The following is a 112,316-nucleotide window of genomic DNA, read 5'->3' as shown; positions in this document are numbered from 1 at the left end:
GATATTTACTCAGATAATTCCGCTTTAAGGTTAGATCATTATTGATGTTCCGCATAATTGAATTAACGTTTTTTATTGCTTGTTAATTCTGTTACCGAATTATCTAACCTTTACAGCAATGACGTGGTTGAGATGATTTTGCAATCTAAAATATCTTCCCAGGGTTCAATATCCCGTTAGGATCAAAAACGCTCTTTATACCCTTCCAAAGGGCAAAGTGAACGTCGGTATATTTTATTGGCATAAATTGCTTTTGCACCAGGCCAATGCCATGCTCGCCAGAGAGCGTTCCGCCTAACGATACCGTTAATTCAAATATTTCGCGGATACCAAACTTAAGTTTATCATTCCAGTCTTCATCGCTCATGTTGGCTTTGATGATATTTACGTGCAGGTTGCCATCACCGGCATGACCATAGCATACCGATCCGAAGCCGTATTTGGCACCGGTTTCCTTAATGCCTTTAATTAACCCGGGCAATGCGGCTCGTGGTACTACGGTATCTTCCTCTTTATAAACCGAGTTTGATTTAACCGACACAGCCATGGTACGCCTTAAGCGCCATAGCTCATCCTTTTGCGCCGAAGAATCTGCAAAAAGTACGTCGCGGCAATCAAACTCCTCCAGTACGGTGTTTATCTTTTCACAATCAGCAAAAATTACATCCTGATTAGTGCCATCAACCTCAATCAATAAAAACGCTTCAATACCATCCTGCAGGTCAAATGCAATATCATCATGTTCTTTTACCCATTCCACACCTTTCCGCTCCATAAACTCCAATGCCGATGGTATTACACCCGCCCTGAATATAGCCGAAACCGCAGCGCAGGCCAATTCATTACTTGGAAATGAAGCCAGCATCAGCGCATCCAGCGTTGGTGCCGGGATAAGCTTCACTACTATTTTAGTAACAATCCCCAACGTACCTTCCGATCCTATCATTAGCTGGGTTAAATTATAGCCCGAAGCGTATTTAAGTGTATTAGCGCCCGTCCAGATGATCTCGCCCGACGTTAATACTACCTGCAGATTAAGCACATACTCGCGGATAGTGCCATATTTAACCACCCTTGGCCCACCCGAACCGTGCGACACGTTGCCTCCTATAAAGCAGCTGCCCTTACTGGCCGGATCAACCGGGTAAAGCAAGCCTTTGGCGGCAACCTGGTTCATAAATTCCTCGGTAACTACGCCGGGTTCAACAGTAGCCTGTAGGTTTTGCTCATCAATTTCAAGCACCTTATTAAAGCGCTCCATCGCAATCAATAAGCCACCCTTAATAGGTAGGGCTCCACCGCTTAATCCGGTACCAGCACCGCGGGGCGTTACCGGGATCATATTTTCGTTACAGAGTTTCAGCAATGCCGAAACCTGCTCAGGTGTTTGCGGCTTAACCACTACCTCGGGATAGTATACTAAGTCTTCAGTTTCGTCGTGACTATATTTTTCGAGATTCTCCTGGCCGGTTAAAACAGCATCCTCCCCTGCAATACTTTTTATAGCATTTAATAACTGCCCGCTTATTTTATTATACTCCATGATCAGGCCTTTTTATAATTGATTATAACGGCCGAGTGGGCCACTTTACCACTCAGTGGCGGCGTAAGCTTTTTAATAACCACTTCAACTGTTTCAACAAAAGGGTATTTCTTTTTTATTCGATCGATAACTGCCTGCCCAACCGTTTCTATCAGCTTACGCGGGTGTTTCATCTCTTCGCACACTATAATATACACGCGTTCATAGTCAACTGTTTTACTCAGGTTATCCTCCAGCAGATCGCCGGGCGGGATAAAACCTACATTAACATCAACTAAAAAACGGCAACCTATTTTTTGTTCTTCGGGATAGAATCCATGATACGCGAAAAATTCCGCGCCTTGTAAGGCTATATTGATCATGTGCCAAATGTAAATAACACAGGCTAATTAAGGCCGGGATGGAAAGAAAAAGTTTTAAACAGAAAGATCGATACTCAAATTTCCTTATCCATTACAATCAGCTCTATATGTTGTTTAGCATCGCCAAACCTACCGTGGGCATGAAAAGGTTGCACCTCGCCGGTTGGTGTGTAGCCCCGGCGTTTGTACCAGGCAATCAGTTCAAAACGCGTGCTGATCACTGTCATAGTTAGTGTACGACAATCATATTTACGGGCGTAAACTTCGGCTTCTTCTATCAGTTTCCTTCCAACACCCTGGTTTTGAAGCAATGGTGATACGCTGAACATACCAACATATAATTTAGGATGCTTTACCTCCAGATATACGCAGCCAGTTATATAGCCATCATCGTCGGTATGCTTCAGGATGATCACATTTTCATCGTGCATGTAGGCCGTAAGCATATCCTCATCAATGCGGGCACCTCCTATCAAATTAGCTTCTGTAGTCCAGCCTTGTTTGGAGCTTTCTCCACGATAAGCGCTGTTTACTAAAACGTTCAATTCGGGCACGTCGGCAAGGGTGGCCGGGGTTATTATAGCGGGCATGATATCGAAATTTAAGGATGGCAAATGTAATATTTACCTCAGGCAAATTGTATTAAATAACAATTTTAAAACTTGTGCCTGCTCCTAATTCGCTTTTTACGGTTATATGCCCGTTCAACCTATCAATAAACTCCCGCACCAGCAATAAACCTAATCCACTACCCTTTTCATTATTAGTTCCGAGAGTTGATTTATGATCTTCTTTAGCGCCGCTTAAAATACTTACAGCACGCGCGGCCGACATCCCAACGCCAGTATCGGCAATTTCAATTACCATGTGCGCGTCGAGCCTGGTCATGTTAACAGTAATGAAACCATTCAGGGTGTATTTATTGGCGTTACTTACCAGGTTTCGCAATATAAACTCAACCGCCTGCATGTCCGAGTTTACAAGCGTTTCGATGAACACATTATTAACCAGCGTATTATTCTTATTGTGGGCGTTTATTGACTCGGAACTAAAAACGGTTTCTACCAGTTCGTGCAGGTTAAAATCGGTATAGTTAAAACGCGCGAATTTGATCTGTAGTTCGCCCCAACGCACTACATTATCAACCATACCAAGCGTACTATCCAGCTGATCGGATACCATATCTATCATCTCGGCAGCATCAACAGCACTCAGGATGTCAGACTGTTTAAAACCGATAATTGATTTGATAGAAGCCAGCGGGTTACGAACATCATGCGCCAGGATGCTGATCACGGTTTTCTGCGTTTCAGACAGGTAATGCAGCCGTTTATTTTTAGTGCGGAGTTCGGCAATTTTGATCACGTTATCGGCCAGTACTTTTAATCCGAATTTCTGTCGCTCGGTTAATTGCCGCGGGGTACTGTCAATTACACAAAGCGTACCTAAACGATTACCACTACCCGTTATGAGCGGCATACCTGCGTAAAAACGGATAGCCGGAGATTCCGTCACCATTGGATTATCGCTAAAGCGGTCATCTTGCGTAGCATCGGGAATTTCAAATAATTGATCCTGCAAAATAGCGTGACTGCAAAAAGATATGTCGCGATCGGTTTGAAGTGTATCAATGCCAACCCTTGCTTTAAACCATTGGCGGTTGGCATCAACCAGGCTGATCAATGAGATGGGCATATCACATAACGAGGAGGCAAATTTAACTATATCGTTAAATTCATCTTCCTGTGGCGAATCCAGTAAACCTGTGCGGTACAGATCTTGCAACCGGGATTCTTCATTTTCGGGCAGCCGCGCTTGTATCATTACTTAACAACAATAAAATCAATCAAATAAACCAGCGGCAGATGCGGAATAAAGATGCATAAAATTTATGCTATACCCATAATTATGTACCTGAAAACAGGTAGTTTTTTTACTCCAAAAGCCTCTATTTTAAACACTTTAAACAATAGTTAAATCATATAACATCGGGGATTTTTTATTACAATCTTGGAGAATTTTTTGCTACCACGTAACTGTCATTTGACATTAAAAAAACTATCGCTTTAAAACCAAGCCGTATATTTATTAGTTTATAACACATCTGTTTATATTGAACCTACCATGGCTTTTATAGATTACTACAAAGTATTAGAGCTTGATAAAAACGCGACCGAAAAGGATATCAAAAACGCCTATCGAAAACTGGCCCGCAAATACCATCCTGACCTTAACCCCAACGATGAGGAAGCCAATAAAAAATTCCAGCAGCTTAACGAAGCCAACGAAGTTTTGAGCGACCCGGAAAAGCGCAAGAAATACGATAAATACGGCGAAAACTGGCAACACGGCGAAGCTTATGAACAACAGGCACGCCAGCAAGCTAATAACCAGGGCAGTGGCTCTGGTGGCTACGGAGGCTTTAGCGGCGCACAGGGTTTTGGCGATGACGAAAGCTTTGGCGGTGCCGATTTTTCGGATTTTTTTCAATCGATGTTTGGCGGCGGCTCGGGAGGGACACGTGGCGGCAGACAGGCAAAATATCGTGGGCAGGATTTAAATGCTTCGTTTACGCTTAACCTAAGGGATACTTTAGAAACGCATAAACAAACCCTTACGGTTAACGGCAAAAACATCCGCATCACTATCCCCGCAGGTATCGAGAACGGGCAAACCATTAAGATTGCAGGACATGGCTCAGCAGGCGTAAACGGCGGCCCGGCAGGCGATCTGTTCATCAAGTTTAACATCACCCCTGATGCTGATTTTAAACGCGACGGAAATAATCTTTACGCTATCTTAAAATTGGATATCTATACAGCCGTTTTAGGAGGCGAAGTAACCGCTGATACCTTAACCGGCAAAGTAAAATTGAAAGTTAAACCCGAAACGCAAAACGGCAGCAAGGTTAAACTAAAAGGCAAAGGTATGCCCGTTTACAAAAAAGAAGGTGAATTTGGCGACCTATACCTTACCTACGATATCCAAACGCCCACCAACCTCACCGATAAGCAAAGAGAACTGTTTGAAGAACTGGCTAAATCCTCAACCTAAATTAAAAGCACCATGAAAACAGCAGAATTAATAGCAGCAAACGACTTTTGTGTGTACCACAATATTGAATACACTTTTATCACTTCGTTGCACGAGGCAGGCCTGGTTGAGGTTACCATAATTAACGAAACCGTTTTTATTCCCCAAACCGAACTGCAAAAGCTGGAGCGGTTGATCAACCTGCATCAATTGGATATTAATATAGCGGGGATTGAAGCGATATCACATTTGTTAAGCCGGGTTGAGAAATTGCAGGAGGAGTTGAGGTATTTGAATAACAGGTTGAGTTTGTATGAGTGATGACATAATTCATGTTTACAACGCCAACAACAATGCGATGCTACTCAATATGTCATTGCTTCGTGCCTGCCCATGACACAATTAAAAAGTGGGTCATGCTGAGCCTGTCGAAGCATGGTGGGTAGGCCTCTGCGCGCGACTCTTCGACAAGCTCAGATTGACAGGCCCGCCCGCCAAATGTCGTATACTCCTTCAGAGGCCTCAGCTTTTATTACTACCCATGACATATCAGATATATAGACTATCAGCAAAGAGGCGGTTACACCAAATACTTATTCATCATTCTCTCCCCAACAATATTAGCCTCATCAATAACCGATTCAGGATATCCCATTGATTTAAGAATGGCAATGGCATTAGTGCTCTTCAACAAGCCTTGTTTCAGGATATAATCAAACACCAGCACCCGGCCATCTTTCGAATCGGAGAAGGAATAAACTACAAAATCTTCATCAAGTAACTCGGCCAGTTCAAGATCGTGGGTAGAAACGAAAACGAAGTTCTCGTTGGCGGTTATGTATGATAGTACCGATTTTGCTGCCGCGATACGTTCGATAGTATTTGTACCTCTGAAAATTTCATCAATAATTACCAGGCTTTTGATGGTTTCCTTTTGCGCGCTGTGATCAATAATATTTAAAATGGCAGAAGCCTGCGCCTGGAAATAGCTTTTTTGCTCGTCGATATTATCGGCAGTTTTAATGCTGGTCTGGATTTTTAATACAGGTGCACTGTATGCTTTTGAACAGCTGGTAAATATGGTTTGAGAGAGCAATGTATTTAATCCAAGAGCTTTGATAAACGTGGTTTTACCCGACATATTTGAACCCGTAATCAGCGCTCCTTTATCAGCATTGGTGGTGTACAAGGAATTAGGGACACAATTGGCTACTAAAGGGTGGAACAACTCGCTAACTTCCAGTTTCCCGTCAATACCGGTAAACTCCGGTTTGCTGCAAAAAGGCAAACCATCCCTTACCGATTGTATGGAGATCAAAGCATCGGCCTGCCCAACAAATTTGTAAACCTCTTTAATATCTTCCCTGTATTTGGCAATATGTTTTAGCGACGATGAATAAACAAAAGGATCAACCAAAAACAACACTTTAAACAACTGAAAAGCGGCGTAACTGATATCACTGTCGCTGGTTACCAGGTTACTTTCCAGGTTAACAAGTGCAAGCGCGCGTTTAAGGCCGGTAAGGTTGATCAGGTTTTGTTTTATAGCCTCGCCCTGGTTAAACTTTCCGCTCTTCACCAAAGTAACCGCCACTTTGTGCATAACCAGTAATTGCGGCAACGAATTGGTATAGGATGATATTTTTTTCCGGCTTGTAAAATGAATAACGAGGTTATAGGTAAACAGCAATACCAATAAAATAAAGCTGAATATATTAGGTATAACGAGCAGCGAAACAAAAGCAGCCAATATCAAAAACGGAGAAACCTTGATGTAGGTATTCATTACCGATTGAAACTCCGGCTCATGAGTTTTCAGAAAAAGATCGGCTATATGATAAGCGCTGTTATTGTTTAATCGTGATAATTCAACCTCCAGCCTTTCGCGGGCGGGGATATCGAGGTTAAGATCTTCAATGGCGTTATCCAGATCGTGCAGGGCATCTGTATCCGTAAGCGGATGGTGCAGCAGGTTATATAAATATTGCTTGCCCGGTTTACTGTTTGTACGGTCGATGTAGTTGAATATACTATTCAGATCGAGATCGTTTGCTGTTTGAGTAGATAGCTTATTTTTGGCTTCGCTGGCATCGAGGTAACTTTTTATAAGATCAAAATTTCGGCGGGTATTAACCGGTCTCCCCCATTTACCCTGAATTTTTACAAGTCTTTTTTTTGCCCAATTCAACTTACCATAATACGACCTGATAAAAAACACGCCAATTATAATAGCAGCAATTATTACACAAACGATGAAGTAATACATGCATAAAAATATAAAAATTTAATTAAACCAAAATATTTATCAACCGTCATACTTGTACAATTCAGTTAAACAGTGACTAAATTTTAAAGCCATGAAATTGATCAGATTTTCGATAATAGCGTTTGTGATGATGATGTCAGTCCAGTTTGCAAACGCGCAAAGTGTAAGTATAAGCGCCCATTTTGGCCGCCCGTATTATAGGGTAGTGTATAGAGAAGGATATTATGGCCGTCCGGTATATTACGGTCGTCCTTATTATCGTGCCCGTTATTATGATCGCCCGGTTTATTACCATAGATATTATAGGGCACATCATTATTACAGACATTGGTAATAAAGCTAAAAGCAGAATGCTTAAAGCTTTGACAATAATTAAATAAGGAAGCCTCCCTCAATGGGAGGCTTCCTTATTTAATCGTGATCGGCTGCGTCTTTAGCCATATCAATAATTACGTTATCCAACCTTTCCAACTCGACTATCATATACTCAAGCGCTTCGGCATCTGCCGGATTATCTTTGAGCATGGAGGCGAGCCCCTTTAAATTAGCAACAGGGCTGCGTATAAAATGTGATTGTTTCCATACCATGCTTTTGATACTGGCTATATGATCATGAATACGTTGATAGGCAACCTTTAAATCGTTCTCAGCATTTTTCCTTTCGGTAATATCATAAAGCGCCACCATTAAGCCCAGTATCTTTCCAGCATTATCTTTTATCGGGAACTGGCGAACATAATACCAATAATTTGATCCATCGCGCTGAGGGTAGTTTAATTCATAACTGCTATCATGGCCATTCAGCACACGTTCGGTTAACTCTGCAAACTGCGGAAACCTATCCTTCGGGAAATAATCCGTTAATTTATCCCCATGCGTGGCGTCGTGATCATATTGTTGTTTTACAAAATCTTCGGCTTTATGATTGTAGGCCAAGACTTTTAATTCCCTATCGAACAAGGCATAAGCGGTATCTGTAGTATTTAAAATAGTTTGCAGGTTTGCCTCCGATTTTTGAAGTAATTCTTCCGCTCTTAGCTTTTGGGTAACGTCATTGGCAACAGATAAGCGAACGTTGCGCCCCTCCATAATAATATCTTGCGCAATGATCTCTACCTCAATAATTGTCCCGTCTTTTTTGCGATGCTTGGTAGTACCGGCATAGCCCGATTCGGGAATAGCCGCGCTATAACTTTGCTGCATTTTCTCCCATTCATCACTGGTACGCAGATCCCGCACATTCATTTTTAAAAATTCATCCTCACTATAACCGTAGTATTTAACCGCGGCTTCGTTAACGGCGATATTGTCAAGCGTATCCTTATCTACCATCCACATAGGCAGCGGGTTACTATCAAACAGCAGCTTATATTTTTGTTCGGAATACCGTAGTTCCTCCTCCATTTTTTTGCGCTCGGTAACATCCACCATCGAACCGATGATGGTAGGTTCATCATCCAGCTGCACCCTGGTACCGTAAAACTCAACCCAATTATTGCTTCCGTTTTTGCAAAGCCCCATTACCTCGTAGTTAACGCTTTCCATCTCGCCGGTTAGCCTGGCCCGCACATGTTCAAGGGTAACAGCTTTATACTGTTCGGCAATGATCAGATCAACCGAGGGCGCACTCGTCAACTCCGCGGGTTCATATCCAAATACCTTTGCAAAGCGCGGGTTAACATAAGTAAAACGCCCTTTTTGCACAACATAAACACCAAGTACCGATTTTTCGGCCAGCGTGCGGAACTTAAGTTCGGCTTCCTTTAAACCGGCTTCCATCAACTTGCGTTTGGTAATATCCCTCGCAATTACCAGTACACTTTCATCTGTAAAACGCTTTACATTCACTTCAACATCAAACACCTCCCCATTTTTTCGCATAAACCGCCTTTCGCGCATAACAGCTATGTAAAGATCGTCGGGGCCAAGCAGCACGGGATCAGTTTTTAAACTTTCAGGATCCAGAATTTGTTCAACTTTAAACTCAAGCAATTCTTCGCGGCTATAACCAGTCATCTTGCACATACTGGCATTTACTTCGGTAAAACGGCCTTCAAAATTAATTACGTATATAGCATCAGAAGCATGCTCAATGAGCAATCGATATTTCTTTTCGCTTTGCTCCAACCTGCCGGTTGTTTCGCGTAGTTTAGATGCCCGCTGTTCTATTTCTTCGTTAAGGGTATTATTAATAGATAGGATCCTGCTTTCGGCATCTATCTGCTTTTGATCAAGCCTACTGAGGATAATGAAAGCGATAACTGAGATAATGAAACACACCAACAGATCGGGCAGCAGATCGGTTATTAAATGGCTAAAAACAAGCATAGCAAGCAGGCTTACTACAATAACAAACTTGTTTTTATGGGGATACTTCATGCCAAAAAGCTCTTTAGTGATAATGCTACATAAATCGATTTTTTGTAGCAGCGGTGCAAGGTTTAGGCCTGCTGATTAAAGTTATTATTAAAACTTAACAAAACGAATTTTGTGTGTTTTATTTACACATAATTACCTCATTAACAACCCTTAGTTATCTTATTTTTTCAAGAAGTTATGTAAAGCTTGTTGTGTAAATTCTGATAATACCAAGGTGCCGCTAATGGCTGCTTTTTGAACAAGTAGTTCATCCCAATTTTCGGTGCCTTCCCAAAGGGTTTGTTTTAAAAGCCTGAGTGCTTCGGGATTATAGGATGCCAGTTTTTGAGCAAGCAGGTTTAAAGCATCATCAAGCGATGGGATATCATCATAAACATCATTATAAAGGCCTTTTTCTTTGGCCCAAATAGCGGTTTGAAAATCGGTTGCTTTGATGGTTAGATCAGAAAAAGCCGATATTCCAATTTTACGGATAACCGGCGGAGATATAACAAAGGGACCGATGCCTATGGTCAATTCGCTGAGTTTTATCGATGCGACACTTGTAGCCAAACAATAATCGGCCGCTGCGGCCAGACCTACACCACCTCCTACTGCTTTACCCTGCACCCTTGCTATAATTATTTTTGGCGATTTACGGCAGGCGTTGATCACGTTGGCAAAACCTTCAAAAAATTTAGCACCTGCTTCTTTATCCTTTATAGATATTAATTCGTCAAAGCTTGCACCGGCACAAAAAGTACGGTCGCCTTCGCTTTTCAGGATGATAACTTTGGTTTCAGCATCATTTCCGGCAGAAGATATTGCTTCCACAAGTTGCTTTAAAAGCAATGCAGGCATAGAGTTTTGTGCAGGGTGGTAAAAGCTAATGGCTGTTACCCCATCCGAATAGGTTGAAACAGATACATTTCCGTTTTCGGCTGTCATATGTTACGTTTTAAAAGATAGCGGCAGCCAATATCAGAAGTATTTGAGTGAGGTGCAATTTAAATTTAGGTTAAATCATTTCTTCAATACCGGCATCTCGAAATAAAAAGTAGCCCCTTTACCTAACTCGCTTTCCACTCCTATTTTTCCATTATGGTTGCTGATGATCTCGGCCGAAATATATAAGCCCATACCCAAACCACTGGCCATAAACTTCTTATCCTCAACGCGGTAAAACCGCTCAAAGATCCGGTCAATTTGCTCGGCAGATAAACCGATGCCAAAATCAGTTACCGATACCCGCGCTACATCGTTTACAACTTCGGCCTTGATGATAATCTTTTTATTATCGGTTGAATATTTAACCGAATTATTGATAAAATTCATGATCACCTGCTCAAGGCGTTCGGCGTTACCTTCAATATAAATTTCGCCCTGTGTTGTATTTGCAAACTCAAAGTCGTGATACATATGAGCCGCATTTTCGATAGATGAATTTACCAATTTAACCAAGTTAACCTCGCTTAGCATATATTCCAAGCGACCAGCCTGGATCTTACTTACATCCAAAAGATCATTAACCAGCCGTTGCAGTTTATTAAGCGCGCCACTGGCTTTCTCAACGTATTGTTTAATTTGCTGCGGAACCTCCTCGCGTTTATAAACACCCATTAATTGCAAATACCCCTTTAAGCTGGTTAATGGCGTTTTAAGCTCGTGACTTGCTATGCCAATAAATTCGTCTTTAAGATCGAGCTGTTTTTTTTGTTCTTCAATATCGGTAGCAGTGCCTACCCAAAATATGATCTCGCCGGTATCATCGCGCAGGGGTACTGCACGGTTAAGGTGCCAGCGGTAAGTATTGTCCCAACGGCGGTACCTGTTTTCTAATTCAAAAATTTTTCCGGTTTGTAAGGATGTGATATAGGCATCCAAAGTTTTTTGCAGATCATCAGGGTGCACAACCTGTTGCCAGCCCCAACCTGCTGTTTCGCCATAGCGCCTGCCGGTATAATCAAACCAACGCTGGTTATAAAAATCGACCTCTCCGCCGGGCAGGTTTGTCCAGGTCATTTGGGGGATATTGTTGGCCAACAATTTAAAATGCTCGCGACTGATGAGCAGATCAGCCGTGCGGATCCTGACAGTATCTTCCAATTGATTATTTAAACGCTCGGCCGCTTCCTGCGCGTCTTCCAACTGGTCATTTTTGACCTTCAGTTCCCATTCAGTTTCTTTTTGAACGGTCAGATCGGTAAGGATTAAACTCAAGGCTGTACCTTCATCCAGATCAAGCGTAGTACACGAAACAAGACAGGGTGTTAGCTTAAAATCACGACTGGTAAGCAGCATTTCGCCCTTGCAGTCGTTTTTCCAACCATCATTAATAAGTTCGTTAAATTTCCCGTGTGATACTTCAGGAACAAAAACACTGAACTTTAGTCCTATTACCTTTTCAAGCGGCTCATTCACCATAGTGGCAAAACGGGAATTGCTGTATAAAATGGTACCGTCGTGATTTAAAGTAACCGCCCCCTCGTTCATTTTTTCGATAAACACGCGATAGGTTTGATCGGCAGTTTTAAGGGTGTAAAGCTGGTGTTCATCGCCGTTTTTAACAATCAGCGCATCAATTTGTCCATGGCGGATAGCCTCGATGGTATCATTAGCTTCTTCTAACCTAAAACGAAGTTCCTCGTTTTCGGCCATTAGCTGTTGGTATGTTAGTTTATCCGTTTCCATGATCAATTATCCGTAGCAATGCCAAGTCCCCGTAATACCTTATCAATGTCCGACATGTCGCCTATCAGCCTGCGTTCCATCCCGGGCGCTTTTTTCACCAGCAAAGGCAGGGCTATGATCTGTTCTGTTTGCGCAATCGACGGTTGCTGATAAACATCTATAATTTCGAGCTCATAATTATCCTTCAAATACGTTTCACAAATATCTTTCAGATTAGTTATAGCCCGCGTTGAATTTGGCGAAGCGCCCGTAATAAACAGGCGCAGCCTATATAAATCGGCATCGCTGGCATCATTATCGTTTGAAGGCAATTGGTTTTGCTCTGTCATTTATATTTTAGTTAACGGGCCGTATATTTAACCCTACCAAAACTTTTTCTTCGTTTGATAGGTCCCCTATTATTTTGCGGATAGGCTCAGGTACTTTCCTTACCAGCGTTGGTATAGCAAAAATCTGGTCACCCTCGGCCAGTTGTGGTTGCACTAACAGGTCAATAACCTCAATAACGTATTGTCCTTTTAAATGTTCTTCGCAATATTTTTTAAGGTTGGTTAAAGCAGTAACAGATTTAGCTGTTTTGCCTGCTATGTATAACCTCAATTCATATTTTATAGCTTCAGTTTCCATTACTTTTTCTTTTTGGTTTTACCCTGCTGCTCCTCAACAGCACCACGGCGGATACTTGTTATCTCCTGCCTGTTTTTTTCGATGATCTCTTGCTTCAGCTCCTCTTCCAAGTACATTTTATTCAGTTCTTCTTCAGCCGATTCAAACTCAGCCTGAAGGCTCGAAATTTTCGCTTCAAGCATCATCCGCTTGCGCATAACCTCCCTATCTTTACGGGTTACGGCGAAGTCGCGTAAAGCAACGCCTGTTTTCTCCCGTAGTTTTTGGGCTTCACGTGCCGAACCTATCAATACGCCTTCCGGGCCAAGATAAACATCAACCAGGTCAAGCCCGTTATCGGTAATAATAAACTCGCGTACCTGGTTGGAATGCTTCATCCCGCGCGATTTCATGATATACATACCACGGTTACGTTCGCCGTTACTTTCAATATCCCGCACCAATAACCAAGCATCAACCAATGATGAAACGCCTTCGTCGGTCTGGTCGCTGATAACTGTATTAAGGGTTAGGGCGGTAAACATCACGGTAACCTGTTCTTCCTGTAAAAAGTCGATCAGCCTGATCAGCATCGATTTAACTTCACTTACCGAACCTACCGTGATCAGGTTAGTTATCGGATCAAGCACAACTGCCGATGGTTTAAACTTTTTGATGAGCTTATAAATAGCCACCAAATGCATCTCCAACCCATAAAGCGTAGGGCGCGAGGCATGGAACCGTAGCAAGCCCGAATCCACATGTTTTTGAAGATCAACATTAATGGATTTCATGTTACGGATGATTTGCTTAGGAGATTCTTCAAAGGCGAAGTAAAGGCATTTGCCTTTTTTATTACAAATCTCGTTAGCAAAATAAGCGGAGATACTTGTTTTACCGGTACCGGCTGTGCCTGATACCAAAACGCTGCTCCCTTTAAAAAAGCCTCTGCCCCCCAACATATGATCGAGCGCCGGGATGCCCGATGAGATCCTTTCAGATGAAACATCTTTCTCTAATCTTAACGATGTAACCGGCAAAACCGAAATCCCTTCTTCATCAATTAAAAAAGGATACTCGTTGGTACCGTGTTGCGAACCGCGGTATTTTACAATGCGGAGTCTGCGGGTAGAGATCTGGTTGATAACACGGTGATCTAACAATATCACACAATCAGACACGTACTCTTCCAATCCCTGGCGGGTTAAGGATGCACCATCCCCTCTTTCGCCGGTGATCACTGCGGTAACACCTTTTTCCTTTAAAAAACCAAACAGACGGCGTAGCTCGGCACGCAATATGGTTTGATTAGAAAGGCCTGAAAACAAATTTTCGAGCGTATCCAATACAACGCGTTTAGCACCAATGCTATCAATAGCGTAACCTAAACGGATAAACAAACCTTCAAGGTCATATTCGCCGGTTTCTTCAATTTCGCTGCGATCGATGTGCACGTGATCGAGCCTGATCAATTTATCGGCCTGCAATTTATTCAGGTCAAAACCCAGCGACGCCACGTTCATCGTCAGTTCGTCGGCTTTCTCTTCAAAAGCCATAAAAACCCCTGGTTCGTTAAATTCAATGGCCCCCCTGATTATAAACTCGAGCGACATGAGCGTTTTGCCACAGCCAGCCTCGCCGCATACCAGCGTAGGCCTGCCTTTAGGTAAACCACCCTCGGTTATTTCGTCCAGACCATTAATACCTGTTGGCGTTTTAGGTAACGACGGGTAATTAACAGGCTGTTGTTTTTTATGAGATTTAGTCATATAAACTATTATTTAATAAAAGTTGCGATATAATTAAATATCAGCAACATAGCTATTTTATTTTGATGGGATAATAATATCGATACGTACAAAATTGTTTTCGCCGTTTTTATTTTGTGGATAAAAATGTGTACACAAAATTTAAATTGAGGGAAGTAGTTACAATGAAGAAGCATTGCCGGGGCATGCTTACAGTCTATATAAAAAGCAACCCCTGTTTAGCTAAATACGTTTAAACTTCGTGGATAAATATAGTTATTCGGCGATCAGAACAACTAATTAATTAAGATAAATTTTATCCTTATAATTATAAACACCTATAGTTATCCATTTTATAACTATGGATGCGTAGGTTGGGAAACTTATGTTATCTGCATTTAAACAATTAATTGGATTATATTTATCCGTTTTACTTTCGAAATGAATTACCTTCCTAACCATCAGTTTCAGCTTAACGAAAATATTTTCAGGATCCTGATAGAGGAATCTCCTTCGCCGGTCGCGCTGTATGTTGGTGCCGAAATGACCATCATGATAGCCAATAAAACCATTATTGATATATGGGGAAAAGGGCCTGATGTGATGGGCAATACCTACTTCGGCCTGCTGCCCGAACTGGAAGCGCAAGGCTATCACGATGTTTTGCGCAACGTGTTTTATAAAGGCGAACCTTACGAAGGTAAAGAACACCGGGTTGACCTGGTAATGAACGGCAAGCTGGAAATGTTCTATTTCAACTTTACCTTTAAACCGTTAAGGGATGAAAAAGGCGAGGTTTGGGGCGTGCTTAATACCGCCGCCGATGTTACAGAACTGGTACTTACCCGTAAGCAGCTTGCCGAAAAGGAAGAGCGCATGCAGTTTGCCCTCCAAGCTGCCGAACTGGGCACGTGGGACCTATGCCCCAAAGAGCAAACCGTTATCTGGGACGAGCGTTGCAAGGAACTTTGCGGATTTGAAAAAGATTACGAAATAACCTACCCCGAACTTTTAAAATATGTTCACCCCGATGATGCGCAACGATTACGCGTAGCGGTGGCAAGCGCATATAACCCTGAAAGCGGCGGCAGTTATGATGTGATCATCCGTACCATCAGGCCAGACGGGGAGCTGAAATACTGGATTCACCTAAAAGGTAATGCCTATTTCAATGACAACGGCGAGCCGGTACGCTTTGCCGGAACCGTGCAGGATATCACACGCGAAATTTTGGATAAGCAGGAACAGGAAAAGCTGATAGCGCTTATTGATAGCACTGCCGATATTGTGGCCGTAGGTAATATGAATGCCGAGGTTACCTATATTAATAAAACAGGCTACGCCATGCTTGGCATCAATAATACTAAAGATGCCCTGATACCGGGTATTGAATATTTTATTGATAGCGATAAGCAAAAAGTTGCCGACGAGATTGAGCCGGCTGTACGTACAATTGGCCGCTGGGGAGGCGAAGTCAGGTACCGCAATTTTGAAACCGGCGAACCGCTCCCTGTTTATTTAAGCTCCTTCCGGATAGATGACCCGCTAACCGGCTTGCCTATAGGTATGGCCTCTGTTGCCCGTGATCTTCGGCCGGAAAAGGAGGCACGTAATGAGCAATATAAGTTACTATCGCTAATTGACCATAGTTCGGATTTTGTTAGTCTTTCCGACCTGGATGGTAATGTGAGTTATGTAAATACCGCGGGGCGTAAAATGCTGGGGATAAAAAGCGTTGAGGATGCAAAACGCCACAATAGTGAATACATTATGCTCGGCGAGTTGGAAAAGCTCAAAAACAACATCAACACATCATTAATGGCCGATGGTAAATGGAGCGGCGAGGTTACCTATCGTCATTTTGAAACCGGCGAAGCAATACCCGTTTACGGAACCTCAATGCTGGTTTACGATGCAGCAACAGGCAAACCACAAGGCCGCGCCAGCATTGCCCGCGACCTACGCCGCGAAATTGCTGATAGGAAAGCGCTAACCGATAGCGAACAACTATTGCAAAGCATTACCAATGCCGCGCCGGCAACATTATGGATGTCTGACAAAAACGGGGATATCACCTACGTAAACCAAACCTGGGTTGAATGGACAGGCATTCCCAATCAACAGCATATGGGCAAGGGCTGGGCAAACTCCATCATTGCCGAAGACCGCGATCGCGCCATTAATAAATTTATAAGCGATTTGAAGGCCAGGCATTTTTACGAAGTTGATTTCAGGATAAAACGCCGCGATGGAGAGATCCGCTTTTGCATTGCTTCGGGCAACCCCCAATATAATGCTGATGGTGATTTTACCGGTTATATAGGTACCTGTGTTGATGTTACCGATAAAATGACGGCCGAACTACAGCTTAAACTTAAAAACGAAGAGCTAAACGACCAAATAAAGCAATTTGAATTTGTTACCGATTTTATGCCGGTACAGTTATGGACAGCTGGCACAGATGGTGTGATAGACTATGTAAACCAACGCACTACAAATTACTTCGGCCTGCCAGCCAGCGAACTTGCCGGGCCCGACTGGCTGGACCGCATTCACCCGGATGAACAGCAGGGCTGCCTCGAAACCTGGACAACCGCCGTGGCTACCGGTAATATTTATCAATATGAGTTTAGGCTAAGGGATAAAAACGGCGATTTTAAATGGCACCTTTCGAGGGCTTTGCCTTTTATAATCGACGGTAAGATCATCAAATGGTTTGGTACCAATACCGATATCGATGAGCAAAAACAGCTACAGCAACAAAAAGACGATTTCCTGGGCATTGCCAGTCACGAGCTTAAAACCCCGGTTACCAGCATAAAGGCATACGCACAGGTATTGGGAGCTATGCTTGAACAGGAAGGTGAAGCTAAAAAAGCCGAAATGGTTTTGCGCATGGACTCGCAGGTGAACCGCCTTACCAATTTAATTGCCGACCTGTTGGATGTAACCAAAATAAACTCAGGCAGGTTGCAATTTAATCAAACCTGGTTTGATTTTAACGAGGCAGTGAAAGAAACCATTGAAGACCTGCAACATACCACCCAAAAACACCAATTGATAGCAGATTTTTCTGAAACCGGTAGCATTTACTCAGACAGGGATCGCATAAGCCAGGTAGTCACCAATTTAATTACCAACGCCATTAAGTATTCGCCGCATTCAGATCAGATCGTCATAGGCACCCGCCTTGAAAATAACGAAGCTATTGTTTCCGTACAGGACTTTGGTATTGGCATCCCCGAAGATAAAATGGATAAAGTGTTTGAGCAGTTTTATCGTGTTAGTGGAAATAAGCAGCATACTTTCCCCGGTTTGGGGTTAGGATTATACATCTCATCAGAAATAATTAAGCGCGAAGGCGGTAGAATGTGGGTAAACAGCGTTGAGGGCAAAGGGTCTACTTTTTGCTTTGCTTTACCCGTAAATGGCAATAGTAATAGTTAATTACTGTCGCGCTGTTTAAAAACTGATTTCATCACAATTATTTCTGAGGGTTTAACTAAGCCCTCACGCCTACAATGAATACGAAAAACAAGAAAATAATGATTGCCGATGACGATCCGGGCATTGTGGATGCCGTGGAAATGTTGCTGGAGTTTGAAGGCTACGCTGTGGCCTCAACCCTCGACGGAGCGACAACGGTAAGTGATATGAAACAGGAAAAACCCGACCTGCTATTGCTGGATATCTGGATGAGTGGTGAAGACGGACGCGATATCTGCAAAAAAATAAAACAGGACGAAGCCATTAAAGGTATCCCGGTAATTATGGTATCAGCCAGCCGGGACATCCGCGAATCGGCCATGGAAGCCGGAGCCGATGATTTTTTGGCCAAGCCATTTGAAATGAATGACCTCTTAAATAAAATAGCCCACTATATCCAAAAACAGGATGTGGCCTGATCTGAAAATCTTTAACTGCTCAACTAAATAGTACCCCTAATCGGGAAAAGCCCTGACGGCGGCCTTCTCACTCGGCCGCCGCTTCGCCCGAGAAATATTTAGGGCAGTGTATCAATCGGTTTACAAAACCTAATTCAACCTAAATAAGAAAACATTAACCCATAAGCTATGTTATTTATTATAACAAAACAACATAAGCCATGGGACTTTTACAGCACGTACAGCACCAGATCTCGGCATTGAACGATCTGATCAAAATAAACAACGACAGGATTGCCGGTTATGAGAAAGCCAATGAGGCTACTGATGAAACAGGTTTGAATTTACTTTTTAATGAGTATATTGAACAAAGCAAAAGTTACGTTAGTGAAATACGCGAATATATTCACGTATTAGGCGGAGACCCGGCGGACGGCACCACCCTTTCGGGCAAATTTTATCATGCCTGGATGGATGTAAAATCTGTTTTTGTAAATAAAGACAGGCATAGCATATTATCGAGCTGTGAATATGGTGAGGATGTAGCCAAAAAAGCTTACCGCGCCGCGCTCGATGATAAAGAGTTGATTTGGGAAGATGAGAAGGTAGTATCTATACTAAACAATCATTTGGAAGGTTTAAAGAAGGCGCACGATACCGTAAAATCATTACGAGATACGGTTAATGCCTGATATAAAGATAACGAGTTAAACAGATGAACAGCACAAACAGATCGTTTTTTGAGGCCTGTAGTAATGCGCAGGCAAGTAACAGGTTCGCAAAGGTATCCTGTACACAGGATAAAGTAATTTTCGCCCTTGCGCAACTGAAACAAGCCACCGTTGAAGACATTACTGCCAAGTTGAGCGAAATTGAACCAGCGGTAAATGCCTACACCCATCAAAAAAATGCCACCGAAGTGCTTGATTACCTGTTTGCCAGGGATATGGTAAAGATCACCAAACAAAATGGTGAACTGAGTTACAACCTGGTGGTTTGATCTATTATTTGGGATGTCGAATTTTCGATTTCGGATTTATTAAATTGTGAATTTCTAATTTTAAATTCTCCAATAGGTAAATCCGAAATCGAACATCCCAAATCCGAAATTTCAATATTACATTCCTGGTGTAGCCGGCTTTGCCGAGATAATGCTATCTACCACAAACACGCTCACCCCTCTCCACGGTAAAGTATGCGTGTATTCTTTATAATGCAGCTCAAGAAACGAACCTGCGTTGCTGCTTAATTCCTTCGCCACTTTCTCATCAGTTACCGAAAACATAAATTCGTTCGAACCTATTGTTCCACCTTGTATTTGCGAACGGATGCCGCTTTGAATTAGCCTGCCTTCGTAGGTTTTAAACACATAACCCTTTTTTACAAAATAGTTCATTGTTCCGGCCTTGGTTCCCTCGCCGAAAACAAAGTAATATCTGAAGTATCCAAATACAACAATAACAAGTAGCAGAATGAGCGTAATAATTAGTTTGACTTTAGTTTTTTTCATGGAGATGTAATTTGCAAACTAAACTACAAAAAGGGAATGGTTAAGCAAAGCTTTGGTGAAGCTAAAACAACTCCCCTCACCGATCACGCTATCAGTCCCATTCTGCCCGCTATTGGTCGCATATGCACCGTAGGGATCATTCGGAGGTTATAGACATTTGTATCATAACAAAACAAACTTTAACAACTAAATACTACAGGAGGAAAACAACATGAGAAAGATAATTGTGCTCGAATTTATCTCGTTAGATGGCGTAATGCAGGCGCCGGGCGGCCCGGAAGAAGATCAATCGGGCGGTTTCACGTACGGCGGTTGGTCGGCACCATTTGCTGATGAAGAATCTGGAAAGCTGATGCTGAAACAGATGGCCCCTACCGATATCCTTTTAGGAAGAAACACCTTTAAAATTTTTGAAAGTTATTGGCCACTGCACGCCGACTACTGGCCGGGTATTAACGAGGTTACCAAATATGTACTATCAAACACGGTAGATAAATCTGATTGGAACAACACGGTTATTCTTAAAAGCGTGGAAGATATTAAAGCGCTTAAAAACTCTGAAGGTTCGGATATTAAAGTTTGGGGCAGCGGGGAACTGGTGCAGCTATTGCTAAAGCATAACCTTGTAGATGAACTTTGGCTTAAAACATACCCCGTGCTTTTGGGTAAGGGTAAAAAACTATTTAGCGATAAAACCACACCTGCTACCTTTCAATTGGTTGAAAGCCATGTAACAGCAAGTGGGGTAATATTTGCTAACTATAAGAATATTGGCGAAGTTAAAACAGGGAACCTGGGAGCGTAACATAAATACATTACCCTCAACTATAATCGAATACAAACAAAAACGCCTTGCAGAATACATACTGCAAGGCGTTTTCTATTATAAATGAGGTGGTAATTAAACATTCACAGCGCAAAGTTCACGAACTTTGGCTACTACAAAATCAACCTCTTCTTTAGTATTATATTTCGAGAATGAGAAACGCACAGAAGGCCTTGATGAACTTGCACCAATGGCGGTCAACACATGCGAACCAATATCACTGCCCGAGCTGCAGGCGCTACCGCCAGATGCCGAGATGCCCGCGATATCAAGGTTAAACAATAGCATATCGCTCATTTCCATTTCAGGGAAAGCTACGTTCAATATCGTATATAAACTTTTAGCAGGATCAGTTTCACCGTTAAAGCTTACACCTGGTACATGGGCAGTTAACTGCTCCATCATGTATGTTTTTAAACCCTGGATGTGGTTTTGGTGCTGCTCCATTTCACCATAAGCAAGTTCGAGCGCTTTAGCTAAACCTACAATGCCGTAAATATTTTCAGTGCCGCCACGCATGTTGCGTTCCTGCGCGCCGCCATAAATAAAAGGTTTTATCTTTATTTTATGATTGATATGCAAAAAGCCTACACCTTTAGGGCCGTGTAGTTTATGACCTGCACATACCAGGAAATGAGCCTTCAGTTTGCTCAGATCGTGCTGATAGTGCCCCATGGTTTGCACCGTGTCGCAATGATAAATTGCATTATACGTTTCGCACAAATCACCTATACGCTCCATATCCGATAGCGTACCTATCTCGTTATTGGCATGCATTATTGAAACAAAACTGCGTTCGTTCTCTTTCAATAAAGTTTCGAGGTGATCATAATCAACCGCGCCCTTGCTATCAATGTTTACAAGGCTCAGCTTAATTAAACCTGCTTTTTCCATAGCTTCCAGTGTATGGAGCACTGCGTGATGCTCAATAGGGCTGGTAATGGCATGGGTAATGTTGTGATCGATGATACCACACCTTATGGCGGTATTATCGGCCTCGGTACCGCTTGATGTAAAGAAGATCTCGGCGGGCGAGGTGTGCAGCAAACCGGCAATGGTTTTGCGCGAACGCTCGATGAGGGTGCGGGCCTCCCTGCCGTGGGCGTGTATAGATGATGGATTACCAAACTGGTTCTCCATAACCTTGTACATTTCCTTCATCACGTCAGGATCGAGCGGTGTAGTGGCGGCATTATCAAAATAAACGCGCATTCTTTGTTAAAATTTATAAATAAATGGATCAGTAAACTTCAAAACACAAACCCGGAAATAATATATAGACAGGCAACCAACGAAATTTATCGCCGGTTGCCCGTTATTTTAATGCCGGAAAATTTAACCCTTCAGTTGTAAGATCTCTTTAATATCAGTGATGATCTTGTTGGCCAGCCCGTTTGCCACTGTTTCAGAATTGCCTTCGGAGTAGATCCTGATAATGGGCTCGGTGTTTGACCTCCGCAAATGTACCCATTCTTTATCAAATTCTATTTTCAGTCCGTCGATTGTTGAGTGCGGCTGTTTGATATATTTTTCTTCCACCTTGCTCAAAAGGGCATCTATGTCCATTTCGGGCGTTAAAGTGATCTTGTTTTTCGAAATAAAATAACCCGGATATGACGCACGCAGGCTTGAAACCGATTTACCATACTTAGCCAGATGGGTTAAAAACAAAGCGATACCCACCAAAGCATCGCGGCCGTAGTGCAATTCAGGGTATATTACCCCGCCATTGCCTTCGCCGCCAATAACGGCGTTAACAGCTTTCATTTGGTTAACTACGTTCACCTCACCTACCGCGGCTGCATGGTATTCACCGCCAGCTTTTTCGGTAACATCACGCAAAGCCCGGGTTGATGACAGGTTAGATACCGTATTCCCTACATTATTTTTTAGCACATAATCGGCAACGGCAACCAGCGTGTATTCTTCCCCAAACATATTACCATCCTCGCAAACAAAGCAAAGGCGGTCAACATCGGGATCAACAGCAATACCGAGATCGGCACGTTTGCTTAATACCTCTTTTGATAAAGCGATCAGGTTTTCAGGCAGTGGTTCCGGGTTGTGCGGGAAGTTACCGTCTGGTTCGCAGTATAATTTGTGAACAGTTTCAACCCCTAAAGCTTTCAGCAAAGCTGGCACATAAATACCGCCTGTCGAGTTTACACAATCAATCACTACTTTAAAATCAGCTGCTTTTATCGCTTCAACATCTACCAATGGTAGCGCCAAAATCAAATCGATATGTTTTTGCAGCCAGCTATCATCATGGGTAACTTTTCCCAAATCGTTTACATCGGCATAATTAAAATCGCTGTATTCGGCAATGGTTAAAACTTCCTTACCATCGGCATCGCTTATAAATTCGCCGGCCGCGTTTAACAACTTAAGTGCGTTCCATTGCTTAGGGTTATGGCTGGCGGTAAGAATGATACCACCCGCGGCCTGTTCGCCGGTAACTGCAACTTCAACCGTTGGGGTTGTTGACAGGCCCAGATCGATCACATCGATACCCAAGCCTTGCAATGTACCAATTACGAGATTGTTCACCATCTCGCCCGAAAGACGGGCATCACGGCCAACCACAATTTTTTTGATCCCCGATTTTTTAACAGCCCATGAACCATAGGCCGAAGTGAACTTTACAATATCAAGCGGTGTTAAACCATCGCCAACAGCACCGCCTATGGTGCCGCGTATCCCCGAAATAGATTTTATTAGTGTCAAAATGAACTGTTTTTTTGGTGAGGTAAAAGTAAAAAATATAAGCTATACCTTAAATAAATAGTGTTGTTTTACGCAATTACGCAATTGTAGGTATGCAACGCTACAGTTACTACGCCATTATTGAAAGTCGAGTGATTCCGACTCATTTGTCATTATTAAGCATTATTTCGATTATTAACGATACAACCGTGCAGCTAAGTATTAAAAATTAAAGGATTTTTTGCGCTATTTAATACCTTTGACGATTACAGCAAATAAACACCTATAGCTAAAAACAATGCCCGACTTTTTATTAAACCTTGACAGGCATTTATTCTATTTTGTTAACCACGACTTATCCAACGCATTTTTTGATTGGATCATGCCCATTTTGCGCGAACCCAAAACATGGATTCCGCTTTACGTTTTCATTATAGGTTTCTGTTTATGGAAATATAAAAAACCAGGCCTCGTTGTTATTCTGTTATTGGTTGCTTCGGTAGGTACGGCCGATTTTACCAGCGGTGTGCTCATGAAACATAATGTACAACGCCTCCGACCCTGCCGCGACCCTATTGTATCCGTTACCGATATCAGCCGGGTACCTTGCGGAAGCGGATACAGCTTCCCATCAACCCATGCTACCGATCATTTTTCGATAGCTATGTTTTTATGCTTTGTATTTGGCCGCAAATGGAAATGGGTATGGCTGGTGGGGATTTTGTGGGCAGCCAGCATTTGCTTTGCCCAGGTTTATGTAGGCGTACACTTCCCTATTGACGTTGTTTGCGGTGCTATTTACGGGGGGCTGGTAGGCTGGCTATTTTCATTATTATTTAAAAAACTACAACCTTCCTTTTAATGGGATACTGGAAAATATTTCTGCTTTTTTTCGCGGCTTTTTTTGGCGGCACTTCTGTTTTTTTGTTTAAGGGCGATAACCATAAAACACTTAAACTGGTACTATCATTTAGCGGCGCTTACCTGTTTGGCATCACCGTTTTACACCTGATACCCGATGCTTATCATGGCAATGATAATTATGTAGGCGTATTTATATTGATAGGCTTCCTGTTCCAGATCGTCTTGGAACAATTTTCGGACGGTATCGAGCACGGTCACATGCACAAACACCCGCATGATCTGGCAGTATTCCCGATAGGCATTATGGCCAGCCTCTGTTTGCATGCCTTTTTAGAGGGTATGCCGCTTGCCCAGGGCAACCAGGACCAACTGGTGTATGGTATTGCCCTGCATCATATCCCTGCATCTTTTGCATTAGCTACCGTTTTGCTTACTAACAAACAAGGCAAAAACAAAACGATATTTTTTGTGGCGATATTCGCGCTGATGGCGCCTGCCGGATACTTTTTCAGCAATGCCCTAAGCAACGGAAACATCGGCAACCTGCAGCATTATTTTAACAGGATAATGGGTGTCGTTATCGGCATTTTTCTGCATATCTCTACTACGATTTTGTTTGAATCGAGTGCAGACCACCGGTTTAATATGCGGAAGATGATAGCCGTGCTGGCAGGTGTGACTATTGCTTTGCTGGGATTTTGGGAGCAGCTGTAGGCCGCTTATCAACCCGCTGAAACTACTTTTAACACCTGGTCCAAATAAAAACGAATGTCATTTCGACGACAGCGGGGAGGACCGCGTAGTGGCGTGAGGAGAAATCTTGTACGCCCTGCCAGGCCATCGTACTTATCCTCAGTACAGGGCGTACAAGATTTCTCTTTCGCGCCTGCGCACACTCCAATCCCCCGCTCTATCGAAATGACATTTTTCTATTTAAAATACGTGGATAAAATAATCTCTCAAGAGGGGAATTTTTCTACCAATATAAAAAAGATGCGCCGGTATCTCACCCCCGGCACACCGGTTACCAAATAGCAATGGTAATCATCAACTAAACACCGGATCCATGTTTGGGTATGTCCCGGAATATTGCCTGAATCAGAATTTACAGAATTTTAGGATGAACAGAATCTCCGCGATCAATCAGTATTCTGAAAATTCTAAAATTCTGTAAATTCTGATTCAGATTATTTCACATAAAAACTTCCTCTCAGCCTAATATCTTCCGATGAACTTCCCACCATCACTTTAAATTCTCCAGGTTCAACAACCTGCTTCATTTGGCGGTTCCAGAGCATCAGTTCTTTATTATCTATTTTAAATTGCACTATGCCGCTTTCACCGGGTTTAAGGCTGATCCTTTTAAAACCTTTGAGAGATTTTACAGGAGTGGTAACGCTGGCGATAACATCGCGCAGGTAAAGCTGGGCTACTTCTTCTCCTTCTACTTTTCCTGTGTTCCTGATAGTGACACTCACATTTACCGAACCATTTAGGGGAATTTGCTTTTGGGAGATCTTCAAATCAGAGTATTCAAACTTGGTATAGCTTAACCCATGCCCGAAAGGGAACAAAGCCGACGTATCCTGATCAACATAAACGTGCCTTGAGGTTGGTTTATGATCGTAATAATAAGGGATCTGCCCTACCGAACGGGGGAAACTCATTGGCAGCTTACCGGATGGATTTACTTTTCCCAGCAGTACATCGGCGATAGCCAAACCACCGGTCTCACCTAAAAACCATGATTCAACAATAGCGGGAATCTTTTTGGCAACCCAGTTAATACATAGCGGTCTGCCGTTAAATAATACCACCACGGTGGGTTTACCGGTTTTGTAGATAGCTTCTATCAGGTGGCTTTGTTGTTTATTCAGGTCGAGATTTGCGCGGTCTTTACCTTCTCCTACCTCATCAATATCCTCGCCTAAAACAACAACCGCTACATCGGATTGATTAACGGCAGAGATTGCTTTCTCCAGATTTTCGGTTTGCTTTACTGCCGAAGTATCGCCCGTATAACCCGACTCAAATTTAATATCCAGGCTGCTACCAGCTTTTTGTTTCAAGGCATCCAGTATGGCTACGCCCTTGCCCTGTTTGTTGGCGTAACCGCCCAGGTATGTGCTTTCGGCCAGCGGTCCGACAACTGCTACCGAATGCACATTTGGCCCGAGCGGTAATACATTGTTTTCATTTTTTAACAGACTGATACCCTCCTGTGCCAGCTTCAGGGCAACCTTGCGGCTTTCTTCGGTATGGTTTACTTTTTTTAGCAGATCGGTATCTATATAAGGATGATCGAACAAGCCCAACATAAATTTCACCCGCAATACGTTTGATACCGCCCGGTTCAGATCGGCCAACGAAAGTTTTCTATCCGTTAGCGCCTTATTCATTGCTTTTTCAAAAGGCACATGCGGAAAATCATAGAACTGCATATCCATACCGGCAGTAAATGTTTGAGCCAGTGCATCAGACACATCTGTGGCGGTATTATGATTGATGAGTGACATTTTTATAGCCCCCAAATCCGATAGCACAAAACCTTTAAAGCCCCATTCACCGCGCAGAACATCTTTCAGCAACCATTTATTATCTACACAAGGGATACCATCAATCTCACTGTAAGCGGCCATCATTCCCATAGCCTTACCCTCTTTAACGGCTTTTTCAAACACATATAAAAATGACGACCGCGCCTCCCTCTCGCCCATATTAACCGGGGCCATATTGCTACCAGCTTCCGGGATGCCATGCACCGCGAAATGCTTAGGTTCTGATAGCACAGCGTTATGGTCACTCAGTTTGTTCCCTTGCAGGCCTTTTACCATGGCAACGCCATTAGCTGCCGACAGGAACGGATCTTCGCCATAAGTTTCTTCAACTCGCCCCCAACGTGGATCGCGTGGCAGACAGAGCACCGGGCCTAATACCATATTTACACCATGTGCCCGCATTTCGGTGGCTATGATGCGGCCTGCTTTATGCATATTGGTGGTATCCCAGGCACCGGCAAGTGCCATCGGACTTGGGAAAGTGGTGCTGCCCAGCCCCTCGTAGCCATGCAGCCCTTCTTCAATAAATAGCACCGGGATACCCAACCGCGTTTTTTCAACCGCGTAACGTTGGATATCGTTACTTACTTCGGCTGTAAGGGGGTACAGGTCGTGTACTGAGCCTATGCCCTCCGTGCCTATATTGATCCGGGCACTATCCGACATTGAAACAGCTTCATGTCCCTGCATGTTGGCTACCTCCTTGCCCCAATACATATCCAACTGACGGATTTTTTCGATGGTTGTCATGCGGCCAAGCAAATCGGCAACACGTTTCTCAACCGGAAGCGAGGCGTCCTTATACGGGAGCTTCACAATTGGTTTAGGGGTATTAAACGAACAAAAAATAGTTACTAAAAGAACCGATACATAGGCGTTCTTTCGCTTCATAAAATTTATAATTGGCAAGGTTAATTGTTACCGGCACAACAGATTGTTTGTGTGGATCAACAGATCCGGCCCGGTTTATCAGAAGCTAAAACTATGCGCGGTGAAATAATAACTCATTAATAAAACATTAAAAACCGGGCTTAATCGTCATTAATACAAATAAAATTAATAACTGGTCTACTTTTTTACCGGTGGCGGCACATCCGCGGTTAACGGAACTTGTTTACGGAGCATTTTGGCAGCGTAACCGGTTAGGTACAGGTAATAATCGTTAGGGATATCATCCTCATAGGTAACAAAAGTGCTTAAACCAACCGGAGGATTTTTCGATGCTTTAAGGATGGCCGTACCTTCATCCACCTCATCAAACATGGCCACATACAACATTTCGGCGCCGCTGTTGATGGCCCCGTTTATCTGTTTCCAGTAAAAATGCCCTCGATTGCGCGGAATCTGGTTTTGCTTGGCCCGTGGGTTCATGTTGTGCCAGCTAAAACCGGGGAATACGGTTGGCACATAATCAATGCTATTGCTTTTACACCAGGCTATATCATCGGCAATGCGGTGCTGAAAAGCAGGATAGGCATCTTCATTAAAACGGCCCACAAACCAGGGGTGCACAATGTCTACTTTTTTTATCAGATCGTGCAGGTGCGGATCATTCTCAGTGTCGTTACCGAAATCGCGCCAGTAGGTTGGTACGCCTAACAGTATCGCGCAACCTCCATAAACCGGGTCGTTCTTTAAAAAATCTATGATCTTTTCGCCCTCGGTTAGGCCGTAACGGCGATGATCGTTAAAGCCGATGCCCCAGACTGCTACCAATGGTTTACCATTATGATAAAGCCAGGTTTGATTATTACCCCGGTTGGTAACTTTCAGGCTGTCTATCAAATGCTTCCAGTCTTTAATTAACAGCGAATCGCCGCCTGCGTTCATACCCGACAGATCGTACATTACCGTAATTGCCCTATGATATTTTTGCGCATATTTAAGCGCGTTACCCAGCACCACATCGTTATGATGTTTGCCTGCGCCCCGCTGCACATCGCCAATAAAACGCTGTACAAAAACGCCATCAACACCATATTGCTGCATCCATTTAAAATGCGTTTCGGTTGATGATGCATCGTACGAACTGTATAAATAAGCATCGCTACCGTCGGCAAGTTTAAATGGCGTTTTGTAGGTTTTGGGGTACTCGCTTACATCGGGCCATATATCGATATTGGTAAAACCCGGCTCAAATTTGCCGTGCGATACGTAGTGGTTCCACCAGCGGTTACCGCCGTCGCCGGGGGCATTAAACCAGCCCTGGTAGCCGGCCATCACCAAACCTTTGTAGCTTTTAAAGGCTGATGTTTTGCTGTGTTTCAATTGCGCGTTCGCAACGGCGCATAGCAGTAGCAGCAAGATGCTAAAAACTTGTTTTTTCATCAGGATAGAATTTTAATATGTGTTGATTTTATTGCTTAGATAGGTATATAAAAGACGTCATTGCGAGGCACGAAGCAATCCCCGATTAGCAGGTCCGCTCTGTACAGTTCGCGATTGCTTCGTGCCTCGCAATGACGTGATGATGAGGGTTAAATCCCCCAGCTTTTATTCGGCTTCGGCCCCATTTCCAGTTCCAATGTACCGCCGGCCATTAGTTGCTCATGGGTAAACAGCGGCTTATTCAGCACCTGACCATTAAACTTAGCGCTCTGGATATATTTATTCACAACTGAACAATTGTTAGCCACCAACTTAAATTGCTTACCGTTTTGCAGGTTGAGAGTAACCTTGCTAAACACAGGGCTACCAATAGTATAAACGGGTTTACCAGGTGTAATTGGATAAAAACCCATAGATGAGAAGACCACGAAGGCTGACATACCGCCGCCATCCTCATCGCCCGGGATACCGAAAATATTATCCTTGTACCATACATCCAGCAAAAACCTTATACGTTTTTGTGTTTTCCATGGAGCACCCGCAAAGTTGTACAGGTATGGGATATGGAAACTCGGCTCGTTACCCATCGAATATTGGCCAACCAAACCCGTAGCATCCGGAAATTTAGCCCAGAACTGGTATTTGCTCCTGTCCAGGCTTTCGCGGAATAGCTGATCTAACCGTGCCTGGAATTTATCCTGACCACCCATCAAACCCGCAAGACCAGAGATATCATGCTGCACCTGCCACAGGTAAGTCCAGCCGTTGTTTTCATCGTAAAACTCGCGGCCGCCTAAACCGCCATCAAATTTAGGGTCGATATCAATCCAGTTGCCGTCTTTATCTTTGGGGATAAACATTTGCTTATCATTGTTCCAAAGGTTTTTATAGTTGAGGGCGCGTTTGGCAAACGTCTGCTCATCGTTAGTTTTTTTCAGCTCACCAGCTAACTGGCCAACCGCCCAGTCGTCATAAGCGCCTCCGAGGGTTACCGCTACTGCCTGGCGCTTTTCAAAACCGTGCACAAGGCTTACAGTTTCCTTCTCCCCTTTTTTCAAAGCCGAAAAATAACCTTTTTCATGGTAAAAATCATCCAACTCACATTTCGGGCCGTTTTCCCATGGCAGCATGGTGGCCTCGTTGGCGTTTTTCAGCGTGCCTTCATATGCTTTATTTATATCGAAACCACGGATCCCTTTGCGGTAATCATCCAGAAACATTACTGTTGAGTGGAAACCGTTCATACAAGGGTTATCGCCAAACAGCACCGGGAAGGTTGGCATCCAGCCGCTTTGCTCATATTCGTTAACATACGAGTTCAGCATATCCGATTCGAGTTTGGGGTTCAAAATTGTACGCAAGGGATGTAACGCCAGATAGGTATCCCAAACCCAATCATCTACATAAAACGGGCGGTTGCTATCGTGAATCTTTTTGTCGTAGCCGCTGTAGTAATGTCCATCTTCATTAATATCAACCATACGCTCATTGCAGCGGTACAAAGCTGTGTAAAATGAGCGGCGTTGAGCTTCGGTACCACCTTCTGTTTCTATTTGGCTCACTACTTTAGCCCAGGTAGCTTTACCTGCGGCTTTTAAAGTTTCGAAATCGGCGCTGCCAAATTCATCGTTAAAGTTTTGTTTGGCTTGCTGAGGGCTTACATATGAAATGGCATATTTAAACTCAACTACCTCCGGTGCATCGGCGGCAAATGTAATGTACGATTTAAGGTTTTTTCCATCAACGGATGCCTGCTGAACAAGGGCATTATCTTTTACAACACCAACAGTTCCCTTAGCATTGAAACGGCCATATACATATACCTTGATATCATCATGATAAGTTTCAAAGCCGGTTAATTCGTTGCCGCCGGTAAAGGTAAAATTGGCCGCACCATCATTATAAAGTCCAAACAGGATACTTTTTGACGCGCTTTTAGCAGGGAATGAAAACTTATAGTCGCCTACTTTTTTGCCTGGGGTAAACTCTACGGTAATATCTTTATCAATCAAATAAGTAGAGTAATACCACGGACGGGTAACTTCCAAGTCGTGATCATAAGTCATTCGCTCATCCCACGAGGCGGCAGTTAACTGTTTGTTATCGGGTTTAACAGAAAACACCTCGCCCAAACGGTGCGATACCACGTTGAGCGGGAAGCTGGAGATCTGATCGTCGATATAATCATGACGAACAGGCAGCATCCTAATCATTTGGTTGGGCAAATGGGCGGTTGGCCGGGTAGGCTCAAGCAGCGCACCTACGTTACCAATATGCGGATCGATGTATCGCAGGTTGCCTTCGTCTTTAGTTTGTGCATAAACCGCCGTACAAAAGCTGCTGATACTAATTACCGTGGATAAAAACAGCGGTTTCAACAACCGGGGAAATGGGCTTGGCATGGATGTTATTTTATATTGATAAATCGATTTTTCTGTTGATGTAAAAATACAAGCGACAAGGGTTAATAATTGGTTGAAACCAAAGAAATATCATTTGGAATATTAACACGGGGCACCTACGGAGCCAAGGCATATTTACATTGCACTCTATAAACACGTAACTCCTCCGGAGTTGTATTTCGCAAATTGACCAACTCCGGAGGAGTTACGTGTTTATAGTAAATATAGCAAGCCTTTAACGGCTCCATAGGAGCCACGTGTCTTTAAACTCTATTTCTTTGGTAACGGCCTCAAAATTGCCCGTACAACTTAATTAATCATTAAAATTTGATTAATTAAACCAATAAATATCAATTGTAACGGATTTTATTCAAGAATTGAATGAAAATCGCGTTCAAAGGCCTCACCGTAAATGGCCTTGTATTCTTTGTTAAAACTTTCGAAGGTGTTTTTTGCCAGCGAGTGCTTGCCTATATGGGCCAGTGCCTTGCATTTAATGATCATGGCCTCCTCGTTAACCGGGTCGAAATAGAAGATATCATTAGCCAACTTGATCAAAAACTCGGGATCATCAGTCACCTTGATCGAATTGGCAAACTGGATATACGAATCGGTGATCTCGTTAGATACTTCGGATTTGAATGCATCAAGCCATTCGTACTCGATATTCGACAGGAAATTGCCCCGCTGCGTTATGTGCGTAAGCTGAATGATCTTTTGCTTATTGAGCTTGCTTTTATTGGATACGATATTAAGGTAGTTATGATAATCTACCTGGATCTCGTTATAATCTATCTCAATTTTCCAATAACCGGTATCTTTAGATAAATGACAATGCCCCATTTTATCCAGCAGCGATTTCAGCTTGGCGATGTTTACCGAACGGTTATTACGCGCGCTTTTTTCTGATTTATCAAACCACAATATCTCATTCAACTTTTCAGAACTCACCCCCCTGTCAAACTTTACCGAATACATAAGGATCACCAGGAAGAGCTCTTTTAACAAGGGCGTGAAGTATTTGGTGATCTCGTTACCATCGGGCGTAAACAATTGTAGATCGCCGAATAAAAATATGGCATTTTTGTTGGGGTGCAACCTACTTTCAACCGGTTCTTCAATGGCAACAGGCGCAGGCTGACTGGCCGTAGGTGTGACTGGTTCAGTAATTTCTACAGGAGTTTGAGGTTGATGAACCACATTAGCTTTTTTACGTCGCTTGTAAACTATAAAAAAGCCTACACCCAATAAAACCACACACGCCCCGCCTATCCAAAACACCGGTTTAATTCCCGCAGCTTCAAGCAAACTTTCGGCCACCGGTTCGGGCGGACTAAGCAGCGAGTATACCTTAACCCTGGTATGGTCATTCTCTTTAAATAGGGTTACCGCCAAAAACTTGCCGCTGTGCGGGAGATAATAGAGGTCGGCATAGGCGTTCACGTCGTGAAATAAAAACGGAATGGTATCTCCCACCATGTGATACGAAGGCTTATCAAGCGACCCGGTAATCAACTGTAAACTGGAGTTGAATTTATGCTGAGGGAAGATCAGACCGTAATAACTTTTGTTTTTTGAATCGATAACAAGCGAATTGGCAAACACAAAATCTTCATTCTTTACATCGATGCTGAACAGCTTTTTAAAAGTCCTGTCCTTTACCGTGTACCGAACCATATCGTACAAATTGCGCGGATTAACTATTTGCTGACCCGACGCGCTGCCGTAGCCGCCAATCACGTATACAGTATCGCCATTGGCATTGGCACCTAAACCGGCCAGGTAACGGGGCGTAAACGTATCGCCTTTATATTTTATCTTTTCCCAACTGTGATTGTCGTTATTGTAACGGCGTATGCTATCCTTATAAACAAGCTGTCCGTAACCGCCAATAGTGTAAACCGAGGAGTCTGCTTTAGAATAAAATTTATTGAGGTGCCCATTATTCGTCGCAAAATTATGGTACCCTTTGTCCCATTTGCCTATGGCAAAATCATAAGTGCCCATAGCCTTTTGATCCATATAAAGGTAGTATAACCTGTTATTGGCATAAAGCGCCTGATCGCCAGGTACTAACAACTGTCGGCCCGAGCCATAGGCCACGCTTTTTAATTGCGGGGTTTTATTAACTGAATAGGTAACTAATGAATCGGTAGTGATCACAAACACATCTTCGTTTGCGGCGTCAAATGCCAGACTCGCATCGCCGGGAACGTTAAACTCTTTTTCAAGTTGCCAGTTACGGTGCCGGGCTTTGATCCAGAGCGGGTTATTTACTGTACCGTTGTTTTGATTTACTGTTTCGTTTGCAACGTTCCCCTGCCATTCGCTCAATGGCCAGTTGGCTATCAGTTTATCATTCTGTAAGGCATTTACATCGCGCAACTTAAACGGAGGCAGATCGGTGGTTTGAAACTGGCGAGATGAATTTGCACCGAACAGGAGTTTATAATTGGCTGTTCGCCTTAAATGGATGCCGGTTTCGCTCATTTGATCCTTGCCCGAAATAACCGTGATCTTATCGCCTTTGTAATCAATGATCAGCCTTAGTTTGTTCCAGTGCTCAAAAAGCTGCTTTTCAGCGATATTGAAAGAGATTTTGGACAAGCGTTCGCCAACTATGATCTTGAAATGTTTGGTATTGGCCTGGTTATCATAAACCAGGTCGATGTTTTGATTTTCATCACTTATCAGCCTTAAAATGTATCCAAAGTAAATAGCCCTGTTTGGCAAAAACGTAACATCGAATGATAGCTCAAATTTATCCCGTTGCGCAAGGTTGTTAAGGTTGAGCTCCAACCCTGTCCGTTTATCCTGCACCACCTCATGGCTGTAAAAACCCAGGCCATACGATTGCGCATGACAAGGAGACATGAACAGGCAATTCAATAAAATAACCGCTATTATCCCGGATAAAAAAAATCTCATGTTGATAAGTACACCTCAGGCATTACAAATATGTACCGCGCTGTATTTATAATTTAGGCCGAAAACGTTGTTTTTAATTGGCGTTAATGGCTAAAATTACAACAAATGCCGTTTAATTTCAAGGATTTTAACATTATAATCCTACAGAGCGCACAGGCATTTAAGCGTCAATAAGTTAGTAAGCTATTACTTAGTGTACAAGAACAAATTCATACTAATTCGGTAACTGTATATCGTAGCCAGTGGCTTTCAAAATAAAATCAACAATAGGTGTAGGATTAGGCAAACTATGCGGGTGGTGCTTAAAACCGGGCTTATGAATTACAGTTATTGAACCGCCCAGTGCTTTCACTTTTTGCTCAAACAACAAAGTGTTTTTTGAAGGATCCACAGCTTCGTCATCATCAGCCGATAGGTGCAACATCGGAAAACGTCCTTTTACAATTTGTTCTACTTTATCTATCGGACTTGCTTTTAACGGGCCTATATCTGCTGCCTTGTTTAAGTTGAAATCTTTTTTAAGGATAGCCGAATCTGGCCAATATTTCAGATCGAGCAGGGCATTATCGGCGTAGGTTGCGGATACTTTGTTGGGATTGGCCGCGGCCCAATTATACATGTAAATACCTCCCCTGCTCATCCCCTCCAACACCGCTTTTTTACCCAGACCGGTAGCGGTAAGCATTTTATAAAAATCATCCCAGTAGCCAATAGCTTCGGTGTTGCCCAACAGCTCGGCAACGTCGCAGTACACAATATGGAAACCACGCTCTAACAGGGCGATATCCGTTTGCGGCTCGTGCCCCCAGAAACGTGCCCGCCACACCCATGGATGGCCTTTAGCCGCCCATTTAGGTTTTACAACTTTGCTGTCGCGGCCATCGAAAGTAAATTCGGCGCAGGGATAGCCGTAAAAATTGCTTTCCTTAATTTGCTGGTTCATTTTACCGAAAACATTGAAGGCAGTATCCCGCTGTTGTACAATTACATCATACAATCTTTTGGCTGTTACCGTCGTTCCCTCCAAATTAGGGTGAATTTTATCGGGCATCCAATCCTCATGGTTCACAAACAGTGAGTGCATATCAATTAACTCGAGGTGTTCATCATAAGCCACGTTTCGCATTTTTGGAATGATACTGTTCACAATCACTTTATCGTAAATCTGGTTGGTATCCTTTTGAAAAGAGGGGATTGGCAACAATAAAACGATGCGCGGATGCGACGGCAGTTGGGCGAATGACCGGATCAGGTCGTGATAATCTTTTTCATATTCATCAAGATGTACGCGGTTTATGGCTTTAGCATCATTGCCGCCCAGATCGATAAACACGATATCCGGGTTACTATTCAATGCCTTTTGATAGGCTTCTGTGCCGCAATACGACAGGTCACCTTTCCGTAAAAGTGTTGCGCTGCTCACACCAAAGTTGCTTACCTCATAGCCCTTGCCCAACAACTTTTGAAGTTGTGCCGGGTACGATTGCGTTGCCGGATTGGGCAATGTAGCGCCATAAGTTATACTTGCACCTATACAGGTTATGCGTTTAACAGCCTTTGCCGGCAATACCAAACTAAGGACTATTAGTATATTGATGATGTTTTTCATAGGGTTATTTTTTTAAGCTCAGATCTACAACATCGGCCATGCGGCTTGCCGGGGTAACTTTTAAACCGGTAAGTTTGCCGTTAACTATTTTCCCTTCAACTGTGGTTTTGTACGGGGCGTTTAATTTAAAATCGGCATCCCATCCTTTGGGCCAGGCCGGTAAAAGCATAATCTTTTTCCCTTCCGATTGCATCAGCATTAACTGCAATCCGTTTTCTCCGTTTCCGCCGTTATCTTCATCGGGCATGTAATCATTCCCCCTGTCCCAAAATGCCGGGAATTTTAAAGCCGGATCTTTACGGGTAAGGGCAAAGCTGGTGTAGTCTTTAGCAACTTCGGCAGCCCCGATCAAAGCAGCCTGTATAGGGTCCTGAACCCAGCAGCCTTTAGCCCGTTGTTTTCGGGAGTTAAAAGTATTTATGGCAACATCCAGATCAGGTTTTCCCAAACCGTAAATCCTGAAAGGATAAATAGCATACAACTCGGGGTTTTCACTGTTAAAAGATTTTGCCGTTTGCGGGCCGGTGTAGGGTAGCAACACAGTTTTGCCGTCGTGCTCCGCTTTTGGCAATGGCGGAAACTCGTTATAAAATCGTTGCCATTTAGCTTTCTGATCACCACTAATTATACTTTTGGGCAATTTGATCATCCTACTTAAAACAGCGTGCAAACCGGCAATATCAGGTGCAGGGTTATGCACCTTCCAAAACATCTCGATCGCGTTATCCGGATCAAGCAGTAGTTTGCCCGTGCTATCGCGCTTAAAATGCTCATCAAAAAACTGCAACCCTGCAGATGCTACAGGTAATAAAGTTTTCTTTGCAAAATCAGCATCGCCCGTGTATTCATAATAATCAAGCATCATCATGCTTAATTCTAATATTGGCGTAAAGTAATGGTTGGTGTAGTTCTGTTTTACCTCAGGCCCCATGTAATTCAATCCGCCCCAAAAAGGCGCGGTTTCGGCAAAGTAAGCGCCACCGTGTTTGTAAAACCCTTGTACCTGCTTGGCATTGGCAGGTAAAATATTGGCATACATCCTGAACAGGGGCAGCATCATATCAAAATCGCCGGCCATTAAACGGGGCCAGTACATAGGCCGTGTATTTTGAAACCAGTATTGGCCACCCCACGACCGATAATCGGCATTAACGTTTTTAGCAGGGTTGTCGATCACGAAAATGGAACCATTGAATTTAATGGGATAAGCGCCCCTGCCTGCACATGCTGTAACAAAGCGTTGTAAAATATAACCCTGGGTAACTTTTTGGGCCAGTTCATCGCCGCTTACAAATACGCTGCTTCTGTTCCAGAATTGCTGCCACCATTTTTGATGGGCAAGGCGGGTTTGTTCAAGGTTTAGTTTTTCGATAACCTTAACCTGTGCTTCCAGTTTACTGAGCCATTGGTTCCCGCTGGCTACAACACTGGTTAATGGATAGATAGAGATGGTTTGCGAGGTAACTCCTCCGGATGTTCGTAATGTTGCGTCGTCCTTATTTGCTAAATCAGCCCCTTTAATAATCGCGCCGAAAGTTAGGTTTGCCAAATGCGGATCTGTTGTAGCCGGGGTATGATGATACCAAGCTATGCTACCTTTTCTACCTGCCAGTACCGTATCGGTTTTACCCGCACGCCAGTTTTCCAGCTTAACGCCAATTGTTGCTTTGGTAACGCTTTTTGTTTCAATCCGGATAACAGGATGATTGGCATCTACCCAGATCCTGTATTCAACAGCCGCTTTCCCGTCACCAGCCTTAGCCCAGATCTCTCCGTTTTGAAGTTTTAGAACCTGTTTGAATTTGCCGTTATTATTTAGAGGGTTAGGGCTTACAGAAACCCTTACAGCACCTAATTTCATCAACACACCGCCTTGCCTCATCCAATCATCCTTTTCTGCATCGGGCTCGCCCCAGGCATCGGTTTTACTGATGTAAAACAACAGGTCGCCATTTTTTTCGAACCATACATTCAGGCCAATATCGCCATTACCCAATGGCATGGATTGGGCTGATGTTGGGCCAGGCGTATCCCAGATTACATTATAATGATCGAGTTTTTTATTAACGATGGATTGTGCAAAGCCCGGCATGGCCGAAAATAAAAACAGGCACAAAGCCGGCAGCGGCAGTAAACGTTTAAAAATCATAATTAAGCGGATAGTATTGAAACTGGTTAATTGGTTAGCCGAAATTACCTGCCTAACTTAATAAAAGATTAAAAAAGTATTAACCTCACAAATTAGTTACAATCGATTGCGTAGTTAAATAAACTTCGGTGTACCTATTACAATAAGGCTCAAAACCTGATCAACAGGCACTTTAATTTAAAAGGCGGTTTGTTTTTTGTTACCGTATTTCTGATAGATTTGCATTAGACGATATTTATTTATGATACCTGAAAACAATGATTTTAAAATAGATGTAACTTCCGAATTTGGCACCCTCCGCTCCCTCCTCATCCACAGTCCCGATAGTGGTTTGGGAAAAGTGGTGCCATCAAAAGCGCAGGACTGGCTTTTTGAAGATATTGTGCACCTGGATACCATGCGCAAAAACGAGTATGATCACTACGTAAAATTATTGCTTTTTTTTCTTGATCCCGATAAAATAAAAGGCAAGATCAATGAGGTTGATGCTAATGAAACCCACCGCTCGTTCTTCAAACCAGACAACGAAGGCTTTCATGCTTCGGGTAAAGTAGTGGAAATCCAAACGCTGCTGGCAGATATTTTGCAACAATCGGATATTCGTAAAAAGCTGGTGGCATCCGTTTGCGCTATTGAAAGCTGCAGTTACCGTTTGCAGCAACAATTAATAGATACCGATCCGGTTGAGTTGGCCAAGATCCTTATCTCGGGTGCTTTAGCTGCTACCGAAATGATCTTCGCCCCCATCCCCAACCTCATTTTTTCGCGCGATCTGGGCATTACGGTCAATAATCATATCCTGCTAAATAAACCGGCTAAAAAGGCACGTTTCCGCGAAACATTGCTCATGCGTTATATATTTTTCAATCACCCCTTATTCGCGGCTTACAAGGATAATATCCTTGAGATACCGGAGACACCGCAGTTTTTTTTACGCCCCGGCGATGACGCCGAAGGCCGTACTACCTTAGAAGGCGGCGATGTCATGATGGTTAGTCCCGATCACTTATTGATTGGCTGCAGCGAACGTACATCGGTTAGCGGAGCTAACGAAGCTATCAGGCTGCTTTTTGATAATAACGTGGTTAAAAAAGTAACCATCGTAAAAATCCCCAACAAGCGCGATTACATGCATATCGATACCGTTTTTACGCAGGTAAAACGCGATACATGGGTGTTGCTGCGCTCGCTAGCCGTTGCCGAAGCCCCACTTGAAGAACGCGAACCGATATCATGGTTTGTGGACAAAAAAACGAAAGACCGTGCCGAGATAGTCCAGTTTGAAAAAGATGAGAAACCGAGGGTATTTGCTTGTATCGAAGACTTGCTTTCCGATATCAGCGAAAACGACCTGCAAAGCGGCACCAAAACAAAATTCATTTACTCTGGCAATAACACATTCCCTTTTGATGCCCGCGAGCAATGGACGGATTCCTGCAACCTACTGGCCCTTAAAGAAGGCGTAGTTGTAGGCTACGACCGTAATGACAAAACCGCCGAAGCGTTTAAAGAAGCCGGTTTTGATGTAATCAAAGTAGCCGAACTACTTCAGAAATTTGAAAATAATGAACTTGATCCGCAGGATATGAAAGATACACTCATCCTGATGCCATCGGCCGAACTTTCACGCGCAAGGGGTGGTTTTCATTGTATGAGCATGCCGTTGTTAAGGGATAAGGTACTTTAAAAGTCATTGAGTCATTGGGTCATTAAGTCATTGCCTTGCAAATGGGTTAGTCGATCAAAAATGACTCAATGACCAAATGACATAATGACCAAAAAAATGAGCCAATCAACATCACATATATTAATGATAAGCCCGGTAAATTTCGGGTTTAATGAAGAAACTGCCGAGAGCAACGCTTTTCAAAACCGTGCGGCTGATAAAAATGGCGTGCAGGAAAAAGCATTAAATGAGTTTAACCGGATGGTTAATACCTTAAGGCATAACGGTGTAGATGTAACTGTTATTGAGGATACGCCGCAGCCTTACACGCCCGATTCGATCTTTCCGAATAACTGGGTTTCATTTCATAACGATGGTACGGTATTCCTTTACCCTATGCAGGCCGAAAACCGTCGGTTAGAGCGACGGGAAGATATCATTGCAGATATGGAAGATAAATTTAAAGTTGCCCACGTTATCGACCTGAGCCGTTTTGAGGGCGAGCACAAGTTTCTGGAGGGCACAGGCAGCATGGTGCTGGATAGGGAGAATAAAATAGCCTACGCTTGTTTATCGCCCCGAACCGACAAAGAGGTACTTAACCAGTTTTGTGAGCATGCCGGATACACAGCTGTAAGCTTTGATGCTGCCGACGAAAAAGGCAAAGCTATTTACCATACCAATGTACTGATGTGTATAGGCAGCAATTTCGCGGTGATTTGTTTGGATAGTATTCCCAACCCGCACGAACGGTTCGTGGTAGTAGATTCCCTTAAATCAACCCAAAAGGAGATCATCGATATCTCATTTGCCCAGATGAACCAATTTGCCGGTAATATGCTCGAAGTGAAGAACAAAGCAGGTGAAACTTTGATCGTGATGTCGCAAAACGCTTATAACGCACTCGACAGTGAGCAACGGTCAAAACTTGCGCAATTTGGTAAGTTAGTTTATGCTGATATAAACACCATAGAAACAAACGGCGGAGGCAGCGCCAGGTGTATGATGGCCGAAGTGCATTTACCTGCTGCTTTGCAGATATCTTAACAATAATTTAACAAGAAAAACAACCTCCACAATAAACTAATAATCAGATATTTAAAAACAAAATATTGACTATTGGTGGAGTTTAGGGATCTACAATGTCCAACACATCAAAAACATTACATTTTAGCGATAAATTTTATGATAGGAATTAGCAGATAATTCCATTTAAAAATTACATTTTTGCCCAAATTTTTAAAGGATGCAGAGTTACCAGGAATTTCTTGACTTAAGTGTTGGTTTCCCCCAGGATGGTTTTGAGATCATCGATGATGAACTATATTTTCAGGATCTTAATTTAATGGAGATGATTGAAACGTATGGTACCCCCCTACGCTTCACTTACCTGCCATTAATATCTAAAAAGATCCAGCAGGCTAAGCTGTTATTTCAGCAGGCCATCATCAAAAATAATTACCGCGGTAGTTATAAATACTGCTATTGCACCAAAAGCTCGCACTTCAGGCATATTGTTGAAGAGGCCCTTAAAAACGAGATCCACCTCGAAACATCATCTGCTTTTGATATGCCGATGATTGACGCCTTGGAGAAAAAGGGTGCCGTAAACAAAGATATAACGGTGATATGTAACGGTTTTAAAACTTTTCAGTATAAAACTTACATTATCGATATGCTGCATGATGGTTTTAAAAACATCATCCCGGTATTGGATAACAAAGAAGAGTTTAACCTGTACGATGACGAGATAGAGATGGATACCCCATGTAACCTCGGCATCCGTATAGCGGCAGAAGAGCAGCCTGATTCACAGTTCTATACCTCACGTTTAGGTGTGCGTATGGAGGATGTGATCGATTTTTATCACAACAAAATTGAAGATAACCCTAACTTCCAGGTTAAGCTTCTACACTTCTTCATCAACTCAGGTATTTCGGATACACCGTACTACTGGAACGAGCTGGAGAAATACGTAACACTTTACTGCAAATTCAAAAAAGTAAACCCACATCTGGATACTTTGGATATCGGTGGTGGTATGCCATTTAAAGATTCGTTGGTTTTTGATTTCGATTATGAATACATGATCAACGAGATCGTAAGCCGTATTAAAGAGATCTGTGCCGAGCACGATACCATGGAACCGGATATCATTACCGAATTTGGAAAATATACCGTTGCCGAAGCTTCCGGCATATTATACAAAGTATTAGGCCGTAAACAACAAAACGATCGCGAACGCTGGTTAATGCTTGATGGTTCATTCATCACAAACCTACCGGACGTTTGGGCTTTGAACCAAAAATACATTCTGTTGCCGGTTAACAACTGGGATTCGGAATACGAGCGTGTAAACCTTGGTGGTATCACCTGCGATGGTCAGGATTATTACAACCAGGAAGCCCACATGAACAGCGTATTTATGCCTAAAACCCGTAAGGTTCAATATTTAGGGTTCTTTAATACCGGCGCCTACCAGGAGGTATTAAGCGGTTACGGTGGTATCCACCACTGCTTACTGCCATCGCCGAAACACGTGATCATTCGCCGCAACCGCGATGAAACTTTCAACTTTGAGGTATTTGGCGAGGAGCAAAATAGCAAACAGGTATTGAAAATTCTGGGATACACCACTTAATCAGTTTGCAGTTTTTAGTTGGCAGTTTGCACTGTCGTAAAAAATTATAAAAAAGGCGATGAGTAACTTCATCGCCTTTTTCTTTTTAATAACTGCTTTGTTTGTACAACCACTTTACTGCCAACCGCCAACTAAAAACTGCAAACTATTTTCCCGACGCTACTCCCCAATAGCAACTATTTCGTATCTTTTTTAAGATAGCCGGCGTTATGCTCGATACTTCATGTTGATATTTGTTTTCGCTGTTAAGCAGGTACATGGTACCACTGGTGTTATTGTACACATATGAGCATAGGTGGGTATCCTCGCCGTTTTCATCTTTTTTAACATCTACCCTGATCCCATTGGCTTTGCCGGTCGAATCTGCCGATAAAGCTGGAGCTGAAGCCTTCACCCAATTAATGGTATAATTAATATCCTGGGCGGGTACGTCTTCAGTGTTTTCCTTATAGCTTTTACTATCCTGTATCACTTGTAACAGGCACTTTACACAAGGCTCCGCAACGGTTGCGTTACCATATTTTTTGCCCGGATTGTTGATCACGCTATCCGTTTTTCCATCAACAGCCACCGCCGTTTTTGAAGTATCATTTGATACTGATTGGGATTTGGGCTGTTTGCAAGCCATTACAGCACAAAACACAAGGCAAATTGGAGTGTATAATTTAAATAAATTCATGGCTTACAAATTGGTTAAAGGTTTAAACAGCGTTTAACTTGTTTTGTGTGGCCTCACATCTACATACTATTATTTAAATCATTATAAAAAATAGCTTTAAGCAATTTAAACACAATATTTATTGCATTTATCGGACAGGTAAAGGACGGTTATTCTATAAAAATTTCTTAAAATTGCCTGATTTAATTTCACCTCGCCTCTTAACTAAGGGCAGGCCTTAAACCATCATAACATTTTTTACAAAACAGGGTTATATACCTGTGGCAAATAACACCGCAAGGGCTTTGCTTGCGCGGATACTTTACAGAGATGACTAACAACGGTACAGCTTCAAATCAGACAGTGGATGTGGTTTTAATTGGCGCGGGCATCATGAGCGCTACCCTCGGTGCTATGCTTAAAGAGCTTCAGCCCGATTTAACGATTGAACTTTTTGAGCGACTGGACGTGATAGCCGCCGAAAGTTCGGCCCCTATGAATAACGCGGGCACCGGCCACTCGGCGTTTTGCGAGCTTAACTACACGCCGCAACTGCCCGATGGTTCGATAGAAATAAAAAAAGCCATTAAAATTGCCGAGCAATTTGAAACCAGTAAAGAGTTTTGGGCTTACCTGGTTGAAAAAGGTTATTTGAACAATCCGCAAAGCTTTATCCGCAAGGTGCCGCACATGAGTTTTGTTTGGGGCGAAAAAAATGTTGAATACCTAAAAAAACGCCAGGAGGCTTTAGTTAAACATCACCTTTTTAGGGGGATGGAATATTCTGAAGACCAAGAGCAGATCAAAAAATGGATCCCATTGGTAATGGATGGCCGCGATGCTTATGAAAAAGTATCTGCCACCTTCATGGATATCGGCACCGATGTAAACTTTGGCAGTTTAACCAGTTCGCTTATTGGCGAGATCAGTAAAAAACCGGGCGTATCAGTAAGCCTTAACCATGATGTTAAAAACCTTAAACGCAACGCCGATGGCAGCTGGAAGGTAACCGTAAAGGATAAAACTACCGGTGCCAAAAGGAAACTGAATACCAAATTTGTATTTGTTGGCGCGGGTGGCGGAGCTTTACACCTGCTACAAAAATCGGGTATTGAGGAAAGTAAAGGCTTTGGCGGTTTCCCGGTGAGCGGCCAGTGGCTGGTATGTAACAACCCGGAAATCATCAAACAACACGAAGCTAAAGTATATGGTAAAGCATCGGTAGGTTCGCCGCCAATGTCGGTACCTCACCTGGATACAAGGATGATAGACGGGAAGCGATCACTATTATTTGGCCCTTACGCAGGCTTTTCAACCCGCTTTTTAAAACAAGGTTCGCTGCTTGACTTGTTCACTTCCATCAAACTGAATAATATATTGCCTTTATTGGCTGTAGGGCGCGATAACTGGCCTTTAACCAAGTATCTTATCCAACAGGTAATGCAATCGCCTGCCGATAGGTTAAATGCGTTAAAAGACTATATGCCTAACGCTAAAGCCCAAGATTGGGACCTGGATATTGCAGGGCAGCGAGTGCAGGTGATCAAAAAAGATGCTAAACATACCGGCGTGCTTGAGTTTGGTACCGAAGTAGTAAGCAGTGCAGATGGCAGTATTTCGGCACTATTGGGCGCATCTCCGGGTGCTTCAACCTCGGTGCCTATTATGATTCAACTGATAGAACGCTGCTTCAAAAATCATATCAAAACTAACGAATGGCAGCAAAGGCTTAAGGAAATGATCCCCTCATATGGCGAATCATTAGCCAATAATGAGGCTTTAAGTATAGCTACAAGAGAGCGTACGAGTAAGGTTTTAGGATTGGTTTAAAATCAATCATCCGGCAACGAAAAACTTACGGGTACTTTATACTGAACCTTAACAGGGAGTCCGTATAAAGTGCCCGGTATCCACGGAGGGCACAACTTCAGTGCCTTTATTGCAACCTCATCGCAGCCATATCCCAATCCTTTTACAACCTCTACATCCCTTATCGAACCATCTCTATCTACAGTAAAGCCCAGAATAACCCTTCCCTGTATCTTGGCGCGGCGGGCATCATCAGGATAATGAAGGTTACGGCTTACATAAGCTCCAAACACTTTTAAGCCTCCTTTAAACTGAGGCGCGGCTTCAACCTGCGAAAATGGATAACGCTTTCCTTTATTATCAAGGCTAACGCCTGACACAATTTTGCCCATATCATATTTTATCTCGAAAGTAACAGAGTCATTTAACGCGCCTTTCCATTGGCCATCTCTACGCCCGTTAACTAACGCGCCCTCTCCTATAGCCTTCTGATCATCGTTATATAAAACTTGTTTTCCATTTCCCGATTCAGCGATAGCTTTGCCTTCAATATCATAACTCTTATCTACCTTCTGGCCATTATCATCGTATATTCCTGATAAATAAACCTTTCCATCCGGATAAAACTCAACGAAATCGCCGGTAAGCTGGCCATACTTATATGCCGCAATCCGTTTTTTACGACCATCGGGATAATATTCAATAAACGATCCTTGTAACTGGATGCGAAACGTGCCTGTAGTAGAAGTGCCCCTTAGCTTAGGATTACCGTTTACGTAATAATCGAAAACCTGGTATAGCGTATTATCAATATTTGAGTCGGGCATTGTTATCATGCGCATAAAATCGGCATCGGCTTTATCTTTAACAGGAAGCTCCCTATCTCCAAAAGCAAAGGTTTTGTCAGTTTTCATGTACGACATGATGGTATCCACCTGAGCATTAACATTTTCAATAGCAAAAATTGTAATGATCAAAAAAAGAAATTGAGCTTTGCGCATCATGAGTTTAGGGTATTAACAACTTTATAAATATAAAACAAAAGCCCGGCACTCAAAACTGAAGGCCGGGCTCGTTATCAATATAACTCCTGGTTATTTAAATGAGTCGTTAGCCGGATTTGAGTTAACGGCAGTCTCTTTCACCTTAAATTCAACAGGTTGCCCTATCACAGTAGTTTTTATACTGAACGGAATTTTAACTCCTCCGTTTATCCCCTCGTAATTGCCATATTCAACAGAAGCATCTGCAGCTGCATCTATAGTTTGTTTAAGCTTCAAACCAGTTTTTTGACTGTAGTAATTGCGGATGTGCATATCCGTACCAATGGTAACATCAACCTCATAAGCAAGTTCGCTATTTACAACCCTCAAAACAGGTTGCAAGGTGATATTTGGGCTTATCCTTTCATAATCAAGCTCCGGGAATGGCCTGCTTTTTAATCTCAACAGTTTTTTTCCGCTTTCGTCAAGCGGCATATCTTTATTTACCTGTTTAGCTTTAATACTATCGCCGTTAACGGTTAGATGTGTAACTACCAGATTATTGTACGATGGCACTGTAACTTCCTGAAAGTACTTATCAGGCATTTTATAGCGGGTTACCACCTGCACTTCAGATCCCTGTACAGAACCTGTAGCTGAAGTTTGCAAATCCCTGATATTCTTTAATTTATCTACTCCACCAATAGCATCCAAATAAGCTTTGATCACCGTGCTTGCTGTTGTGCCCTGAGGTATTGATAAACCACTATACGAGTTGTTTTCGGGGTTAATATCGGGCAGGTAATGATCGGGATCGATAGTTGCGTAAGCTATTTTTGAGGTCGATTTATAAGGAAATGTCCAGGTGTCACCGCGCTGCCAAATCTCGGCTGGGAGTTTTACTGTGCCTTGTTTGCCGTTTTCTTCTTTAATGGTGATGGTAACCGGTAATGCCAGCTCTTCGAGATTTTCGATGGTAATGAACGCACCTTTGGAGGCATCGTTATCAGCGTAAGTGATCTCCTTTATCCCCTGGTCAAGTTTCCAGGTGGTAAAAAACCATTCGTTCCAAAACCAGCTCAGGTCCTCTCCTGCCGCGTTATCTATCGTATGAAAAAAATCCCATGGGGTTGGATGTTTAAAGGCCCAGCGCTTAATGTAGGTTTTAAAAGCATAGTCAAAACGCTCTTCGCCCAGTATCTGCTCGCGCAGTATAGTTAAGCCAAGCGCAGGCTTCTCATACGCCGCATAACCCAGGTAATCTTCCTGCAATACATCAGGTGTATTCATAATAGCCTCGGCTCCGGGGCCGAACATTACCGGTGCTCCTTTTTGCTGGTCGGGCTTTTCGTAATATTCGCCTTTGTTAAACACTTTGGTATCAACGTTATTGATAAATGTATTAAAACCTTCATCCATCCAGGCATACTTACGCTCGTTCGATCCTACTATCATTGGGAACCAGTTGTGGCCAAACTCATGATTGGTAACTTCCCACAAGCCGCCGTTCTGATTGTTTGAACCGCAAAATACGATGCCTGGATATTCCATTCCTCCCACAGTTCCCGCCACGTTGGTTGCCACGGGATAAGTATATTCAAACCATTTTTCGCTATACAGTTCAATTGCCCCTTTAACGTATTCGGTCGAGCGGCCATAACCTTCATTGCCTTTAGCCTCAACAGGGTAAACAGATTGAGCAAGCGCTTTTTTGCCGCTTGGCAAGTTGATACGCGCGGCATCCCAAATAAATGCCTTAGATGCTGCCCAGGCTACGTCGCGGGCATTTTTACATACAAAGTGCCATGTTAAGGTTGGCTTTTTAGGATAGTCGTTATTTTTCAGGATATCGCTCTCATCCTTTATCATAACCGTTTTATCGCTTTTGCGTGCATCAGCCAAACGGGCTATTGATGTTGCAGATAATACTTCATTGGGATTGATCAATTCGCCCGAACCTGCTACTACAAGGCTTGCAGGGGCGGTAATGGTATAATCAAAATTGCCGTACTCCAAATAAAACTCGGCCGCGCCAAGGTATGGGATAGCATTCCAACCGGTTACATCATCATAAACCTCCATACGGGGGTACCATTGGGCAATTTCATAGATCCAGCCATTTTTTGTTTGCTGGCGCCCCATCCTGTCCGTGCCGTATTCAGGCACATCAAAAGCATATTCTATTTTAATTTGAAGCTTATTACCGCCTGCTTTCAACGAATCTTTCAGCCTGATCTGCATACGGGTATCCGTAACAATATAATCAGCCTTAAGCTGTTTACCCTTGTTTATCACATAAACCGATTTGATCTCGGCTCCTTTGGTGTACGATTTATTGGCAAAACGCCCGCCCGATACATTGCTGGTAGCCTCAGAACGTGAATCTTCCTTGTATATATTCTGATCAACCTGTAGCCATAAAAAGCCTAATGCATCAGGACTGTTGTTGGTATAAGTAATTAACGTAGAGCCTTCAACTCGGTGTTTAGCCGTGTCAAGCGTAACATCCAATTTATAATCGGCGCGGTTTTGCCAATATTTAGGCCCCGGCGCACCATTTGCCGAACGGAACTCGGTACCGCGCTCGGGGTAAAACATGGGGTTAAATACCTTATGCTGATCATATTTAGGTGCGGGTTGATCTGCATTCTGAGCAAATGCATTAATACTACAAAAGCTTATCAGCGCCGCGAGCGCGGTTTTATAAATATTCATTTATAACTAATTAATTGTGAGGGAAAGATATCAAAATATATTTAAGGGCAACGTAACTGATAGGATACATAGTATACAAATATCAATTTATAAGCGTTGAGTAATATTTAAATTAACGTTTTTTAACAGTTGATGCGCATGCCCGCAAACAAAAAAACAGGGTTCATAATCATCCCTATTTTTTATATTTTTGCGATTGATTTGGCGCACCTATTGGCCCTTATCATATTCCCTATAAATGGATATATCAGTTGTAGTACCACTTTACGATGAGGTAGAATCATTACCCGAGTTAACCGCGTGGATAAGCCGGGTTATGGATGAAAACCGCTTCACTTACGAAGTTATTTTGGTTGATGACGGCAGCAAAGACGGATCATGGGACGTGATCAAGCAGCTGCAAGCCGCCAACCCTTTTATAAAAGGCATCAAATTCAGGCGTAATTATGGTAAATCTGCCGCCTTAAATACAGGCTTTATAGCCTCAAAAGGCGATGTAGTGATTACCATGGATGCCGATCTGCAGGATAGCCCTGACGAGATCCCTGAGCTTTATCGCCGCATAACCGAAGAAAAGCTCGACCTTATTTCGGGCTGGAAAGCTAAACGGCACGATCCGCTGAGCAAAACCATCCCAACCAAGTTATTCAACGCGGCAACACGCCGTATGAGTGGCATCAACAACCTTCACGATTTTAATTGCGGCCTGAAAGCCTACCGTGGCACCGTGGTAAAAAATATTGAGGTTTATGGCGAGATGCACCGCTACATCCCGGTGATAGCTAAATGGGCCGGTTTTACCAAAATTGACGAGCAAATAGTTGAGCACCGTCCGCGTAAGTACGGTAAAACCAAATTCGGGCTTAGCCGCTTTATTAATGGTTTTTTAGATTTACTTTCGATATTTTTTGTAGGCAAATTTGGTAAACGCCCTATGCACTTTTTTGGTAGCATGGGTACGCTAAGCTTCTTTACTGGTTTGGTGATGGCTATCTGGATAATTTGGGAAAAGCTTTACAATATTGCCCACGGCTTAAAATACCGTGATGTAACTACCAGCCCGCTGTTTTATATAGCGCTGGTGGCTATTATATTGGGTTCGCAGTTGTTTTTAACGGGCTTTGTTGCCGAGTTAGTATCTCGCAGCGCCAGCGAACGCAACCACTATCAAATTGAAGAAACAATTTAATTAGATTGCAAATGTGCAGATTTTAGATGTGCAGATGATCGATGAAAGAAAAACAAATTCATCGCATATCTGTAAAACCATCTGCACATTTGCACATCTATAATTTGCACATCTACATACATGTTTTTTTCCATCATCATTCCATTATATAACCGCCCGCAGGAAATTAAAGAACTGCTGGAAACCCTCTGCCTTCAAACTTACAGGGATTTTGAGGTTTTGGTACTTGAGGATGGTTCTGTTAACGATGCCGAAGCTATTGTAAATACTTTTACCGATAAACTTAACCTGCGTTATTTTAAAAAGCCTAATGAAGGCCAGGGCTTTACCCGCAACTTTGGTTTTGAGCGTGCCAAAGGCGATTATTTTATCATTTTCGATTCGGATTGCCTTATACCTCCTGCTTATCTGCAAATAGTTAACGATTCGTTAGCCACCAATTACCTTGATGCTTACGGAGGCCCTGATGGCGCGCATGATTCATTTACGCCAACGCAAAAGGCCATTAGCTATTCCATGACCTCACCTTTTACTACCGGCGGTATCCGCGGTAATAAAAAAGGGATCGGCCAGTTTCATCCGCGCAGTTTTAATATGGGTGTTTCGAGGCAGGTATGGGAAAAGGTTGGCGGCTTTATAATCACCCGTTTGGGTGAGGATATTGAGTATAGCATCCGCATCCATTCAAACGGCTTTAAAATTGGATTAATACCCGATGCTATTGTTTATCATAAGCGCCGTACCAACTTTTACCAGTTTTATAAACAACTGCATTTTTTTGGCAGGGCGAGGATCAACATCTCCAAATTTTTCCCGGCCGAGTTAAAGCTGGTGCATTTCTTCCCGGCAGCTTTTACAGTGGGCGTTATCCTTACCGTTTTATTCAACATATTTAGATGGCCAATTGCACAATTGGGTAATATTATTTTAGCCATTTTCACTTTGTTGATATTTTTTCACTCGCTGGTGAAAAATAAATCTTTAAAAATCGCATTTTTGAGCATTGTAGCTGCCTTCACACAACTTATTGCCTACGGGTTAGGATTTATACAGGATTTTTGGAAGCGGAAAGTTTTAAGTAGATCATAAGCAATATGTACCACGCCTTTTCTGTAGCGGAAACCATTAAAACCGCATGGAATGTTTTAAAGAAAAATTTTGCAACCATAGCGGTTTACTCGGTAATTGCTTTTGTACTTGTTTTTATTTCAGGTTTTACAGTTTTTTACTTCGATGGTGAATCATCATGGGTAAGCGGCATTGGCTTTATTGTACTGCTTATTGAGATCACGTTCATCTTTCTTGCGTTTATTAAGCTGGGGTTCAAGCTAATGGATAAGGCTTACTATGATTTTGATTTTAGTGAGATAATTCCCTCGTTCCGGATGCTTTTAAGCTATCTGGCACTATTGGTTTTTGTAAGCACACTTGCAGTATTGGTAACACACCTGGCCGAAAACGTTGGAAACGACAATGCTAAAGATTTCTTTAACTTCCTGATAGGCCTTACAGTACAGTTCTTTTTCCTGTTTTACTTTCCTATTTGCACCTGCTTCATTGTAGATGACGCATCAGGACCGATTGAATCAGTTATACAAAGCTTCCATCTCATCAGGGGTAATTTTTTAAAGTACTTTTTGATATTCCTGATAATTGAAGGCTTGATGTTACTCGGAACGATAACCATAGTAGGATTGATATTGGTTATTCCGTTTGCGAATATTATCCTGTTGGCAGCTTACCGAAAATTAGTTTACAGCCACCTGGATGTAGACGATGACCTGTCAGAAACCGATTGATAATGGGATTAAAATCAGCATTAAGCAAAATTTTCGCGGCAAGAGTTAACAGGCAACTGAACCACCTGCGTAAAAACGCCATAGCATTACAGCAAAAAGCCTTTACCGATATAGTTCACGCGGCCAAAAACACCGCTTTTGGTAAAGATCACAATTTTGCTAAGATCAATAACTACGAAGATTTTAAACGCCTTGTACCTGTTCACGATTATGAAGACCTTCGCCCCTATATTGATCGTGTAGTTAACGGCGAAGAAGATGTGTTATGGCCGGGCAAACCAGCCTATCTTGCTAAAACATCGGGCACAACATCAGGCGTAAAATATATCCCCATCTCTAAGGAGAGTATGCCCGAGCACATCAAAGCGGCGCGAAATGCTTTATTGAGTTACATTCACGAAACCGGCAACGCCGATTTTGTTGATGGCAAAATTATATTTTTACAGGGTAGTCCCATCCTGGCCGAAAAGCATGGTGTTTCAACCGGGCGCTTATCAGGTATTGTTGCGCACCACGTACCTGCATATCTGCAAAAAAACAGGCTCCCGAGTTACGAAACCAATTGTATTGAAGATTGGGAGCAGAAAGTTGATGCCATAGTTGAGGAAACTTTTAATGAAGATATGCGCCTCATCAGCGGCATCCCGCCCTGGTGCCAGATGTATTTCGACAGGCTTTCGGCTAAGGCAGACGGTAAAAAGGTAAACGAGATCTTCCCGAACTTCAAGTTATACGTATATGGCGGCGTAAATTACGAACCCTACCGCGCTCGTATGGAAGAAAGTATCGGTTTTAAGATCGATTCGATCGAGACTTACCCGGCATCCGAAGGCTTTATCGCTTTCCAGGATTCGCAAAAAGAAAAAGGACTTTTGTTGTTGGTTGACTCGGGTATTTTTTACGAGTTCATCCCATCCGAAGAGTTTTTTAACGAAAGCCCTACCCGCATCAATATTAAAGATGTAGAGCTGGATAAAAACTACGCTATCATCCTGAACACCAGTGCCGGTTTATGGGGATATAGTTTGGGGGATACTGTAAAATTTGTTTCGAAAGATCCATATCGTATTGTAGTAACCGGACGTATAAAACATTATATCTCAGCCTTTGGCGAGCATGTTATTGGAGAAGAAGTTGAGCATGCCCTGATGAGCGTAGCCAAACATGAAGGGATTGACATAATTGAATTTACTGTAGCGCCACAAGTGAACCCGGAAGCTGGTCAATTACCTTACCATGAATGGTTTATTGAATTTGGTTCGGCACCTGCAGACCTTCAATCATTCGCCTTGAAAGTGGACGAGGCACTGCAGAAAAAAAATATTTACTATTTTGACCTGATAGAAGGTAACATTTTACAACCTTTGGTTATCCAAAGCTTACAGAAAGACGCGTTTATTAACTACATGCGATCGGAAGGTAAACTTGGCGGGCAAAATAAAGTACCGAGGTTATCTAACGACAGGAAGATTGCCGAGGGATTGAAAGAGTTTAAGAAATAGAGACCAAAGTAATTCTCAATAGCCAATGATCGGTGTTTTCACCGCACCATATACGAATTGGGATACACAAATAATTACAAAATGCGGCTAAGTGGTACGGTGATAACACCGACCACAAGCTGGGAAAAATTAAGCCTATGGTTGGTGTTATCACCGTACCATAAGTTGGAAAAAATTTAATATTAATTGGACAACCAGATAAAAAACATAGCCATACTTGGCTCAACGGGCAGTATTGGCACACAAACACTTGACGTGATCAGGTGGAACAGCAATTTATTCAGGGCCTTTATGCTTACCGCCCATTCAAATGCCGATCTGCTGATCAGCCAGGCAATTGAATTTGTTCCTGAATATGCCATCATCTGCGATCAAAGCAAATACCAGCAGGTTAAAGATGCCTTAGCCCATTTACCTATCCAGGTATTGGCAGGTCACCAGGCTATTATCGATACCGTTACCCATCCTGATATTGCCGTAGTACTTACAGCCATGGTGGGTTTTGCCGGGTTAGAGCCTACTATATCAGCTATTAAAGCCGGTAAGGAAATTGCCCTTGCCAACAAAGAAACCCTGGTTGTCGCCGGGGATATCATCACCGCGCTTGCCAAACAGCATAACGTTAGCATTTTACCTGTTGATTCTGAGCATTCGGCTATTTTTCAGTGCCTTGTTGGTGAAAAATATGATCAGATAGAAAAGTTGATCATTACAGCTTCCGGCGGACCATTTCGTGGCCGCAACGCTGACTTTTTAACCAATGTAACCCGCGAGGATGCGCTTAAACATCCTAACTGGGTAATGGGAGCAAAGATCACTATCGATTCTGCTTCGCTGATGAATAAAGGACTGGAAGTTATTGAAGCCAAATGGCTTTTCGGCCTCGAGGCGGATCAGATAGATGTAATTGTGCATCCTCAATCTATCGTTCACTCGCTCGTGCAGTTCAGGGACGGATCGATCAAGGCACAGATGGGTTTACCAGATATGAAGTTGCCTATCCAATACGCGCTTACCTATCCTGAACGTATCACAACCAATTTTAAGCGGTTTAGCTTTGTGGATTACCCTAATCTTACTTTCGAAAAACCGGATACCGATACTTTCCGTAATCTAAGTTTAGCATATGCGGCCTTAAGGCAAGGCGGTAACATGCCATGTATCATTAACGCGGCCAATGAGATAGCCGTAGCAGGATTTTTAAACCGCAGCATAGGCTTTTTAACCATGAGCAATGTTATTGAAGAGTGTATGCAGCAAATAAATTTTATTGCCAACCCTACCCTCACTGATTATTTGAATACTGATAAAGAAACACGCATCTTTGCGCAAAATTATATACAGCAACTACCTTCAAAAGCATTACAATTTTAATACACGATAATAACATATAATGAGTATAGTGATCATGGTGGGCCAGCTTATACTGGGCCTTTCAATTTTAGTAATCCTGCACGAACTGGGGCACTTCCTGGCGGCACGCGCCTTTGGCATTAAGGTAGAGAAGTTCTACCTGTTTTTTGATGCCTGGAACATCAGCCTGTTTAAATTTACATATAAAGGTGTTGAATACGGCATAGGCTGGTTGCCACTGGGCGGCTACGTAAAAATTGCCGGTATGATAGATGAATCGATGGATACCGAGCAAATGGCCGGTCCGCCGCAGCCATGGGAGTTCCGTTCAAAACCGGCCTGGCAGCGTTTAATAGTAATGTTGGGCGGTGTTACCGTGAATATTATTTTAGGCATCCTGATATTCTGGGTGTTAACTATGCGCTTTGGCGATACCTACATCCCTAACTCATCGGCCAAATTCGGCATTGTACCGGGTGCTGTGGGTAAAAAAATAGGTTTGCAAGTTGGTGATAAGGTAACTGCCATCAACGGTAAACCGTTCGAAAAGTTTGATGACCTTACCAGCCCAAATGTATTACTTGATAACACCATTTTTACCGTTCAACGTGGTACGCAAACTTTACAGATCAGCATCCCCAAAACCATTCTGAATGATCTGGATGATCATGATATTGAAGGCTTCATTAGCCGTTTGCCACGCGCCAAATTCATGGTCGATTCGTTAGAGCCGGGTAGCAACGCGGTAAAAGCAGGTTTACAAAAAGGCGATAGCATTGTAATGGCCAACAACCACCCAGTTGTATTTTGGGATGAATTGCAGGCCCAGCTTGCCGCAAACAAAGGCAAACAGATCGATCTGGGTGTAAAACGTAACAACCAGTTAGTAACACTTAAAGCTTCTGTTACTGCCGAAGGCAAATTAGGCTTCTATCGTTCAAAAGCAGATTACCTTGATATCCGTACCATTAAGTATGGCTTTTTTGAGGCCTTCCCTATCGCTACATCAAAAGCATGGAGCACTTTCAGGGATAATGCTAAAGGTATAGGCAAAATTTTTAAAGGTGATGTTAATCCAGGTAAGGCTGTAAGCGGGCCTGTAGCTATTGCAAACTTGTTTGGCGGTACGGTTGACTGGGTTCACTTCTGGACATTGGTAGGCTTCTTATCAATGGTATTGGCGTTAATGAACTTATTACCAATTCCAGCATTGGATGGTGGTCATGCTGTATTCCTGATCATTGAGATGATAAAAGGCAAACCACTAAGCGACAAATTCCTGGAGCGTGCGCAAATAGTAGGTTTTGTAATATTAGTTTGCCTGATGGTATTTGTATTTGGCAACGATATTGTTAGGATAGTAACCAAGAAATAGTTATTTAGAGATCAACAATTGGAGGTTAGCGGTTAGTTGCCTCAGGATAGAACAAACTAAAGAGGCCTTCCAATTCATGGAAGGCCTCTTTGGTTTTATCGCTTTATATATTGTATTTATACAGTTGGATCCGATGATTTAGGTGCTTCATAATCATCAGGAATATCAAATGCCGAGCGTTCATTTTTGAATACGGCTGCTGAAATAAGGCTTACGATAGCACCGAAGATAGCGTACATGAAAACCACGCTCACTGTAGCAATAACAGCGAAATACTTGGTTGCTATCCCCATGCCGGTATCGATCTGATCTTGCGATAAATTTCCTTTCGCTTCCATCTGCTGACGCGAAATGGCCATGAGCTTATCAACCATTTCAGGGCTTAGTATTGTAAAATACAGATAGGTAAATATAGCTACCAGGATGCCCGTATAAATAGAATACAAAAAGCCTGACAGGAAACCCTCGCCGTAAGTGAGATAACCGCTAAGCTGTTGCTTATACTCTTTTTGTGTTAACAGCAAAAAGATAATGAAAGGCAAATAGTTCAGGTATTTAAGTGACGAGGTTTGATCCACATTTAAAAACTGAAAAGCATAGGTGATCACTACAGAAGTGATCAAATTAATTAGTGCCCACTTGATAGCGGGTTGCGAGGGGCTCGCCTTTTTTGTATCCATGATAATTAGGTAATTAAGTTTCAGTTAAAATTAACCAAATTATTTAAAACCAAAAGTTTTATAATGGAAAGCTGAGTACCGAGTAGCTTAGTTCAATTAACCCGCATAAGAATTTGAAATACAATAACTTTTCATAGTTACCTAAATAACTACATCCGGCGAAGCCGCGGTATCGTTGGCAATAAAATCAAAAGGAGGCCGCTCTTCCCTGATTATGGCTGCCGAAATAAGACTGGCGATGGCGCCAAAACCGGCATAAGAAAACAGTACGAGTATGGCAACAATAACGGAGAAATAGCTTCCAACCATACCTATTGTTGTATCAACCTGGTCGGCTGGTAAATCCCTGTTGTTTTCCAATTCATGCTTTGAAATGGCCATGAATTTGGCTACCACATTCGGATTTATTTGGGTGATATACAGATAAATAAATATAGTAATAAAAACGCCGGTAAAAACAGAATACAAAAAACCTGATGAAAACGCCTCCCCATAAGTGATATAACCATCTTGCAGTTTCTTTTTTTCGCTTTGCGCTAATAGTAAAAAGATAACAAAGGGTAAATAAACAAGGTATTTAACCCGTGCAGTTGGATCAACATTTAAAAGCTGAAAGCAATAGATCAACGCTACGGAAACTACTAAATTAATCGAAGCCCACTTCAAAGTTGCAGGCAACCGGATTTTCGTATTTACAGCGTTTAGATCGTTGGCTTTCATTTAAATAAATGTAATCAAATTTAAAAATCTAAACGGCCTAACTTAATTACTCCTAAACAAAAAAAAACCCTTCAAACGAAGGAGCTTTTGAAATAACTATCATTGTAGCTTTAATTACCTGATACCTGACCAGCGGGTTCACGCTTAAAGAAAACCGCGAACACAACAGATAAAACAAATAAAAATATGATACTAATACCCAATGATTGAATTTGCTGACCTATGCTAAAGGTTTTGTTGGATTCAAAACCCTTTTTCATTTCGAGTATTTTGGCATCAGCTTCCTTCTTCTCCTCTGGCTTTGCAGTAGTTTCCTTTAGTTTGGTCAAGGCGCTTACCATAGCTATCTCGGTTTTTTGCACCATATTGGGTTCTATCACCCTGGCAAATACCTGATCCCGCAGGATAAATATCATCAGGTTTGAAACAACAAACATGATGAAAATGCCGGTAGTAGCCTGTCTTAGCGACCAAAAACCACCTATATTTTTCCGCAAATTGAGGCAGAGCAAAGCGGCAGCGGCTAAGGGAAGTACATAGGTAAATAACATCGAACCAACGGTTATTGCAACTGCCGATGCAACGCCGATCATAAAATAAAAATAAATGACACTAATGGCCGTTAAAACAGCTCCTAATATCAATCCTTTAATAATCCCCTGTATTCTTATTGTTTTATCTATCTCTGACCTCATTAACGCTTATTGAAAATTCACTAAAATTTGTAGTACAGCTATATCAAATTCTTTGCTCTCAGAATTAGCTGCTATTTGCTTGATCTCCTCATCTGTTGGATCGATATTTTGGAAAAAGCACATTACCGGGTAAAACAACTCTTTCAATTCCGAATCAGCCGGCAAACTTGCAGCTACTTTGGCTATCTCGGCAACCGGGCTTTCCATCAAGATCTGGTTGGCTATAATCGGCTCGTAAATACGATATTCATCCTGAAATTCATCTTCATCTACCAATAAAAACTCTTTCAGGTAATCTTCCAATTCGGGTTCAATTTCTTCGTCCTCGCACTCGTTCAGGTACAACAGCAGGTTAAGCAATTCGGTACCCCGGTCGAGGGTTTCTTCTTCGATGCTCTCCCACTCAGGGGTGTCCAGGTAGTCTTCTTCCAGTTTTTTAACGTCGGCGCTAAAAAAGTTGATCATCAGCAAATCGAAGAATACTTCACGTAAGCCTTCTATCTGCGGGTTTTCGTCAAACACCTCGTCAAGCAGGTCTACCTTGCTTAAAAAATCTTCATCAGATGCAAAAACCTCGGCAAACTCATCAGTTAACTGGGTAGCATCAAAGCTATCGTATTTAGAGAAAGCCTCAAGCGCTGCTATAAAGGCGGTTTCAATTTTTGGATCGATCATAGGTATGTTATTTAGATATTTGTTTGTTATTGTAAGTTAACAACACTTTTCCTTTCAGCTTTTGGCCTATATAAGGCGAATTGGCCGATTTTGATTTATTTTCAACTCTATTATATTCCCATTCGGCTTCGGTATCAAAAAGCACCAGGTTGGCAGCTTCTCCTTCGGCAATAACAGGTACATCAACAGCTAATATTTCGCGCGGGTTGATGGCCAGTTTCTCAACCACCTGCTCAACGGCTAAGCCTGCTTTTAAGGCAAGTGCCAATGTGGTTTGCAAGCCTACAATTCCGTATTCAGCAACTTCAAACTCCACGTCTTTAAATTCAATTTCGTGCGGGGTATGTTGCGATACTATGGCATCAATAGTACCATCTTTCAGGCCCTTTATTAACGCTGTAACATCATCGGCAGTACGTAGCGGCGGTTTTACTTTATATAAACTATCAAAGCCTAACAACGCTTCGTCGGTAAGTACCAAATGATGAGCGGCAACATCACAGGTAACTTCTAACCCTTTTCTTTTCGCCTCACGGATCAACTCCACCGAGCGGGCGGTTGATATCGTGGTAAAATGGATCCTTGATATGGTATATTCAGCCAAATAAAGATCACGTGCAACCATCAGCTCTTCAGCCAGCGAAGGGATCCCCTTCATGCCCAATAGCGTGCTGATATCGCCTTCGTTTACTTTAGCTTTGCCTGCAATGGCGGTATCCTCAGGATAGGAAATAACCAGTGCATCAAAACCCTGGGCGTATAATAAAGCGCGCTCCATTAAACCGGCATCCTGCACAGGTCGGGTGCCATCAGTAAAAGCTTTAGCACCGCTTTGGTACATATCGTACATCTCGGCAAGGTCTTTACCTTCGCGTTTTTGCGAGATGGTGCCTAAAGGATAAACATCAACAATGTTACCTTTCGATCTGTTGCGCAGGTATTCAACTTCGGCCTTTGAATGTACCGGGGGCTGCGTGTTGGGCATTAAGGCAATGCCTGTATAACCACCGGCAGCGGCAGCTTTTGTACCCGATGCAAGGTCTTCTTTAGTTTCGAGGCCCAGTTCGCCTACGTTACAGTTCAGATCGAAGAAACCGGGCGATACGTATTTGCCTTCGGCATCAACAACTTCGGCATCGGCATCAATAACATCGGCTATGCGGGTTATTACACCATCTTCAATTAAAATATCGGCAACTTGTTGATGAAAGGATGATCCGGGATCAATGATAGTGGCAGATTTGATAAGCAAATTCATTAGCACCGCTTTATGTATGGATTTTTAATGATCTAACTAACCTGAGCAACAACCTGTTTTTCAAGCTTATAAAACCTGACCAACAATATTTCGGCAAGCAGAAAGATCAGCGCCAAAATTATACAAAGTTTCCATAATTGTGTGCCAAAATTTGATTCGGCCACAACGCTTTTTAATGATCCGTTACCTGCTGTTAATAAGGGCTTTGCATTTGGCACCAGTTTTTCCAGGCCGGCAGCGGTAAAGTAACTCATGTCAGATTCTGCCCGGTTATCATTAAAAGCCAGCGCGGCCAGCGTACTATCCTGCCTCTTCAAAGCGTAAATGCCGGTTTCGCGCAGCTGATCTGAAATATATAAAGTGGTGCTCCCTTCCTGCTGCCTTACATCCGGGATAATGTTTTGATCACCTTTGGATAGTTTAAGCAATTGCTTTTCGGTAGTTTGTACGAGCGGAACTTCCAGGCTTTCATCTGTGCCGAGGGTATAAAACAAGGGTTGATCGTGCCCGCTTAATAATGCCATCCTAAATAATACAGGTACAAACAGGGCATGTCTTGGCAAGTTGCTGAAGTCTTCACTTAGTGGTACGGAAGCCACATAAACATTTCCTTTCCCGCTTTTATAAGCCGCCCAAAAAGCCTCGCTGGTAGCAAGACTCATCAGGTTCTCACCTCCACTGCCGCCCTTGCTTAGCTGATAATACTTCTTCACCACAGGCAGATCCGGATTTTGCGGAAAGCTTTCAAATACGTTTTTAAATACCGGGCTTTGCTTATTAATGTTAGATACTTTTACATCCTGCGTTACCAGTTTTTCGGGATAGCCAGCGTTTAAGCCTTGCAGAAACAACCTGTAATTAGCCAGATCGGCATCTGCGGACGGGAATACCACCAACGATCCTCCTTTGGCTACATAGGTTTTCAACTGTTGTGCTAAGCCCGTGGCTATCGTTTTTACATCGCTTATCACTACCATAGGATAGCTATTTAATGCCGCGTAATCAACATTACCATCGGTAACGCGTTGCGCAGCAAAAAAAGGATCGGAACCGAAAACAGCTTTTAAATAAGGGTTAGCGCTGCCGCCGTCGATCAACAAAACAGGCATTTGCTGTTTCACATTAAAGCTAAAGTAAAACTGATTATCAAAAGTAACCGGGTTATCCTGTAGTTGGATCTCGCCTTTTTGCCAGCCTGCCTGTAAGCCCGAAAAAGATAGTGTATCATTTTGAACCGCCCGGGCATCAATGCTAAAACTGCCTAAAGCCTTTTGCGTACCGTTTATTAAAACTTTTAACGGGATCCTCTCTGCACGTTCGCCAGCGTAATTGTGCAGCCTTACTACCAGTTTCTCACTTTCGCCGGGACGATGTACCGCGCTGAGCAGCCAAACCGAATCGACGGCTACATTTGGTAAATTGCCCGATTTGAGTTGTACCAGGCTTACCGCGATACCGGTATCTGCCTTTACCGGCTTGTCGTTTTTATTTTTTTGAAAATCAGAGATAATAAAGATAGACCTCGAGGCGCCCGGCTGACTTTCCAATAAATTCTCCTGCCTGCTGATCACCTGCTGCAGATCGCGACTTTGTGGACTGATCTTTACAGCATCAACCGCATCGTTAAACTCATCACGATTAAGCAGGCGTTGGTGTTTGCCTTCAAAATCATGAGTGAGCAATTGAAACCTGTCATTAATATTATAGGCGGATGCTATCTCTTTTGCACGGCTTTTAGCCTCATCAAGCAATGAACCCTCCCGGTTGAGGGTTTGCATGGAATATGAATTATCTACAAAAACACTTATCACCTGTTGCTTACCAAAGCTGGCATTTGCGGCGCCGGGAATATATGGCCGGGCAAAAGCCAGTACTAAAAATGCCAATGCTAATAAGCGCGCTGCCAGTATCAACCGCTCTTTCAAATTGCGGCGCGAGGCCTGCTGTTCCTGCACTTCCTTCAAAAACTGCACATTGCTGAAGTTTACTTTCTTGTACTTCCTAAAATTGAACAGATGGATCACCACCGGGATAGCCAGACTCAGCAACGCGAATAAAAAAGCCGGATATAAAAAGTGCATATGTTACAGGTATGTGCTATTACAAATGTGGCGAATAATTTTCTGAAATAAGCAGATGTAGTATTTACAATGTTCAGTTGTTATACAATACTGTTACAATACCGCCCACTAAGCTCCAAATAAGGTTTTAATAAATATATTTGGATCGAACTGAAATCTATCCTATTAAAACATCTACCCTGCTATGGTTACCTCCATCTTATTTTCTACGTACACAAAAACGCGTTTTGACGCGCCTACCGCGGCACTAATAACGGGCGCTATCGGAACCTTATTTTGCATACTTGGGGCAGTACTGCGCGACCGCCGTAAAAAGCTTTTAGAATCGGGTGTAAAGGTGGAGGGTGAAGTATTTGATATCGAGTACGATCCCCGCCGTAACGATTCGACCGGTATTTATTTTCCGGTAATACAATACATAACTACCGACGGAAAAGAGATCACTCAAAAGTACAACTTTGGCAATTCAAGAAAAACTTATAAAAAAGGCGATAACGTTGCCGTAATATATGATCCTGCCAATCCCTCTACGTTCATTCTCAACAAAAAAACGTCAAGATTAGGCCCCTGGATATCCATTGCTTTAGGGTTGTTTTTTGTGATAACAGCAATTATAGCCTACGTATTGCAATAAAAACCATTGCGATTAAAAAAATTAACGGTCAATTTTTTATTATTGCCGAACGGAAAGTTGCGTTGTTACTTTCACCGACACTTTCAATTAAACCGAACCTTAAAACGCACGATGGGTTGATTGGGAAAGCACCGGTGTAAGCAATGCATTGTCCGCTTAAAACCTTAATCACCAAACCATGATCGCAGCAATACTCCTTTCCAGCAATTTCAAAACACCTCTCGACCCGCTTACTTCAATCATAATAATGGGAATATTTGGAGCAGCGGCACTAATAGGAGGCGCTATAATGCGCGACCGGAGGGTAAGGCTTTTAAAAACAGGTATAAAAGTAGAAGGAACTGTTTTTAGTATTGAGTACGAACCACGTTCGCAAAGTAACAGTAGTGGCGGCCAGTATTACCCAATAATAAGATATGTTACAACTGACGGAGAATAGATCACAAAAAAACACACCCTGGGCAGTAATCCGAGCGCTTTTACCGAGGGCGAAAGTGTAACCGTTTTCTATGATCCAAAGAGCCCATCAACGTTTATCCTTAATGATAAACTATCTAAAATAGCTCCCTGGGCAGTGATCATAATTGGGGTAGTAATTTTAGCAGTGGCTATCATTCGCTACTTTTCGATGTAGAAAATAACTCAACCCAAACAACCAACAGTCATTTCTTCCTATCTTCCCGAATGAAAAAATCGCTGTTGTTATTCCCGCTGATGCTGGCGATGAAGCTGAGTGCTCAAAACGCACAGCAAATACATCAAAAAGCCATCCTGATAGATACCCATAACGATGTGATATCTAACCAGCTGATCACCAAAGTTGACCTGGGCAAACTTCAAACAGAAGATAATTTTGATCTTGCACGTGCTAAGCAAGGCGGATTAGATGCCCAGATCTTTTCGATCTGGTGCGGCGAAAGTTATGGCAAAGGGACGGCATTCGCGTTTGCTAACCGCGAGATCGATTCGCTTTATGCCCTCATTAAACGTAACCCAGGTAAGATCACGTTGATTCGGAACTCTCGGGAGTTAAAAAAGTCCGTAGCTGATAAAAAGTTAGCTGCGTTGATAGGTATTGAAGGCGGCCATATGATAGAGGACAGAATCGATTATATAGATAGCCTGGCCAAACGCGGAATGCGCTACTTAACCCTTACCTGGAATAACAGTACATCATGGGCAACATCGGCACGGGATGAAGTAACAAAGAGGGACAGCCTGAAACATTTAGGCCTTACCGACTATGGCAAACAAATAGTGAAGCATTTGAATGAGTTGGGTGTGATGGTTGATGTATCTCACGTAGGCGAACGTACTTTTTACGATGTACTGGCCACAACTACAAAACCGGTAATAGCATCACACAGTTGTGCATATGCCCTCGACCCTAATCGCCGTAATTTAAAAGACGATCAATTAAAAGCCCTGGCTAAAAACGGCGGCGTGGTTTGCCTTAACTTTTACAGTGGCTTTATAGATAGTACTTATACAGCGAAGGCGAGTAAGTTTATTCACGAGCACCGCGCGGAGCTTGATTCACTGATTAAAGTATATCATGATGGCGATCTGGCGAACATCCGTCTGAATGCTATTTACAAAACAGAATCGGACAAGATCAGGCCGCCGTTGAGCTTGTTGATCAAACACATCGACTATATTGTTAAGCTGATAGGCGTTGACTATGTTGGCATAGGTTCGGATTTTGACGGAGCTGAATCATACCCGCTTGGTATGGACAGCGTGGCCGACTATCCTAAAATAACCGAAGAATTGCTTAAGCTTGGCTATACACAGAAAGACATCAACAAAATATTAGGCGGCAATGTGATGCGGGTGCTTACTGCAAATACCGGCAAATGATGTCACTTTGTTGACGATAGTTCCTTTGCGTTTTGAGCCTAAAAGCGTAAATTCGCAACTCATTTATAATAAAATGTCGCAAGAAACAGAACACGTAAAATGCCTGATCATTGGATCGGGCCCTGCGGGATATACTGCCGCTATATATGCCTCACGCGCTGATTTGAAACCGGTTATGTACACCGGCTTATTGGCAGGCGGGCAACTTACCCAAACTACCGACGTTGAAAACTTCCCTGGCTACCCACAAGGTATTATGGGTCCGGAATTGATGGAAGATTTCCGCAAACAAGCTGAGCGCCTTGGTACTGAGATCCGTTTCGGTTACGTAAGCTCGGTTGATTTTTCGAGCCTGCCACATAAAGTTGTGGTTGACGATGTAAAAACCATCACTGCCGATACCGTAATTATTTCAACCGGAGCATCGGCTAAATGGTTAGGTTTAGAGTCGGAGCAAAAATATAGCGGCTTTGGTGTATCTGCCTGTGCGGTATGCGATGGCTTCTTTTTTAAAGGTCAGGATGTAGCCATTGTTGGTGCCGGTGATACCGCTGCCGAAGAAGCTACTTACCTTGCCAAATTGGCACGTAAAGTTTATATGATAGTTCGCCGCGATGAGTTCCGCGCCTCAAAAGCGATGGTTCACCGCGTATTGAATACCCCGAACATCGAGATCTTATATAATACCGAAACCAAAGAGATTTTAGGCGATGGCCAAAGTGTTACCGGCGTTAAGGTGATCAACAATGTAACCAATGCCGAAACAGACCTGGACGTTACCGGATTTTTCGTTGCCATTGGTCACCATCCTAATACTGATATTTTTAAAGGCTGGCTGAATATGGACGAAACCGGCTATATCATTACCCGCCCAGGCTCGACAGAAACCAACGTTCAAGGTGTATTCTGTGCAGGCGATGCCCAGGACCATATTTATCGCCAGGCAGTAACAGCGGCGGGTACCGGCTGTATGGCTGCTATTGATGCTGAGCGTTATCTGGCTGCAAAAGAGCACGTTGTAACGGCTTAATTTTAGTGATTAGAGATTGAAGGTTAGAGTTTAGTTTCTTTCCTTAGAATATAGAAAGGCGATGAGTGATCATCGCCTTTTTTGTTGTCTGAACCGTTGATATGGAATGATTACGTTGATTTCGCTGATTTTTCTGAACCTTGATTTATGGGATTAAGGGATTGTAGGGATATTTGTCTGAACTCGAATTTGGGGGGATTAAAGAATTTACAGAATGCTGAGCAAATTCCAAAGATTCAAATAATTCCCCCAAATTCGAGTTCAGACAAAAAATCAACGTAATCATTCCATATCACGGTCAAACTTTTTACACGCCAAACTTCTTATATAATTTTAAAATCTTTTATCTTACGTGCCTGTACTAACCTGATTGATAAATATGTATAAAAAACCCTTATTAGTGCTGCTGGCATCGCTTGCGGTAGGCTTAACCACGGTTAATGCCCAAAACACCGACCCCAATCTCGGCATTATCCCTGCCCCGGTATCCTTAAAAAAAGCCCCCGGCGAATTTGTTTTAAGCCAGGAGACTACCATCCAGGCCGATACGCCATCAAACAAGGCTGTATTATTTTTTAAAGATTACCTGGCCAATAACCAGGCCTACAACAAGCAAATAGCGGTAAAAGGAAACATCACTACAAACGTATTAACCCTTACATCTGCCGGTACAGATGGTTTACCAGCCGAAGGTTACCGTCTAACTATCACCCCGCAACAGGTTACTATTGCCGGTAAAGGTTCGGGATTGTTTTATGGAGTGCAAACCCTGCTGCAATTGATGCCGCTTGAACATGCTGCTACCATAAAACTTCCATGCGTACAAATTGAGGATTATCCACGCTTCGGCTATCGGGGCGCGATGCTGGATGTTGGCCGTCACTTTTTTGGAGTAGAGATGGTGAAAAAATACATCGACCTGCTGGCTGCTTATAAACTGAATACATTTCACTGGCATTTAACTGAAGATCAGGGCTGGCGTATTGAAATAAAAAAATATCCGAAGCTAACACAGATCAGCAGCATGCGTGCGCAAACACTAATTGGTGGTTATCGCGACCGCACACCTCAACAATTTGACGGTACTCCATATGGTGGCTTTTATACACAAGATCAGATTCGTGAAGTAGTAAAATACGCTTCGGACAGGTTTATCACAATTGTCCCGGAAATTGAAATGCCGGGCCACTCTATGGCCGCTTTGGCTGCTTACCCGGAACTAAGCTGCGATCCGTCGAAAACCTATAAGGCGGCCGAAACATGGGGTGTATTTGAAGATATTTACTGCCCTAACGAAAAAACATTTGCCTTTTTACAAGATGTATTAACCGAGGTGATGGCGCTTTTCCCAAGCAAATACATTCACATTGGCGGCGACGAAGCACCTAAAGAAGCATGGAAAAAATCGGCCTATTGCCAGCAGCTTATCAAAAAACTAAAACTGAAAGATGAGCATGCCCTGCAAAGTTATTTTATACAACGTATTGAAAAATTCCTGAACTCGAAAGGACGTAGCATCATTGGCTGGGACGAGATATTGGAAGGTGGCCTTGCCCCTAACGCTACTGTAATGAGCTGGCGCGGCGAGGAAGGCGGCATAGCTGCAGCACAACAAAAGCACGATGTGATCATGACCCCGGGAAGCCATGGTTTATATATCGACCACGGTCAGGGTAAACCAAGCCAGGAACCTTTAAGTATTGGCGGTAACGAGCCATTATCAAAAATTTACAGCTATGATCCTACCCCATCTGCCCTAACACCAGAGCAACAGAAATATATTAAAGGTGTACAAGCCAATTTATGGACAGAGTATATCGCTACAGACGCTAAAGTTGAGTTCATGTTACTGCCACGTTTGTTAGCGCTATCAGAAGTGGCCTGGTCACCATTAGCTAATAAAAACTACAGCGATTTTGCCGATACCCGTTTACCGGGCCATTTAGCATGGTTGGATAAAGAAGGATTAGATTACCACGTACCTACTGCCATCGGTGCTAAAGATACCGTAATGATAGGCAACACTTTAACAGCTGTTTTAAAGCCATCGGTTGAGGACGCTAAAGTTCACTACACTATTGATGGATATACCCCACGCGAAACCGATCTGGTTTATACCATTCCGTTAAATCTTGATATCCCGGCCGGTCAATACCGCGAATTGCAGACTATCGTAATTACTCCATCAGGTAAACGAAGCAACGTAACCCGCACCATTGTTTATAATAAAGCGCCTATGCCAGCCGTTAGCAATACAGGTACAACAGCGGGCGTTAAATACCAGGTGTATCCGGGCTTGTACTCAAGCACTAACCAACTTGCCGGTACAGCAGCAGATAGTGGCGTAACCAAAACATTTAACACCGCCGATTTACGCAAAAGCAAAGGCAAATACGGTGTTATTTATACCGGTTATGTAAATATTGATGCAGATGGCGTTTATGGTTTTGCGACTTCATCTGTTGGCGGTTCGGTATTGTTAATTGATGACCAACCTATAGTTGATAATGATGGCAAACATGCCATGAATGAGCAAATGGGTGCTGCACCATTATTAAAAGGCTACCATAAAATAACAGTAAAATATTTTGACCAGGGCAGCGGACAAAATACATTAAAAGTATTTATTACCGCGCCGGGAAAAGCCAAAGCCGAATTAACGCCTGATACATTATTTAATTAAGCCGATTTATATAGAAAATATGAACAACAGGTATTACCTTTTTGCGCTTGCGATGAGCGCATTAATGGCAGGATGCGGCAGCAAGGACACTAAAACCCCTGCTACTGCACCCTCGGCACCTAAAAAGCCGGAATTGATGGCACCCTTCAGGTATCATAAACTGGTGGAGGTTTCGCCAGGGCAGAGCTATGATATATTGAGCTGGGGCCGTGGATCGGAAGAGGCCGGGGCTTTCATGATATTACATTCGGATTCGGCGGGGATTAAATACACCACAACAACCGGCGATTTGAACGGTGCTATTGTTGATGTATATAATTCAGATATGGATGCCGACGGCAATCCCGAGATTTTGGTACAAACCAAATCAAAAGATACCGTAAATTATGTATCGGTTTATGCTTTTGAATTTAATGATAGCAAGGCCAACAAGATCGATTTCCCTAAACTAACCAGTTCGCAGCGTAAAGGCTACAGGGGTAGCGATAACTTCTTTATCAGAGATGGCAAGCTAATGCGCGAGTTCCCGATATATGATGGCAGCGGCAAAGATGCTAAACCATCGGGCGCTAAACGACAGTTTGAATATGGCTTGCGTGGCAATGAGTTTACAGTTAAACAGCTGAGTAAAGATTCGAGCGAGGTAAGTAAAAAGGTTGCTGATAATTCGCCAGCTAAGGCTGATGATAAGAAATCATCATCGGACGATAATAAATCTGAAAAGAAAAGTTCATCGTCTTCTTCATCGAAGAAAAAGCATAAGAGGCATAGAGGTTAACCTTCTAATCAAACTTACGAAGTTTTAAAAACTTCGTAAGTTTTGTCTTGATTAGCCATCGTCTTACCACACCTCCATGTCATTGCGAGGCACGAAGCAATCGCACGGAAGCAAGGCCACCCCGTACAGTATGCGATTGCCGCGCTACGCTCGCAATGACATGGTGGTTGAAATAGCCTAATCTCTAAACTCCAACCTCTAATCACTAAATCAAGTCTGTATCACCCCAACGTTAAACGCCTTTTCAATAGGTGCGTGATTAGCGGCCTCAATCCCCATTGATATTACCTTACGCGTTTCTAACGGATCGATGATCCCATCAACCCAAAGCCTTGCGGCGGCATAGTAAGGTGTTGTTTGCGCGTTGTATTTATCAGTGATCTGTTTTAGCAGTTCCTCCTCTTTCACTTTATCAAGTTCCTCGCCTTTGGCTTTTAACCCTGCCGATTGGATTTGCAGCAGCGTTTTGGCCGCCTGCCCCCCTCCCATCACTGCTATTTTTGCCGATGGCCAGGCGTAGATCAATCGCGGATCATAAGCTTTACCGCACATGGCGTAATTACCTGCACCGTAGCTATTGCCTACAACAATGGTAAACTTAGGCACTACCGAATTGGCAACCGCATTTACCATTTTAGCGCCATCTTTAATAATGCCTCCCTGCTCCGAGCGGCTACCAACCATAAAGCCTGTAACATCCTGCAAAAACACCAACGGGATCTTTTTCTGGTTACAATTCATGATAAACCGGGTGGCTTTATCTGCCGAATCGGAATAGATCACGCCGCCAAACTGCATCTCCCCTTTTTTTGATTTGATCACCTTGCGTTGGTTAGCTACAATACCAATAGCCCAACCATCAATACGGCCTAAACCGCAGATGATGGATTGGCCGTAGCCATCTTTATAAGGTTCAAATTCGGAGTTATCCAACAGACGTGATATGACCTCCATCATATCGTAAGCCTTCTCCCGGTTATCGGGTAAAATACCATAGATCTCTTTTTCGTTGAATTTTGGGGCTGATGGCTGGATCCTGTCGAAACCGGCTTTGGTATAATCGCCGGTCATGCTCATGATGTTACGGATAGAATCGAGTGCGGCTTGATCATTAGGCTGCTTATAGTCGGTAACACCTGATATTTCGCAATGCGTAGTGGCACCGCCGAGGGTTTCATTATCCACATCCTCACCTATGGCCGATTTTACCAAGTAGGAACCCGCCAGGAAAACCGAGCCGGTACCTTCCACTATCATCGCCTCATCGCTCATGATGGGTAAATAAGCACCACCAGCCACGCACGAACCCATGATAGCCGAGATCTGGATAATACCCATACTGCTCATCATGGCGTTATTCCTGAAAATTCGACCAAAATGCTCTTTATCCGGGAAGATCTCATCCTGTAAAGGCAGATATACACCCGCCGAATCTACAAGGTAAATGATAGGCAGCCGGTTCTCCATGGCAATTTCCTGTGCGCGCAGGTTTTTCTTTGCGGTTATCGGGAACCAGGCCCCGGCTTTTACCGTGGCATCATTGGCAACAATAACACATTGCCTGCCGGATACATAACCAATGCCACAGATCACTCCGCCTGATGGGCAGCCGCCATGCTCGGCATACATGCCATCGGCAGTAAACGCCCCAACTTCCAGCCAGGGCTTGTCTTTATCAATAAGATAAGCAACCCGCTCACGGGCAAGCATTTTACCTTTTTCTTTTTGCTTGGCGGCGGCTTTTTCGCCACCACCCTGGTATATTTTATTAAGCCGGGTGTTCAGTTCATAAACAAGCTGCTTGTTAACATCTTCATTTTTGTTGAACTCGATATTCATAATTGGTTTTAGATAGCGAAGGTAATTTAGAGAATTTTATGCGATGAAAATACAATTACAAACTGTTTTGTTTTAATAAAACGTGTTTGGTTATCAACTGTTAAAACCCTAATGCGTTAATTTAGTTAAATTAAATAACCGTTAGTAAAACATTTTATCTATAATAGCCTTTGTTATTCGGAATACTTACTTGCCGATACCAACGTCTATCTATGAAGTCATCTGTTATAAAAGCACTCCAAAATTTAAGCAGCAGAGAAGAGCAACTGTTTGTAAACGTGATTGAACACGGCAGCATGCACGTGGAAATTTACAAACCCGTAAATATCGATCCGCAAACCCCGCATAACCAGGATGAGCTATATGTAATAATAAATGGCAGCGGAGATTTTATTTTGAACGGCAGCCGGAGCACTTTTCAGCAAGGTGATGTTATTTTTGTACCGGCGTTCGCCGAACACCGGTTTGAAAACTTCACTGAAGATTTTGCCACTTGGGCAATATTTTATGGTCCCGAAGGTGGAGAGAAATAGTTGGCAGTTTTAAGTTAGTTGTAGGCAGTTTTGCTTTAAATGGAAACCTAAATTAGGTTTTTATCTTTAAACCAAACTTCTTCGCGTACGGGTTTAAAGCTATCCATCAGGTTTACCAATTCAATGGCATCTGCCGATGTAATGATCAGATCGCGATTGACCTTTTTCATGAAACGCTGTTCAACCATAACATCTAACTGTTGCAGCAAAAGATCGTAAAAGCCGTTAACGTTGAGTAAGCCTACCGGGTGGTTATGCAAGCCTAACTGCAACCAGGTTAGCACTTCAAAAAACTCTTCGAGTGTACCAAGGCCACCGGGCAAAGTAATAACGCCATCGCTCAGGTCGTTCATCATCTGCTTGCGTTGGTGCATGTTTTCAACAATATGCAACTCGGTTAAGCCAGTATGTCCAACCTCTTTATCCATCAAAAATTGAGGGATCACTCCTATCGCCTTACCTCCCCTGCTTAAAACAGCATCGGCAATTAAGCCCATTACGCCCACTTTTCCGCCGCCGTAAACCAAGCTTATATTACGGCTTACCATTACTTCGGCCAGTTGATCAATAGTTTGTTTTAATACAGGGTCGCCATTATAGTTAGCACCGCAAAATATACAGATAGCTTTCATCGGTTCGTTTTGATAACGTTAATTATGATTTAGTAAAAAAATTAATAAGTAGCGGACGGTATTCCTCATCCTTCTCCGCAAGTTCAACCTGAGTTTGATCTTTATTTATATTGAAAAAAAGCTCCGCTTCCTCTCCATCTTTCGATTCGAAAAATAATTTCAATTTCTTAAAATCACTTCCATCCAATTTTGCGTTTTTTACTACGCTTTTAGCAAACGCGTCGAGATCGACGAAAGCAACTGGTATTTTATCAATAAACTTCTTCTCTTGGTCGGTCTTTATTTTATAAATTTCGGCTAAGGCATTCCTAAAATCATCGCTTATTTTCCCCATGCTTTTAATTTCAATTCCTTTTCCAAAGCCTTCTTTACTTTGATTAGTATTCTCGGGAACGACAATCTGAAAGCCAACAAGTTTACCTCTATAATTAGCTTTCAAATCGTAAACAACAACCTCGTTAACTTTAGTTTTTTGAGTTACTGATAAGCGTACATCTCCTCCAAAACCTTCCGCATTATTGTTAGGATCGAATAAATTAATTATTTCAGGCTGGCTTTTGGTTTGACAGGCTTGCATGATCAAAACTGACAATGATAACCCGATCAATAGAAGTGTTCTTATTTTCATATTCAATGATAACAAATTTATTCAATGACTATTTAACGTATGTTATACGTAAGTTACCTTACAGATACCTGTAGTCTACAACCGGCAACAAACAAAAAGGCCCGAATACACAGTGATGCTGATCAGCTGTACATCCAGGCTTTTATATTATACTATTTAAAAAGAATTACCTGCTTGTATAGTTAGGTGCTTCTTTAGTGATAGTGATATCGTGCGGATGGCTTTCGCGCATACCAGCTGCGGTGATACGCACAAATTTGGCACGTTGCAGATCTTCAATATTGGCAGCACCACAGTAGTGCATACCGGCACGTAAACCACCAATGTATTGGAATATTACTTCGGCCATGCTGCCTTTAAATGGAACGCGACCAACAATACCTTCGGGAACCAGTTTGGTTACCACATCAGTCTCGTCCTGGAAGTAACGATCTTTCGAGCCTTTAGCCATCGCTTCAACCGAACCCATACCGCGGTATGATTTAAACTTACGGCCTTCGTATATGATAGTTTCGCCTGGTGATTCTTCAACACCGGCAAACAGTGAGCCTGCCATGATAGAACTTGCACCGGCTGCAATAGCTTTTACAATATCGCCTGTTTGTTTGATACCACCATCGGCAATAACCGGAACGCCGCGGCCTTCAAGTGCTTTAGCACACTCGTAAACGGCATATAACTGAGGTACACCAACACCGGCAATAATACGGGTAGTACAAATTGAACCCGGACCAATACCAACTTTAACAGCATCGGCACCTGCATCGGCAAGGGCTATAGCAGCATCGCCGGTTGCTATGTTACCGGCAATTACCTGCAGATTAGGATAAAGCTTTTTAACGGCCTTAACCATATCAATAACTCCTTTTGAATGGCCGTGAGCGGTATCAACAGTAACAACGTCAACACCGGCATTTACAAGCGCTGTAACGCGATCAATATTATCTGCAGCAACACCAACAGCCGCGCCAACTCTAAGGCGGCCAAACTCATCCTTACATGCGTTAGGGAAGTTCTTAACTTTTTGAATGTCTTTATAAGTGATCAGGCCTACCAGTTTCCCATCATTATTTACAACAGGTAGTTTCTCAATTTTATTGCTTTGCAGTATGTTGGCAGCATCTGTAAGGGTAGTGCCTTCGGGTGCCGTGATCAGGTTAGTTTTGGTCATTATCTCGCTAACCGGTACCGACATATCTTTCTGGAAACGAAGATCGCGGTTGGTGATTATGCCTTTCAGGTTATGATCAGCATCAATAACCGGGATACCACCAATGCTAAACTCTCTCATTAACTGAAAAGCATCTGCAAGCAGGGCATCTGCATGTAAAGTAACCGGGTCCTGGATCATGCCGCTTTCCGAGCGTTTAACCTTGCGTACTTCATCGGCCTGGGCCTGGATGGTCATATTTTTGTGTAATATGCCTAAGCCACCGGCCTGTGCAATGGCGATAGCCAATTCAGCCTCGGTAACAGTATCCATAGCAGCCGATAGGATCGGGATGTTTAAACGGATAGTTTTAGTTAAATAAGTGCTGGTGTTTACTTCGCGTGGTAAAACTTCTGAGTAAGCTGGGAGGAGTAAAACGTCGTCGTAAGTTAATCCTTCGGCAACAAATTTTGATGGGTCTAACTGCATAGCAAATAATTATTTTGGAGTTATTATTTGCCGGGCAAAGGTAATAAAATATTTCGAAGTTTAGAATTCAGATTTCGAATTTCCTGAAAATTGCCTTGGGATGATAATTCGAATTTCGGAATTGGGATGTTCGATTTCGGATTTATTTGGATGTCGGATTTCGAAATTTCGATTTGGGATTTATTTAAAGAATTTTAAATTGGGGATAATCAACTCACTTATAAAGCAAAATCAAACATCCCTAAATCAAAGTAAATCCGAAATCGAAATTCCGAAATCCGAAATCAAAAATTAATATTTTCCTACGATCACCTTATAAAACTGATCGAAGTTAAAATAAGTGTTAGCGAGTTTGATCAGTTTATCCGAGGTGATGTTTTTCACCGTTTCGGTATATCTGTCGTAATAGTCGTAATCAAGGCCCGCAAAATAGATGGTTTTGAATTTATCGGCATGCGAAAAAATATTTTCCAAACTGCCCAGAGTTGAACCAAGCATGTAGTTACGTACTAAGGAAAGCTCCTCCTCCGGAACTAATTCTGTTTTAAGCAGGTTTACTTCTTTTTCAATTTCGGCAATGGCATCTTTACACACATCCGCCCCTACCTCGGTGGCTAAAAAGAATGCGCCGCCTTGTTTAAACGATGCCAATCCCGAACCTATTCCGTAGGTATAACCTTTATCCTCGCGAATGTTGGCCATCAGCCTCGAACCAAAGTAGCCGCCCAATACAGTATTTAAAACCTGTAAAGATTGAAAATCTTCGTGATTACGGTTGATGACGGGCACGCCTATCCTAATAGCCGATTGAAGCGCGTCGGGCCTTTCTGTAAAATAAAACAGATCGGCAGCCGGTTTAATTTCTGGTTGAGTTGTTACTGCAGCAATTGCGCCATTTACCCAACTCTCCCCAAATGTATCAGTTATCAGACTGAGCGCTTCCGGCTCTATCTTTCCCGAAATAACAATAGTACAGTTTGAAGGCTGGTACATTTGCCTGTAATGCGCCACCATATCATCGCGATGCAGGGTTTGGTAGTCGGTCATTTCTGCTGCGAAACCATAAATGGTTGGGCCATATACAGCCCTGTTAAATGCACGTCGCGCCAAGATATCATTTTTCTGTAAACCTACCTGTAGTTTTTGCTGCTGGTTACGCTTAAATGTTTCCAGTTCCTTTTCGGGGAAAATAGAATTGTTAAGGATATCAGCAATTACAGGTAAGGTGCTACCTAAGTGCTTATTTAAACTGTAAAGCGTAACCTGTGAGTTTTCGTAGCCATAATCAACCTGTAAAAACGCGCCGTAAAAATCAATTTTATCAGCTATTTGCGCGGCTGTTAAAGTTGCTGTACCATCGGTAAGCATGGTATTCACTGCCATATTTAGCAGCGGTTTGGCCGGATCGAAAGTAAGATTGCCAAAAATCCACTCAATACGCACCAGCTCCTGATCACCTGAGTTAAAGCAGAACAGATTGCAGCCATTGCCAAGCTTAGTATGCTCGGGCCTGATGAGTTTTATATTATCGATAGCCCTAAAATCGGGAGCTAATTTTCTGTTGATCATAATAATAAAATTATCTGAATCAGAATTTTCAGAATTTTAGGATTCCCAGAATTTGGCTATACCATTCTGTTCATTCTAAAATTCTGAAAATTCTGATTCTGTTACTTCTCCGCCAAATAAATAAGCGTTGATGAATTTTCTTTCCTGAATAACTTTTGCGCCTGCTCTTTTACCTGGGCTATAGTTACCTGCAAATATTTAGATGTTTCCTGGTTCAACATATCGGCATCGCCAAGCAGTTCGTATTGAGCCAGGTTCATGGCCTTATCCAACAAACTCATCTCGGCAAATATCATGGTCGATTCGGTTTTGTTTTGCACCTTGGTCATCTCGTAGGCAGGTACATCTTCGTGTTTGAGTTTTTCTACCTCTTCCCATAAAGCAGCTTCAGCCTGCTCAATAGTTATACCATCTAAAGGCTTGCCTTCCAGCACAAACATGCCTTTATCCAAACTGCCGGTAATGTAAGCATGCACCTCGCTAAACAGCTGTTTTTCTTTAACCAGGGCTTTATATAAGCGAGACGAGTTTCCGCGCGAAAGCAGATCTGAAATTATCTCGGCCGCATAGTAATCGGCATCCAAACGTGCTCCCATCTGGAAAGCGATATACACATCATTAAGCGGAACTTTAGCAGTTACCGTTTCACGACGGGCTTCATTTTGCTCTGGCTCCTGCGGCAGGTTACGGTGATATTTTTCACCTGCGGGGATACTTCCAAACCATTTTTCGGTAAGTTCTTTAACCTGTTCTGTAGTTACATTACCTCCTACTACCATAATGGCATTTTGAGGGTTGTAATGTTTTTTGAAGAAAGCTTTTACGTCCTCTATCCTTGCATCCTCAATATGCTTAATAGTTTTACCAATGGTTGCCCAACGATAAGGGTGCTGTTTGTAAACCAATGGACGAAGTTTTAACCAAACATCGCCGTAAGGCTGATTTAAATAGCGTTGTTTAAACTCTTCAATTACCACATTACGTTGCACTTCGAGGCTTTTTTCGCTGAAGGCGAGGCTTAGCATCCGGTCGCTTTCCAGCCAGAAGGCGGTTTCGATATTGGCCGATGGCAGGGTGATATAGTAATTGGTGATATCGTTGCTGGTGAAGGCGTTATTTTCACCGCCTACCCTTTGCAGCGGTTCATCATAAGTGGGAATATTTATTGATCCGCCAAACATCAGGTGCTCAAACAGGTGGGCAAAGCCGGTTTGCTCGGGGTCTTCGTCGCGCGCGCCAACATCATACAGAATGTTGAGCACTGCCATTGGTGTTGTATTATCTTCATGAACAATAACCCGGAGGCCATTGTCTAAGGTAAATCGGTTGAATTTAACCATGTATCTTTCTAAATATTATATATACGGTTAGCAAATGTATAACTTTTGATGACATTGGTGGTGCCGACTTAAAATGAACGGCTATTTTACGCTAAGCCACCAGTTATTTTTACTTTTAGGCTACGAACATGACCAGCGATCAACTCATTCAAAAAATAGCCAACACCATTGGCAAACTCAAAGTGCTTGAGCTTGGGCGCATTTTGGCCGAAGAGAAATTTCAACTTCGCGACCTCATAGATATCACCTTCCACCCGGATAAACCGCTGGCATTTAGGGCCGCTTGGTTGCTTGAAAACATGTTTTTGAAAGATGCCAACGCGTTTACGGATAACCTCGAATATCTTATAACTCGCTTTCCGGAGGTTACCAATCCCGGCTGCCAGCGGCACTATGCCAAAATACTGATGCACGCTACCGAAGAAAAAGAATCGTCGCCGATTAAGAAACAACTAAACAGCCTCGATCTGGAAGCAACAGTCGAACAGCTTTTTGAATGGATGATAGATGCTAAAGTTAAAATAGCTGTTAAAGTTTTTTCAGGCCGGGCCTTGCTTAATTTAAGGAATCGATACAAGTGGATAGCCGACGAACTACCTGCCCAGCTTGAATTTTTGATGCGTGATGGAACGGCTGCTATACAAACCGCTGGAAGAAAGATGCTTGAGGAGTTAAAAACCTCATTTTAAATAGGCAAGCTTATCCGGTAATTATTTTCACCTCTTAAATATTTGACAACGTCAAGTTTTTAATTAATTTTGACAATGTCAAATGCTGAAAATTATGAAAAAAATAGAAAACGATATACAGCTCCCCTTAGAGATAACAAACAACCCTGAAGATGTGATGACTTTTCACCGCTATTATTCCGATGGGCAAGGAAGAAAAGCGGTAGAGGTAGAAAATAAGATACCCATAAAAGGCGGCCCGCCAATGCATGTTCACTATTTGCAGGACGAATCGCTTACTGTTATTGCAGGCACCATGGGTATTAAAGAGCCTGGAAAGCCCGAAAGGTTTATCACTGTTGGTGAAACCGTAACATGGCTGGCCGGCGAGCCACACAAATTTTGGAACGCGGGTAACCAAACCCTGCACTGCACAGGTTGGGTTGCTCCTGTTGATAGCTTTGTTTACCTTTTAAAAGAGATCCACACATCGGTTAATGCTGGTAATGGCAAACCGAGTATGTTCGATATCTCATTTTTAATGAGGCGATACAAATCCGAATTTTATATGTTGGAGATACCGACGTTTGTACAGGCCACATTTTTCCCGTTGATGGTCTTAATAGGCAAATTATTAGGCAAATACCACAAATTTGCCGATGCCCCGGAAGCCCGAAAGGCTAATTAAAAATTTATTGATCACTTGTAAAATCTGTAGCATTTTTTACATTTGATCAATTATTTATTGCCGTGTTAAAACCGCTTATCACCCTCATTTCGCTTTGCTTTTTTAGTATCGTTCCGGTTAAAGAACCGGCTAACAGTAGCGCTATTTTAGCCCGTAAACAAGTACCTGTTTTATGCTACCATCAAATCAGGAACTGGCGGCCCAGCGACAGGCAGGTGGACAAAAATTATATTATTCCCCCGGCTACTTTTAAAGCTCACCTGAAAATGCTGGCGGATAGCGGGTACCACACCATTTTACCCGACGAGTTATACGATTACCTTACTACAGGCACCCCACTCCCATCAAAACCCATCATGCTAACTTTTGATGACAGCGACGGAGATCAGTTTACCGTAGCCCGCCCCGAACTGAATAAGTACAATTTTAAAGGCGTTTACTTTATTGTTACCACTAACCTGGGTAAAAACAAATATTACATGGATAAGAAACAGGTGAAACAACTCTCGGACGAGGGGAACGTAATTGCCTGCCATACACAAGACCACGCCAACTTTAACAAACTTAAAGGAGCCGACTGGGACAAGCAGTTAGATGTGCCCACTCGCAAGCTTGAAGCCATAACCGGCAAACCAGTTAAGTACTTCGCATTTCCGTACGGTATCTGGAATTCGCAGGGTTTACCTGAACTGCGCAAGCGGAATTTTAAGGCAGCTTTTCAGTTAGATCAGCCGCGCGATACTAAAGACCCACTGATGACCATACGGCGGGTAATTGATTGCGGTTATTGGGATACCCGCACATTGGATTTTTATATTAAACACGGGTTTGGTAAGGTTGCAAAATAACACACTTAGCGAAACCAAAATTTAATTTCTGTATCAACCTCAATTTTACTTTTATAGCGCCTGGGTATTTTAGCATAATTAAAAATATCCCTGATCAATAATTTACTAATGTTATCGCCATAGTAAATGATATCATTGCCATACATAGAGAGCACCGGATTGCCTGGTATATCGATCAAAACAAATCGATGACTGTGAACAGGAAAGATCCGGCTAATTCCCGCAGGAAGCAACTCATCCCCGGTAATTGAATTGGCCTCAAATATCCAGTTGATAGTATCTTTGATCAATGCAAGATCTTGCGGGTAAGAATAAAAAACAGGAAGATATTTTGCCGGGGAGCCATCGTTACCGCATATATTAATGCCGGGCTTATCGATACCATTCATTACTTTATAAAAGCTACGAAGCGGCTGTGGAAATGCGAAGCCCATCTCTTCCTCAAATTTTAACAACTCAGCATCGGTTAAACCTGGTTTCCATTTAGAGTTCTGCTGAATTTGATACCCCCAGCAATTTTCAAGATTGACTATTTGCCAATGACGTTCACTAAGGGTTTTAAAGGAGGCAAAAAACAGTTCGCTATCGTCTGGAACGGGCAACGTAGAGATGTCTGTATTATCAGATTTCATGGCCTAAATATAGCCGTTGAAATACTAACGCAAAAATGCTCCGGATAAAAGAATATTATTACCCTGAGATAGCCAGCAAGTAATCGAAATTCTGACTGGACGCACTGTTTAAATAATGCCCGTTATTGTAGGATTTGCCTGCCAACCTTACCTGCTGTCCATGAGATATACCTTGCAAATTGATTGTCTGTGTATTAAAACTCACACCATCGCTATCCAATAAGCTGTAAGCTTCTTCCGATATCAGCAGATCATTATTTAACTCTTTGGTTTTTGACTGTAATCTTGCGGCAATATTTACGGGTAAGCCCATAACAGATAAGTTGCTGGCACCATCTAAGCCAAATTCGCCTACAAATACTTTACCGGTGTGCAAGCCAACACCAATTTCAAGCGGACCGCCATAAAAGGGTTCGGCATATGCTTCGTTAAACATGCTTACCGTTTGAAATATGGCTTTTGTTGCCTGGTAAGCGTTGTTAGCAGCCTCGCGAACGCCGGTTTGTAAACCAAAAACAGCGTAAAGGTTATCACCTGCAATTTCAACTACCTTACCCTGAAAGTTTTTTACTATGGTGTTAAAGGCGGTAAATAAGCGACGCACTACGTTGATCACTACCTGACCGGGTTGTGATTCCATGAGGCCGGTGAAATTGCGGATATCTAAAAACAAAATGGCCAACTCTTTTTCCTCGTCGGCAGAGGTATTTATGTTGATGGAGCAGGCTCCGTTTAATGCTAAGTCTAAGTTTTTCATGAGCATGTATTTTATATTATACCAATACAGACGCGAAGCTCACGAAAACATTTTAAATAAAATTTAAATTACCTGCTTGTGATAAACGGATGACCTGATTTAGAGTTTGATATGACAATAAGCCCCTCCATCCTTTCAAGTTTATAAACTTAAAGGATGGAGGGGCTTAAATACAACACGAGCGCGTTTTTATTTAATGATTAATAACCAGCCTTTACCTTTTTCAACAGGGATCCTGTCGTTTAATCCAAAAGTCTTAGCAGGTTGATAGCTTTTGATCTCCGGTGCGGTTATAGTCGCTTTTGCCGGGTCAATGCACAATTTTTTCCAGTCGATGTTTAGTTTAAAATCGGTATCGGCATTATCCCAACTTGCTATGGCTACCATGGCGGCACCTTTCTTTTTGTAAACTGTAGCGATCACTTTTTCCTTATCGGTTTTTACCGGATTATCATCAACCCAGTAACCTATCATTTTGGTTCCCTTTATGCCGAAGTTATCCCATGCTTTCCAGATGGGGCGCGGGTCGGCACCGTCGCTCCATGGCATGCGGTTGGTCATGCCGTAAACCATGCCCCGCCATTTGTTGCCTCCGCCTTGCAGCATTTCGCCCATTAAACCGAATGGGATCCCGCTTACTTCGGTAAGGAAAAAATCAGGATCATTTTTCTCATAATCAAAATACTCGCCAAACCAAAGCCTGTTGAGATATGGAAAATGCTCCATATACAGGTTGGCGCTGTTGTTAAAACCATCGCTTTTGTTGTACTGATTGGCCGAGTGCAAGTCGATAATGCCAGGGTGACCATCTTTGGTAAGCACACGTTTAATACGCTTCATGGTAACACGGTCGAAAGCTACATCGTCCAGGTAAATACCGTCGATACCTACGTTTTGGGTGAGCCAGTTCATGCCCTCAACATAGTAGTTATGCCAGCGGTTCATGCCGCTATTAATAATGGCCGCATCTTTAATTTCGGGTACAAACCAGGCGGCAATGTAATCATCGCCTACATGCTCTTGTAACCAGCTAAATCCCCCTCCCTTGCCCGGAGAATAGATCTCATGACCTAAACTACGCAGGGCAAAAGTTTCGTAGGCGTGATTTGACAGCTCACGAATGGTGTTGTAGATCTTCACTTTCAAGCCCTCCGCATGTGCAGAATCATCATAAGCCTTCATTTTTTGCCAGGCGATGAAGGGGTAATTGATGGTGGGGTTGATGGCCGTAGCGTGGTGGATATTGATCAGCGTAGCACCGGCCTCTTTAATGGTATCAATAGGTTTATAAGCATGATAAAATCTTGTAGCCCATTGAAAATCGGTATTGATGGTATGGAACGGAGTGATAAGCAGTGTAAAATTATAATACAGCTCATCGCCTTTTTTCAGATCGCGTGCTCCGCTGTAATTGTTGGCCAATACAGCATTTCCGTCAAAGGCGACTTTTATACCTCCCTTGTTATCATTTCCCCATGATGTTGGCAACAATAAAGGTTTTTGCAGGTAGAAATTGGTATTTAACGGACGTACATATTTTTCATCCCTTAGCGAATATTGTAAGCCACCATTCACATTTCCTATCCATGCGCCATCCTGGTTTTTGTGAGCTACATCCCATTTCCATTCAAAGTTGTCGGGACGGTAACCGCCTTTCTGGCCCAGGCCCATCATATACTTTGCGAACTCTTTTTTGAAAGGGATATGCATGGTGATATCTTTCAGGCTCACATCCTGCAAAGCTTTTACTTTTACGGTGTAGGCAATAAAACCATCAAACTCTAACGATGCGCTTACACTCATCTGCAAGCTATCGTTGGCGCTTACTGCCGTCCACTGTACGGTACCGCCTTCTTTTTTGGTAAATTGTACGCCCTGGCTTTTCAGGTTTATTTTGTTACCTGCCGAATTGATAAAATGAAAATGGATGCCCTCGGTTAACAAGTTGTTTGGGGCAGTCGCATACTCCGTCATTTCGGGAGTGAAATAGGTTTGGATCTGTTTAGGGAAACCATCCTTGTTTACCTCTACTTTGCGCCCTAATAAACTAACGGTATTGCCGTTTATTTGCAGAGGAGTATAAGGTGCAATAACTGTATTTTGCTGAGCCATGGTTGAGTTTAACCAGCCTAAACGCGTCATTTTATAAGGTTCACTTACGCCGCCGTCTTTCGATAACTTATTGTTTACCTTGATAGTCAACGCGATAGTTTTTTCATATTTACCGTTGATGCTGATGGTGGCTTTTCCGGTATAAGCCGTAGCTATAGCAGATGCCGGAACATCAACGCCACACCATAAGGCCTGTACTTCGCCTTGTTTCACATTTACGGTTTTAGTAAGCGGCTTACCATCATAAGTGATACCGCCGGTGTTTATACAAAACAGTTTTGAAGCCGGGATAATTTTACCAGTAGCAGATTTCAGATCGCTAAATTGTACTTTCACATTTTCAATATCGTGCAAGGCATATACACCTAATTGAAATGCGAAATTTTCACCACGCTCAGCTCCCCCAACATACTTTGCCTGCGGGCCTGCCTCTATCCAGCGTTGAGGTAAATCCTTTGTCATGCGGATAGAATTCGTTCTATCTTCCGGGAAGATGAGGAATGGTTCGGTTTTATGTTTGCTGATCAAGGCCTCAGTTTCAGCTTTTGTAGCAATTACCTCCATAGGGTAAAAACTGTTAAAAGCATCTATTGATTGATATTCTTTTACCGTTACTGATGGGATCTGTTTATTAATAGAAACGATATTCAGCCAATCACCTGACGCGGTATTCTCAGGCTTGAGGTAAACGCCTTTTGGGTAGTTTGATCGGCCTTCGTTTTTATAAGGCATGTAATAAACAAAATATTCTCCTTTACCGGATGTAGGCTCGAAATATAGTTCTCCGCTTTCGCGGTTTACTGAGCCAATTTTTACATTGGTTATTTTTTGTTTGGTTTTGGCATCTTCAATAATGATCCGCCTGTTCTCGGGGCTATCATCCCTCCTGCGCCAGTTGATCACTGCTTTAGCCACCTTACCTGTACCATTAAAAGTTAATACTATACGGTGGTTACCTAATGAATCGGCCAGCCAGCAGTTATCGCAGTTGGTGTAAGGTACTTTTTGCGCAGATGCAGTAAAGCCTGTTAAAAGGATGGCTGCAGCCAACAATTGTTTTTTCATGGAATAAATTTAGTCAGTACTTTTTATAATGTGTTGTGGAGTTTTATCTGACCACAATTAAAATATGTCATTGCGAGCGTAGCGTGGCAACCGCACGGAAGCATGGCCGCCCTGTATAGCATGCGATTGCTTCGTGCCTCGCAATGACATGATGGTGAATTATATCGTTGGCGTTATCCCCTTACCTTCCCAAAAATCAATAATAGGCTTGTATGGCCCATATTTATGCTGTTGTTCTGTAAAAGGATCTTTAAACGGCCCCTTATCGTAATCTATAGCTTTTTCTTCGTAATTAGGATAATCAATCTCCTTAGTACTTGAAGGTAAAGGTCGTTTGTGTTTTTTATCATCGTTAACATAAGCAGCAATATCAAGCGCCTGGGCATCCGTAAGGAAAGGTTTGCCTACTTCTGTTTTATCATAAGGCATATTACCTTTTAACCATTGCGCCAGCTTCACTACCCGGTGCATGCTCGATCCGGGGCGATAAGCCAGTAAACCCCATACCGGCGGATACTCGTAAGTTACGTTATCAAAACGCATTTTACCTTCGCCATTTTTGGCGTGGCAGCGTTCGCAATTTTGGGCGTATAAAACTTCTCCCCTGTCGGATGATGCGGCTACATCCGGTAACTCTACTTCGAGGTTTTTGACACCTTTTTTAACTTGTGCTACGTTTGATGAATCACTCAGAAATTTCAAGTAGGCCATGATCGAGATCATTTCCTTACCATCCAAGGGTAAAGGTCTACCAAGATTTGGACGCATTACACAGTTGTTAATGCGTTCAGCCAATGATAAGATCCTGCCCTCCCTTGCCCGGTATTGCGGATAATCACGAAACGATTTTACGAGGTTAAAAGCGTAAGGCCTTGTACCGGCGTCACGGTGGCAGTTAGTGCAGTTCATTTTATTACCGGTATAATGTCCGTTGATACCTTCCGGACCAATATAGTAAGCGGTATGTAACATCAGTTCCCGGCCATAACGCACGGCGGCACCATATTTACCACCCGGTATTTTGGTAGTATCTATTGAAACCAGTTTTTCAGTAGCCGCAGAATCCGCATTGGCTACCTCTTCGGCATTGCCGCCGCTGCATGATGTTAGCTGCACCGCGTTAGCGAAAACAAACAACAGCAATAAAATGGTTATATATTGAAATTTCCTGTTCATCATCATTTATGGTTTTAAATAAGGATCAAGCTGTTCATATTTTATAAAGCCGGCCCGGTAGGTTGGTACGGATGTTTCCATTGTCCAGTGCAAACGACCCTTGTTATCGGCCAGTACCACAATGTGTCTTTTTGAGCAGCAAACCAGTGTGGTAGTATCGTTAATTTGATACGCGCTGCCCATACGGCCGTTAAAAATTTCTTTAGGTAGTTGGATGTGCATGGCAATGGTTGAGCTTTGGTGCTGCTCGTCTATCTTCATGGCATACACACCCGATTGGTGCTTCTCCACCCCGTTATCAAAAAACATGAGGTTACCCTGTGCGTTGATGTGTGCAGCGTGAGCCTGTGTAAAATTGCAATCGACGGGCATTTTGATAGTGCCGCCTTTGCCAAATTTGTAGATCACTTTGCCTGTTTTTGCGTTGATCTTCCAGATCTGCCCGTTGTTATAAAACGACATCAGGTAGTTACCGTCCCTGTCGTAACTCAGACTGTTAGCGTGCATCCAGTCTTTTTTTGTTTTGAGTATCTTCGCGTCTTTCAGCGGATCCATCACATCAAACACGCTCCATTTATAAAGCTGCTTGCCGGTTTTATCCATCACCATAATGCCATCACCATTAACGGTATCCTGTTTCGCGCCGCCTACCTTGGTGAGGTCCATTATCCGCTTATCTACATAAATAAATACCAGCTGGCCTTTATCATTTTTCAATATCTCGTGATGGATGGTTTGCTTAAAATCGCCCTGCCCTTTTTTGAGGTGTAGCAGTGTATCTCCCAATAAATTGATCTCCAATATTTCACTGCCATAACTGGTAGGTTCATCATTACGACCTAAAATGGATAGTAGGGTTTTATCTTTAGTAAAATTGATCACCTTAAAGCCCAGGTCATCTATGGTGTGATACCACCTGATCTGTCCTTTGTTATCAACCAAATAAGCCACGCCCGGCGCGTAGCGTTTATTAATGAGCATTAGCCCCTCATTAAACTCGACCGGTAACGTGGCTTTCGCAGCGACTTTTACGTTAAACTGTTCCTGCAAGAACAGCGGCAACCGGTGCGATTTAAAATTGTAAGTTTTACCTATCGTGGTATCACCATTGCTAACCGTCACAATATGATATGAATACGTAGTATCGGGCAAAATATTAGTTAGCACCAGCTTGTACGATGTGGCCTTGCTGGTATTCACCGAACGGTATTTTTCAGGATGCTTGCCGTCAATCCAATATTCGGCGTACAGATCAACGGGCTTGGTAGTGGTAACATCCAACCTTATCTTTAGCTCGTTATTGTTGTAAAGCCCCAGGTGGATTTCTTTAACGAGGTTACCGTCCGAGCACCTGCTCATCATCGTACCCAGCAATCCTATTATTAATATCTTAAACCAATCCTTCATCACTCAATTTTGTAATCCGGTTAAATGATAAAGAATATACAGCGCTATGGAGCCGTATATTCTTTATCGTATCCTCATTTAATGCTTATTGCTGCCTGCCCGCGTTGTTCAGGTTAGGGTTGATATTAACCTGGTTAAGCGGATAAGGGAAATACTCATCGCGCGGTAACTGCACGGTATTGGTTGCGCCAATACGTTTCAGGTAAGCGTTCACCACTACATCGTATTTACCAAATCGTTTCAGATCGGCCCTTCTTTTACCTTCATAGTAAAGTTCCCATCCACGCTCCTGCAACAAAGCATCGCGGAAGGTTGCCTGAGTAAAGTTTGCTGCAACCAACAATTTTGCGTGTGAGCGGCCTTTTACCTGGTTCACTAAACTTACGGCTTCGGCACTTGGGCCGCCCAGTTCGTTAAGTGCTTCGGCACGGCTAAGCAGTACATCAGCATAGCGTAAAACATCCACACTGTGGCCGTCATAATAAGTATTGGCACCGTTCGGGTCGGCATATTTCATGGTAGCTACATCGGGCATGTATAAAACACCGTCCGGAGCGGTTGCGCCTAATGAAGGCGCTTGTTTATGAGTTAAGCCGTCCACACCATCATATTGGGTGAAGAACATTTTCTTACGGTCGTCCTCATCGCCATAGCTGTTATAAAAATCCCAGGTTACGGCGTAGTACTGCCACCTGTCGGTTAACACCGGGTGGCTTAGCGGACCGAAGTGGTTCAGCAATTCGGTACCGTTAACGTTGGCATCACTCAATACCGAAAATATGTTTTCAGAACACCAGGTATTCGATTCTTTAAACAAGCCTTCGTAGGTTGGATACAGTTGATAAATACCCAAATCCATTACTTGCTTGGTTAAATCGGCAGCTTTTTGCCAGGCGTGTTCGCGCAGGTAAATTTTGGCCAGCAAAAACATAGCGGCGCCTTTGGTAGCACGACCAACATCATTGGTTGAATAGATGCTATTTTTGGTATAATCTGTCGGTAATACACTGATAGCATTTTCCAGATCGGTTATCATCAAGGCATCTACATCAGCCACCGGACTTGGTGGGGTTTGAGCTTTGTAATCGGGATTGGCTACGTCTTTTTCAGTATTCAGGATCACAGGCCCCCAGGAATCAGTCAAATCAGAATAAGCAATGGCGCGCAAAAACTTCATCTCGGCTAAAAACTGGCCTTTCTCAGCATCGGTGATACTTTTCATTGCCGCTATGTTGTAAATAGCGTTGTTAGCGTTAGCTATCAGTTTATAGATCTGGCGGTAATCTTCGGCAATTAAACCGTTAGCCGAGTTCCATTGCACTTGCGATAGCTGACCAGGGTCGCCGGCGTAACTACAGTGACCAACATCGGTAGTTAAATCTGTAAGAGCGAAGTGCCTAACCGTCCAATAATCAAAATTATCGCCAACTGCGGGGCCTTTTAACCGTGCATAAACCGAGTTTACGGCCGCGATAGCATCGGATTTTGTTAAGAAAGCATTCTGACTTGTTAAGCTGCTATATATTTTAGGTTCGAGATTGGTTTTGTTACACGAAAACTGCGCAAGCACCGCCGCTGCCAATACCAGGATATTATATTTTTTCATTTTGATTTAAATTTTGTTGATCCCTTAATGGATTAATGAATTGATGCCTTGATACCGAAGGTTACGGTTTTAAATGCCGGGAAGGAGTTAAAATCCAAACCGCCACCCAAAGCGCCCGAGTGTACATTTACTTCAGGGTCGGTACCTTTATAGCCGGTAATTGTCCACAGGTTTTGTGCCTCGGCATACACTTTTACTCCCTGCAATATTTTCATATTCTGGAACCAGTTTGCCGGGAAGTTATAAGCCAGCGATAATGATTTCAGGCGCACGTATGATGCATTTTCAACAAAACGTGAGTTAACATAGCTGCCGTAAGTGCTCAGGTAATAACCCTCGCGTGGGATAGATGTATTCTCGTTTTTGCCTACAACAAAGCGGTTCAGCGCAGCTGCACCGGTAGTTGATTCCAACACCATGGCGTTCATGTTGTATAGATAATAATCAAACGCTCCCTGGAAAAAGATGCCCAGATCGATGCCTTTGTAATGGAAATCGTTTCCAAAACCGGCCATGTAATGCGGGTTTGAGTTACCGAGATAAGTACGATCGGCCGGAGTAATTACGCCATCGCCGTTAACATCTTTGTATTTCGGGTCGCCCGCTTTTGAATTTGGTTGAGGGGCGTATTTCTCGCCGGTTTTAACTACGCCTTCGTAAACATAACCGTACAACTCGCCCAGCTCAATGCCCGGAACAACACGTGTAAACTCCTGGCCAGAAACTGTACCGCTTGGGTTGGCGGTATTGGTGCTGATCACCAGTACACCTGGACCTAAATCCAACGCTTTCTGTTTATTGTAAGCGAAGGTAACCGTGGTATTCCACGACAGATTTTTGTTGCGGATATTGCTGGTATTAACCGAAAGTTCGATACCACGGTTTTGGATAGCACCGCCGTTTACATATTGATTGCTGAAACCCCATTGCTGCCCGATAGGGATTTGGATCAGCAAGTCGGTTGTTTTTTTGGAATAGTAATCAATGCTGGTATTGATACGGCCATTGGCAAAGCCCATATCCAAACCAATATTTAACTGGCGTGTAGATTCCCATTTAAGGTTGGGGTTGGCCAATGTTTTTGGTTCGATACCGGTTTGCAAATTGCCTGTTTCGTTAAGCACTACACCGTAAGGGCCAAAGGTTGAAAGGTATAAGCTTGCCGGGATCCTGTCGTTACCGGTAATACCGTAGCTTACACGGGCTTTCAGGTTCGAGAAGGTGTGCAGGTCTTTAACAAAATCTTCATCAGTAAGCTTGTAAGCTACAGCACCAGCCGGGAAAAAGCCCGAACGTTTGTTTGAACCAAAGTTTGATGAGCGGTCATCGCGATAAGAGAACGATGCCAGGATCTTATCTTTATAAGCATAATTTAACCTGGTGAAGTACGAGGTAAGGAAAGCCTCGGCCTTGCTGCTTCCGTAACCGTTGGTTAATGAACCTGCACTCAGGTTATAATACAGGAATGCATCTGTAGAAAAACCTTTAGAGCTTGCACTTAAACCATCGGTTACGTCTTTTTGGTTTGATGTACCTAATAGCACGGTAAAGTCGTGATCTTTAGCAATATTGAATTTATAGGTAAGGTAGTTTTCCACTATCCACCTGAAGGCCGATGATGTTTGCTCGCTGGCTACACCACCCTGTTTGGCACCGGCTATAGTAGTTGTAGGCAGGTATTGGCCCGCGGTGGTTTGGCTATATTCGGTACCGGCGGTTAAGTGGTATGTTAAACCGTTAATGATCTTATAATCCAAACCAATATTGGCGTTAACCAATTTGTTGCCGCTATTATTAGTTGGCTCCAGTAATCCCGAAAGCGCGTTGGTTTTTGTGCCCTGGGTAACATAGTAGTTATACGAGCCATCCGCATTGTAAGGATTTACGTTTGGCGGTGCCGTTAACAAACTGAACAACGGCGCGGTAATATCGCCCGAGTATGATTGCAACGTTGAGTTTGAATTAGCGCCATAAAAGTTAGCGCTGATCTTCAGGTTATCGCTCATTGTTTTCTCGGCACCTATTCTTGCTGTATAACGCTCATAACCGGTATGCTGTAATACACCTACCTGTTTAATGTGGTTAGCGGCAACATAGATCTTAGAATTTTGATCGCCAGAACTTAAGCTGATGCTTTGGTTCTGCACCGTAGCGTTACGGGTAGCCAGTTTTAACCAGTTGGTATTAGCCACCTGGAAACTTGATGGATACGGCTGTGGTTTGCCATCCTCTAAAGCGGTAGCATTTTGAATATCTGTATATTGCTGACCGGTTAGCAATTCTGGTTTATATGTTAAATATTGCGAACCGCCTGATATATCAACATCTAAAGAAACTTTTCCGTTTTTGCCCTTTTTAGTAGTGATCAATACAACACCATTACCCCCCCTTGCACCATAAATAGCGGTGGCCGAAGCGTCTTTAAGTACCTGGATATCCTCAACATCATTAGGGTTAACCTGGTTGCCATTATCGCTGATGAAACCATCAACCACATATAAAGGCGATGTAGAGGTATTGATTGAGTTACCGCCCCTAACCGTAATGCTAATTCCCGCACCCGGTGCAAAGCTTGATTGCTGCACCTGCACACCGGCAGCCTTACCTTGTATAGCCTGACCAATATTGGTTGTTGTACCGCCCAGCGTTAGGTTATCGCTTTTTATAGAACTGATAGAACCGGTGAGGTCGCCCTTTTTTACACTTCCGTAGCCTACAACCACTACCTCGTTCAGTTTATTGAGATCTTCTTGTAAGGTAACGGTCAGTTCGGTTGAGTTACCGATAGTTACCTCCTGAGTTTTATAGCCTACATAAGATACAAGCAGTTTACTCGCGCTTCCTTGTAACGTAAGTTTAAACTTACCGTTAACATCGGTAGTAGTAGTATTTTTAACGCCTTGCTGGGTTACTGTAGCGCCAATAACGGGACCGTCTTTATCTTTTACGCTACCGCTGATAACTGTTTGTGCGCTGGCCAGCATCGGCAATAATAAAAAGAGGGTGCAGCAAATCATTTTAAAAAGGCCGTTGAGTTGCCCCTTTAAATTGATTTGTTTGCCTGAACCCTGTTTTGGGGTTGAGTAAATTTTAATCATACGTGGTGGGTGTTAGTATTAATTAATTGTTAGTTTTTTGTTGTGATTTAGTCCTGTTTTTGAATATTGGAAATTAGAGATACAGGGTTGTGAAAGCAAAAAATCAGCCCCGCAAACACAGCGCAAACGTTTGTTTTGGAGGATTTTGGGCTTACGCAAACGTTTGACTGGAAGTAGTTTGCGGGGATGAATTGGATTAATTGAGGCGAAATAGTGGCGTGATCCCATTTGTGATACAGCTATTTATGCTGCTATCAGAGGTAATCGGCGTGTTTCGGAAAGACATTTGAAAAAATTGATTATGAGCTACTTATTAATTGATGCCATTGCGTGTGGTAAAAACCAAGGCTTCTGAAGAGGATATAACATTCGCCCAATACTGGTCGAAGTTTAGCGATAGCGTAACTTCGTCCTATAGTGTCGGAAGCATTCTGCTTCCGTATTGCTTCATTAAATATCTTTCTATATCTCAAAGTTAAGCTGAAAGCTTAACACAGTTTAGGACGAAGTTACGCTATCGCTAAACTTCGACCAGAATTTGAGGATTAGGTGGTTAAGTCAGAGAATAACCTGTTGTTCCCATGGGTTACGCTATCGCTAAACCCGCGGTAGTTTATAAATAAAAAAGCCCGGCTTGCGCCAGGCTCTATGTTTAAAACTATTAAAACTTACTCTTTAAAAACCACTATCATCAAGCGCGAAAGTATTCTTACGTTCCTTCCATTTCCCTTTCGTAAAATCAGGGAACTCAACGCTGGCATTTCCTTTTTTTAATGATTGGGTTGATAGTGGCGTGATCACACTCATTGTAACCGAATCATATACATCAATAGGCGTTTGGCGTTTTTGCTTTACCGATTCGATAAAGGCGTTGAATACAAACCAGTCCATACCGCCATGGCCTGCGCCCTCGGCAAACTTTTCGTATTTTTTCCAAAGTGGATGATCATATTTATCAAACCAGTCTTTTGCCGGATCCCATACATCATCTTCTTTGGATTGATGGTCGATATAAACGCTTTTGTTTACATCCATCCACAAACCTTTGGTGCCTTGCACGCGGAAACCTAACGAATATGGCCTTGGCAAATGGGTATCATGGCTTAGCAATACGGTTTCACCATTGGCGCAGTTGATCATGGTGGTAGTTACGTCACCGTTTTTATAGTTGATCTTAGCATTAGGGTGGCCGGGGGATTTTTCCTCAACATAGGCCGACAAACCACGGGCTTTGCTGCTGAAAGATACCAGGTTTGTAAAACGGTTACCGGCATTGATATTGGCATAGTGCATACAAGGGCCTGCACCGTGAGTTGGATAAATATCGCCATCCACATCAATATTAAATTGCGTACGCCATTGTGCTTCGCTCAGGGCTTTAGGACCGAACTCCACACCTCCGCCGTAATATTGCTTACCATCGTTAAATAAAACCTGACGAAGGTTATGCTGATACCCACCTTCTAAATGGATCATCTCACCAAATAAATTCTGGCGCACCATGTTCAGGGCTGCCATAACATCGCGACGATAGCAAACGTTTTCCAACGTCATGTATGGCATACCTGTTTTTTCGGAAGTGTTGACAATATCCCAGTGGTCTTCTACCGTTAAGCCTGCAATTACCTCGCAGCCTACATATTTACCGGCTTTCATGGCATCAATAGCTTGCGGATGGTGAAACTGCCATGGGGTAGCGATGATCACAGCATCGATATCTTTATGATCGAGCAGTTTTTTGTAAGCATCAAGTCCGCCAGTGTATTCTTTTACCGGGGCGTGGCCTTTTTTGGCGATGTATTCGCGGCAAATTTTCAGGGAGCTTTCCTGAGTATCGCAAATAGCTATGATCTCCACATCATCGCGAAGCAAGCCTTCGGCAATATGGCTCATACCGCGGGCACCTACGCCAATGTAACCTAAACGCACCTTGGCCGGTGCGGATGCAAACAAACTGCCTGATGGCAAAATACTGAAACCTGCCGCTGCGATGGCGCTGGTTTTTAGAAATTGTCTTCTTTCCATATATTAAATATCGTTGTTTTGGGGCTTATTTATTGGGTAGATTTTTAAAATCGATCACCGGCTTTTGGCCGGCTGCTTTACGATCAAATGAGGTTTTAAGCTTGATATAATTATCAAAGAACCCGCCGTTTTGCAGGTAGAATTTATTGCCTTCTGTTCCTCCGGCGTAATCTTTACGGTAATTGGCGTTAGCGGTTGCATCACCAGTGTAAACGGCATTGGTTAATTCCTGCCAGTTATTATTGCTATCTCCTATCCATTGATTAGTGAAGAACGCCTTACGGATCTGATCGCCATTTTCCGGTTCAAAATTCTCAACAAACGAATAAAGGTGCGTTAAATAAGTTGCCTTTTGCGGGCGGGTAAAGCAGGCTATCAAAAACCATTTACCGGCGATTACATCTTTAAAGTAAGCCGTATAAGTAGTTGTTTTCTTCGCAAAATCAGGCTCCGCGCTTAACAGGAAAGCATAGGCTTGTCCGGCTTTCCAGGGGAAACGCATATAGCTTTGCCCGCCCGATCCTTCATTACCAAACTCGCCGATATGTACCCCCGCGCCACTTTTTATTAGCTTGATGCGCATGCTATCCGGAATACTTTTCGGATCTTCAGTATTAAAAGGACTCCATACTGAAAATAACACCCTCCGCTCGGTAGCCGAGTTTACCTGCATCCCGAAATACCCTTCGCCAAAACCATCAGCCATAAAATAAGATCCTATTATGTCCTGGCCTTTAGGCACAATGATCTCATTGTAAAACCATTTTACTTTGTCTTGTTTATCCTCGGCAACCGGGTAGCGCAAATGTACCGATGGCCCCCTTCTACCAAAATGAAATGAGCTACCTTTCGTGACATAGGCAATATCTTTGTCCGGATGTTGCAGCGTAACTATAAGGTCGGATACATCGGCATAAGTGCTTCCGGTTTTACTGATACCTTTTAAGCTGATCTTCACATGGCCAGGCTGGCTTATATGGATCGTCCCAAATTCAACTGTATCAAAAGCCTTATTACTCAACTTTTTCGTAAACTCATTTTTTCCTGCGGAAAGCTTTATGGTGCTTGTCCCATCTGCAACCTTCACTCTCAAAGCAAGTTTTATATCCTGTGCCTCACTCAACCTAAAATAGATGTTAGCTGTTGATTTTGGGCTACTCCAATTAAAAAGCCCTTCATCGGTTATCGAATCCGGCCGGTTAACCCAGGCATTGCCCCCAAGCGGAATAATGTGGCGCAATTTCGATGCATCGATACGGGCTTCCTGTGCCATTACCGTATGAGAGTATATCAGTGCAAAAAATAGGGCTATGCAAATTGAAATGGTTTTCTTCATGATCAGCTTATGGGCGGCTATGTTTTTATAAATGTAGTTGCATTAGTTGTTTTAGTAAAGAATAAACTGCGCAATTTCAACGCAAACGTTTGTAATGTGGCCATATTTATCCGGTATCTTGCCATAATTACTAATACCCCATCTTACAAAAGCATCATTGTAAGCAACTATTTATCAAAGTATTGCAGTTGTTAATTTCAGGAACAACCAGGTTACACATTTTTTTATACCATTATTGCCGGCCGCCCAAATCAGTCCGAATGCTACGCAAACGTTTGCTTTAGCTTATCTCGCAATAATGCCTTAACTTTAAAAATAAAACAGCGAAACGGGGCATACATGCAGGGAAAACCAACAACAATTAAGGAGATAGCGCAAATTTTAGGTATTTCTGTTTCAACAGTTTCGAGGGCTTTGCATGATCATCCGAGCATTGGCCTTACCACCAGGGCCAAAGTAAAAAAGCTGGCCGCCGAGCTTAGCTATGAGCCTAACCAAACTGCCATATTCCTGCAAAAGGGCAAAACGCATACCATCGGCGTTATTCTGCCCGAACTTTCGGAAGCTTTCTTCTCTGTCGCCATCAGTGCTATTGAGGATACGGCCTACAAAAAGAATTATACCGTACTACTGGCCCAATCGCATGATGATGAGGTGAAAGAAAAGCAACTGGTGGAGAAAATGAAAAACCACCGGGTGGATGGGTTGCTGGTTTCTGTAGGAAAAAACACGTCATCGTACCAACATTTCGAAAACCTTAAAAAGTATAATATCCCTGTGGTATATTTTGATAGGATCCCGTCTATCCCTAACATCCACTATGTGGCCTGCAATATGGAAATAGGCACTATCGAAGCAGTTAGCTACCTGCTTAAAAAAGGTCATCGTACCATAGGCATGATCAACGGTCCGCAAACTATGGTGGCCACCGGCGAGCGTAAGGAAGGTTACATTAAGGCTATGACCAAAAACCGCTTAAAATACGATCCATCACTTATTGTATCCTGTGATTTAACCGAACAAGGCACACAAAAGGCTTTAGACGAACTGCTTAACAACAAACGCAAGCCAACCGCCATAGTAACTTTTAACGATTACGTAGCGCTTTTCGCCATCAAATACGCGCAAAAACTCAACATCAAAATAAATAAAGACCTGGAGTTTGTGAGCTATGCCAACCTGCCGCTCATCAACTATATGGAAAACATCCCGGCGGCATCGGTTGAGCAATTTCCTTATTTACAGGGACAAAAAGCTACCGATATTTTGATGGACTTGTTGCATCATCAAGGCGCGGCAGGCAATGAGCCAAGCGCTTTTTATAAGGTGATCATTGAATCGCAACTGGTAGAGAACAAAAAATAAACCCGAATAAAAAAACAGTCAAACGTTTGCGCATGGCTATCATTTAACATTTAGCTATGTTTGAAAACAAGTTAACACCCGTACTATGTTTAATGATATCCTTATCAATTTTGGATTGAACGCTTCCGACTACCAGGTACAGCCCTTTGGCTCGGGCCTCATTAACCATACCTATAAGGTAAGCGGTGTTAACCAATCATATATTTTACAGCAGATCAATAACTCGGTATTTAAAGACCCCGACGCGATTGATCATAACCTTGCTTTGATCAAAGATTATCTGGATAAAAACAGTCCGGATTATTTATTTGTAGCGCCAATTAAAGGCAAAGAGGGCAAATCTATCATTCAATCCGCCAATGGCGATTTTTATCGACTGTTTCCTTTTATTGAAGGTTCGCATACAGTAAATTTTTTGCAAGCCGATAGAGAGGCCTTTAATGCAGCACTGCAATTTGGCAGGTTTACCCACTTGCTGAATAATTTCGACATTAATAAACTCAGCTATACCCTACCTGATTTCCATAACCTTAAACTGCGCTTCGAGCAGTTTAAACAAGCCGCCACAGATACCGCGACTGATAAACTGGAGGAAGCCTCCGCCGAAATACGGGAAGCCTATAACAACGCCAATATTGCCCACACCTACAACCAGATAGTGCAAAACAGCGAGATCCCGTTGCGCGTGATCCATCATGATACCAAAATCAATAACGTATTGTTTGATGATAAGCATAACGCCCTTTGTCTGGTTGACCTGGATACCGTAATGCCCGGCTATTACCTGAGCGATGTTGGCGATATGATGCGCACCTACCTATCCGCAGCAAACGAGGAGGAAAAACAGCTGGATAAAATTGTAATAAGACAAGAGTTTTTTAAAGCCATATACGCGGGCTATATGGCCGAAATGGGCGGCATCCTCACTGACGCTGAAAAGCAGCTGTTTATTTTTTCGGGCCAGATGATGATCTATATGCAAGGGTTACGCTTTTTAACCGATTTTTTAAATAACGATATCTATTATGGCGCGCAATATGAAGGGCACAATTTGATGCGGGCAAAAAACCAGTTCAGGTTGCTTAGCGAATATCAGAAAGCTATTCCGGAGTTTGAATCTATAATTGCGGGAGTAAATAAAGAACTACTGGATACAACAGGCGTTTAAAACAATATTTCGGCTTATTGGCAAATAATATGTAATATTCCATCCTGAAAATAAACGCTACAGTGATCAGGATAAAAAGCTACAGGGACGATAATTCGGATAATCACAACATCATCATTAAAGGCATCGCCATTGAAGAGCTTACCGAAAGCCTGATAGCCCAATACGCCGCTGTAAGTATTTATTTTGATAAAGAAAGCTACCGGCAAATCCTCCCGAAACATATCGAAATTGATAACGGGGCATTTACTAACCAAGCCGCTACCGTAGCCTTTCCCGAAGTTATTGTTACCCGCCAGCCCGAACAGCTTTCATTATCATGTGCTTGCAGCGCCCCTCGCGATAAATTATGCGAACACCAGGCGCAGGTGTTATCCGCCATTATCCAGCGTGATGAGTTTCGGGTTTTCTTTGATGATAAACTCAGGCATCAGAAAATCAGGAAAATAGCCGGAGACTACGGTTTGGAAAATGAAACCAACCTTGATCAATACTTCGATGTAAGATATCATCACAAGGGTATCGAAATAACGCCGAGATCAGCCGCTTTAACTGTAGTGACCAAAGAAAGTCTGGATGCGCTGCAATCGGTGATTGTTAAAGATAACCATGAACCGCCAGAGCAACCCGGCGATGCCGAAGATAAAACTATTTGTGTAGTACTTAAACAGCACAAATACTATAAATACCTGTTTATTGAGCTTTACAACGCGCAAACTACCAAGGATGGCAAGATCAAAAATCCGCTAACGCCTATCGCGCCGCTTGATATGGTTTGGGATACCGAAGATGCAGCCAAACTCAAATTTTTTACCGGCGTACATAAGTTTCAAAACCACATTAACGCGCAGCGAACGGTTGCCGATATCTCGGCGTTAAAAGCTATAGTTAAAAACCCTTTAAGCTATAGTTTTTATGCGCACGATAGTAATATCTCAGATAATGTAACCGCAGGTTCGGTAAGCCCTGTTAAAGTAAAAACACTACAAAGCGATATCAACCTCAAGGTAAATACCTGGGGTGATTTTTATGAGATAAGCGGTGTGTTCAACATAGATAGTCTGCTTTATGATGTTAAAGACCTCGAACTTAAATTCAACTATTTTCTTTCAGTTGGCGATACACTCTACTTCATCAATAACCTGCAGGTTTTGAATGTAATTGAGCTGCTTAAAAAGAAACACGGCAGCTTGCAGGTGCATAAAAGTAAATATGCCGATGTAAAATCGCAGCTGCTGAACAAACTGGAAAGCAAACTCAGTATCGATTACACCTACATCAAACCCGCAACGCCGGCGCAGATAAAAGATGAAGGCTTTGATCAACCTGCTGAAAAAATCATCTACCTATCAGATTTTGGCGCGCATGTAATGATCATCCCTGTTATGCGCTACGGCGAGGCAGAGATCCCAATCCGCACCAAAAAACAAATTTACGGTACCGACGAAAAGGGCAACCAATTTATGGTGCAACGCCGCGACGATGAGGAAATAGCCTTTACCGCCTTGCTCATGAAGCAGCACCCTTATTTTGACGAACAGGTAGATAACGACCTTGAATACTTTTACCTGCATAAAAGACATTTTTTGGATGAAGACTGGTTTCTGGATGTTTTCAACCAGTGGCGCGACCACCAAATTGAGATCCTCGGCTTCAACGAACTGGAAGGCAATAAACTAAACGCCAACAAGGTAACCATCCATATTAAAGTACTGAGCGGCATTAACTGGTTCAATACGGTTATAGATGTAAAATTTGGCAAAAAACGGGCGAGCCTGAAACAGGTACACCAGGCGGTTAAAAACAAGAACAAATACGTTAAGCTTGATGACGGTACGCAGGGAATTTTGCCCGCCGAATGGATAGAAAAATTCACAGATTATTTTAACTCGGGCGAGATTGGGGATGATGATACCCTCCATACCTCAAAAAGTAATTATAGTGCTATACAGCAATTTTATGATAAGGAAATGCTGGATGATGAAGTGCGGGACGAGATTAATATTTACCACAAAAAATTAGGAATCACTAATAAAATTGAACAGGTTACTGTACCCGCAGGGTTAAACGGCACGCTCCGCCCGTACCAGCACCAGGGTTTAAACTGGCTTAACTATTTGGATGAGCTTAACTTTGGCGGCTGTTTGGCCGATGATATGGGCCTGGGTAAATCAATCCAGATCATAGCTTTTATATTGCTGCAAAGAACTAAGGCTGAGAACAATACCAACCTTATTGTTGTACCAACTTCGCTCCTGTTTAACTGGCAACAGGAAATTCAAAAATTCGCGCCGTCAATAAGTGTACATACAATTTACGGGGCAGAACGTGCCCGTCATGCCGATGACCTTCATAAATACGAGGTGGTGCTTACCTCCTATGGCACTTTACTTTCGGATATCAACTTTTTGAAAAATTTCTATTTCAATTATGTTTTCCTGGATGAATCGCAGAACATTAAAAACCCCGAATCGCAACGGTATAAAGCATCTCGGTTATTAAAATCGCGCAACAAGATCACCGTAACCGGTACGCCGATAGAGAACAACACCTTTGATCTTTACGGGCAGTTGTCGTTCGCCTGTCCGGGTTTACTGGGCAGCAAGCAGTACTTTAAAGATATTTACGCCGTACCTATCGATAAGTTTAAGGGCAGCAAACGCGCGCTGGAGTTGCAAAACAAAGTCAAGCCATTCATCCTGCGCCGTACCAAGCAACAGGTGGCTAAAGATCTGCCGGAGAAAACCGAAATGGTGCTTTACTGCGAGATGCAGCAGGAACAGCGCCATATTTATGATTCGTACGAGAAAGAGTTTAGAGAATATATTTCGGCCACTACTAACGAGGAATTGAAAAAAAGTTCGATGAACGTATTGAAAGGCATTGGTAAACTGAGGCAGATCTGCGATTCGCCGATGTTGTTAAAGGGCGAAAAAATGCCGGGTGATGCATCGGCCAAGATCAATACTTTACTGGAAGAGATCGAAGGTAAAATGCACCAGCATAAAATACTGGTATTCTCGCAATTTGTATCGATGCTCGATTTGATCCGAAAGGAATTAAAAGACCGCAATATCCGCCACTCCTACTTAACCGGGCAAACCCGTAAGCGCGAGGCAGCGGTAAACGAATTTCAAAATGACCCAGGTGTACGTGTATTCCTCATTAGCCTAAAAGCAGGCGGTACAGGTCTTAATCTAACCGAAGCCGATTATGTTTACCTGGTAGACCCATGGTGGAACCCCGCAGTAGAAAACCAGGCCATCGACCGTTGCCACCGCATTGGGCAAGACAAAAACATAGTAGCCGTAAGGTTAATTTGCCCCGGAACAGTTGAGGAAAAGATCATGATCATGCAGCAAACCAAAAAAGACCTGGCCGATAACCTGATCCGACCGGATAGCACCATCGCCGCTTCTTTGTCAAAAGATGATCTGCTTGATTTATTGAATTAGCAGGTTCTGTTCAGAACCTGCTTAATATTTGCAATTATACTTTTGATTTGCGCAACAGCGGCAAAACCACAAAAGTTACCAGGCAATGCGCCACTAATGAAAGGCCGAAAGTGAATACAAAGATGTACGACTTTTTAGTAGTTGTGTCAAAGTAATCCAAAAAACCTGATTGATTGGTGCCGCTGTAAAGAAACGCTAATACAAAAACGGTTAAACCTGTAAGCCACAAAGTTAGATGCGAATAAAAATAACGGGGAGCCTTTAATTTTGCGTTATTAAATGATGTAAATAATAAAACTACGTGGGCAATAAAAAAAGCTGCAGCAATCAGGATTAGGGTGTAAAGCATGTGATATAAAATTATTTAACCATGAAGATAAACGTTTTGGGAGTACAACCAAAATCAACATGCACATTTTTTCACAATTTTATTCCAATTGGTCGGGAGCGGCCGGTTTAGCAGGATCATAAATAGCTACCCCTACTCTTGAATCGGCGCAACCATAATATAAAAACCACTTATTTTTAAAGTAGGCCATTCCCTCAATAAAAACCGTTCCATTTACATACTGACCACTTTTTTCGAAGGGGGCCATCGGGCGTAGAAATGGTAAATCAAGCCTCGATACAAATTTCTGCGGATCTTTCGCGCTGAATAATGCCTGCCCGGCACAATACGAGTTGGAGTTGAAACGTGTATCGCGGCCTTCGGCAGGCTTATTTTTGCCATTGTAAAATAGGATCACGCCGTTTTTAGTCATGACGGCGGGCGGACCGCATTCGGTTAGGTCGCTATCAAAATAGCCATCCCGTGGGGACATCAGTTCTTTCAACTCACCTTTCATATCAATAACCGGCGACCAGTCGACCAGGTTGGTTGAGGTAGCACCATAAACATGATGTTCCCCCCAGTATAAAAAGTATTTTCCTCCGGTTTTAATGATCACTTGCTTGCCATTAACCACCTGCGTTAAAATGGAAGCCGATTTACTGGCAATATTAAAAAACTTACCATTATAAGCCTTTTTGAATATGGGGCCGTTCTTTTTCCAATGGATCAAATCTGTCGACGTCGCTACGCCCAGGCGGGGTAGTTCACGATTCCATTCGGTATAAAACACAACGTAAGTACCCTGCGGGGTAACGGCAACGCGCGGGTCTTCGCAGCCGCCTGGCCATTCATATTTTTTGGATACATCGTTATCCGGGTAAAGTACCGGACCTTTTTTACGGGTAAAATGAATGCCATCGCTGCTTTCCGCATAGCCAAGGCGAGAGGTTCTGAAACCGATGCCTATGCCATAAAGATCTTCAGCACGATACAGAACCACGATTTTGTTATTCTTGATAGCCGCTGCCGGGTTAAAAGTATCGTTAGCTTCCCACTGAACCTGCTTATTACTCATCGGATCCAAAAACCTCGATGTAGTATCGGGCGAGATGATAGGGTTTACATTTGCCGGACGGGTAAAACCTCCAAATGCCCATTTAGGCAACACATTTTTTGTGGATTGGGCAAAGCAAACTTCGCCAAATAAAAGCAATATGAGCGCCGTTTTCAGCTTTAAAAATTTGAATATCATAAGCAGGCAGAATAATTGGTTGTAATCGGCAGGTGTCAATAATTTTAACGCTGATAATATCGTTAAAAAACATTGAAAACAAACACGATACATCTGTTTTATCATCAAAAACACTAAATTTATATACTATTATAAACCGCACCCATCCTGCCAAAGGGGTACAATTTCATGCTGATGAGAAAACTATTTTTACTCGTATTTTTATTTATAGCCCTACATACTCAGGCGCAAACGCCTACACCAAGGCAACAGTTTCCCGGCTTATTTGAAGCTGTTCAATCGTCAACCATTTTCCCGGATAACAAAACTTTTGTTGATGCTACGCCTAAGCGGGATCCAGCTGAGATCATGAAAGCATACAACGAGCAAAAAGATAAACCAGGTTTTGACCTGAAAGCTTTTGTGCTGGCAAATTTCGAGGTCCCGATAGGGCATAACAATTTCCAGACCGATATAAGCGCCGGTATCCGTAAGCATATTGATACTTTATGGCAGGTACTACAAAGGCATCCCGACGAGGCTAAACCCTTCTCTTCTACCCTTGCGCTGCCTAATCCATACATTGTTCCGGGCGGGCGTTTCCGCGAAATTTATTATTGGGACTCGTACTTTACCATGCTTGGTTTGCAGGAAAGCCATCAAACCAAAGTGATCCATAACATGGTGGAGAATTTTGCTTACCTGATTGATAAATATGGTTTTATCCCCAACGGAAACCGGAGTTACTACCTTACCCGGTCGCAACCGCCATTTTTTGCCATGATGGTAAACCTGCTGGCAAAAATTGAAGGCGAAAAGGTACTGCTGCGCTTTAGGCCACAGCTGATCAAGGAATACGAATACTGGATGCAAGGTTCGATGAGCGTAAAACATGGAGAAGCCGCGCACCGGGTTGTACGCATGGCCGATGGCGAAGTACTGAACCGTTACTGGGATGAAAGCGATCAGCCGCGCGAAGAATCATACATTAAAGATGTTGACGCGGCAAAGGAAAGCAATCAGTCGGCGGCGCAGTTTTACCAAAACATCCGTGCTGCCGCGGCATCTGGCTGGGATTTCAGCACGCGTTGGTTTGATTCATCAGGCAAGTTGCCTACTATCCAAACCACTGATATTATACCAGTTGATTTGAATTGTTTAATGTACAACATGGAGCTAACCATTGCCCGCAGTCTCAATCAAATCCAAAATGCTAAACTTGCCAAGATGTACAGGTACAGGGCCAGCCGGCGCAAAGAAGCTATTTTAAAATATTGCTGGCACCAAAAAACAGGCTGGTTTGATGATTATAACTGGAAGCTTAAACAGCAATCGCCGATAGAAACCCTTGCCGGAGAATTTCCTTTAGAATTTAAAATTGCCAGCGATGAGCAGGCCCGCCTTGTAGCCGATGGCCTTAAAAACAACTTCCTAAAACCCGGCGGACTGGTAACCACACAAAACTTTTCGGGTCAACAATGGGATGCGCCAAATGGCTGGGCGCCGTTGCAATACATGGCTATTGATGGCCTGGAGAAATATAACTACAACGCACTGGCTAAAGAAATAGCTACCAGATGGTTGAAGCTTAACATTCGGGTATTCAGGCAGACTGGTAAGTTACTGGAGAAATACAATGTGGTTGATACGCAATTAACCGCGGGTGGCGGCGAATATCCTTTGCAGGATGGTTTTGGGTGGACAAATGGGGTATTGCTCCATTTAGTCAATCGTTATCATATTGATACAGAGCAGTTGGAAAAAGCACCAGCGGAGGTGAGAAATTAAAGAAACCGTATTTAGTCTGCTACGATAAAGCCTGCTAAGTCAACCTCATATTTTGGGAGGTAAAAAGCTTCTGGTCATCGGCGGAACCGGCGGAGGGTTTTGATAAGTTGTTTCGAATTTTATCTTTCGCTTTACCGGAATTAATTTGATCTGTTTATAGGTATCTAAAATTTGACTGAGTATTTCAGCACCGTTCGTTGATTTCACACCTATATGTCTGTGTATATGATATCGATTGCCATTTTTTAAATAAACCACAGCTTCAAAATTAGATGCGTCGGCTAAACTTTCGTCAAGAGGTTTATAGTCTATCGTCAATAACTTCTTCTCGATATTATCCCATAATTTCGAATCAATCTCCCCTTCAAAAAAGCCACTCTTTCCTGAATTTACGTCACCATAAAATTGGCAATTCAACGAATTATCTATAGCGAGTACTTTACCTTTAAAAGGCATGTCACCACCATCATTTGCTATCTCAAATTTTATGATCTCTGGCTCTTTTTTCCCCTTACAATCAGCCAGCAGCAGCGAGGCTACGATAGCTAATAATCTTAAACAGTTAACATTCATGAACAATGTTATCGAATAGTATAAGTCGCCTTATTCATCCCCACCCCGGTTATCTTCAAAGATTTCCAATTACCCGGCAATTTACTTTTGATCTGCACAATGCCTGCAGGAGTAATATCCAAACCACCAAAACCCATCAGCAAACTTTGAATGATGCCACCTGCTCCCGTAGCAAAATAAGGATTAGTGCCACCTTTGGTTTCGGCAATTACCCGGAATGGTGGATTCAAGTTTGGCTCATAGGCATCTTTAAAAAAGTGGAATGCTTTATCTCCATTACCCAAACGGGAGTATAACAAGGCGAAAACAGCCTGGGTCATGGCCGGGGTACCTTCGTTAGGTACACGGGTTTCGTAGTACTCCAGGTCTTTTTTTATCTGTGCAGGATCGGTTATGGTTTTAAGCGGATAGGCCAGCAGGTTTACATCGGCTTGTTTTATGCCTTCGCCGTTGTAGGAAGCGTGCTCGCGGGTAACGCCATTATCCAGTTTTAGTATCGGGATATTTTGAGCAACGTTCACCCAATCGGCATCTGCTTTTTCGCCCAATATTTTCGCAGCAGCGGTGGCATTTAGCAGATTGGCTTTGGCCGCGGCATTGGTGAACGCATTGTTATCAATATTTTCGGCCCACTCATCGGCGGCAACTACGTTTTTGATATCATAATGGTCGGTGCCGTTACGTTCAACCCGACTTGCCCAAAAATCGGCAGTGGCCGATAGGATCGGCCAACCTTTTTCACGTAGCCATTGTTTATCCTGGGTTACACAGTAATAGTTCCACGCGGCGAGGGCTACACAGGCAGTAATGTGATGCTCGAACGGACCACTCAATGCCCAAACCGGCGTTTCCTCTACCCCGCTATCGGCACTTTCCCATGGGAACATCGCTCCTTTATAACCATGCGAAAAGGCATTTTTTCGGGCAGCATCCAAACGTTCAAAACGATATTCAACCATGGATTTAGCAATTTCCGGATGCAAAACAAGCATGGCCGGGTACATCCAAACATCGCAATCCCAAAAAACGTGACCATTATAACCTAAACCCGATAACCCCATAGGCGATGGTGAATAAGCTGTACCAGCCCGCGAAAACGAATACAGATGATACAGCATACTGTGAATATCCTGTTGCGATTGATCATCGCCTTCAATTTGGATGTCGCTCGTCCACAGTTCATCCCAGGCCTTGTTATGAAATTTGACGAGCCTGTCGCGGCCTTCCAATTTGGCAAAAATGGTGAGGCGTTCAGCTTCGTTCAAGGGGTCAGCGTGGTGGGCCGAGGTTATGGATGATCCCGTTACCGCATAACTGTAGGTTTGCCCGGCAGTTATCGCCTTGCTAAATTTCATGAGGTGCATGTTGTTATCCCACATCTCATGGATAATTCGCGGCTCCTGGCCGTGCGGCTCATTGAACAAAAACGAGGTTGAAGCACAAAGCTGCATTTTGCCTGTTGGGCTTTTTGCTGTAGATGTAAGCAGGCTGATGGTAACATGCGGCCTATCTATCTCATTGTAGTAATTTTGCACCTCTTTCAAAGCATCGGGCGCTTCCATTACACTGGCCGAAGTAATATTGATGGCCTGCTTGGCGGTAACCGAAACATCCATCAACACAGTAAAAGGTAACTGCCTTAATGAGTAGTAAGTGTATTTAATACTCGCTTTATCGCCATAATCAAAACTGGTGGTAAAGGCGGCATGTTGCATGTCCAGCTCCTGCTTAAAATTACTGATGTTTTTTGCGTCGATACGCCTGCCGTCAATTTCCAGGTACATGTTGAGCAGGTTAAAACTGTTCAGGAAATTGCTTACCCTACCACGGCCGTAAAGATCATACGCACCGGCCAATACCACGTTTTTAACCTTGAATGGTTCGGGGGCCGATACAATACCTATCATCCCATTGGCTACGGTAATTCCATAGTAATTTGCAGGATCTATCTTATCCGCTTTTATTTTCCAGGCATCGATACTTTGTGCTTTGGTCAACACCGGCAGCAGCAAAGCAAAGCACAAAGTATATTTTACTATTTTATTCACTATCAATAATTTAAAATACAAAACCTCAGTATTACTTTACCTTCAATTGCAGCTTTTTAACTACCAGCTGTCCTATTTCACCGCCTTGTTTGTTGCCGATAACGCAGGCATTTTTAAAGTGGATGCCTCCCATTACCCGGGACATAGCTGCCGATTTTGCAGCCTCGCGGAAGGATTTAAAAGATAAAGGTTCGATGCCAAATTCCATTTCTGACGAATCGGTATAGGCGAAATCATCGCCTATTTTACTGGTTAACACCTCGGCAGCCGCTGATGATATTACAGCATGGCCGCTGCTATACTCCGGGAATGGCGGCGTTTGGATATACGGTCGCCAATCGGCATTAATGTATTTGGTAATGATAGTTTCGGGGCGCACATAGTTTGAGCGATATTTCAGATACCAGCAGTTGATAAAACCATCAAACAATGCCACTGCGGTTTCGGTGTAAACACTTACTGTTGTGCCGAAATCCATCTTTTTGGCACGGGTGGCCACAGCGGTGATATTCATCCAGTGCCCTCCCGGCGAGAACTTTTTAGTAGCGAACGAGGCATGCCCTACTACATTGAGTTTAAAGGCATTGTCATCCCAAAAATCGGCCTGGTGTTTTTGCTCTTTGGTTAGGCTGTCAACAATTTGCATTACCTCTACCGCTTGCTTATAAAACGGGCTGTTATGGTCTTTTACATTAAATGCCGGCGGGTTTGGCGGTATAAATTGCGCTGTAGAATCCAATACCATCGGTCTGATCTCGCCCCAATGTGCTTCCAGCGCCTGGGCATACATCGGCGGTGTAGGGATCCATCTACCATCCTGCTGTTTCACAGTGTATTTACTTGCCGAGCGGGTTTGGGCGTAATGGTCGCCCTTGCTCCATTTCAATATAAATTTGGCAACTTTAGCAGCGTAGTTTACCGAACCTTCAAACAGGGCTGATGGCATACCAGCATCTTTAGCTTTTTGTTTCAGGCTTTCAACGTATTGATCCATACTACCTTCGGGAAAAGTTACCGCATTACCTACTGTGCAAAATGCCAATAAGGAGGCAAACTGATAATCGACCGCGGTATCCTTTGAAGCCTTAGGCACTGCGGGCAAGTGCTTGATCTGCCCGGATAACGAACGAAAATGCTCCGGATCGCCGGAGGCTATTACTTCATAGGCCGCAATATTGGCGTAAACATAATTACGGGAAGCCGTTACCGGCGGAAAGTTATTCTCGAGCACAATATCATTCAGCTTCTTTACTGTTACCCGATACAATTCGGGATCGTGTATTACTTTTTCATAGTCGGGCTTTTTACAGGATGTGAATAAAAATAATACACCGACAAAGCAAAATAAAAAGGATCTCATAAGTTATAAAATAGGTTAAAAATCGGGCCGGTAAATCAGGAAAATTCCGCCTTTCATTTATATTGATCAACAGCCAATATAAGCTTTTTTTAGTATGCTACCGCATATTCAGCTATGTTTTTTGGCCCTCATACCGCATTTTTTTGTTTGATTATTTGATACTGCTTTACCACATAAATGCGTTAAATATTATTAAATTTATCACCCTTGTTATCCGTGTTTTTATAAACTGAATGAAGAAGATTTTTCTGATTGTTTTGTCTGCTGTTTCTCTATGCGCAGCGATAGCCTATTTTCTAATCCCAACTAAACTTGTTATTGGCGAAGCCGTATCCATCGACGCGGCTGATGTAGTCGCCTCCAAATTTTTGATCACACAAAACGGCTGGGACAAATGGTGGCCCGGAGAAAAGGTAGCTGATAACCACTACCGCTTTAAGGGCACAGATTTTTATATCACAAAAACTACCAACAGCGATGTGTATCTTAAAATACAAAGCAACGACTTAGTTTATAACAGCGATATGAGTTACCTTGCTGCCGACGAAGGTGCTGTTAAAGTTAAATGGGATGCTGATGGTCAAGGCGAAAGCGGCACATTTGCCTGGCTTACAAATTACAATGGCGCAAAACGTGTGAATTTGCAGGTGGCTGATATTTTAAATAAACTGAAAAACTTTCTGGAAGACGAACGGAACACCTATGGTTATAAAATTTACCTGAACCACATTAAGGATACCGTTTTATTAACAACCTCAAGCACTTATAAAAATACGCCGACGATTGCACAACTCTATGCTGTGATTGCCAATTTGAAAGCACTGGCCAAAAACCAGGGGGCAACTGAAACTAACTTCCCAATGCTTAACCTTACCCAAACAGATGACGAGGCGTATCAGGTAAACATTGCGCTGCCAATTAATAAAAGGATACCAACAGAAGGCGGCATTACTATTAACAACATGCCCAAAGGCAGTAATTTACTGGTAGCCGATGTAGTTGGCGGGCCAAATACCACCAATAATGCCGTAAACCAGATGAAAGCTTATATGAAAGATCACAGGTTAGTTTCGCCGGCCATGTGGTATCAATCGCTTATTACTGATAGGCAAGCCGAAAAGGACACTTCAAAATGGATAACTAAAATTTACTATCCTATTTTATAGTGCTTAACATAGGAGAGCGTTATAAACGCAAAACTATGTTAAGCACTCGTCATAGACGAGCGCAAGATTATGAGCGTAAAGTGAACATTTGAAATGCTGTTTAATGTGTTACAAGTAGGATTCTACCATCATAAGTTATCGCCACATAACTACTTTGCTTACCGTTTTTAACCTCAGCCAGGTAAGTTAACTCCTGCCCATTAAATGCCGCGTTTATAAAATAGTTGGGGGCTTTAAATTGCTTTTGTTGTTTATCATAACCCAGCGAAACCAAACCAAGCGCGTCATACTTACCCTCGTAGGGTACTACACCCCAAAAGTTGCCGTTTAACAAAATTTCGCCATTACTACCTTTCAATACCGACCTTATTGGCGCTTGCTGATACAGATAAGGCAATTCGGTAACAGATGAGGCGTGCAGCACATCGCTCACAAAAATGCTACTGAATTGATTAGCCGTAAGCTTATTACTATCATCAAGCCTATCTTTAAAAACCTCGTCGGTAGTTTTGTCGGCCATTTTTTGGTAGCTAAGCCATTCTTTTTTAATGTAAGGCAGTTCCTGCTCCAGGTCATTTTTGGGGCGAAACGGATAGTACAAGCCCTTGTAATTATAGGATAAGATAATGTCGTTTTTACCGTCTTTATCCAGATCATTGTTGTAGGCGTAAAGCGGGGCATCGGCGGTAACATTGTATTTATTGTTAAGTCCCCAGTTGCCAGCTATCAGATCGGCCTTGCCATCACCATCCACATCAGTAATTAAAGCGGATTGCCACCAACCCTTTTGCTTATCCAGTGCAGACGAAGAAAACCGCGTTAGTTTTTTGCCATCGTTTAAAAATATGCCAATGGGCTGCCATTCGGCAGTGATCAACAGGTCAGGCTTGCCATTATGATCGATGTCGGTAACCGAAATGTCCGTAACGTAAGATAGGTTCCTTATTTCGTCGTAACTCTTATCGTTGCTTACCTCAAATTTGCCATTGCCTTTGTTCATCAATATCGAGGCTGGTATTGTCGCGGTATAATCTCTAAAGGATGTGGCACTTGTAAATAAAACATCCTTTAAACCATCGCCATTAAAATCAAATAGCGTAATTTTTGAAGCCTGGTAGTTTAGTTTAGGTAATGGTTGATACTCAAACTGCAAATTGCCTTTATTGATGTATAAGCGTGGCTGCGCCAGCTTTTCTGGTTCTAAAAATGGGTGATTGGCGGCAATTACTATCAGATCGGGTTTACCATCGTTATTAACGTCAGCCCAAAGTGCCTGCTCATCGCCTAAATCTTTATCATGATCAAAAGCAGGCACCTTAACCTTTTTAAAAGCACCCGATTGATCCGCTACAAGCAGATATTTTTCCTCTCCCGCTATTCCGCCAACGTAAATATCATCAAGCCCATCGCCATTTGCATCGGCTACCGCTATGGCCGGGGTGTGCGGTAAATAAGTATGGGGCAGTAATGAATAGTAATTAAAATCGGGGGTGTCAAAAGTTTTCACTTCAGCCAAAACCGTAGTTTGCACAGGCTGTTGGGCAAATTGTTGCTTGTTGCTGATAAAGTTGTCAATAACCTGAGCAATCTGTTTGCCGCTATCAACCGATTGTTTATTGTAGCTGATAACAATTTTTTCGCCGGGCATAAAATCCTTTATTACCTGGTAACTATTATCCGGCCATACCACTAAAAGTTGTTCCGGCTTGTCTCCTGGTGCAAAAGTGAATAGCAGTTCGTTGTTTAAATTACTTTCGTAAGCATTACTGGTTTGTATTTCCTGATGATCAATATGATTGCCCGATTTTAGGAACAACTTGGTGCCAATACCATCACGGTTATTTGCATTATATTTTACTGTGTACTTCAGATAATCGGGCTTGGTGCCTTTATGGCTTTCGGTAGTTGTGTTTCGGTAGATGAATGCCGCTTCGTCCATATTGTTGGTCACGATATCCAGGTCGCCGTCATTATCCAGATCAACCGCCACCGCACCTGCCGATATCGATGCCTGTTGCATATCATTAACTGATGATGCGTCGGTAAATTTCAGGTTATCATCAGCACGGTAAAAGTAATTATGAACGCCACCTTCGGGCATTTTATTGATCTTATCCTTATCAAAAACACGGCTCTCTTTGTAAGCCTGCATTACCGAAGGATCGCCCAGGTATTTCAGGTAATCCATATCATTTAGGCGGCGTTTAATGCCGTTACTAAAAAACATATCCTTTTTGCCGTCCATATCAAAATCCTGTACCAGGGGGCTCCATGTCCAATCGGTTGCAGATACGCCGCTGTACAAACTTAGGTCGACAAACTTTTTGCCGTTGCCCACATTAAGTTGCAGGCAGTTTTTTGAATATTGATAGTAATATCCGGCGTTAACTTCCTGGTTATAAACATCCAGTGGCTCATCATTTATGGTTGATTTAAGCACCTTCATTTCTTCGGGCAGCATATCTGTAGTTAACACATCAAGGTGCCCATCTTTATTGATATCGCTGATTGTGTTTCCCATCGAAAACAGGCTGGTGTGCCCAAAGGCGCTTTTCAATTGCTCTTTAAAAGTTCCATTTTTTTGGTTGATGTAATAATAATCCTGCTCAAAAAAGTCGTTGCTTACGTAAATATCGTCCCAGCCATCGTTATTTAAATCGCCAACACTTAACCCCAAACCGTAACCTATGGGTGCCGAGTAAATGCCCGACCCGGCGGTAACATCGGTAAAATGCCCGTTATCGTTTCTGAACAGGTGATCGCCGGCGTCATGGCTATATTTAAACCTTTGGGTCGAATCGCCGTAAGTATCGTTACTATGTACCGATGATGTGAGCAAAAACACATCCAGATCGCCATCTTTATCATAATCAAAAAAAGAGGCCTGTGTTGAAAGGCCTGCAAAATCAAGCCCATATTTGGCGGCACTTTCGGTAAAAGTAAGGTCGCCGTTGTTGATGAAAAGCTGGTTTTTACCTTTAAAAGTTTTGTAGCCCGATACCACACTCAGATAAATATCTTTTAGGCCGTCGCCGTTAATATCAACTATGGTTACACCGGTTTTCCAGTTGCCGGCAC

The 112,316-nt window shown here is 42.9% G+C and carries 84 protein-coding genes and 1 pseudogene (1 of these 85 running past the window's edge); 35 read left to right on the top strand and 50 right to left on the bottom strand.

Translation table 11 applies throughout. From position 1 onward, the window contains the following. Window positions 1-145: 145 nt before the first annotated feature. From AAFN85_RS07465 to AAFN85_RS07450, 4 genes are all read right to left on the bottom strand, one after another. Window positions 146-1,543, bottom strand: a complete 1,398-nt coding sequence (locus tag AAFN85_RS07465; RefSeq protein WP_347526466.1) for an FAD-linked oxidase C-terminal domain-containing protein — start codon at window positions 1,541-1,543, stop codon at window positions 146-148. Between the two features lie 2 nt (window positions 1,544-1,545). Next, on the bottom strand, window positions 1,546-1,905 hold the full coding sequence (folB, locus tag AAFN85_RS07460; RefSeq protein WP_347526465.1) for a dihydroneopterin aldolase: 360 nt from the start codon (window positions 1,903-1,905) through the stop codon (window positions 1,546-1,548). Window positions 1,906-1,979: 74 nt separating this feature from the next. Next, window positions 1,980-2,495: a GNAT family N-acetyltransferase gene (locus tag AAFN85_RS07455; protein ID WP_347526464.1), complete on the bottom strand. Its 516-nt coding sequence runs from the start codon at window positions 2,493-2,495 to the stop codon at window positions 1,980-1,982. A gap of 52 nt (window positions 2,496-2,547) precedes the next feature. Further along, entirely contained in the window at window positions 2,548-3,729 is a 1,182-nt protein-coding gene (locus AAFN85_RS07450) for a GAF domain-containing sensor histidine kinase (protein WP_347526463.1), read from the bottom strand. Between the two features lie 300 nt (window positions 3,730-4,029). Here AAFN85_RS07450 and AAFN85_RS07445 point away from each other — a divergent pair, with 300 nt between their 5' ends. After that, window positions 4,030-4,959, top strand: coding sequence for a J domain-containing protein (locus AAFN85_RS07445; RefSeq protein WP_347526462.1), 930 nt, complete (start codon window positions 4,030-4,032; stop codon window positions 4,957-4,959). Window positions 4,960-4,971: 12 nt separating this feature from the next. Next, window positions 4,972-5,259 carry a chaperone modulator CbpM gene (locus AAFN85_RS07440; protein ID WP_347526461.1) on the top strand — a complete coding sequence of 96 codons (288 nt, stop codon included), beginning with the start codon at window positions 4,972-4,974 and terminating at the stop codon, window positions 5,257-5,259. A 259-nt stretch (window positions 5,260-5,518) separates the two neighbouring features. Here AAFN85_RS07440 and AAFN85_RS07435 read toward each other — a convergent pair whose 3' ends face one another. Continuing rightward, window positions 5,519-7,204, bottom strand: a complete 1,686-nt coding sequence (locus AAFN85_RS07435; RefSeq protein ID WP_347526460.1) for a hypothetical protein — start codon at window positions 7,202-7,204, stop codon at window positions 5,519-5,521. A 91-nt stretch (window positions 7,205-7,295) separates the two neighbouring features. On the opposite strand from AAFN85_RS07435, the gene AAFN85_RS07430 reads away from it, so the two are divergent. Then, entirely contained in the window at window positions 7,296-7,538 is a 243-nt protein-coding gene (locus AAFN85_RS07430) for a hypothetical protein (protein WP_347526459.1), read from the top strand. Window positions 7,539-7,615: 77 nt separating this feature from the next. On the opposite strand, the gene AAFN85_RS07425 is transcribed toward AAFN85_RS07430, so the two are convergent. From AAFN85_RS07425 to kaiC, 6 genes are all read right to left on the bottom strand, one after another. Beyond that, window positions 7,616-9,583 (bottom strand): PAS domain S-box protein, encoded by a 1,968-nt coding sequence (locus tag AAFN85_RS07425; RefSeq protein ID WP_347526458.1) that lies wholly within the window; start codon window positions 9,581-9,583, stop codon window positions 7,616-7,618. A gap of 159 nt (window positions 9,584-9,742) precedes the next feature. After that, entirely contained in the window at window positions 9,743-10,510 is a 768-nt protein-coding gene (locus tag AAFN85_RS07420) for an enoyl-CoA hydratase/isomerase family protein (RefSeq protein ID WP_347526457.1), read from the bottom strand. A gap of 75 nt (window positions 10,511-10,585) precedes the next feature. Next, on the bottom strand, window positions 10,586-12,253 hold the full coding sequence (locus AAFN85_RS07415; RefSeq protein WP_347526456.1) for an ATP-binding protein: 1,668 nt from the start codon (window positions 12,251-12,253) through the stop codon (window positions 10,586-10,588). Window positions 12,254-12,255: 2 nt separating this feature from the next. Next, window positions 12,256-12,582 (bottom strand): circadian clock KaiB family protein, encoded by a 327-nt coding sequence (locus AAFN85_RS07410; RefSeq protein ID WP_347526454.1) that lies wholly within the window; start codon window positions 12,580-12,582, stop codon window positions 12,256-12,258. Between the two features lie 7 nt (window positions 12,583-12,589). Then, a complete protein-coding gene (locus AAFN85_RS07405) occupies window positions 12,590-12,880 on the bottom strand; it encodes a circadian clock KaiB family protein (protein ID WP_347526453.1) in 291 nt (96 codons plus the stop codon). Further along, a complete protein-coding gene (gene kaiC / locus AAFN85_RS07400) occupies window positions 12,880-14,628 on the bottom strand; it encodes a circadian clock protein KaiC (RefSeq protein WP_347526452.1) in 1,749 nt (582 codons plus the stop codon). The genes AAFN85_RS07405 and kaiC overlap by 1 nt, the downstream gene beginning before the upstream one ends. A 420-nt stretch (window positions 14,629-15,048) precedes the next feature. Between kaiC and AAFN85_RS07395 the strand changes: the two genes are divergently transcribed. From AAFN85_RS07395 to AAFN85_RS07380, 4 genes are all read left to right on the top strand, one after another. Then, window positions 15,049-18,054, top strand: coding sequence for a PAS domain S-box protein (locus AAFN85_RS07395; RefSeq protein WP_347526450.1), 3,006 nt, complete (start codon window positions 15,049-15,051; stop codon window positions 18,052-18,054). A gap of 74 nt (window positions 18,055-18,128) precedes the next feature. Further along, window positions 18,129-18,512, top strand: a complete 384-nt coding sequence (locus tag AAFN85_RS07390) for a response regulator (RefSeq protein WP_347526449.1) — start codon at window positions 18,129-18,131, stop codon at window positions 18,510-18,512. A gap of 200 nt (window positions 18,513-18,712) precedes the next feature. Next, window positions 18,713-19,183, top strand: a complete 471-nt coding sequence (locus AAFN85_RS07385) for a PA2169 family four-helix-bundle protein (RefSeq protein WP_347526448.1) — start codon at window positions 18,713-18,715, stop codon at window positions 19,181-19,183. Between the two features lie 23 nt (window positions 19,184-19,206). Further along, the gene (locus AAFN85_RS07380) at window positions 19,207-19,491 is read left to right on the top strand and encodes a hypothetical protein (RefSeq protein WP_347526446.1); all 285 of its coding nucleotides are present in this window, start codon (window positions 19,207-19,209) and stop codon (window positions 19,489-19,491) included. A 117-nt stretch (window positions 19,492-19,608) separates the two neighbouring features. Here AAFN85_RS07380 and AAFN85_RS07375 read toward each other — a convergent pair whose 3' ends face one another. Then, complete coding sequence (locus tag AAFN85_RS07375; RefSeq protein WP_347526444.1) at window positions 19,609-20,001, bottom strand: hypothetical protein; 393 nt, start codon at window positions 19,999-20,001, stop codon at window positions 19,609-19,611. 211 nt (window positions 20,002-20,212) lie between these two features. Between AAFN85_RS07375 and AAFN85_RS07370 the strand changes: the two genes are divergently transcribed. After that, window positions 20,213-20,806 (top strand): dihydrofolate reductase family protein, encoded by a 594-nt coding sequence (locus AAFN85_RS07370; protein ID WP_347526443.1) that lies wholly within the window; start codon window positions 20,213-20,215, stop codon window positions 20,804-20,806. A 96-nt stretch (window positions 20,807-20,902) separates the two neighbouring features. Here AAFN85_RS07370 and AAFN85_RS07365 read toward each other — a convergent pair whose 3' ends face one another. Together AAFN85_RS07365 and glmM are read right to left on the bottom strand one after the other, a co-directional pair. Beyond that, window positions 20,903-22,039 (bottom strand): cysteine desulfurase family protein, encoded by a 1,137-nt coding sequence (locus tag AAFN85_RS07365; protein WP_347526442.1) that lies wholly within the window; start codon window positions 22,037-22,039, stop codon window positions 20,903-20,905. A gap of 123 nt (window positions 22,040-22,162) precedes the next feature. Next, entirely contained in the window at window positions 22,163-23,554 is a 1,392-nt protein-coding gene (gene glmM / locus AAFN85_RS07360) for a phosphoglucosamine mutase (RefSeq protein ID WP_347526441.1), read from the bottom strand. 277 nt (window positions 23,555-23,831) lie between these two features. On the opposite strand from glmM, the gene AAFN85_RS07355 reads away from it, so the two are divergent. Both AAFN85_RS07355 and AAFN85_RS07350 read left to right on the top strand, forming a co-directional pair. Beyond that, complete coding sequence (locus tag AAFN85_RS07355) at window positions 23,832-24,395, top strand: phosphatase PAP2 family protein (protein WP_347526440.1); 564 nt, start codon at window positions 23,832-23,834, stop codon at window positions 24,393-24,395. Continuing rightward, on the top strand, window positions 24,395-25,111 hold the full coding sequence (locus AAFN85_RS07350; protein ID WP_347526439.1) for a ZIP family metal transporter: 717 nt from the start codon (window positions 24,395-24,397) through the stop codon (window positions 25,109-25,111). Before AAFN85_RS07355 ends, AAFN85_RS07350 begins: the two co-directional genes overlap by 1 nt. Window positions 25,112-25,584: 473 nt before the next feature. Here AAFN85_RS07350 and AAFN85_RS07345 read toward each other — a convergent pair whose 3' ends face one another. The 6 genes from AAFN85_RS07345 to AAFN85_RS07320 all read right to left on the bottom strand — a co-directional run bounded on the left by AAFN85_RS07345 (window position 25,585) and on the right by AAFN85_RS07320 (window position 38,371). Next, window positions 25,585-27,846 (bottom strand): glycoside hydrolase family 3 N-terminal domain-containing protein, encoded by a 2,262-nt coding sequence (locus AAFN85_RS07345; protein ID WP_347526438.1) that lies wholly within the window; start codon window positions 27,844-27,846, stop codon window positions 25,585-25,587. Window positions 27,847-28,023: 177 nt separating this feature from the next. Continuing rightward, entirely contained in the window at window positions 28,024-29,283 is a 1,260-nt protein-coding gene (locus AAFN85_RS07340) for a glycoside hydrolase family 71/99-like protein (protein ID WP_347526437.1), read from the bottom strand. 149 nt (window positions 29,284-29,432) lie between these two features. Beyond that, window positions 29,433-31,685, bottom strand: a complete 2,253-nt coding sequence (locus AAFN85_RS07335) for a GH92 family glycosyl hydrolase (RefSeq protein WP_347526436.1) — start codon at window positions 31,683-31,685, stop codon at window positions 29,433-29,435. A gap of 366 nt (window positions 31,686-32,051) precedes the next feature. Continuing rightward, window positions 32,052-34,613, bottom strand: a complete 2,562-nt coding sequence (locus AAFN85_RS07330; RefSeq protein WP_347526435.1) for a galactose oxidase — start codon at window positions 34,611-34,613, stop codon at window positions 32,052-32,054. Between the two features lie 214 nt (window positions 34,614-34,827). Beyond that, window positions 34,828-36,222 carry a GDSL-type esterase/lipase family protein gene (locus AAFN85_RS07325; protein ID WP_347526434.1) on the bottom strand — a complete coding sequence of 465 codons (1,395 nt, stop codon included), beginning with the start codon at window positions 36,220-36,222 and terminating at the stop codon, window positions 34,828-34,830. A gap of 4 nt (window positions 36,223-36,226) precedes the next feature. Beyond that, entirely contained in the window at window positions 36,227-38,371 is a 2,145-nt protein-coding gene (locus tag AAFN85_RS07320; RefSeq protein WP_347526433.1) for a DUF5703 domain-containing protein, read from the bottom strand. Between the two features lie 241 nt (window positions 38,372-38,612). Between AAFN85_RS07320 and AAFN85_RS07315 the strand changes: the two genes are divergently transcribed. The 3 genes from AAFN85_RS07315 (at window position 38,613) to AAFN85_RS07305 (ending at window position 42,678) form a co-directional block, all read left to right on the top strand. Then, window positions 38,613-40,058, top strand: a complete 1,446-nt coding sequence (locus AAFN85_RS07315) for an arginine deiminase family protein (RefSeq protein WP_347526432.1) — start codon at window positions 38,613-38,615, stop codon at window positions 40,056-40,058. Window positions 40,059-40,181: 123 nt separating this feature from the next. Further along, window positions 40,182-41,084: an arginine deiminase-related protein gene (locus AAFN85_RS07310; RefSeq protein WP_347526431.1), complete on the top strand. Its 903-nt coding sequence runs from the start codon at window positions 40,182-40,184 to the stop codon at window positions 41,082-41,084. A 199-nt stretch (window positions 41,085-41,283) separates the two neighbouring features. Beyond that, the gene (locus AAFN85_RS07305; RefSeq protein WP_347526430.1) at window positions 41,284-42,678 is read left to right on the top strand and encodes an arginine decarboxylase; all 1,395 of its coding nucleotides are present in this window, start codon (window positions 41,284-41,286) and stop codon (window positions 42,676-42,678) included. A gap of 145 nt (window positions 42,679-42,823) precedes the next feature. On the opposite strand, the gene AAFN85_RS07300 is transcribed toward AAFN85_RS07305, so the two are convergent. Then, complete coding sequence (locus tag AAFN85_RS07300) at window positions 42,824-43,357, bottom strand: hypothetical protein (RefSeq protein ID WP_347526428.1); 534 nt, start codon at window positions 43,355-43,357, stop codon at window positions 42,824-42,826. A gap of 309 nt (window positions 43,358-43,666) precedes the next feature. Between AAFN85_RS07300 and AAFN85_RS07295 the strand changes: the two genes are divergently transcribed. Continuing rightward, window positions 43,667-45,166, top strand: a complete 1,500-nt coding sequence (locus AAFN85_RS07295) for a malate:quinone oxidoreductase (RefSeq protein ID WP_347526427.1) — start codon at window positions 43,667-43,669, stop codon at window positions 45,164-45,166. A gap of 2 nt (window positions 45,167-45,168) precedes the next feature. Here the strand turns inward: AAFN85_RS07295 and AAFN85_RS07290 are convergent, their stop codons facing one another. Together AAFN85_RS07290 and AAFN85_RS07285 are read right to left on the bottom strand one after the other, a co-directional pair. Further along, window positions 45,169-46,149, bottom strand: a complete 981-nt coding sequence (locus AAFN85_RS07290; protein ID WP_347526425.1) for a TonB family protein — start codon at window positions 46,147-46,149, stop codon at window positions 45,169-45,171. Window positions 46,150-46,239: 90 nt separating this feature from the next. Beyond that, the gene (locus AAFN85_RS07285; RefSeq protein ID WP_347526423.1) at window positions 46,240-48,843 is read right to left on the bottom strand and encodes a M1 family metallopeptidase; all 2,604 of its coding nucleotides are present in this window, start codon (window positions 48,841-48,843) and stop codon (window positions 46,240-46,242) included. Between the two features lie 238 nt (window positions 48,844-49,081). On the opposite strand from AAFN85_RS07285, the gene AAFN85_RS07280 reads away from it, so the two are divergent. The 6 genes from AAFN85_RS07280 to rseP all read left to right on the top strand — a co-directional run bounded on the left by AAFN85_RS07280 (window position 49,082) and on the right by rseP (window position 56,061). Then, on the top strand, window positions 49,082-50,032 hold the full coding sequence (locus AAFN85_RS07280; protein WP_347526421.1) for a glycosyltransferase family 2 protein: 951 nt from the start codon (window positions 49,082-49,084) through the stop codon (window positions 50,030-50,032). Window positions 50,033-50,152: 120 nt separating this feature from the next. After that, a complete protein-coding gene (locus AAFN85_RS07275; RefSeq protein ID WP_347526420.1) occupies window positions 50,153-51,121 on the top strand; it encodes a glycosyltransferase in 969 nt (322 codons plus the stop codon). 5 nt (window positions 51,122-51,126) lie between these two features. After that, a complete protein-coding gene (locus AAFN85_RS07270; RefSeq protein WP_347526419.1) occupies window positions 51,127-51,831 on the top strand; it encodes a hypothetical protein in 705 nt (234 codons plus the stop codon). Window positions 51,832-51,833: 2 nt separating this feature from the next. Continuing rightward, entirely contained in the window at window positions 51,834-53,333 is a 1,500-nt protein-coding gene (locus tag AAFN85_RS07265; RefSeq protein WP_347526418.1) for a GH3 auxin-responsive promoter family protein, read from the top strand. Window positions 53,334-53,519: 186 nt separating this feature from the next. Further along, a complete protein-coding gene (locus AAFN85_RS07260; RefSeq protein WP_347526417.1) occupies window positions 53,520-54,707 on the top strand; it encodes a 1-deoxy-D-xylulose-5-phosphate reductoisomerase in 1,188 nt (395 codons plus the stop codon). 19 nt (window positions 54,708-54,726) lie between these two features. Further along, window positions 54,727-56,061: an RIP metalloprotease RseP gene (gene rseP / locus AAFN85_RS07255; protein ID WP_347526415.1), complete on the top strand. Its 1,335-nt coding sequence runs from the start codon at window positions 54,727-54,729 to the stop codon at window positions 56,059-56,061. A 116-nt stretch (window positions 56,062-56,177) separates the two neighbouring features. Here the strand turns inward: rseP and AAFN85_RS07250 are convergent, their stop codons facing one another. From AAFN85_RS07250 to AAFN85_RS07225, 6 genes are all read right to left on the bottom strand, one after another. Next, complete coding sequence (locus AAFN85_RS07250; protein ID WP_347526414.1) at window positions 56,178-56,741, bottom strand: DUF4199 domain-containing protein; 564 nt, start codon at window positions 56,739-56,741, stop codon at window positions 56,178-56,180. A 141-nt stretch (window positions 56,742-56,882) separates the two neighbouring features. Beyond that, window positions 56,883-57,461, bottom strand: coding sequence for a DUF4199 domain-containing protein (locus AAFN85_RS07245; protein WP_347526413.1), 579 nt, complete (start codon window positions 57,459-57,461; stop codon window positions 56,883-56,885). Between the two features lie 110 nt (window positions 57,462-57,571). Continuing rightward, the gene (locus AAFN85_RS07240) at window positions 57,572-58,156 is read right to left on the bottom strand and encodes a DUF4199 domain-containing protein (protein ID WP_347526412.1); all 585 of its coding nucleotides are present in this window, start codon (window positions 58,154-58,156) and stop codon (window positions 57,572-57,574) included. 6 nt (window positions 58,157-58,162) lie between these two features. Then, the gene (locus AAFN85_RS07235; protein ID WP_347526410.1) at window positions 58,163-58,831 is read right to left on the bottom strand and encodes a hypothetical protein; all 669 of its coding nucleotides are present in this window, start codon (window positions 58,829-58,831) and stop codon (window positions 58,163-58,165) included. Window positions 58,832-58,838: 7 nt separating this feature from the next. Continuing rightward, a complete protein-coding gene (locus tag AAFN85_RS07230) occupies window positions 58,839-60,089 on the bottom strand; it encodes a dihydroorotase (RefSeq protein WP_347526409.1) in 1,251 nt (416 codons plus the stop codon). A 32-nt stretch (window positions 60,090-60,121) separates the two neighbouring features. Then, on the bottom strand, window positions 60,122-62,170 hold the full coding sequence (locus tag AAFN85_RS07225; RefSeq protein ID WP_347526407.1) for a BatA domain-containing protein: 2,049 nt from the start codon (window positions 62,168-62,170) through the stop codon (window positions 60,122-60,124). Window positions 62,171-62,354: 184 nt separating this feature from the next. On the opposite strand from AAFN85_RS07225, the gene AAFN85_RS07220 reads away from it, so the two are divergent. The 6 genes and pseudogenes from AAFN85_RS07220 (at window position 62,355) to AAFN85_RS07195 (ending at window position 69,155) form a co-directional block, all read left to right on the top strand. Further along, on the top strand, window positions 62,355-62,804 hold the full coding sequence (locus tag AAFN85_RS07220) for a DUF3592 domain-containing protein (RefSeq protein ID WP_347526406.1): 450 nt from the start codon (window positions 62,355-62,357) through the stop codon (window positions 62,802-62,804). Between the two features lie 178 nt (window positions 62,805-62,982). Then, a pseudogene (locus AAFN85_RS07215) lies at window positions 62,983-63,438 on the top strand (DUF3592 domain-containing protein). A 50-nt stretch (window positions 63,439-63,488) separates the two neighbouring features. Beyond that, window positions 63,489-64,664 carry a dipeptidase gene (locus AAFN85_RS07210; protein WP_347526405.1) on the top strand — a complete coding sequence of 392 codons (1,176 nt, stop codon included), beginning with the start codon at window positions 63,489-63,491 and terminating at the stop codon, window positions 64,662-64,664. A 73-nt stretch (window positions 64,665-64,737) separates the two neighbouring features. Then, entirely contained in the window at window positions 64,738-65,694 is a 957-nt protein-coding gene (gene trxB, locus AAFN85_RS07205; RefSeq protein ID WP_347526403.1) for a thioredoxin-disulfide reductase, read from the top strand. 379 nt (window positions 65,695-66,073) lie between these two features. Beyond that, entirely contained in the window at window positions 66,074-68,377 is a 2,304-nt protein-coding gene (locus AAFN85_RS07200; RefSeq protein ID WP_347526402.1) for a family 20 glycosylhydrolase, read from the top strand. A gap of 19 nt (window positions 68,378-68,396) precedes the next feature. After that, window positions 68,397-69,155, top strand: coding sequence for a hypothetical protein (locus AAFN85_RS07195; RefSeq protein ID WP_347526400.1), 759 nt, complete (start codon window positions 68,397-68,399; stop codon window positions 69,153-69,155). 210 nt (window positions 69,156-69,365) lie between these two features. On the opposite strand, the gene AAFN85_RS07190 is transcribed toward AAFN85_RS07195, so the two are convergent. Beyond that, window positions 69,366-70,994 carry a carboxyl transferase domain-containing protein gene (locus AAFN85_RS07190; RefSeq protein ID WP_347526399.1) on the bottom strand — a complete coding sequence of 543 codons (1,629 nt, stop codon included), beginning with the start codon at window positions 70,992-70,994 and terminating at the stop codon, window positions 69,366-69,368. A 212-nt stretch (window positions 70,995-71,206) separates the two neighbouring features. Between AAFN85_RS07190 and AAFN85_RS07185 the strand changes: the two genes are divergently transcribed. After that, complete coding sequence (locus tag AAFN85_RS07185) at window positions 71,207-71,527, top strand: cupin domain-containing protein (RefSeq protein WP_347526398.1); 321 nt, start codon at window positions 71,207-71,209, stop codon at window positions 71,525-71,527. A 47-nt stretch (window positions 71,528-71,574) separates the two neighbouring features. Here the strand turns inward: AAFN85_RS07185 and AAFN85_RS07180 are convergent, their stop codons facing one another. The 5 genes from AAFN85_RS07180 to AAFN85_RS07160 all read right to left on the bottom strand — a co-directional run bounded on the left by AAFN85_RS07180 (window position 71,575) and on the right by AAFN85_RS07160 (window position 77,335). Then, a complete protein-coding gene (locus tag AAFN85_RS07180) occupies window positions 71,575-72,159 on the bottom strand; it encodes a TIGR00730 family Rossman fold protein (protein ID WP_347526397.1) in 585 nt (194 codons plus the stop codon). A 22-nt stretch (window positions 72,160-72,181) separates the two neighbouring features. Next, on the bottom strand, window positions 72,182-72,787 hold the full coding sequence (locus AAFN85_RS07175; RefSeq protein ID WP_347526396.1) for a hypothetical protein: 606 nt from the start codon (window positions 72,785-72,787) through the stop codon (window positions 72,182-72,184). A gap of 166 nt (window positions 72,788-72,953) precedes the next feature. Further along, entirely contained in the window at window positions 72,954-74,426 is a 1,473-nt protein-coding gene (guaB, locus tag AAFN85_RS07170; RefSeq protein WP_347526395.1) for an IMP dehydrogenase, read from the bottom strand. Window positions 74,427-74,717: 291 nt separating this feature from the next. Beyond that, window positions 74,718-75,995, bottom strand: a complete 1,278-nt coding sequence (locus AAFN85_RS07165; protein ID WP_347526394.1) for a pitrilysin family protein — start codon at window positions 75,993-75,995, stop codon at window positions 74,718-74,720. Between the two features lie 101 nt (window positions 75,996-76,096). After that, on the bottom strand, window positions 76,097-77,335 hold the full coding sequence (locus AAFN85_RS07160) for a pitrilysin family protein (protein ID WP_347526393.1): 1,239 nt from the start codon (window positions 77,333-77,335) through the stop codon (window positions 76,097-76,099). 128 nt (window positions 77,336-77,463) lie between these two features. Between AAFN85_RS07160 and AAFN85_RS07155 the strand changes: the two genes are divergently transcribed. From AAFN85_RS07155 to AAFN85_RS07145, 3 genes are all read left to right on the top strand, one after another. After that, window positions 77,464-78,024, top strand: a complete 561-nt coding sequence (locus tag AAFN85_RS07155; RefSeq protein ID WP_347526392.1) for a hypothetical protein — start codon at window positions 77,464-77,466, stop codon at window positions 78,022-78,024. Between the two features lie 94 nt (window positions 78,025-78,118). Continuing rightward, window positions 78,119-78,691 carry a hypothetical protein gene (locus AAFN85_RS07150; protein ID WP_347526390.1) on the top strand — a complete coding sequence of 191 codons (573 nt, stop codon included), beginning with the start codon at window positions 78,119-78,121 and terminating at the stop codon, window positions 78,689-78,691. Between the two features lie 62 nt (window positions 78,692-78,753). Further along, window positions 78,754-79,539 (top strand): polysaccharide deacetylase family protein, encoded by a 786-nt coding sequence (locus AAFN85_RS07145; RefSeq protein ID WP_347526389.1) that lies wholly within the window; start codon window positions 78,754-78,756, stop codon window positions 79,537-79,539. A 5-nt stretch (window positions 79,540-79,544) separates the two neighbouring features. On the opposite strand, the gene AAFN85_RS07140 is transcribed toward AAFN85_RS07145, so the two are convergent. The 9 genes from AAFN85_RS07140 to AAFN85_RS07100 form a co-directional block, all read right to left on the bottom strand. After that, complete coding sequence (locus AAFN85_RS07140) at window positions 79,545-80,171, bottom strand: SMI1/KNR4 family protein (RefSeq protein ID WP_347526388.1); 627 nt, start codon at window positions 80,169-80,171, stop codon at window positions 79,545-79,547. Between the two features lie 58 nt (window positions 80,172-80,229). Further along, window positions 80,230-80,928, bottom strand: a complete 699-nt coding sequence (locus AAFN85_RS07135) for an adenylate/guanylate cyclase domain-containing protein (protein ID WP_347526387.1) — start codon at window positions 80,926-80,928, stop codon at window positions 80,230-80,232. A gap of 189 nt (window positions 80,929-81,117) precedes the next feature. Continuing rightward, on the bottom strand, window positions 81,118-84,105 hold the full coding sequence (locus tag AAFN85_RS07130; protein WP_347526386.1) for a glycoside hydrolase domain-containing protein: 2,988 nt from the start codon (window positions 84,103-84,105) through the stop codon (window positions 81,118-81,120). Window positions 84,106-84,264: 159 nt separating this feature from the next. Further along, a complete protein-coding gene (locus tag AAFN85_RS07125; protein ID WP_347526385.1) occupies window positions 84,265-85,284 on the bottom strand; it encodes a c-type cytochrome in 1,020 nt (339 codons plus the stop codon). 3 nt (window positions 85,285-85,287) lie between these two features. Next, window positions 85,288-86,688, bottom strand: coding sequence for an aryl-sulfate sulfotransferase (locus AAFN85_RS07120; RefSeq protein ID WP_347526383.1), 1,401 nt, complete (start codon window positions 86,686-86,688; stop codon window positions 85,288-85,290). An 85-nt stretch (window positions 86,689-86,773) separates the two neighbouring features. Further along, entirely contained in the window at window positions 86,774-88,294 is a 1,521-nt protein-coding gene (locus tag AAFN85_RS07115) for a RagB/SusD family nutrient uptake outer membrane protein (RefSeq protein WP_347526382.1), read from the bottom strand. A 32-nt stretch (window positions 88,295-88,326) separates the two neighbouring features. Continuing rightward, entirely contained in the window at window positions 88,327-91,392 is a 3,066-nt protein-coding gene (locus tag AAFN85_RS07110) for a TonB-dependent receptor (protein ID WP_347526381.1), read from the bottom strand. Between the two features lie 675 nt (window positions 91,393-92,067). Further along, on the bottom strand, window positions 92,068-93,417 hold the full coding sequence (locus tag AAFN85_RS07105) for a Gfo/Idh/MocA family oxidoreductase (protein WP_347526380.1): 1,350 nt from the start codon (window positions 93,415-93,417) through the stop codon (window positions 92,068-92,070). A 25-nt stretch (window positions 93,418-93,442) separates the two neighbouring features. Beyond that, window positions 93,443-94,753 carry a DUF3472 domain-containing protein gene (locus tag AAFN85_RS07100; RefSeq protein WP_347526379.1) on the bottom strand — a complete coding sequence of 437 codons (1,311 nt, stop codon included), beginning with the start codon at window positions 94,751-94,753 and terminating at the stop codon, window positions 93,443-93,445. A gap of 339 nt (window positions 94,754-95,092) precedes the next feature. Here AAFN85_RS07100 and AAFN85_RS07095 point away from each other — a divergent pair, with 339 nt between their 5' ends. The 3 genes from AAFN85_RS07095 to AAFN85_RS07085 all read left to right on the top strand — a co-directional run bounded on the left by AAFN85_RS07095 (window position 95,093) and on the right by AAFN85_RS07085 (window position 100,741). Then, window positions 95,093-96,118, top strand: coding sequence for a LacI family DNA-binding transcriptional regulator (locus AAFN85_RS07095; protein WP_347526378.1), 1,026 nt, complete (start codon window positions 95,093-95,095; stop codon window positions 96,116-96,118). 85 nt (window positions 96,119-96,203) lie between these two features. Further along, window positions 96,204-97,286, top strand: coding sequence for an aminoglycoside phosphotransferase family protein (locus AAFN85_RS07090; RefSeq protein ID WP_347526377.1), 1,083 nt, complete (start codon window positions 96,204-96,206; stop codon window positions 97,284-97,286). Between the two features lie 62 nt (window positions 97,287-97,348). Further along, window positions 97,349-100,741, top strand: a complete 3,393-nt coding sequence (locus AAFN85_RS07085) for a DEAD/DEAH box helicase (RefSeq protein ID WP_347526376.1) — start codon at window positions 97,349-97,351, stop codon at window positions 100,739-100,741. A 34-nt stretch (window positions 100,742-100,775) separates the two neighbouring features. Here AAFN85_RS07085 and AAFN85_RS07080 read toward each other — a convergent pair whose 3' ends face one another. Together AAFN85_RS07080 and AAFN85_RS07075 are read right to left on the bottom strand one after the other, a co-directional pair. Then, window positions 100,776-101,090: a hypothetical protein gene (locus tag AAFN85_RS07080; RefSeq protein WP_347526375.1), complete on the bottom strand. Its 315-nt coding sequence runs from the start codon at window positions 101,088-101,090 to the stop codon at window positions 100,776-100,778. A 79-nt stretch (window positions 101,091-101,169) separates the two neighbouring features. Then, complete coding sequence (locus tag AAFN85_RS07075) at window positions 101,170-102,324, bottom strand: glycoside hydrolase family 130 protein (protein WP_347526374.1); 1,155 nt, start codon at window positions 102,322-102,324, stop codon at window positions 101,170-101,172. 174 nt (window positions 102,325-102,498) lie between these two features. Between AAFN85_RS07075 and treA the strand changes: the two genes are divergently transcribed. Continuing rightward, window positions 102,499-104,091 carry an alpha,alpha-trehalase TreA gene (gene treA / locus AAFN85_RS07070; protein ID WP_347526373.1) on the top strand — a complete coding sequence of 531 codons (1,593 nt, stop codon included), beginning with the start codon at window positions 102,499-102,501 and terminating at the stop codon, window positions 104,089-104,091. A gap of 45 nt (window positions 104,092-104,136) precedes the next feature. Here treA and AAFN85_RS07065 read toward each other — a convergent pair whose 3' ends face one another. From AAFN85_RS07065 to AAFN85_RS07055, 3 genes are read right to left on the bottom strand one after another with little or no spacing between them, the layout of a single operon-like run. Then, window positions 104,137-104,664 (bottom strand): hypothetical protein, encoded by a 528-nt coding sequence (locus AAFN85_RS07065; protein WP_347526372.1) that lies wholly within the window; start codon window positions 104,662-104,664, stop codon window positions 104,137-104,139. Window positions 104,665-104,672: 8 nt separating this feature from the next. Next, window positions 104,673-106,712: a glycoside hydrolase family 65 protein gene (locus AAFN85_RS07060; RefSeq protein ID WP_347526371.1), complete on the bottom strand. Its 2,040-nt coding sequence runs from the start codon at window positions 106,710-106,712 to the stop codon at window positions 104,673-104,675. A 31-nt stretch (window positions 106,713-106,743) separates the two neighbouring features. Beyond that, window positions 106,744-108,072 carry a vanadium-dependent haloperoxidase gene (locus AAFN85_RS07055; protein WP_347526369.1) on the bottom strand — a complete coding sequence of 443 codons (1,329 nt, stop codon included), beginning with the start codon at window positions 108,070-108,072 and terminating at the stop codon, window positions 106,744-106,746. 233 nt (window positions 108,073-108,305) lie between these two features. Here AAFN85_RS07055 and AAFN85_RS07050 point away from each other — a divergent pair, with 233 nt between their 5' ends. Continuing rightward, a complete protein-coding gene (locus tag AAFN85_RS07050; protein WP_347526368.1) occupies window positions 108,306-109,238 on the top strand; it encodes a hypothetical protein in 933 nt (310 codons plus the stop codon). A gap of 100 nt (window positions 109,239-109,338) precedes the next feature. On the opposite strand, the gene AAFN85_RS07045 is transcribed toward AAFN85_RS07050, so the two are convergent. Beyond that, window positions 109,339-112,316 carry the 3' portion of a VCBS repeat-containing protein gene (locus AAFN85_RS07045; protein WP_347526366.1) on the bottom strand. It continues 364 nt past the right edge of the window, so the window shows 2,978 of its 3,342 coding nt (coding positions 365-3,342); the start codon falls outside the window, past its right edge; the stop codon is at window positions 109,339-109,341.

Source organism: Mucilaginibacter sp. CAU 1740, from assembly GCF_039839285.1.
Taxonomy (GTDB): Bacteria; Bacteroidota; Bacteroidia; order Sphingobacteriales; family Sphingobacteriaceae; genus Mucilaginibacter.
This window is presented reverse-complemented; position numbering and strand designations above follow the sequence as displayed.

Coding starts and splice junctions, on each gene's coding strand:
- AAFN85_RS07465 (WP_347526466.1), bottom strand. CDS start 1,543: ATGGAGTATAATAAAATAAGCGGGCAGTTATTAAATGCTATAAAAAGT.
- folB (WP_347526465.1), bottom strand. CDS start 1,905: ATGATCAATATAGCCTTACAAGGCGCGGAATTTTTCGCGTATCATGGA.
- AAFN85_RS07455 (WP_347526464.1), bottom strand. CDS start 2,495: ATGCCCGCTATAATAACCCCGGCCACCCTTGCCGACGTGCCCGAATTG.
- AAFN85_RS07450 (WP_347526463.1), bottom strand. CDS start 3,729: ATGATACAAGCGCGGCTGCCCGAAAATGAAGAATCCCGGTTGCAAGAT.
- AAFN85_RS07445 (WP_347526462.1), top strand. CDS start 4,030: ATGGCTTTTATAGATTACTACAAAGTATTAGAGCTTGATAAAAACGCG.
- AAFN85_RS07440 (WP_347526461.1), top strand. CDS start 4,972: ATGAAAACAGCAGAATTAATAGCAGCAAACGACTTTTGTGTGTACCAC.
- AAFN85_RS07435 (WP_347526460.1), bottom strand. CDS start 7,204: ATGTATTACTTCATCGTTTGTGTAATAATTGCTGCTATTATAATTGGC.
- AAFN85_RS07430 (WP_347526459.1), top strand. CDS start 7,296: ATGAAATTGATCAGATTTTCGATAATAGCGTTTGTGATGATGATGTCA.
- AAFN85_RS07425 (WP_347526458.1), bottom strand. CDS start 9,583: ATGAAGTATCCCCATAAAAACAAGTTTGTTATTGTAGTAAGCCTGCTT.
- AAFN85_RS07420 (WP_347526457.1), bottom strand. CDS start 10,510: ATGACAGCCGAAAACGGAAATGTATCTGTTTCAACCTATTCGGATGGG.
- AAFN85_RS07415 (WP_347526456.1), bottom strand. CDS start 12,253: ATGGAAACGGATAAACTAACATACCAACAGCTAATGGCCGAAAACGAG.
- AAFN85_RS07410 (WP_347526454.1), bottom strand. CDS start 12,582: ATGACAGAGCAAAACCAATTGCCTTCAAACGATAATGATGCCAGCGAT.
- AAFN85_RS07405 (WP_347526453.1), bottom strand. CDS start 12,880: ATGGAAACTGAAGCTATAAAATATGAATTGAGGTTATACATAGCAGGC.
- kaiC (WP_347526452.1), bottom strand. CDS start 14,628: ATGACTAAATCTCATAAAAAACAACAGCCTGTTAATTACCCGTCGTTA.
- AAFN85_RS07395 (WP_347526450.1), top strand. CDS start 15,049: ATGAATTACCTTCCTAACCATCAGTTTCAGCTTAACGAAAATATTTTC.
- AAFN85_RS07390 (WP_347526449.1), top strand. CDS start 18,129: ATGAATACGAAAAACAAGAAAATAATGATTGCCGATGACGATCCGGGC.
- AAFN85_RS07385 (WP_347526448.1), top strand. CDS start 18,713: ATGGGACTTTTACAGCACGTACAGCACCAGATCTCGGCATTGAACGAT.
- AAFN85_RS07380 (WP_347526446.1), top strand. CDS start 19,207: ATGAACAGCACAAACAGATCGTTTTTTGAGGCCTGTAGTAATGCGCAG.
- AAFN85_RS07375 (WP_347526444.1), bottom strand. CDS start 20,001: ATGAAAAAAACTAAAGTCAAACTAATTATTACGCTCATTCTGCTACTT.
- AAFN85_RS07370 (WP_347526443.1), top strand. CDS start 20,213: ATGAGAAAGATAATTGTGCTCGAATTTATCTCGTTAGATGGCGTAATG.
- AAFN85_RS07365 (WP_347526442.1), bottom strand. CDS start 22,039: ATGCGCGTTTATTTTGATAATGCCGCCACTACACCGCTCGATCCTGAC.
- AAFN85_RS07355 (WP_347526440.1), top strand. CDS start 23,832: ATGCCCGACTTTTTATTAAACCTTGACAGGCATTTATTCTATTTTGTT.
- AAFN85_RS07350 (WP_347526439.1), top strand. CDS start 24,395: ATGGGATACTGGAAAATATTTCTGCTTTTTTTCGCGGCTTTTTTTGGC.
- AAFN85_RS07345 (WP_347526438.1), bottom strand. CDS start 27,846: ATGAAGCGAAAGAACGCCTATGTATCGGTTCTTTTAGTAACTATTTTT.
- AAFN85_RS07340 (WP_347526437.1), bottom strand. CDS start 29,283: ATGAAAAAACAAGTTTTTAGCATCTTGCTGCTACTGCTATGCGCCGTT.
- AAFN85_RS07335 (WP_347526436.1), bottom strand. CDS start 31,685: ATGCCAAGCCCATTTCCCCGGTTGTTGAAACCGCTGTTTTTATCCACG.
- AAFN85_RS07330 (WP_347526435.1), bottom strand. CDS start 34,613: ATGAGATTTTTTTTATCCGGGATAATAGCGGTTATTTTATTGAATTGC.
- AAFN85_RS07325 (WP_347526434.1), bottom strand. CDS start 36,222: ATGAAAAACATCATCAATATACTAATAGTCCTTAGTTTGGTATTGCCG.
- AAFN85_RS07320 (WP_347526433.1), bottom strand. CDS start 38,371: ATGATTTTTAAACGTTTACTGCCGCTGCCGGCTTTGTGCCTGTTTTTA.
- AAFN85_RS07315 (WP_347526432.1), top strand. CDS start 38,613: ATGATACCTGAAAACAATGATTTTAAAATAGATGTAACTTCCGAATTT.
- AAFN85_RS07310 (WP_347526431.1), top strand. CDS start 40,182: ATGATAAGCCCGGTAAATTTCGGGTTTAATGAAGAAACTGCCGAGAGC.
- AAFN85_RS07305 (WP_347526430.1), top strand. CDS start 41,284: ATGCAGAGTTACCAGGAATTTCTTGACTTAAGTGTTGGTTTCCCCCAG.
- AAFN85_RS07300 (WP_347526428.1), bottom strand. CDS start 43,357: ATGAATTTATTTAAATTATACACTCCAATTTGCCTTGTGTTTTGTGCT.
- AAFN85_RS07295 (WP_347526427.1), top strand. CDS start 43,667: ATGACTAACAACGGTACAGCTTCAAATCAGACAGTGGATGTGGTTTTA.
- AAFN85_RS07290 (WP_347526425.1), bottom strand. CDS start 46,149: ATGATGCGCAAAGCTCAATTTCTTTTTTTGATCATTACAATTTTTGCT.
- AAFN85_RS07285 (WP_347526423.1), bottom strand. CDS start 48,843: ATGAATATTTATAAAACCGCGCTCGCGGCGCTGATAAGCTTTTGTAGT.
- AAFN85_RS07280 (WP_347526421.1), top strand. CDS start 49,082: ATGGATATATCAGTTGTAGTACCACTTTACGATGAGGTAGAATCATTA.
- AAFN85_RS07275 (WP_347526420.1), top strand. CDS start 50,153: ATGTTTTTTTCCATCATCATTCCATTATATAACCGCCCGCAGGAAATT.
- AAFN85_RS07270 (WP_347526419.1), top strand. CDS start 51,127: ATGTACCACGCCTTTTCTGTAGCGGAAACCATTAAAACCGCATGGAAT.
- AAFN85_RS07265 (WP_347526418.1), top strand. CDS start 51,834: ATGGGATTAAAATCAGCATTAAGCAAAATTTTCGCGGCAAGAGTTAAC.
- rseP (WP_347526415.1), top strand. CDS start 54,727: ATGAGTATAGTGATCATGGTGGGCCAGCTTATACTGGGCCTTTCAATT.
- AAFN85_RS07250 (WP_347526414.1), bottom strand. CDS start 56,741: ATGGATACAAAAAAGGCGAGCCCCTCGCAACCCGCTATCAAGTGGGCA.
- AAFN85_RS07245 (WP_347526413.1), bottom strand. CDS start 57,461: ATGAAAGCCAACGATCTAAACGCTGTAAATACGAAAATCCGGTTGCCT.
- AAFN85_RS07240 (WP_347526412.1), bottom strand. CDS start 58,156: ATGAGGTCAGAGATAGATAAAACAATAAGAATACAGGGGATTATTAAA.
- AAFN85_RS07235 (WP_347526410.1), bottom strand. CDS start 58,831: ATGATCGATCCAAAAATTGAAACCGCCTTTATAGCAGCGCTTGAGGCT.
- AAFN85_RS07230 (WP_347526409.1), bottom strand. CDS start 60,089: ATGAATTTGCTTATCAAATCTGCCACTATCATTGATCCCGGATCATCC.
- AAFN85_RS07225 (WP_347526407.1), bottom strand. CDS start 62,170: ATGCACTTTTTATATCCGGCTTTTTTATTCGCGTTGCTGAGTCTGGCT.
- AAFN85_RS07220 (WP_347526406.1), top strand. CDS start 62,355: ATGGTTACCTCCATCTTATTTTCTACGTACACAAAAACGCGTTTTGAC.
- AAFN85_RS07210 (WP_347526405.1), top strand. CDS start 63,489: ATGAAAAAATCGCTGTTGTTATTCCCGCTGATGCTGGCGATGAAGCTG.
- trxB (WP_347526403.1), top strand. CDS start 64,738: ATGTCGCAAGAAACAGAACACGTAAAATGCCTGATCATTGGATCGGGC.
- AAFN85_RS07200 (WP_347526402.1), top strand. CDS start 66,074: ATGTATAAAAAACCCTTATTAGTGCTGCTGGCATCGCTTGCGGTAGGC.
- AAFN85_RS07195 (WP_347526400.1), top strand. CDS start 68,397: ATGAACAACAGGTATTACCTTTTTGCGCTTGCGATGAGCGCATTAATG.
- AAFN85_RS07190 (WP_347526399.1), bottom strand. CDS start 70,994: ATGAATATCGAGTTCAACAAAAATGAAGATGTTAACAAGCAGCTTGTT.
- AAFN85_RS07185 (WP_347526398.1), top strand. CDS start 71,207: ATGAAGTCATCTGTTATAAAAGCACTCCAAAATTTAAGCAGCAGAGAA.
- AAFN85_RS07180 (WP_347526397.1), bottom strand. CDS start 72,159: ATGAAAGCTATCTGTATATTTTGCGGTGCTAACTATAATGGCGACCCT.
- AAFN85_RS07175 (WP_347526396.1), bottom strand. CDS start 72,787: ATGAAAATAAGAACACTTCTATTGATCGGGTTATCATTGTCAGTTTTG.
- guaB (WP_347526395.1), bottom strand. CDS start 74,426: ATGCAGTTAGACCCATCAAAATTTGTTGCCGAAGGATTAACTTACGAC.
- AAFN85_RS07165 (WP_347526394.1), bottom strand. CDS start 75,995: ATGATCAACAGAAAATTAGCTCCCGATTTTAGGGCTATCGATAATATA.
- AAFN85_RS07160 (WP_347526393.1), bottom strand. CDS start 77,335: ATGGTTAAATTCAACCGATTTACCTTAGACAATGGCCTCCGGGTTATT.
- AAFN85_RS07155 (WP_347526392.1), top strand. CDS start 77,464: ATGACCAGCGATCAACTCATTCAAAAAATAGCCAACACCATTGGCAAA.
- AAFN85_RS07150 (WP_347526390.1), top strand. CDS start 78,119: ATGAAAAAAATAGAAAACGATATACAGCTCCCCTTAGAGATAACAAAC.
- AAFN85_RS07140 (WP_347526388.1), bottom strand. CDS start 80,171: ATGAAATCTGATAATACAGACATCTCTACGTTGCCCGTTCCAGACGAT.
- AAFN85_RS07135 (WP_347526387.1), bottom strand. CDS start 80,928: ATGAAAAACTTAGACTTAGCATTAAACGGAGCCTGCTCCATCAACATA.
- AAFN85_RS07130 (WP_347526386.1), bottom strand. CDS start 84,105: ATGAAAAAACAATTGTTGGCTGCAGCCATCCTTTTAACAGGCTTTACT.
- AAFN85_RS07125 (WP_347526385.1), bottom strand. CDS start 85,284: ATGATGAACAGGAAATTTCAATATATAACCATTTTATTGCTGTTGTTT.
- AAFN85_RS07120 (WP_347526383.1), bottom strand. CDS start 86,688: ATGAAGGATTGGTTTAAGATATTAATAATAGGATTGCTGGGTACGATG.
- AAFN85_RS07115 (WP_347526382.1), bottom strand. CDS start 88,294: ATGAAAAAATATAATATCCTGGTATTGGCAGCGGCGGTGCTTGCGCAG.
- AAFN85_RS07110 (WP_347526381.1), bottom strand. CDS start 91,392: ATGATTAAAATTTACTCAACCCCAAAACAGGGTTCAGGCAAACAAATC.
- AAFN85_RS07105 (WP_347526380.1), bottom strand. CDS start 93,417: ATGGAAAGAAGACAATTTCTAAAAACCAGCGCCATCGCAGCGGCAGGT.
- AAFN85_RS07100 (WP_347526379.1), bottom strand. CDS start 94,753: ATGAAGAAAACCATTTCAATTTGCATAGCCCTATTTTTTGCACTGATA.
- AAFN85_RS07095 (WP_347526378.1), top strand. CDS start 95,093: ATGCAGGGAAAACCAACAACAATTAAGGAGATAGCGCAAATTTTAGGT.
- AAFN85_RS07090 (WP_347526377.1), top strand. CDS start 96,204: ATGTTTAATGATATCCTTATCAATTTTGGATTGAACGCTTCCGACTAC.
- AAFN85_RS07080 (WP_347526375.1), bottom strand. CDS start 101,090: ATGCTTTACACCCTAATCCTGATTGCTGCAGCTTTTTTTATTGCCCAC.
- AAFN85_RS07075 (WP_347526374.1), bottom strand. CDS start 102,324: ATGATATTCAAATTTTTAAAGCTGAAAACGGCGCTCATATTGCTTTTA.
- treA (WP_347526373.1), top strand. CDS start 102,499: ATGAGAAAACTATTTTTACTCGTATTTTTATTTATAGCCCTACATACT.
- AAFN85_RS07065 (WP_347526372.1), bottom strand. CDS start 104,664: ATGAATGTTAACTGTTTAAGATTATTAGCTATCGTAGCCTCGCTGCTG.
- AAFN85_RS07055 (WP_347526369.1), bottom strand. CDS start 108,072: ATGAGATCCTTTTTATTTTGCTTTGTCGGTGTATTATTTTTATTCACA.
- AAFN85_RS07050 (WP_347526368.1), top strand. CDS start 108,306: ATGAAGAAGATTTTTCTGATTGTTTTGTCTGCTGTTTCTCTATGCGCA.